At 65.0% G+C, this 114009-nt stretch carries 97 protein-coding genes, 7 tRNA genes, 1 other RNA gene and 2 pseudogenes (1 of these 107 only partly in view); 52 read left to right on the top strand and 55 right to left on the bottom strand.

The annotated features are described in order from the left end of the window. The 7 genes in view from pknB to M3G14_RS02360 are tightly spaced (at most 49 nt apart) and all read right to left on the bottom strand, a layout consistent with a single transcriptional unit that may run on beyond the window. Nucleotides 1-1342, bottom strand: the 5' portion of a protein-coding gene (gene pknB, locus M3G14_RS02390; protein WP_259924675.1) for a Stk1 family PASTA domain-containing Ser/Thr kinase. The gene continues 779 nt to the left of window position 1, outside the view; 1342 of the gene's 2121 nt are visible here — the first part of the coding sequence; the start codon lies at nt 1340-1342; its stop codon lies beyond the left edge, outside the window. After that, nucleotides 1342-2895, bottom strand: coding sequence for a serine/threonine-protein kinase (locus tag M3G14_RS02385; RefSeq protein ID WP_259924402.1), 1554 nt, complete (start codon nt 2893-2895; stop codon nt 1342-1344). Before M3G14_RS02385 ends, pknB begins: the two co-directional genes overlap by 1 nt. Nucleotides 2896-2944: 49 nt before the next feature. Further along, on the bottom strand, nt 2945-4408 hold the full coding sequence (locus M3G14_RS02380; RefSeq protein WP_259924401.1) for a penicillin-binding transpeptidase domain-containing protein: 1464 nt from the start codon (nt 4406-4408) through the stop codon (nt 2945-2947). Then, nucleotides 4405-5769, bottom strand: a complete 1365-nt coding sequence (locus M3G14_RS02375) for an FtsW/RodA/SpoVE family cell cycle protein (RefSeq protein WP_259924400.1) — start codon at nt 5767-5769, stop codon at nt 4405-4407. Before M3G14_RS02375 ends, M3G14_RS02380 begins: the two co-directional genes overlap by 4 nt. A gap of 1 nt (nt 5770) precedes the next feature. After that, entirely contained in the window at nt 5771-7123 is a 1353-nt protein-coding gene (locus tag M3G14_RS02370) for a PP2C family serine/threonine-protein phosphatase (RefSeq protein WP_259924399.1), read from the bottom strand. Then, nucleotides 7120-7569 (bottom strand): FHA domain-containing protein, encoded by a 450-nt coding sequence (locus M3G14_RS02365; protein ID WP_259924398.1) that lies wholly within the window; start codon nt 7567-7569, stop codon nt 7120-7122. Before M3G14_RS02365 ends, M3G14_RS02370 begins: the two co-directional genes overlap by 4 nt. A gap of 27 nt (nt 7570-7596) precedes the next feature. Then, nucleotides 7597-8496: a DUF3662 and FHA domain-containing protein gene (locus M3G14_RS02360; protein WP_259924674.1), complete on the bottom strand. Its 900-nt coding sequence runs from the start codon at nt 8494-8496 to the stop codon at nt 7597-7599. A gap of 169 nt (nt 8497-8665) precedes the next feature. Between M3G14_RS02360 and M3G14_RS02355 the strand changes: the two genes are divergently transcribed. Then, nucleotides 8666-8749 (top strand) — tRNA-Leu (locus M3G14_RS02355). A 110-nt stretch (nt 8750-8859) separates the two neighbouring features. On the opposite strand, the pseudogene M3G14_RS02350 reads toward M3G14_RS02355, so the two are convergent. The 4 genes and pseudogenes from M3G14_RS02350 to M3G14_RS02335 all read right to left on the bottom strand — a co-directional run. After that, nucleotides 8860-9487, bottom strand: a pseudogene (locus tag M3G14_RS02350) (IS256 family transposase); the annotation flags it as partial. Between the two features lie 199 nt (nt 9488-9686). Beyond that, nucleotides 9687-9905 carry a hypothetical protein gene (locus M3G14_RS11675; protein ID WP_396122175.1) on the bottom strand — a complete coding sequence of 73 codons (219 nt, stop codon included), beginning with the start codon at nt 9903-9905 and terminating at the stop codon, nt 9687-9689. 214 nt (nt 9906-10119) lie between these two features. Further along, on the bottom strand, nt 10120-11601 hold the full coding sequence (locus M3G14_RS02340) for a multicopper oxidase family protein (RefSeq protein ID WP_259924397.1): 1482 nt from the start codon (nt 11599-11601) through the stop codon (nt 10120-10122). A gap of 71 nt (nt 11602-11672) precedes the next feature. Further along, nucleotides 11673-12248 (bottom strand): CueP family metal-binding protein, encoded by a 576-nt coding sequence (locus M3G14_RS02335; RefSeq protein WP_259924396.1) that lies wholly within the window; start codon nt 12246-12248, stop codon nt 11673-11675. Between the two features lie 403 nt (nt 12249-12651). Here M3G14_RS02335 and M3G14_RS02330 point away from each other — a divergent pair, with 403 nt between their 5' ends. The 5 genes from M3G14_RS02330 (at nt 12652) to M3G14_RS02310 (ending at nt 17961) form a co-directional block, all read left to right on the top strand. After that, entirely contained in the window at nt 12652-13374 is a 723-nt protein-coding gene (locus tag M3G14_RS02330) for a response regulator transcription factor (RefSeq protein ID WP_259924395.1), read from the top strand. After that, nucleotides 13371-14498 carry a cell wall metabolism sensor histidine kinase WalK gene (locus M3G14_RS02325; protein WP_259924394.1) on the top strand — a complete coding sequence of 376 codons (1128 nt, stop codon included), beginning with the start codon at nt 13371-13373 and terminating at the stop codon, nt 14496-14498. Before M3G14_RS02330 ends, M3G14_RS02325 begins: the two co-directional genes overlap by 4 nt. 114 nt (nt 14499-14612) lie before the next feature. Then, on the top strand, nt 14613-14939 hold the full coding sequence (locus M3G14_RS02320) for a heavy-metal-associated domain-containing protein (RefSeq protein WP_259924393.1): 327 nt from the start codon (nt 14613-14615) through the stop codon (nt 14937-14939). Nucleotides 14940-14991: 52 nt separating this feature from the next. Next, a complete protein-coding gene (locus tag M3G14_RS02315; RefSeq protein ID WP_259924392.1) occupies nt 14992-17187 on the top strand; it encodes a copper-translocating P-type ATPase in 2196 nt (731 codons plus the stop codon). Nucleotides 17188-17274: 87 nt separating this feature from the next. Continuing rightward, a complete protein-coding gene (locus M3G14_RS02310; RefSeq protein WP_259924391.1) occupies nt 17275-17961 on the top strand; it encodes a DUF305 domain-containing protein in 687 nt (228 codons plus the stop codon). Between the two features lie 412 nt (nt 17962-18373). On the opposite strand, the gene M3G14_RS02305 is transcribed toward M3G14_RS02310, so the two are convergent. Then, nucleotides 18374-19477 (bottom strand): FAD-dependent monooxygenase, encoded by a 1104-nt coding sequence (locus tag M3G14_RS02305; protein WP_259924390.1) that lies wholly within the window; start codon nt 19475-19477, stop codon nt 18374-18376. Nucleotides 19478-20040: 563 nt separating this feature from the next. Between M3G14_RS02305 and M3G14_RS02300 the strand changes: the two genes are divergently transcribed. The 9 genes from M3G14_RS02300 to M3G14_RS02260 all read left to right on the top strand — a co-directional run bounded on the left by M3G14_RS02300 (nt 20041) and on the right by M3G14_RS02260 (nt 32184). After that, entirely contained in the window at nt 20041-23298 is a 3258-nt protein-coding gene (locus M3G14_RS02300) for an SdrD B-like domain-containing protein (protein WP_259924389.1), read from the top strand. A 129-nt stretch (nt 23299-23427) separates the two neighbouring features. Next, nucleotides 23428-24138, top strand: coding sequence for an NrtR DNA-binding winged helix domain-containing protein (locus M3G14_RS02295; protein WP_259924388.1), 711 nt, complete (start codon nt 23428-23430; stop codon nt 24136-24138). 5 nt (nt 24139-24143) lie between these two features. Beyond that, the gene (gene nadA, locus M3G14_RS02290) at nt 24144-25385 is read left to right on the top strand and encodes a quinolinate synthase NadA (RefSeq protein WP_259924387.1); all 1242 of its coding nucleotides are present in this window, start codon (nt 24144-24146) and stop codon (nt 25383-25385) included. Further along, on the top strand, nt 25379-26245 hold the full coding sequence (gene nadC / locus M3G14_RS02285) for a carboxylating nicotinate-nucleotide diphosphorylase (RefSeq protein ID WP_259924386.1): 867 nt from the start codon (nt 25379-25381) through the stop codon (nt 26243-26245). Before nadA ends, nadC begins: the two co-directional genes overlap by 7 nt. Further along, nucleotides 26242-27360 carry a cysteine desulfurase family protein gene (locus M3G14_RS02280; RefSeq protein WP_259924385.1) on the top strand — a complete coding sequence of 373 codons (1119 nt, stop codon included), beginning with the start codon at nt 26242-26244 and terminating at the stop codon, nt 27358-27360. The genes nadC and M3G14_RS02280 overlap by 4 nt, the downstream gene beginning before the upstream one ends. Next, nucleotides 27357-28361, top strand: a complete 1005-nt coding sequence (locus M3G14_RS02275; RefSeq protein WP_259924384.1) for a S66 peptidase family protein — start codon at nt 27357-27359, stop codon at nt 28359-28361. Before M3G14_RS02280 ends, M3G14_RS02275 begins: the two co-directional genes overlap by 4 nt. Before the next feature lie 52 nt (nt 28362-28413). Beyond that, nucleotides 28414-29778, top strand: coding sequence for an MFS transporter (locus M3G14_RS02270; protein ID WP_259924673.1), 1365 nt, complete (start codon nt 28414-28416; stop codon nt 29776-29778). A 36-nt stretch (nt 29779-29814) separates the two neighbouring features. Continuing rightward, nucleotides 29815-31029, top strand: a complete 1215-nt coding sequence (locus M3G14_RS02265) for a copper oxidase (RefSeq protein ID WP_259924383.1) — start codon at nt 29815-29817, stop codon at nt 31027-31029. A gap of 96 nt (nt 31030-31125) precedes the next feature. Further along, on the top strand, nt 31126-32184 hold the full coding sequence (locus tag M3G14_RS02260; RefSeq protein ID WP_259924382.1) for an HNH endonuclease signature motif containing protein: 1059 nt from the start codon (nt 31126-31128) through the stop codon (nt 32182-32184). Here the strand turns inward: M3G14_RS02260 and M3G14_RS02255 are convergent. Continuing rightward, complete coding sequence (locus M3G14_RS02255; RefSeq protein WP_259924381.1) at nt 32129-33286, bottom strand: multicopper oxidase domain-containing protein; 1158 nt, start codon at nt 33284-33286, stop codon at nt 32129-32131. The two genes, M3G14_RS02260 and M3G14_RS02255, sit on opposite strands and share 56 nt — an antisense overlap. A gap of 113 nt (nt 33287-33399) precedes the next feature. On the opposite strand from M3G14_RS02255, the gene M3G14_RS02250 reads away from it, so the two are divergent. Further along, nucleotides 33400-34077, top strand: a complete 678-nt coding sequence (locus M3G14_RS02250; protein ID WP_259924380.1) for a metalloregulator ArsR/SmtB family transcription factor — start codon at nt 33400-33402, stop codon at nt 34075-34077. On the opposite strand, the gene M3G14_RS02245 is transcribed toward M3G14_RS02250, so the two are convergent. The 3 genes from M3G14_RS02245 to M3G14_RS02235 are packed head-to-tail and all read right to left on the bottom strand — an operon-like array spanning nt 34074 to nt 35986. Beyond that, nucleotides 34074-35234: a globin domain-containing protein gene (locus M3G14_RS02245; RefSeq protein WP_259924379.1), complete on the bottom strand. Its 1161-nt coding sequence runs from the start codon at nt 35232-35234 to the stop codon at nt 34074-34076. The genes M3G14_RS02250 and M3G14_RS02245 overlap by 4 nt on opposite strands. Nucleotides 35235-35286: 52 nt before the next feature. Next, nucleotides 35287-35769 carry a hypothetical protein gene (locus tag M3G14_RS02240; RefSeq protein WP_259924378.1) on the bottom strand — a complete coding sequence of 161 codons (483 nt, stop codon included), beginning with the start codon at nt 35767-35769 and terminating at the stop codon, nt 35287-35289. 4 nt (nt 35770-35773) lie between these two features. Further along, the gene (locus M3G14_RS02235; RefSeq protein WP_259924377.1) at nt 35774-35986 is read right to left on the bottom strand and encodes a helix-turn-helix transcriptional regulator; all 213 of its coding nucleotides are present in this window, start codon (nt 35984-35986) and stop codon (nt 35774-35776) included. A 107-nt stretch (nt 35987-36093) separates the two neighbouring features. Between M3G14_RS02235 and M3G14_RS02230 the strand changes: the two are divergent. Continuing rightward, nucleotides 36094-37335 (top strand): annotated as a pseudogene (locus tag M3G14_RS02230) (glutaminase); the annotation flags it as partial. 18 nt (nt 37336-37353) lie between these two features. Beyond that, a complete protein-coding gene (locus M3G14_RS02225) occupies nt 37354-37752 on the top strand; it encodes an SRPBCC domain-containing protein (protein WP_259924672.1) in 399 nt (132 codons plus the stop codon). On the opposite strand, the gene M3G14_RS02220 is transcribed toward M3G14_RS02225, so the two are convergent. Then, nucleotides 37749-38273 carry a TetR/AcrR family transcriptional regulator gene (locus M3G14_RS02220; RefSeq protein ID WP_259924376.1) on the bottom strand — a complete coding sequence of 175 codons (525 nt, stop codon included), beginning with the start codon at nt 38271-38273 and terminating at the stop codon, nt 37749-37751. The genes M3G14_RS02225 and M3G14_RS02220 overlap by 4 nt on opposite strands. A 39-nt stretch (nt 38274-38312) precedes the next feature. On the opposite strand from M3G14_RS02220, the gene M3G14_RS02215 reads away from it, so the two are divergent. Then, complete coding sequence (locus tag M3G14_RS02215) at nt 38313-39494, top strand: alpha-amylase family protein (protein WP_259924375.1); 1182 nt, start codon at nt 38313-38315, stop codon at nt 39492-39494. Here the strand turns inward: M3G14_RS02215 and M3G14_RS02210 are convergent. Beyond that, entirely contained in the window at nt 39491-40024 is a 534-nt protein-coding gene (locus M3G14_RS02210; protein WP_259924374.1) for a hypothetical protein, read from the bottom strand. The genes M3G14_RS02215 and M3G14_RS02210 overlap by 4 nt on opposite strands. A gap of 51 nt (nt 40025-40075) precedes the next feature. Continuing rightward, nucleotides 40076-41410 carry a M20/M25/M40 family metallo-hydrolase gene (locus M3G14_RS02205; protein ID WP_259924373.1) on the bottom strand — a complete coding sequence of 445 codons (1335 nt, stop codon included), beginning with the start codon at nt 41408-41410 and terminating at the stop codon, nt 40076-40078. A 153-nt stretch (nt 41411-41563) separates the two neighbouring features. Between M3G14_RS02205 and M3G14_RS02200 the strand changes: the two genes are divergently transcribed. Further along, nucleotides 41564-42139, top strand: a complete 576-nt coding sequence (locus M3G14_RS02200) for a TetR/AcrR family transcriptional regulator (RefSeq protein ID WP_259924372.1) — start codon at nt 41564-41566, stop codon at nt 42137-42139. A gap of 4 nt (nt 42140-42143) precedes the next feature. Beyond that, nucleotides 42144-42719, top strand: coding sequence for a TetR/AcrR family transcriptional regulator (locus M3G14_RS02195; RefSeq protein WP_259924371.1), 576 nt, complete (start codon nt 42144-42146; stop codon nt 42717-42719). Here M3G14_RS02195 and M3G14_RS02190 read toward each other — a convergent pair. Next, nucleotides 42716-43528, bottom strand: a complete 813-nt coding sequence (locus M3G14_RS02190; protein WP_259924370.1) for a hypothetical protein — start codon at nt 43526-43528, stop codon at nt 42716-42718. The two genes, M3G14_RS02195 and M3G14_RS02190, sit on opposite strands and share 4 nt — an antisense overlap. Continuing rightward, nucleotides 43525-44517, bottom strand: coding sequence for an App1 family protein (locus M3G14_RS02185; RefSeq protein WP_259924369.1), 993 nt, complete (start codon nt 44515-44517; stop codon nt 43525-43527). Before M3G14_RS02185 ends, M3G14_RS02190 begins: the two co-directional genes overlap by 4 nt. Nucleotides 44518-44537: 20 nt before the next feature. Here M3G14_RS02185 and amn point away from each other — a divergent pair, with 20 nt between their 5' ends. Both amn and M3G14_RS02175 read left to right on the top strand, forming a co-directional pair. Then, complete coding sequence (amn, locus tag M3G14_RS02180; RefSeq protein WP_259924368.1) at nt 44538-45878, top strand: AMP nucleosidase; 1341 nt, start codon at nt 44538-44540, stop codon at nt 45876-45878. A gap of 26 nt (nt 45879-45904) precedes the next feature. Beyond that, nucleotides 45905-46810, top strand: coding sequence for a Sir2 family NAD-dependent protein deacetylase (locus tag M3G14_RS02175; protein ID WP_259924367.1), 906 nt, complete (start codon nt 45905-45907; stop codon nt 46808-46810). On the opposite strand, the gene M3G14_RS02170 is transcribed toward M3G14_RS02175, so the two are convergent. Further along, complete coding sequence (locus M3G14_RS02170; protein ID WP_259924366.1) at nt 46807-48075, bottom strand: dicarboxylate/amino acid:cation symporter; 1269 nt, start codon at nt 48073-48075, stop codon at nt 46807-46809. The genes M3G14_RS02175 and M3G14_RS02170 overlap by 4 nt on opposite strands. Nucleotides 48076-48211: 136 nt before the next feature. On the opposite strand from M3G14_RS02170, the gene M3G14_RS02165 reads away from it, so the two are divergent. Continuing rightward, entirely contained in the window at nt 48212-48742 is a 531-nt protein-coding gene (locus M3G14_RS02165; RefSeq protein WP_259924365.1) for a gamma carbonic anhydrase family protein, read from the top strand. Here the strand turns inward: M3G14_RS02165 and M3G14_RS02160 are convergent. Further along, on the bottom strand, nt 48698-49768 hold the full coding sequence (locus M3G14_RS02160; protein WP_259924364.1) for an ROK family transcriptional regulator: 1071 nt from the start codon (nt 49766-49768) through the stop codon (nt 48698-48700). The two genes, M3G14_RS02165 and M3G14_RS02160, sit on opposite strands and share 45 nt — an antisense overlap. A 158-nt stretch (nt 49769-49926) precedes the next feature. Here M3G14_RS02160 and M3G14_RS02155 point away from each other — a divergent pair, with 158 nt between their 5' ends. Beyond that, nucleotides 49927-51591 carry a DUF885 domain-containing protein gene (locus M3G14_RS02155; RefSeq protein ID WP_259924363.1) on the top strand — a complete coding sequence of 555 codons (1665 nt, stop codon included), beginning with the start codon at nt 49927-49929 and terminating at the stop codon, nt 51589-51591. Here the strand turns inward: M3G14_RS02155 and M3G14_RS02150 are convergent. The 3 genes from M3G14_RS02150 to M3G14_RS02140 all read right to left on the bottom strand — a co-directional run bounded on the left by M3G14_RS02150 (nt 51581) and on the right by M3G14_RS02140 (nt 53059). Then, nucleotides 51581-51775: an AbrB family transcriptional regulator gene (locus tag M3G14_RS02150; RefSeq protein WP_259924362.1), complete on the bottom strand. Its 195-nt coding sequence runs from the start codon at nt 51773-51775 to the stop codon at nt 51581-51583. The genes M3G14_RS02155 and M3G14_RS02150 overlap by 11 nt on opposite strands. Before the next feature lie 23 nt (nt 51776-51798). Then, nucleotides 51799-52515, bottom strand: a complete 717-nt coding sequence (locus M3G14_RS02145; protein WP_259924361.1) for a CPBP family intramembrane glutamic endopeptidase — start codon at nt 52513-52515, stop codon at nt 51799-51801. 127 nt (nt 52516-52642) lie between these two features. Next, nucleotides 52643-53059, bottom strand: a complete 417-nt coding sequence (locus tag M3G14_RS02140; RefSeq protein WP_259924360.1) for an AbrB family transcriptional regulator — start codon at nt 53057-53059, stop codon at nt 52643-52645. Nucleotides 53060-53077: 18 nt separating this feature from the next. Between M3G14_RS02140 and M3G14_RS02135 the strand changes: the two genes are divergently transcribed. Continuing rightward, nucleotides 53078-53833 carry a TSUP family transporter gene (locus M3G14_RS02135; RefSeq protein WP_259924359.1) on the top strand — a complete coding sequence of 252 codons (756 nt, stop codon included), beginning with the start codon at nt 53078-53080 and terminating at the stop codon, nt 53831-53833. A gap of 19 nt (nt 53834-53852) precedes the next feature. Beyond that, on the top strand, nt 53853-54452 hold the full coding sequence (locus M3G14_RS02130; protein ID WP_259924358.1) for a TetR/AcrR family transcriptional regulator: 600 nt from the start codon (nt 53853-53855) through the stop codon (nt 54450-54452). On the opposite strand, the gene M3G14_RS02125 is transcribed toward M3G14_RS02130, so the two are convergent. Both M3G14_RS02125 and M3G14_RS02120 read right to left on the bottom strand, forming a co-directional pair. Beyond that, nucleotides 54445-55908 (bottom strand): basic amino acid/polyamine antiporter, encoded by a 1464-nt coding sequence (locus M3G14_RS02125; protein WP_259924357.1) that lies wholly within the window; start codon nt 55906-55908, stop codon nt 54445-54447. The two genes, M3G14_RS02130 and M3G14_RS02125, sit on opposite strands and share 8 nt — an antisense overlap. Before the next feature lie 34 nt (nt 55909-55942). Continuing rightward, nucleotides 55943-58114 (bottom strand): ATP-dependent RNA helicase, encoded by a 2172-nt coding sequence (locus M3G14_RS02120; RefSeq protein WP_259924356.1) that lies wholly within the window; start codon nt 58112-58114, stop codon nt 55943-55945. Nucleotides 58115-58139: 25 nt separating this feature from the next. Between M3G14_RS02120 and thpR the strand changes: the two genes are divergently transcribed. Continuing rightward, nucleotides 58140-58682 (top strand): RNA 2',3'-cyclic phosphodiesterase, encoded by a 543-nt coding sequence (gene thpR / locus M3G14_RS02115; protein ID WP_259924355.1) that lies wholly within the window; start codon nt 58140-58142, stop codon nt 58680-58682. On the opposite strand, the gene M3G14_RS02110 is transcribed toward thpR, so the two are convergent. Further along, nucleotides 58679-60100, bottom strand: a complete 1422-nt coding sequence (locus M3G14_RS02110; RefSeq protein WP_259924354.1) for an HNH endonuclease signature motif containing protein — start codon at nt 60098-60100, stop codon at nt 58679-58681. The genes thpR and M3G14_RS02110 overlap by 4 nt on opposite strands. Before the next feature lie 102 nt (nt 60101-60202). Beyond that, nucleotides 60203-60736, bottom strand: coding sequence for a sugar O-acetyltransferase (locus M3G14_RS02105; RefSeq protein ID WP_259924353.1), 534 nt, complete (start codon nt 60734-60736; stop codon nt 60203-60205). A 17-nt stretch (nt 60737-60753) separates the two neighbouring features. Here M3G14_RS02105 and M3G14_RS02100 point away from each other — a divergent pair, with 17 nt between their 5' ends. Genes M3G14_RS02100 through M3G14_RS02080 form a run of 5 tightly spaced genes read left to right on the top strand, consistent with a single transcriptional unit; the run spans nt 60754 to nt 63428 of the window. Then, a complete protein-coding gene (locus M3G14_RS02100) occupies nt 60754-61332 on the top strand; it encodes a LysE family translocator (protein ID WP_259924352.1) in 579 nt (192 codons plus the stop codon). Between the two features lie 4 nt (nt 61333-61336). Next, nucleotides 61337-62050: an SDR family oxidoreductase gene (locus M3G14_RS02095; RefSeq protein WP_259924351.1), complete on the top strand. Its 714-nt coding sequence runs from the start codon at nt 61337-61339 to the stop codon at nt 62048-62050. Between the two features lie 29 nt (nt 62051-62079). After that, nucleotides 62080-62364, top strand: a complete 285-nt coding sequence (locus tag M3G14_RS02090) for a heavy metal-binding domain-containing protein (RefSeq protein ID WP_259924350.1) — start codon at nt 62080-62082, stop codon at nt 62362-62364. Nucleotide 62365: 1 nt separating this feature from the next. Then, nucleotides 62366-62659, top strand: coding sequence for an RNA-binding S4 domain-containing protein (locus M3G14_RS02085; protein WP_259924349.1), 294 nt, complete (start codon nt 62366-62368; stop codon nt 62657-62659). Between the two features lie 43 nt (nt 62660-62702). Further along, the gene (locus M3G14_RS02080) at nt 62703-63428 is read left to right on the top strand and encodes a VOC family protein (protein WP_259924348.1); all 726 of its coding nucleotides are present in this window, start codon (nt 62703-62705) and stop codon (nt 63426-63428) included. On the opposite strand, the gene M3G14_RS02075 is transcribed toward M3G14_RS02080, so the two are convergent. The 7 genes from M3G14_RS02075 to M3G14_RS02045 are packed head-to-tail and all read right to left on the bottom strand — an operon-like array spanning nt 63425 to nt 73540. After that, nucleotides 63425-64153, bottom strand: a complete 729-nt coding sequence (locus M3G14_RS02075; protein WP_259924347.1) for an alpha/beta hydrolase — start codon at nt 64151-64153, stop codon at nt 63425-63427. The genes M3G14_RS02080 and M3G14_RS02075 overlap by 4 nt on opposite strands. Next, complete coding sequence (locus M3G14_RS02070) at nt 64117-66012, bottom strand: M13 family metallopeptidase (protein WP_259924346.1); 1896 nt, start codon at nt 66010-66012, stop codon at nt 64117-64119. The genes M3G14_RS02075 and M3G14_RS02070 overlap by 37 nt, the downstream gene beginning before the upstream one ends. Nucleotides 66013-66030: 18 nt before the next feature. Continuing rightward, nucleotides 66031-66885, bottom strand: coding sequence for a cutinase family protein (locus M3G14_RS02065; protein WP_259924345.1), 855 nt, complete (start codon nt 66883-66885; stop codon nt 66031-66033). Between the two features lie 6 nt (nt 66886-66891). Then, complete coding sequence (locus M3G14_RS02060; RefSeq protein WP_259924344.1) at nt 66892-70203, bottom strand: arabinosyltransferase domain-containing protein; 3312 nt, start codon at nt 70201-70203, stop codon at nt 66892-66894. A 28-nt stretch (nt 70204-70231) separates the two neighbouring features. Beyond that, nucleotides 70232-72166: a galactan 5-O-arabinofuranosyltransferase gene (locus tag M3G14_RS02055; RefSeq protein ID WP_259924343.1), complete on the bottom strand. Its 1935-nt coding sequence runs from the start codon at nt 72164-72166 to the stop codon at nt 70232-70234. 31 nt (nt 72167-72197) lie between these two features. Next, a complete protein-coding gene (locus tag M3G14_RS02050; RefSeq protein ID WP_259924342.1) occupies nt 72198-72851 on the bottom strand; it encodes a response regulator transcription factor in 654 nt (217 codons plus the stop codon). Then, on the bottom strand, nt 72848-73540 hold the full coding sequence (locus M3G14_RS02045) for a sensor histidine kinase (RefSeq protein WP_259924341.1): 693 nt from the start codon (nt 73538-73540) through the stop codon (nt 72848-72850). The genes M3G14_RS02050 and M3G14_RS02045 overlap by 4 nt, the downstream gene beginning before the upstream one ends. 93 nt (nt 73541-73633) lie before the next feature. On the opposite strand from M3G14_RS02045, the gene M3G14_RS02040 reads away from it, so the two are divergent. Continuing rightward, nucleotides 73634-74299, top strand: a complete 666-nt coding sequence (locus M3G14_RS02040; RefSeq protein ID WP_259924340.1) for an ABC transporter ATP-binding protein — start codon at nt 73634-73636, stop codon at nt 74297-74299. Then, entirely contained in the window at nt 74296-75645 is a 1350-nt protein-coding gene (locus tag M3G14_RS02035) for an FtsX-like permease family protein (protein WP_259924339.1), read from the top strand. The genes M3G14_RS02040 and M3G14_RS02035 overlap by 4 nt, the downstream gene beginning before the upstream one ends. Here the strand turns inward: M3G14_RS02035 and M3G14_RS02030 are convergent. The 3 genes from M3G14_RS02030 to M3G14_RS02020 all read right to left on the bottom strand — a co-directional run bounded on the left by M3G14_RS02030 (nt 75642) and on the right by M3G14_RS02020 (nt 78141). After that, a complete protein-coding gene (locus M3G14_RS02030) occupies nt 75642-76406 on the bottom strand; it encodes a decaprenylphospho-beta-D-erythro-pentofuranosid-2-ulose 2-reductase (RefSeq protein ID WP_259924338.1) in 765 nt (254 codons plus the stop codon). The genes M3G14_RS02035 and M3G14_RS02030 overlap by 4 nt on opposite strands. A 12-nt stretch (nt 76407-76418) precedes the next feature. Then, nucleotides 76419-77798, bottom strand: coding sequence for an FAD-binding oxidoreductase (locus tag M3G14_RS02025; protein ID WP_259924337.1), 1380 nt, complete (start codon nt 77796-77798; stop codon nt 76419-76421). A 106-nt stretch (nt 77799-77904) separates the two neighbouring features. After that, entirely contained in the window at nt 77905-78141 is a 237-nt protein-coding gene (locus M3G14_RS02020) for a hypothetical protein (RefSeq protein WP_259924336.1), read from the bottom strand. 44 nt (nt 78142-78185) lie between these two features. Here M3G14_RS02020 and M3G14_RS02015 point away from each other — a divergent pair, with 44 nt between their 5' ends. Both M3G14_RS02015 and M3G14_RS02010 read left to right on the top strand, forming a co-directional pair. Continuing rightward, nucleotides 78186-78941 (top strand): hypothetical protein, encoded by a 756-nt coding sequence (locus M3G14_RS02015; RefSeq protein ID WP_259924335.1) that lies wholly within the window; start codon nt 78186-78188, stop codon nt 78939-78941. A gap of 11 nt (nt 78942-78952) precedes the next feature. After that, nucleotides 78953-79396 carry a GtrA family protein gene (locus M3G14_RS02010; RefSeq protein ID WP_259924334.1) on the top strand — a complete coding sequence of 148 codons (444 nt, stop codon included), beginning with the start codon at nt 78953-78955 and terminating at the stop codon, nt 79394-79396. Here the strand turns inward: M3G14_RS02010 and M3G14_RS02005 are convergent. From M3G14_RS02005 to M3G14_RS01995, 3 genes are all read right to left on the bottom strand, one after another. After that, a complete protein-coding gene (locus tag M3G14_RS02005) occupies nt 79393-80307 on the bottom strand; it encodes a glycosyltransferase (RefSeq protein WP_259924333.1) in 915 nt (304 codons plus the stop codon). The genes M3G14_RS02010 and M3G14_RS02005 overlap by 4 nt on opposite strands. Before the next feature lie 928 nt (nt 80308-81235). Further along, nucleotides 81236-82036, bottom strand: a complete 801-nt coding sequence (locus M3G14_RS02000) for an ABC transporter ATP-binding protein (protein ID WP_259924332.1) — start codon at nt 82034-82036, stop codon at nt 81236-81238. A 16-nt stretch (nt 82037-82052) separates the two neighbouring features. Continuing rightward, a complete protein-coding gene (locus tag M3G14_RS01995) occupies nt 82053-82901 on the bottom strand; it encodes an ABC transporter permease (protein ID WP_259924671.1) in 849 nt (282 codons plus the stop codon). 180 nt (nt 82902-83081) lie between these two features. Between M3G14_RS01995 and M3G14_RS01990 the strand changes: the two genes are divergently transcribed. Continuing rightward, complete coding sequence (locus M3G14_RS01990) at nt 83082-84293, top strand: aminotransferase class V-fold PLP-dependent enzyme (protein ID WP_259924331.1); 1212 nt, start codon at nt 83082-83084, stop codon at nt 84291-84293. A 15-nt stretch (nt 84294-84308) separates the two neighbouring features. On the opposite strand, the gene M3G14_RS01985 is transcribed toward M3G14_RS01990, so the two are convergent. Beyond that, nucleotides 84309-85271, bottom strand: a complete 963-nt coding sequence (locus M3G14_RS01985; protein WP_259924330.1) for an NAD(P)H-quinone oxidoreductase — start codon at nt 85269-85271, stop codon at nt 84309-84311. Nucleotides 85272-85325: 54 nt separating this feature from the next. On the opposite strand from M3G14_RS01985, the gene M3G14_RS01980 reads away from it, so the two are divergent. Beyond that, nucleotides 85326-85413, top strand: a tRNA-Ser gene (locus M3G14_RS01980). Between the two features lie 6 nt (nt 85414-85419). Here M3G14_RS01980 and M3G14_RS01975 read toward each other — a convergent pair. Both M3G14_RS01975 and M3G14_RS01970 read right to left on the bottom strand, forming a co-directional pair. Next, nucleotides 85420-86547 (bottom strand): aminotransferase class V-fold PLP-dependent enzyme, encoded by a 1128-nt coding sequence (locus tag M3G14_RS01975; protein ID WP_259924329.1) that lies wholly within the window; start codon nt 86545-86547, stop codon nt 85420-85422. An 18-nt stretch (nt 86548-86565) separates the two neighbouring features. Beyond that, entirely contained in the window at nt 86566-86979 is a 414-nt protein-coding gene (locus tag M3G14_RS01970; RefSeq protein ID WP_259924328.1) for a hypothetical protein, read from the bottom strand. A gap of 64 nt (nt 86980-87043) precedes the next feature. On the opposite strand from M3G14_RS01970, the gene M3G14_RS01965 reads away from it, so the two are divergent. Both M3G14_RS01965 and M3G14_RS01960 read left to right on the top strand, forming a co-directional pair. Then, nucleotides 87044-87135, top strand: a tRNA-Ser gene (locus tag M3G14_RS01965). Between the two features lie 2 nt (nt 87136-87137). After that, a tRNA-Arg gene (locus M3G14_RS01960) sits at nt 87138-87213 on the top strand. 51 nt (nt 87214-87264) lie between these two features. Here the strand turns inward: M3G14_RS01960 and M3G14_RS01955 are convergent. After that, nucleotides 87265-89358 carry a hypothetical protein gene (locus tag M3G14_RS01955; protein ID WP_259924327.1) on the bottom strand — a complete coding sequence of 698 codons (2094 nt, stop codon included), beginning with the start codon at nt 89356-89358 and terminating at the stop codon, nt 87265-87267. Between the two features lie 253 nt (nt 89359-89611). On the opposite strand from M3G14_RS01955, the gene M3G14_RS01950 reads away from it, so the two are divergent. From M3G14_RS01950 to M3G14_RS01940, 3 genes are all read left to right on the top strand, one after another. Next, a tRNA-Arg gene (locus M3G14_RS01950) sits at nt 89612-89687 on the top strand. A gap of 994 nt (nt 89688-90681) precedes the next feature. Next, entirely contained in the window at nt 90682-97197 is a 6516-nt protein-coding gene (locus M3G14_RS01945) for a carboxypeptidase regulatory-like domain-containing protein (RefSeq protein WP_259924326.1), read from the top strand. A 182-nt stretch (nt 97198-97379) separates the two neighbouring features. Continuing rightward, the gene (locus M3G14_RS01940) at nt 97380-99794 is read left to right on the top strand and encodes an LPXTG cell wall anchor domain-containing protein (RefSeq protein ID WP_259924325.1); all 2415 of its coding nucleotides are present in this window, start codon (nt 97380-97382) and stop codon (nt 99792-99794) included. Between the two features lies 1 nt (nt 99795). Here M3G14_RS01940 and M3G14_RS01935 read toward each other — a convergent pair whose 3' ends face one another. Beyond that, on the bottom strand, nt 99796-100821 hold the full coding sequence (locus M3G14_RS01935; protein WP_259924324.1) for a prephenate dehydrogenase: 1026 nt from the start codon (nt 100819-100821) through the stop codon (nt 99796-99798). 42 nt (nt 100822-100863) lie between these two features. Here M3G14_RS01935 and M3G14_RS01930 point away from each other — a divergent pair, with 42 nt between their 5' ends. From M3G14_RS01930 to tgt, 6 genes are all read left to right on the top strand, one after another. Continuing rightward, nucleotides 100864-101355, top strand: a complete 492-nt coding sequence (locus M3G14_RS01930) for a tRNA adenosine deaminase-associated protein (RefSeq protein ID WP_259924323.1) — start codon at nt 100864-100866, stop codon at nt 101353-101355. Continuing rightward, on the top strand, nt 101345-101812 hold the full coding sequence (locus M3G14_RS01925; protein ID WP_259924322.1) for a nucleoside deaminase: 468 nt from the start codon (nt 101345-101347) through the stop codon (nt 101810-101812). The genes M3G14_RS01930 and M3G14_RS01925 overlap by 11 nt, the downstream gene beginning before the upstream one ends. 65 nt (nt 101813-101877) lie before the next feature. Then, a complete protein-coding gene (locus M3G14_RS01920) occupies nt 101878-102090 on the top strand; it encodes a CsbD family protein (protein WP_259924321.1) in 213 nt (70 codons plus the stop codon). 41 nt (nt 102091-102131) lie between these two features. Beyond that, a tRNA-Ser gene (locus tag M3G14_RS01915) sits at nt 102132-102219 on the top strand. 143 nt (nt 102220-102362) lie between these two features. Next, the gene (locus M3G14_RS01910; RefSeq protein WP_259924320.1) at nt 102363-104780 is read left to right on the top strand and encodes an MMPL family transporter; all 2418 of its coding nucleotides are present in this window, start codon (nt 102363-102365) and stop codon (nt 104778-104780) included. Further along, nucleotides 104777-106027: a tRNA guanosine(34) transglycosylase Tgt gene (tgt, locus tag M3G14_RS01905; protein ID WP_259924319.1), complete on the top strand. Its 1251-nt coding sequence runs from the start codon at nt 104777-104779 to the stop codon at nt 106025-106027. Before M3G14_RS01910 ends, tgt begins: the two co-directional genes overlap by 4 nt. Before the next feature lie 29 nt (nt 106028-106056). Here tgt and M3G14_RS01900 read toward each other — a convergent pair whose 3' ends face one another. From M3G14_RS01900 to M3G14_RS01880, 5 genes are all read right to left on the bottom strand, one after another. Continuing rightward, complete coding sequence (locus tag M3G14_RS01900; RefSeq protein ID WP_311201339.1) at nt 106057-108591, bottom strand: FtsX-like permease family protein; 2535 nt, start codon at nt 108589-108591, stop codon at nt 106057-106059. 3 nt (nt 108592-108594) lie between these two features. Next, nucleotides 108595-109332 carry an ABC transporter ATP-binding protein gene (locus M3G14_RS01895; RefSeq protein WP_259924318.1) on the bottom strand — a complete coding sequence of 246 codons (738 nt, stop codon included), beginning with the start codon at nt 109330-109332 and terminating at the stop codon, nt 108595-108597. A 24-nt stretch (nt 109333-109356) separates the two neighbouring features. Beyond that, nucleotides 109357-110736: a TetR/AcrR family transcriptional regulator gene (locus tag M3G14_RS01890; protein WP_259924317.1), complete on the bottom strand. Its 1380-nt coding sequence runs from the start codon at nt 110734-110736 to the stop codon at nt 109357-109359. Between the two features lie 199 nt (nt 110737-110935). After that, the gene (locus tag M3G14_RS01885; protein WP_259924316.1) at nt 110936-111109 is read right to left on the bottom strand and encodes an antitoxin; all 174 of its coding nucleotides are present in this window, start codon (nt 111107-111109) and stop codon (nt 110936-110938) included. A gap of 130 nt (nt 111110-111239) precedes the next feature. After that, nucleotides 111240-111902, bottom strand: a complete 663-nt coding sequence (locus M3G14_RS01880; RefSeq protein ID WP_259924315.1) for a queuosine precursor transporter — start codon at nt 111900-111902, stop codon at nt 111240-111242. A 38-nt stretch (nt 111903-111940) separates the two neighbouring features. Between M3G14_RS01880 and gluQRS the strand changes: the two genes are divergently transcribed. Next, nucleotides 111941-112846, top strand: coding sequence for a tRNA glutamyl-Q(34) synthetase GluQRS (gluQRS, locus tag M3G14_RS01875; RefSeq protein ID WP_259924314.1), 906 nt, complete (start codon nt 111941-111943; stop codon nt 112844-112846). Here the strand turns inward: gluQRS and M3G14_RS01870 are convergent. After that, nucleotides 112843-113340, bottom strand: a complete 498-nt coding sequence (locus M3G14_RS01870; protein WP_259924313.1) for a ferritin — start codon at nt 113338-113340, stop codon at nt 112843-112845. The two genes, gluQRS and M3G14_RS01870, sit on opposite strands and share 4 nt — an antisense overlap. 268 nt (nt 113341-113608) lie before the next feature. Continuing rightward, nucleotides 113609-113707: signal recognition particle sRNA small type (ffs, locus tag M3G14_RS01865), an RNA gene on the bottom strand. Nucleotides 113708-113833: 126 nt separating this feature from the next. Here ffs and M3G14_RS01860 point away from each other — a divergent pair. Continuing rightward, a tRNA-Ser gene (locus M3G14_RS01860) sits at nt 113834-113919 on the top strand. Nucleotides 113920-114009 lie beyond the last annotated feature (90 nt).

Genomic DNA, 114009 nt, shown 5'->3' with positions numbered 1-114009 from the left:
AGCCCGGGGCCGGGTTCGTGCTGATGACGTCGCCGCGCTTGAAATCGGGGCTCGGCTCGTCGCTCACGGCCACCTGGAAGCCCAGGCCCTCGAGCTCGGCGATGGCCTCGTCGCGCGGTTTACCGGCGACGTCCGGCACCTTCACCATGGACTCCTCGACCTTGCTGTTGTCCCCGTCCTTGGTGGGGGAGAAGTAGGAGTACGCCAGCCAGGAGGCCGCGGCCAGCAAAATGATGCCGAGCAGCGCTGCGACCCACTTCATCCACGACGAAGAGCGCTTCTCGTGCGAGCGGCGATGGTCCTCGTAGCGCGTGGTGCCCTGCGGCCGCGCGGCGACGGCCGCTGGCACGGGCTGGCCGGTAACCACGGTGGCGTCGGTCGCCTCGGGTGCCTCGGGTGCCGCGTGCGCGCCCTGCTGGTCGCGCTCGGCGGCGGCGAGGTAGGTGCGGGCGGCGTGGGTGACGCTGCCGCGCTCCAAAAGCGCGAGATCCTCGCCCATCTCGGCGGCCGACTGGTAGCGATCCGCCGGGTGCTTCGCCATCGCGGTGAGGATGACAGAATCCAGGTTGACCGCCTCGTTGTCCGTCAACGCGGCGGAGGCCTCGGCGGCACCACCCTGGGTACGGCCGAGTTCCGCGAGCCGCTCGCTCGGCGGCTGCGGGTCCTCCTGCACGTGCATGTAGGCCACGCCGAAAGGCGACTCGCTCTCAAACGGCGGGGTCGAGGTGACCATCTCGTACATCACGCAGCCCAGCGCGTAGATGTCGGAGCGGTTGTCCACCGACTTGCCGCGCGCCTGCTCCGGGGAGAGGTACTGCGCGGTGCCGATCACCGCCGAGGTCTGCGTGTGCACGGAGGAGGAATCGTCCACGGCGCGGGCGATGCCAAAGTCCATTACCTTGACCTCGCCGGTGTTGGTCACCATGATGTTGGCCGGCTTGATGTCGCGGTGGATAATGCCCGCGTCGTGGCTGGCCTGCAGCGCCTTGGCCACCGGCCCGAGCAGGGCGGCGGCGCGCTGCGGTGGCAGCGGCCCGTCCTCGCGGATAATATCGCGCAGGTTGCGCCCGGTGAGCCGCTCCATGACGATAAACGGCACGTCAACGCCCTCGACCGCCTCGGTGCCCGTGTCGTAGACGCCCACGATGTTGGGGTGGTTCAGCCGCGCCGAATTCTGCGCCTCCATGCGGAAACGCTCGCGGAAGCTCTCGTCGCGGGCCATGTCCATCTTGAGCATTTTGAGCGCGACGGTGCGTCCCAGCACCGTGTCGGTGGCCGCGTAGACGTCGCTCATGCCGCCGGTGCCGATGACGTCACCGAGCTCGTAGCGGTTGGCGATCATCATTGCGCATTACCTCCGAGGATTTCTTCCACGTCAGGCAATTCTATCTCACCTGCGCCATTGCCCGCCCCGCCAGTCTCGCTGGGGGCGGCCGGCTGGCTCTGCTCGGTTGTGGGCTCACTCGCCGCGCTTGTCGACGCCCGCGTCGGCGAATGCGCAGCACTCGTCGACTGGTGCGTCGACTGCTCAGGCTCCGGGGTGTTTTCCTCGCTGAAGGTCAAGGTCTCGGGCTCTTCCACCTCGCGGGTCACCGTTTCGCGGCTGCGGGTCACCGTCTCCGGCTCTTCTTCCTCTTCGCTCGGGGTGGATTCCACGGTTTCGGTCTGTGTGACCACACTTGGCTGCGTCGGCGTCGAGGTCTTGCTGCCACCGAGCACCCCGTCGAGTACGCCGCTGGTCGCCGCCCACGCCGCGATCCCGCCGACAAGCAGCAGGGCGAGCAGGCCGGCCACGATCGGTCCGGCCTTCGAGGGCTTCTTCTCCTGCGGCGCAGGCGCGGTCTCCCGGTAGCCGCCGGCGCGGGAGGAGGCGGGTGCGGGAGGGGCAGGTGGGCGTCGAGAAGCGACGGCCCGGGCGGCGGACGGCGGGTACGCGCCGGCGGGGCGGGTGGTGCGCTCCTCGGCCACATCCGCGAGCATCTGGGTCGACTCGGTGGGCGAGGGTTCGGTGGCGATCACCGCGGTCTGGCCGCCGGGCTGGGCGGGCCGCAGCCCCTGGCGCACCTGCTCGACGGCCAGCTGCATCTCGTTGCCGTCGCGGAAGCGCTGGCGAGGGTCCTTGCGCAGGGCGATCTCGATGAGCTCGCGCGCCGGAGCGGACACGGAAATCGGCAGCGCGGGCGGCTCGGCGGACACGTGCGCGAGCGCAACCGAGACCGAGGAATCGCCGGTAAAGGGGCGGGCGCCGGCGAGCATCTCGTAGCCGACGACGCCGAGCGAGTAGACGTCGGAAGCCGCGGAGACCTTCATGCCTTGGGCCTGCTCCGGCGAGACGTACTGCGCGGTGCCGACCACCATGCCGGTGCGGGTCAGCGGCACGGCGGCCGCGGCCTTGGCGATACCGAAGTCCGTGATCTTGATTTGCCCGTTCTGGGTGATCATGAGGTTGCCGGGCTTAATATCGCGGTGCACTAGCCCCATGCGGTGGATCACGGCCAGGCCGTGGGCGGCCTGCTCGAGCACGTCGAGCGCGAGCTCCTCGTCGAGCGCGCCCTCGCGCTTAATCAGGTCGGCGAGGGATTCGCCGCGGATGTACTCCATGACGATGAAGCACATCGCTGCCCCGGACGGCGACTCCAGCTCGCGGTAGTCGTAGGTGGCCACCACGTTGGGCGAGTTGATGCCCTCGGCGGCGAGCGCCTCGTTGCGGAAGCGGGCGAGGAATTCGTCGTTGGAGCTGAACTCAGGCCGCAGCACCTTCAGCGCGACCTCCCGGTCGTTTTCCGGGTCGTCTGCGAGCCATACGGTGGACATGCCGCCGTGCCCGATCACCCATTGCAGCTGGTAGTCGTCGCCGATGAGCTTCTGTAGTTCTTCGCGGTTCTCAGTGTTCATCGTTCGTGTCCTTCGTCTGCTTCATGCTTGTCGACGCCCCGTGTACCCATCATTGTGCCGCCCCTTCATCCACCGGCGCAGCGGGCGCGGCTCGCAATACCGCGCGACCCAGCGGGCCGGAGACCTGCCCGCCGGTGGCGCCGGCGCCCAAGTGCCCGCCGTTTTTCACCACCACGCCCACGGCGACATCCTTGGCCGGGTCGAAGGCGACGTACCACACGTGCGGGGCCGCGCCCTCGGCGTGCTCGGCGGTGCCCGTCTTGGAGGCGAAGCCGTTGCCGTCGTAGCCCCAGGTCGCGCGCTCGGAGGCGAACATGAGGTTGGTGAGCGTGCCAGCCTCCTCGGGGGTCAGCGCCTCGGCGAGCTGCTTCGGCTTGGTCTCTTTCATCGTGCGCAGATCGGAGGTGACCACGCGGTTGACCACATAGGGGCGCATGCGCTTGCCCTCGTTGGCCACCACGCCCGCCATCACGGCGGCCTGCAGCGCGGTCATGGTGACGTCGCGCTGGCCGATCGCGGACTGGCCCAGCTCGGCCGCGCCGGGAATCTCGCCCAGGGAACCGGCGGCGTTCGGCACGCCCAGCTCGGCGAGGTCGTAGCGCTCGCCGATGCCGAAGTCCGTGGCCGCCTTGCGCAGCGGGTCCGCGCCCATTTGCAGCGCCATCTGCACAAACGCGGTGTTACACGACAGGGAGAACGCCGTGGTGAGCGTGACCTGCCCGCCGCCGGCGCAGGCCTGACCGCCGTAGTTTGTCAGCGGCACGTTGGTGCCGGGCAGCGTGATCTGCGCGTCCCCTGTCAGCGGGGAGTCCGGCGTGTAGCCGTTGCGCAAGGCTGCCGCGGTGGTGATGATCTTGAAGATCGAGCCCGGCGGCAGCTGCTCCTGGGCCGCGTGGTTGAGCAGCGGCTGCTTCGGGTCGTTGTTCAGCTGCCCCCAGGCGTCCGCCGCAGTGGCGGGGGAGGCGATGCTGTTCGGATCAAAGGACGGCGTCGACGCCATCGCCAGCACCTGCCCGGAGGAAGGGCGCAGCGCGACGATCGCGCCGTCGTAGTTGTTGCTGGACAGCTGCTCGTAGGCAAAGGCCTGCAGGTTGGGGTCGAGCGAGAGCTCGACCGAGTTGCCCACCCGGTCCTGCTCCAGGCCCGTGCGCGTAAAGCGCGACTGGGAGCCTTTCCCATCGCCGTTGAGCTCTGCGTTAAAGGTGGATTCCAGCTGCGAGGTGCCGAATTGGTCCGAGACGTAGCCCACCACCGGCCCGAAAGAATAGGGCATGTTGGGGTAGGTGCGCTGGTAGAAGCCGGTGGCCTCGTCGCGGTAGGACTCGGCGAGCACCTGCCCGCCGGCGTTGATCTGGCCGCGGTTGACCTTCTTCAGCTCCATGAAGGTGCGCGAGTTCCGCGAATCCTGCGCGTACTCCTCCTCGCGGAAGCCCTGCACCACGGTGAAGTTGATCAGCAGGGCGATGACCAGCAGGAGCGAGAGGATGGCGCCGCGTCGAATAGTGGTATTCATCGTGCCTGTGCCACCTCCGCACCGGCGGTCTTGTTCCCCGAGGCGATCGCCGAGGCGTCGTACTCGGTCGGCGTATTCGCGCTGTGCGAGATGCGCAGCAAAAGGCCCACCAGAATGTAGTTCGCCATAATCGACGAGCCGCCGGCGGACATAAATGGCGTGGTCAGCCCCGTCATCGGCAGCATGGAGGAAATCCCTCCGGCCACCACGAAGATCTGGATGGCCAACGTCAGCGCCAACCCCGAGGCCAGCAGCTTGCCGTAGGTGTCGCGCACCTGCATCGCGGCGCGAAAACCGCGGGTGATCAGGATGGCAAAGAGGCACAGCACGGCGGCGATGCCGAAGAAGCCGAGCTCCTCGCCTAAGGCGGCCAGGATGTAGTCCGAGTGCGCCACGGGCACCAGCTCCGGGTGGCCGTAGCCTAGGCCCGTGCCCGTAATGCCGCCCCAGCTCAAGCCAATCAGCGCGTTGGCGGGCTGGTTGCCCATCCCCTCGAAGTCGCTAAAGGGGTCGATGAAGTTGGAAAAGCGGGTCTGGATCTTCTCGCTGACCTGGTAGACGGCGTAGCCGCCAATAGCCACCAATCCCAGCCCGATGACCAGCCAGGAGGTACGCCCGGTGGCGAAGTAGACCATGCCCAACACGGTGGCGAAGAGCAATAGGGCCGGGCCGAAGTCGTTGGAGACCGCCATGATCAGCATGGCAACCGCCCACACCATGAGAATCGGTGCGAGGTCGCGCACGCGCGGAAACGTCATGCCCAGAAAACGCCAGCCGGCCACGGTAAACAGGCTGCGCTTCATGGTGAGCAGCTGCGCGAAGAAGATGAGCAGCAGGATCTTGGAAAACTCGCCGGGCTGGATGGAAAAGGGCCCGAGCCACAGCCAGATGCGCGCGTCCGCGTAGCCCTCCGGCTGCGGCCACACCAGTGGCAGCGCAAGCAGGATCAGCCCGGCAAGCCCGAGCAGGTAGGAGTAGCGCGACAGCGCCTTGTGGTCGCGCACGATCACAAGCGTGAGCACCATGAGCACCACGCCGACCAGCGACCACAGCACCTGCCGCTCCGCCAGCGGGCCGTAGCCGGGGCGCTCGGCGAGGTCGAGGCGGTAGATCAAGACCAGGCCCACCGCGTTGAGCAGCGAGACCACGGGCAGCATCACCTGGTCGGCGCGCGGGGCAAGCAAGCAGATCGCGACGTGTGCGATGGCGTAGACACCAACGAATCCGCCGACGAGGTAGAGCATGTCGGTCGACAGGGTGCGTCCCTGGCTCAGCTCCAGCCCGAAGACCATGAGGAGCAACAGTCCTGCCGAGCACAGCAGGAGGAGAAGCTCGAGGTTGCGGGAGAAAATCCTCTTCACGCTAGCTCACCTTCCTGCACGCCTCGGCGTCCTTGTCTGCACCCTCACTGTCCACGCACACCGGCAGGGCCTCGTCGGCCATGCGGCCGATCAGCCCCAGCACGTCGTCGTAGGACCCGCCGCCGAAGTTCTCCGCCACCGAGTGCTGGCTCGCCGGCAGGTCGTCCTGGCTGAACACATTGCAGTCCTCCGGGACGGAAGCGGCCGAGACGATGCGCAGGTTGTTCTTCTCGTCGATGCAGGCCTGCTGCACCGGCGAGTGCGACTTCTTCGAGCCGTGCTCGATGAGGTAGTTGCCCTCGTCGTCAGTGGTGATGAAGTACTGGTCATTGTCGCGCTGGTTGACCCACCACAGGCCGCCAACCACCAGCGCGATCGCGAGGACAAGGGCGCCGACTATCCACGGCCAACGACTCGCTGCGCCTCGCGGATGATCCTCCTCGTCGGAGTCCTCGTCAGCGTCGCCGGTGCCGGCCTCGGTGCGGCTGGCCCGGTTCTGGTTCGGCGGGATGGTCTCGGACTTGCGCATGATCGCCGCGGCACGGCTGGCCGAGGAATCAGGGTGGGACTGCTCGTAGTCCGGCGCGAGCGCGCCGGCCAGCGCCGGGGTGCTTGGCAGCTCGGGGGCATCCGCCTCTTCGTCGTCGACCACGTCGGCCACCACGACGGTGATGTTGTCCGGCCCGCCGGAGCGCAACGCGAGCTCGATGAGCCGCTGGGAGGCGATCTCCGGGGTGCCCTGCGCCAGCGCTACCTCGATAGTTTCGGGGCTGACCGGATCCGACAAACCGTCAGAGCACAACAGGAGGCGATCGCCCGGCTTGACCTCCACCATCTCCAGGTGGGGCTCGACGTGGCGGCCGGTGTACGCCTTCAAAATCAGCGACTTCTGCGGGTGGCTGGACACGTCCTCCGGCTCCAGCTTGCCCTCGTTGACCAGGGACTGAACGAAGGTATCGTCTTCGGTGATTTGGGTCAACGCTCCGTCGCGAAGCAGATAGCCCCGCGAATCACCGACATGAATCAGGCCCAGCGCCTGGCCATTAAACATCAGGGCGGTCAGCGTCGTGCCCATCCCAGCCTGCTCCGGGTGGTCGGCCACAGACGACGAGATCGACGCGTTCGCATCATCCGCTGCGGCGCCGAGCAGCGCGAGCATATCGGCGTCCTCCGGATCGCGGTCCAGGTGCTCCATGTGCTCGACCATCAGCTGCGAGGCGACCTCGCCCGCAGCATGGCCGCCCATGCCATCGGCGAGCACGAGCAGGTGCGGGCCCGCGTACGCCGAGTCCTCGTTATTGCCGCGGACCAGGCCGCGGTCGGAGGCAGCGACAAAGTTCAGGCGCAAACTCATGGCATCAACCTCACAATCGTGCGTCCCATCTTTATATCCGTGCCCACAGACACCCTTTCCGGCTGGTCAATGCGCGTCCCGTTGACAAACGTGCCGTTGCGCGAATCCATGTCCTCGATGAACCACTCGCTGCCCCGGCGGAAGAGGCGCGCGTGGGTGGAGGAGGCGAAATCATCGCCGAGCTGAAAATCGTTGTCGCCGGCTCGACCAATAGTTAAGTCTTCCAGGCTGGCAATTTCCATGTGGGAGCCTTTGAGCGGGCCCTCAACTACCGCAAGCTGACGTGCCTTCTCGCGGCGCACTGGTGCCGCGCTAGTCGCTTGCCTGCGGACCGTGCCCGCAGCCCTGACCACGTCCTTGCGCTGCACCCACAGCACCAGCAGGATGAACACCCACACCAGGGCGAGCAGGCCGAAGCGCGCGCTGAGAATCACAGCGGAATCCATGAGGCTCCTTTTAAAACACTTGGCGGCTTAAGGGCGGAAAAACTCAGTACGCGGGTGCGCGTCGACCTGCGCATCCTCGACGTCCGCAGCGGCCGGGGCTGCTGCCTGCGCCGCGTTCGCCAGCGGTTCGACGATGCGGACCTCGATGTGGGAGTGGCCGAGGGTGATCACGTCGCCGTCGGCAAGCATCCAGTTCTCCACTGGCTCCTCATTGACGGTGGTGCCGTTGGTGGACTGCAGGTCAACCAGCACCGCGACCTCGCCGTCCCAGGTGATCTCCGCGTGCTGGCGGGACACGCCCGTGTCCGGCAGGCGGAAGTCCGCGTCGTTCGAGCGGCCCAAAATATTCGAGCCCTCATGCACCAGATAGGTGCGCGACGACCCGTCCTGCAGCAGCAGGCTCACCGTGGGCGTGCCGCCCGTAGGCTGTGCCGCATTTGGCTCATTCATGTGATCCTCCTGATCCTTGTGATCTTTAGGAACCCGGGCGTGGCGGCGCTTCTTCTTCGGCTCCGCCACAATCGCGTCGAAGCCGCTGACCACGTCGGGCTCCTGGTCGATATACGACGACACGCGCAACTGGCCCGTCCGCAACCCGGACTCCTCAGCGATACGCACCACGGGCGGCCCATCCAGGAACCACCCCAGGTTGCGCACGTACCGCATGAGCTGCTCGGCGAGGTCCGCGGGCAGGTCACGGTGCTGCGAAAGGTTTTCCAAGTCCTTCGAGGACACACCCACCGCAAACACGTTTGGCGAGACGTACTCGTCCATGTCAGTGACCACCACGGAGTCTTGCGCCTCCTGCTTCACCAACTCTTCAATCTCCGCCGGCACAACCTTGCCGCCGAACAGCGCCGCCATGGAATTGTCCAGGCCACGCTGCATCGACGAGTCCAGCTTTGCCAGCCGATCCATCACGCCCATGCTGCCCGCACCTCCTTCCCAGCTGCTCATCTGCTTCTCACTGATGTCCTATAAACACGCAAGTATAAATGGGCCAGGCCCGCGCGCCTAGTTCAAAACGCGAAAATGCGGTATGACGTGGCGATTTGGTAGTTGTTCGGAGTGTGGTGTTATATTAATCAAGTCGCCCGCCCGGGTGGCGGAATTGGCAGACGCGCTGGCTTCAGGTGCCAGTGATCGCAAGATCGTGGGGGTTCAAGTCCCCCCCCGGGCACAAACCGGAAGGCCTCGCGAGAGCGGGGCCTTTTCGCTTGTCGACGTCTGCGTGGCGGGTGCGTGGGCTTAAACGACAAAATGTGTGTCTGGCTCGGCGTGTCGTGGGGGTTAGATTTGGCCTTCTTGGATGCCGATTGAGTGGGTGTAGTTGGTGTCGATAGCGTTGTCGTAGAGGGCTGGTCGTCCGGTTTGGTGGTCGGCTTGGTTCTCGTTGTGGGTCAGGGTTGTTACTTTGGCGAGTTGGTCCTGGCCCCAGTTGGATTGCTTGGCGATTCGTATTGGGTCGTCAGGCAGTTCTGTTTTTAAGTAGAGCCATCAATCCAGCATTCGGCGTTGTCGTTCCCCCCGATCTGCCGCGGTGTGTCCTGGCGAGCAGTTTGAGTTGGGCGTTGATGCCGCCTTCAAGACTGTTTGTGGTGGATTTGATCCGGTCAGGTTCAAGGATTGTTTCTGGGGGCTTGAGGTAGACAAACAGCAGGTCGCTTCGCCAGAGGTGGTTGAGACTGTTGTAGGCCTTGCGCACGTTGTGGTGTGTCCACACACGGGTCAACGTACCTGTTTTGGGGTCTTTGACCGTGGTTTTCTCGTTCATCCAGGCGTGGTAGATGGTGGAGAATTCATGTAGTTGCGCGCCCCATGTGGCAGCTTCATCCAGGGTGGTGATCCGGGTCAGTTTCAGCGCAAGCTGGTAAATGGTCCGCCCGGCATCTGTGCGTGGGCGTGAGGTGGTGTAGCGGCACCCCACCCAGGGCCGCAGCGATACGAAACGGCGGGTCGTAGATCGAGGGATAGGTCACCGCGTTGTCGAGTTTGAAGTCCTGGGCGATGGTCTGGTTGTAGTCACGGACGTTGATGCCCAGCACCGTGCCACCGAGGGGGTCGAGAGTCTCCTGGACAAGCTGCAGGTCATCGACTTCCGCCCGACACGGTGCACATCACTGGCCCCAAGTGTTGAGGACGACGACCTCGCCTTCAAAATCAGACAGGCTGATCTCCTCACTTTCCCCCATCAGCGACCGGCCGGAGAAGTCCGGCAGCGGGGCACGTTCCTCCTCTGCGTAGATAATCTCGGTTTGGCCTCCTGGTGAGTGGAACTGGAAGGTGCCCCCGACGGCGACGGCGTTTCGGGTGCCGTCGCCTGAGGAACAGGCCATCAGGGGCACGACGGTGAGCACTGCGGCAACCGCGATGGCGGCTCTGCGGGGATGTGCTCGGCATGGATTAGATCTCCTTATTCCGGGGCGGTGGGGAAGCAGACGGTGTTCTGGTTGTCCCGGAAGACCACAACACTGAGGAAGGTCCTCGTGCTGCCCGGTGGGTGATCTGCAGCAACTCTGCCCACCTCGGCACTCAACCCTGCTGTGGGGGTTACTCGTAGCGAAGCGAGCTGAGCATCCCGGTTTCCATGTGATAGGCGTTATGGCAGTGAAATGCCCACTCACCGGGGTTGTCAGCGATCAGGTCGGCGATCATGGTTTCACCGTGGCGGAGAAGGACGGTGTCCTTGCGTAGCCCGCCGCTGCCGGGCAGCGCCCACGTGTGGCCGTGGATGTGCATGGGATGGGGCATCATGGTCCTGTTGCGCATGACCATCCGCAGGCGCTGGCCCTCCTGCACGGTCGCGGAGGAGGATTGGCCGTCGGTGAGAATGCTCCATTCATACGGCATCATCTGCCCGCCCAGGTCGATGCTGACTTCTCGGTCTGGTGTGCCCTCGGGCAGGAGTGCACGGTCTGCTGGCTTCAGGGAGGACAGAAGCAGTCCGGTGGACGACAACTCGGGGAAGTCGACATCGGGGCGGGGGGCCTCGCCGCCGGCGGTGCGGATGACGGCGAAGGCGCGGTCGTCCTTACCCACCGCCAAAGCCGTGAGCGGGAAGATGCCGTCGCCGAGGATGACCTCGACGTCGACACGTTCGCCCATCGACAGGTAGATCGATTCGGTCTCCCAGGGCTGGACAGGGAAGCCGTCGGTGTGGGTGACGGTCATGCGGTGACCACCGAGGGCCACCTTGAAGATGGTGTCACCGCCGGAGTTGATAAACCGCAGGCGGGCCTTATCGCCCGGGCGAGCCTCGAAGGTCCGGTGAGCACGGGGGATACGTCCGTTGATGAGGTAGTGCGGATACATCACATCGCCGACATCCCCGCCCAGTACCCGGTCCGGGGTGCCGTGCATCATCTGGCCGTGACCTCCCATTCCCATCGTCTCGTTATGGTCGCCCGAACCCATTCCGGTGAGCTTGTCGAGCTCATCGTCGGGAGTGCCCTGAATGCCATCGACCCAGTCGTCGAGCACGATGGTCCACTCGACGTCCTGGTCCTCAGCGTCTTGCGGGTCACGGATGATCAGTGGGGCGTGGAGGCCGCGATCAAGCTGCAGGCCGGTGTGGGAATGGTAGAAGTAGGTGCCACCGTGGGGGACTTCAAAAACATAGGAGAAAGACTCGCCAGGTTCAATGGGGTCCTGGGTCATGCCGGGCACACCGTCGGCTGCGTTGTGGAGTGCGATGCCATGCCAGTGGATGGAGGTGCTCTCAGGCAGTTCATTGGTGATATCGACCTGGAGGACGTCGCCGACGGTGGCCTCAATGGCCGCATCCCCGGTGTCAGAGACGTATCCCCACGTCTTGGCTTCGATGCCGCCGATATCCAGGGAGAGGGGCCGGGCGGTCAGTGTCCGGCGCACCGTCGGCTCACCGAGCGCAGTGGGGGTGGGAGTGGGGCGGAGGGAGGGACCTGGTGCCGAGGCAGCGGGTCCAGGGTCGCTGGTGCAGGCGGCCACGGCCCCGGTGCCGGCGAGGACGAGCCCGCCGAGCAGAAACTGTCGTCGGGAAAAAGCGTTCGTCATGATTTAACCGTCCTTGGTGCAAGATTTCAGTGACATGGGAGACAGGCGCAGGTGAGGACCCTGCTGAGCCATCACGTCAGGCGCAGGTTTGTGACACAGGTGGCACCGTCGTCGGTGGTGGAAAACTCCGTGGTGCCGGTACGCCCCTGGTAGCTGACCTCAATCAGGCCGGTGACATCATCGGGAAGCCAAAAGCCAATAAACCCGTTGTCGAAGGTAGTTGTCGCCTCGTCCACCAGCACCTCACCGGTCGCCTCATCGGTGATCGTGACCTGGATATCCTCATTGTTGAGTTCCCCCAGGCAGGTCGTGAGGCTGTGGTAGAAGCAGTCGTGGGTGGAGGTGAGATAGGGTGCGATCGAGACATACGTCTGATTGTCGGGAAGATCGACCACGACTTCCTGGTCACCGCTCGAGAGCAGCAGTTCATCGGCACGCACTGAGGCGATCAGATCCGTGGGACGCTCAGTGACCTTCTGCCGGTCAAGGTGATCAATGATCTCCACCGCGTCCATGTCGGCCAGGCCATGGGTAGTCAGGAAAGTATCCTGGGACACCGTCCCGTCGGCCGTGGGTTCCGGGTCGGCGGCCGAACACCCCGTGAGGGCGAGGGCAAGGGCGGCGACTGCGATCGCTGCTCGTTTCACGTCAATCTCCTTGGATCGTGGTAACACTGTGAGAAGACACCGCCTCAAGGTCGGTGCCATACCTTTATCTAGCACGGGTGCCTGACGGACTAGAAGTCAAAAACCCTGCTCACAGCCTTATAACAGGGCGAAAAGGGCGTGAATTTGGTGGGCTGGGTCACCACCGGGACACCACCCCACAGCCGTGGGCGATGCCCTTGTACCCGCCCCGGGTATGCGGTGCAGGCAGTGAAATCCCTGGTGGCGCCTGCTGAACCGACCAGGGGAGGCGATGCCACCGGCCCGGGGTGGGGCACAGGGGTGACGGCGGTCGAAGGGTGATGTTTGAAGATTTGATGAAGATTTCCCCGCCGGGCACTGAGCGAGGGTGGTATTCCCCCCGGCCGGAGCGATACTGGAGTCTATGGCTGACCACACACCGACCACCGCCACGCCCCCGGGGCGGGTGCTGGTCGTCGATGATGAACAACCCCTGGCTCAGATGGTGGCCTCCTACCTCATCCGGGCAGGCTTCGATACCCGCCAGGCGCACACCGGCACCCAGGCCGTGGACGAGGCCCGTCGCTTTTCCCCAGATGTTGTGGTGCTGGATCTGGGGCTGCCCGAACTCGACGGCCTGGAGGTATGCCGACGGATCCGCACCTTCTCGGACTGCTACATCCTCATGCTCACCGCGCGTGGCAGCGAGGACGACAAGATCAGCGGTTTGACCCTGGGGGCGGATGACTACATCACCAAACCTTTTAGCATCCGGGAACTGGTGACCCGAGTGCATGCGGTGCTGCGCCGCCCGCGCACCAGCACCACCCCACCGCAGGTGACCACCCCCTTGATCGTTGGTGACCTCATCCTTGACCCCGTCGCCCATCAGGTGCGGGTGGGGGAGACGACCGTGGAGCTCACCCGCACGGAGTTCGAGCTGCTGGTTGCCCTGGCCCTGCGCCCCGGCCAGGCGCTGACCCGCCACGACTTGGTCACCGAGGTCTGGGACACCACCTGGGTCGGTGATGAACGCATCGTCGATGTCCACATCGGCAACTTGCGTCGCAAGCTCGGCACCGACACCCGAGGCCGGGGGTTTATCGACACCGTGCGTGGCGTGGGCTACCGGGTGGGGCAGCCATGAATCACGGACCCGGCCTGACCTTCCGCTTCCTGGCCGCCCAGGTGTTGGTCGTGGTGATTAGCCTGCTGGTGGCCGCGGCCGTGGCCACGACGGTGGGCCCGACCCTGTTCCATGATCATATGTTGATGGCCGGCCGGGAGGACCCCTCGCTAGAGCTGTTCCATGCCGAGCAGGCCTACCGGGACGCCAACCTGATCACCCTGACCGTCGCCCTGCCCACTGCCTTGGTCAGCGCCCTACTGGCCAGCCTGTGGTTATCGCGTCGCCTGCGCACCCCCCTGCAGGATCTCACCCGCGCCGCTACCAGCCTGGCGGCCGGCAACTACCGTATCCGCGTGCCCGCCGGAGAAGCAGGCCCCGAGGTCACCACCCTGGCGTATGCCTTCAACACCATGGCTGACCGGCTGGAACACACCGAACAGGTCCGCCGCCAGATGCTCTCTGATCTGGCCCACGAAATGGGCACCCCCTTATCGGTGCTCACGGCCTACCTCGATGGTCTCCAGGATGGGGTCGTGGACTGGAATAATGCCAACCACACGATCATGGCTGACCAACTCACCCGCCTGACCCGGTTGATGGAAGACATTGACGATGTCTCCCGGGCCCAGGAACACCGGATCGATTTGGACCTGGCAGAGGAAGGGCTCGGGGATCTGCTCCATACCGCCGCTGCTGCCGCGGGGGAAGCTTATGCTGACAAAGGCGTCGATTTACAGGTCGAGACCATTACGGACACCGCCCGGGTGCTCGTGGACCGGCAACGCTTCGGCCAGGTGATGAGCAATCTCCTGTCGAACGCGCTACGGCACACCCCGGCCGGCGGGCAGGTCCGGATCAGCGTCCACCGACAGGGGGCGTCCACCGCGCTCATCCACGTCGCCGATGACGGCGAGGGCATCCCACCTGGCCAGCTCAGACACATCTTCGAACGCTTCTACCGGGGCGATGCCGCCCGCAGCCGGGACAACGGCGGGTCCGGTATCGGTCTGACCATCTCCAAGGCATTGATCGAGGCCCACGGCGGCACTCTCACCGCCACCTCCCCCGGACCCGGTCGCGGAGCGGTGTTTGCCCTCCGCCTCCCGCTGTCCCCTCCCGACAGTGAGGAGGCTGCTCGGTGACCACACTCTGCCCCGCGTGAGGGCCGTGCCCTCCACCCCTTGAAAATATACCCCGGGGGGGTATACGTTAGGGTGTGGAATTGCCGCACCCCACCGAACCGAAGGAGCTTTCCCATGATCACCTCCCCGCCCCGCCTCTTGCCGATGGCCTCCCACGGCTGCAGCTGTTGCGGACCTGCCTCACGTGCCGACACCGCCTCCGTCCCTGCCGCCAGCGACTCGTCAGCAGGAGGGTCCTCCCCTAGCTACCAGGTCACCGGCCTGACCTGCGGGCATTGCGTGAAAAGCGTGACCCAGGCCCTTCAGGCCCTCCCCCAGGTCGACGACGTCCAGATTGATCTCGCTGCTGGTGGTGTTTCCACCGTCACGGTCACCGGTGTCGTACCTCCGGAGATGGTTCGCCGGGCCATCGCGGAGGCCGGCTACACCGTTTTATCCTGATCAGTTTTACCCATCATCTCGACCCCGACCGGGTTGAGCGGAAAGGAACGTCATGAGCACTTCCCACCATTCCGGCGATCACCATGGTGATCACCCCGCTCCGGAAACAGACCACGCCTACCACCCGGATCATGCCAGCCACGAACACCACGCAGATGCCGACACCCACGGCCAGGCGATGCCCCACGATCACTCGCATTCCGCTCTGGACGAAGACCACCACGTTCATGGTCACGGCGAACACGCCGGACACAGCACCGCAATGTTTCGGGACCGCTTCTGGTGGTCGCTGATTCTGTCCATTCCCGTCGTTATTTTCAGCCCCATGGTCGCCCACCTGCTCGGCTACCACCTCCCGGCATTCCCCGGATCCACCTGGATCCCGCCGGTGCTGGGCACGATCATCTTCGTCTGCGGCGGAACGCCTTTCCTCAAGGGCGGATGGAAAGAACTGAAATCCCGCCAACCCGGGATGATGCTTCTGATCGCCATGGCCATCACCGTGGCGTTTGTCGCCTCCTGGGTCACCACTCTGGGGCTGGGCGGTTTTGACCTGGACTTCTGGTGGGAGCTGGCCCTGCTGGTGACCATCATGCTGCTGGGCCACTGGCTGGAGATGCGCGCTCTCGGGGCTGCGTCCTCCGCGCTTGACGCGCTGGCTGCCCTGCTGCCGGATGAGGCCGAGAAAGTCATCGATGGGACCACCCGCACCGTGGCCATCTCCGAGCTGGTCGTCGACGACGTCGTGCTGGTGAGGGCCGGTGCCCGGGTGCCGGCCGACGGAACCATCATCGACGGAGCCGCCGAATTCGATGAGGCGATGATCACCGGCGAATCCCGTCCCGTCTTCCGCGACACGGGTGACAAGGTGGTCGCCGGTACCGTGGCCACCGACAACACCGTCCGCATCCGGGTGGAGGCTACCGGCGGGGACACCGCCCTGGCCGGGATCCAACGCATGGTTGCCGACGCCCAGGAGTCCTCCTCCCGGGCCCAGGCCCTGGCGGATCGGGCGGCAGCGTTGTTGTTCTGGTTCGCGCTGATCTCCGCTCTGATCACCGCGGTGGTGTGGACCATCATCGGCAGCCCGGACGATGCCGTGGTGCGCACGGTCACGGTGCTGGTCATCGCCTGTCCGCACGCCCTGGGCCTGGCGATTCCGCTGGTCATTGCGATCTCCAGCGAGCGGGCCGCGAAATCCGGGGTGCTCATCAAGGACCGGATGGCGCTCGAGCGGATGCGCACCATCGACGTGGTGCTCTTCGACAAAACCGGCACCCTGACCGAGGGTGCGCACGCGGTCACCGGTGTCGCAGCAACTGTTGGCGTCACCGAGGGTGAGCTGCTGGCCCTGGCCGCCGCCGCGGAGGCCGACAGCGAACACCCCGTGGCCCGCGCCATCGTGGCGGCCGCGGCCGCCCATCCCGAGGCCTCCCGTCGGCAAATGCGTGCAACTGGTTTCAGCGCCGCCTCCGGCCGGGGGGTCCGGGCCACTGTCGATGGCGCTGAGATCCTCGTAGGCGGGCCGAACATGCTGCGCGAGTACAATCTCACCACCCCGGCCGAGCTCACCGACACCACCAGCGCCTGGACCGGGCGTGGGGCCGGTGTGCTCCATATTGTCCGCGACGGTCAGATCATCGGTGCGGTGGCCGTCGAGGACAAGATCCGCCCCGAATCCCGCGCCGCCGTGAAAGCCCTGCAGGACCGCGGGGTGAAGGTCGCGATGATCACCGGTGACGCGCAGCAGGTGGCCCAGGCGGTTGGCCAGGACCTGGGGATCGATGAGGTCTTCGCCGAGGTCCTGCCCCAGGACAAAGACACCAAGGTCATGCAGCTGCAGGACCGGGGTTTGAGTGTGGCCATGGTCGGTGACGGTGTCAATGACGCCCCCGCTCTGACCCGCGCGGAGGTCGGTATCGCCATCGGTGCCGGCACGGATGTGGCCATGGAATCTGCCGGGGTGGTCCTAGCCAGTGATGACCCGCGGGCAGTGCTGTCGATGATTGAGCTGTCCCAGGCCAGCTACCGCAAGATGATCCAGAATCTCATCTGGGCCTCTGGCTACAACATCCTCGCCGTGCCGCTGGCCGCCGGAGTGCTCGCCTCGATCGGGTTCGTGCTGTCCCCGGCCGTGGGCGCGATCTTGATGTCTGCCTCAACCATCGTGGTGGCCCTGAATGCCCAGCTGTTGCGCCGGATTGATCTGGACCCGGCCCACCTGGCTCCTACCAGTCCGAAGGAGTAACACACCACGCCTACTCCGAAATCCACCGCCGTCCACTGATCCACCACTTCTCTCCACTGCCCCCATATGACCCTGAAAGGCTCCACCATGAAGCGCACCCTTGTTCTTTCCGCTCTCGCCGTGGCCTCCACCCTGGTGCTGGCCGCCTGCGGTGAGGCCACCGAGTCAGGCAATACCGACGCCACCACCTCGGCCACCAGCACTGCGAAGACTACCGCTGAGACGACCGAGACCACCACGGCGACGACTGAGGAGGACGGGGAGATCTCCGCCGATCACAACGACGCGGACATCATGTTTGCCCAGATGATGATCCCCCATCACCAGCAGGCCGTGGAGATGAGTGAGATGCTCCTGGCCAAGGAGGGTATCCCCGCCCAGGTCGTGGAGTTTGCCCAGGGGGTTATTGACGCCCAGGGACCGGAGATTGACCGGATGAACGCCATGCTCGAGGCCTGGGGCCAGCAGCCGGTCACCGACTCTGGGGGCATGGGGACCATGGACGAGATAGGTGGAATGGATCACGGCGAGATGGGTGGCATGAGCGGGATGATGAGCCAGGAGGACATGACAGCCCTTGAGGAAGCCCAGGGCACCGAGGCTGCCCGCCTCTACCTGGAGCAGATGACCGCCCACCACGAAGGTGCGGTCGACATGGCCCGTGACGAGGTTGCTGACGGCCAGAATCCCCATGCGATCACCCTGGCCGAACAAATTATCAACGACCAGGAGGCCGAGATCGCCCAGATGCAGCAGATGCTCACTGACCTATGACAGGTCCCCGTCTTTTTCTGATCCTGAGGACAGGAATCTGAAAAAGAGGGATAACCGTGACGATTGTCACCTGCTGCGAGCGATGGGTCGCCGTCACCGCGAAGAAACGTTTGCCAGTAAGTCGGCGCGCAAGGCGAACGCGCGACTTGTCAAGGCGCTCGGCCCCGCCCTCGTGTATGAGCGGAAATGGCTTCCTTAACCCTGAAAAAGCTCTGGAGCCTACGCGGCTCCAGGCGACAACGCTCCGGTATCCGGCTCGTCGTACTTTTGGTTTAATCTTTTTGACGTACTCGGTCAAGACTTTGCGCGGTTTAACCTGCGCTACCTTGGATCCTGGCAAAGCCCGATTAACGCTGTTTGATCTGTACTCATTGCGGGGGTTGAATGCAGAATTAACGTCCTGCTGCTTCCGTCACACCCCCGGCATCTCCCACGCAGTCACTGCTTGCATCTGCCTGTTGGCTACCGCATCCGGGACGTGCTTGAGCACCCAGTTGCGTGCGGTTGCGACGTGCTTTCCGCCGGTGTGCAATGCGCGTCCGATCAGCCGCGACTGGCGCGCAATCTGTTGGCTGCGGCGGTGCCGGTGCGTGTCGTAGGCAGAAAAATCCGTCCTTCCTGCGCGCAGCAGACGCGCGAGCACCGCGGCGTCTTCCAGACCTTGGCACGCGCCCTGCCCAAGGTTCGGCGTCATGGCGTGCGCCGCATCCCCGATCAGTACGACCTTGGTGTTGTGGTAGTTCGGGAGCGGTTTCGCGAGCTCGTGGATGGGTAGGTACTGGATCGACGTCTTTGGGGTTGCGCGCAGTAGCGCGGGGATCGGGTCGTGCCACTGCTCGAAAGTCGCGTGTAGTTGGTGGACCGCTTGGGTTCCGGGCTGGGCTTCTGGGCCGGAGGTGACGGCGAACCAGTAGGTGTGGCCGTCGTGAAGCGGGACGGCCCCGAAGCGAGCGCGCGTGCCCCAGGTTTCGAACCCGGCGTCAAGCGACACTCCCTCGGCGATCGCGCGCCACGCGTTGTAGCCGGCGTAGGTCATGCCGGGGTCGGCGAAGCAGCTGGCCCGCACCGCGCTGCGGATCCCGTCTGCGCCCACCACAACGTCGAAGCACTCTTCGCGGCCGTCGGCGAAGGTGACCGCGCCGGTGCTGGCGTCGACGCCCACAGCCGCAGCGGAGGTGTGGACGCGCGAGCTTGGGATGCCTGCGAGCAGCAGCGAGTGGAGCGTTGTGCGGTCGAGCGCGAGCGAGGGGCGTGCGATCTCCGGTGTGATGCGCGTGAGCCAATCGCCGCGCGGACTGCGGATTCCGCCATTCAGTGGCTGCTGCAGCGCGCGGAAATCTGCGCCTATACCTAAGGCGTCGAGGGCGGCAAGACCGTTCGGCGCAAGCGTGATGCCGGCACCGCCGCTGCGGATCTGTGCGTGCTCCTCGTAAATCTGCACGTCCATGCCGCTGCGGTGCAGCGCCGCCCCCAGCGCGAGGCCGGAGATGCCGGCGCCGATGATGCCTATTTCCATGTGGCCGAGTCTAGTTGCGTTGGAGCGGAGTCCGCGGCCGCGGACTTTTCACGCGGGAAGCAGTTTGCATGGATGCTGGTTGCGGATGCTAAGCACAGATTCTGGATACAAAAATGTGCGCCTTTTGTGAATACAAAATATTTAGGTCTACTGCGAGGCTGATTGGGGGACGTAAGCCTGTCGTGCCCGACGTGTTCGTCAAATGTGCCGCAGTAGGCTCGGGCAAGGTGATTGGATTGTACGTTCACGCCGACTTCTAGGCTGTTTACGCTCTACAGTGGGGTTGCATCGATAGCGCATCCAAATACCTGAAGTGGTGGATCTTCGTGTCTGAGACCGGGAAACACCGACACAACGAACACTTTCCTGCTCTGTTTCCGGACCGGGTCGGGAATCTTGAGTCAAACGCACTCGCTTCGCCGCTCACCCCCGGAATAAGTGGGCTTCAATATGTGTCATGCGAAGGGTAGACCTCTTGAATACTCTGATCCCTGCCTTGAAAAGCTTGGAGTTTTGCTAGGAATCCCTTGCTGAGGTTTCGATGGGATCGAGAGGACAAGGAAATGAGCACATCGGGAAATGAGCGCCGGGGCTTGCGTCGGAAGCTGATTGCCGCACTGAGCACTGTGACGCTTGCGGTATCGGGCGCGGTAGTCGCGCCTCATGCGGGTGCCTACGTTGAGAAGGAAGATTCCTTCCTCAGCCCCAACCCTGACAACAACGATAATGAGCTGCAGCCGAAGGTGTCGGTGAACGTTACTCCGACTGATAAAGAGGTGCAGCCTGGAGACACGGTGGAGCTTGAGTTCACCGGCTCCTTCGAAGCACCTTTCCCGCCTAGCGGCAGCGTGCCGGCTCCGGGTGAGTCGGACGTCAAAGGGGCGACAATCTCCCTGAAGTTTTCTGACCAGCTTGAAGGGGATCCGCAGATTGACCCGTCGGCGTTTGTCTGGAAGAGCGGCGAGAAACGGAACGCTGAGGTGAAGCCTGCAGGCGGAGGCTACATCGTAGATTTCGGTTACATAAGCGCGAATGACTCCTTCACGTATAAGGTGCCGGTCAAGGTTGCCGAGGACATTGAGCCGGGGACAGAGTTCTCTCCCGCGACGATTGAGGCTACGGCGCGAATCGCGCCCCAGAACCAATTCCCAGGTCGGAATGATGCCCACTTTACCCAGGACCCAAATGATCGCTGCACGCTCATTTCGAAGTCTTCTTACGTGTCTGATAACGGCAACTATGGCGGGTGGCTAAGCGATCTCTGGCTCGGGACCCGCTCCCCGAATGCGGAGCTAGGTGAGGCCGAGCTGAGGTTTTTCGTGGACGGTCAGGACATCACTGCCCAGGTGATGGAGCACGCCCAGCTTCACACTCCGACCTCGCCCGAGCACAAAGATGTGCCGCTGATTATTGCTGCACGCGACGCGGACCTACCGGGCCGCGACTGGCGTCAGGTGTACGACTGGGGCTTCAGACCAAATAACGCGGCACCCAAGGATTCGAAGGGCGAGATTTTTCTACCGCGCGGCACCATTGTTGAGGTCACTCAGCCGGTGACGGATACCTCTCCAGAGTGTGCGGCCGGCGTCGACCCGGTTGTGACTCACGATGTGTATGTTGGCCAAGTAGTCACTGACCAGGTGGCCTTGGAGCACACAAGCAACACGCTTCGCGTGGTAAAGCCGGACGAGAAGCCGACCCCTCAGCCGGAAACGCCAACGGCAACCACAACCAAGACCTCGACCGAAACCACCACGACTACCGCGACTGCGACGACCACAGCAGCGACGACGACGGTGACCCCGACGAAGACCGCACCCACGGTCACGACGACGCTGACAAAGACGGCTCCTGCGGTGACGACCACGCCGACACACACGGCTACCCCGGTCACTACCACCTCCACGTCGACCGAAACGGAATCCAAGACCACGACGACCACCGCTACTTCCACCGAGACGGCGACCGAAACTACCACCGCAACCGTCACGGACATTGCGGGCTGCGACTGCGAGCCGACCACGGTGACGGAGACGACCACGGTGAAGGCACCGAAGCGCGGCACCATCGGTGACCGCGTGTGGCTGGATGAGAATGGTGACGGCAAGCAGGATCCGGATGAGAAGACCAGCATCCCTGGTGTCACGGTGATCATCACGGACAAGGATGGCAACGAGGTCACCCGCACTGTCTCGGACGAGGACGGCAGCTGGAAGGTTGACGTTGAACCGGGCGAGTACATGGTGACGTATGCACCGGGCGGTCATGTCGTGAGTGACAAGAAGCTGATCGAACGCACGGTGAAGATCAAGCCGGGCGAGGAAAACCTCGATATTGATCTCGGTGTGTTGCCGAGCGGTTCCATCGGTGACCGCGTGTGGAATGACGAGAACGGTGACGGCGTCCAGGACGAGGACGAGAAGGGTGTGCCCAACGTCATCGTCGAAGTGTCCCGTGAAGGTGAGCCGAACCGCACGACGTACACGGATGAGCAGGGCAATTGGCGTATCGATGGCCTTGATCCGGAGACGGAGTACGAGGTTCGCTTCATCAAACCTGAGGGCTGGAAGGTCACCGGGAAGGTGCCGGGTGCGACCGACGAGGAGGGCCTGGTTGCAAAGGCAACCCTGAAGCCCAAGGAGTACAACGACACCTATGACCTGGGCCTGAAGGCCGTGAAACCGGATTGCGACTGCGAGCCGGAGACTCCCGGCACGATCGGCGACCGTGTGTGGCTGGATGAAAATGGTGACGGCAAGCAGGATCCGGATGAGAAGGTCGGCATCCCTGGCGTCACGGTGATCATCACGGACAAGGATGGCAACGAGGTCACCCGCACCGTGACGGACGAGGACGGCAACTGGAAGGTTGACGTCACTCCGGGCGAGTACACGGTGGAGTACCTGCCAGGCGATTACACCCCGTCCGACCTGGGTCAGGTCAAGCGCACGGTCACGGTCAAGGAAGGCGACAAGCTCCTCGACGTCGACCTGGGTGTGCTCCCGAAGGGCGCCGTTGGCGATCGCGTCTGGAACGACAAGAACGGCGACGGCGTCCAAGACGAGGACGAGAAGGGTCTTTCCGACGTCACCGTGCAGGTCATTCGCGACGGCGAGCCGACCCGCACCACCACGACTGACCAGGACGGCAACTGGTTCATCGAGGGGCTCGACCCGAACAAGGAGTACGAGGTCCGCTTCATCAAGCCGGAAGGTTGGGAAGTCACCGGCAAGGTGCCGGGTGCGACCGACGAGGAAGGTTTGCTTTCCAAGGTCATTCTGAAGCCTGGTGAGCGTAACGACTCCTACGACCTTGGTCTGCACAAGACCAAGAAGATCGTGGAGGAGGAGCCGACGGTGCCGGCCACCCCGACTCCGGGCGTGTCCTCCGCGCCGGGCGGTGCGTTTGAGCGTTGTGTGGCCAACGCGGTCGCCTCGCCGATCCTCTACCTGGTGCCGGTGGCGCTGCTCGCAGCGGTCGGTGGCCAGGTGGGCGCGCCGTACATGGACGTGATCAACCAGCAGGTTGCGCAGATCAACGCTGAGATCCAGGCGCAGTTCAGCCGCAACACCCCGGACTGGGGCACTGGCAACCGTGGCAACGACAATGACCAGTTCGGCGAGCTGCGCGCGCAGATCGACGCTGCGAACCGCCAGCTGCAGCAGCTCGCAGCCGACCCGAACGTTCGACAGGTCGGCACCATCGCCGCCGCGATCCTGGGCGTAGCTGCCCTGGGCGGCGTGCTCTACGACTGGTGCTCGAACGAGAAGGGTGAAGCCTTTACTTCGCTGAAGGGCTCGTCTTCTGGCAAGCAGGACTAAACCCTTCCTCCCCAACCGGCCCGGTGCGCAATGCACCGGGCCGGTTTTGCGTGAAACCGGTGCTTGCCCGGACCCGCCGCCTCGCCTAAGCTCACTTAAAGTCATGATGACTATAAGTAAGGAGAGCGCATGTTCGGCTTGCAAAGGCTCAACGTGGCCGAGCGCCAGAGGCTCGGACCGATGGTGGCGGTGTCCACAGTCGCGTTTGCGCTGCACAACCCAACTGGAACGCCCACCACACTCAACGCAGACAGCGGGCTGTGGATCCCGCTGGTGCGCCGCGTGCGCGCCCCGTTCCGCGGGGCGTGGGCGCTGCCCGGCGGGCCGACGCAGTGGAACCAGACGTTGGGCGAAACGGCGCGCGAGACGCTCGTTGCGGCCAGTGGTGCCACGCCGAACTACCTGGAGCAGCTCTACGCCTTCGGGTCGGTGGAGCGCTCCGCGGAGGCGCAACGCATGGTCACCATCGCGTACTGGGCGCAGTTTCGGCCCCAGGATTTCGCTGGCACCGAGCTTCCCGACGACCCCAACATCGCCTGGTGGAACACGCGCGAGCTGCCGGAGCTGGCCTTCGACCACGCGGAGATCATCCGCACCGGGATCGCGCGCCTGCAGAAACGCGCGGAGCAAACCCTGATCGCCCACCGCTTCCTCGACGAGTCCTTCACCCTCACGCAGCTGCGCCGGGTGCACGAGGCGATCGGGGGGAAGGGTCTGGATCCGGCGAATTTTCGTCGGCAAGCATTGGCGAGCGGGGAGCTCGAGGCCACCGGCACCACAGAAGCCGGTACCAAGCACCGGCCGGCGAAGTACTACAGATTCATGAGCGAGAAAGAGTAAGAACCATGCCTTCAGTTGCCGATTTGATTACGCGCAAGGCGGCCCAGGAAGCCACCTGCGACACGGAGCTGCCCGCCGAGCCGTGGCAGACCGCCCAGAACGCCTCCTACGGGCCGGGTGCCTCGCGCGGCGACACTTTCGCGCCACTGCCCACCCCGCAGGCACCGCTGCCGGCGCGGTACACACAGGCGGGCCCGGAGGAACTCGACGCGATGATCACCGCGGCGAAGGACAAGCTGGGTGACCGGGTGAAGATTCTGGGGCACTTTTATCAGCGCGATGAGATCGTGAAGTTCGCGGACTTCATCGGGGACTCTTTCAACCTCGCCCAGCAGGCGAAGGCGCACCCGGAGGCTGAGGCCTTCGTCTTCTGCGGGGTGCACTTCATGGCGGAGACCGCCGACATCCTCTCCGGCGCGGACCAGGCCGTGGTGCTGCCGAACCTCAACGCGGGGTGCTCGATGGCGGATATGGCCAACCTCGCGCAGGTCGAGGCGTGCTTCGAGCAGCTGCACGAGGCGCTGCCCGGCGAGGCGATCGTGCCGGTGACCTACATGAACTCGGCCGCTGACATCAAGGCGTTCTGCGGCCGCAACGACGGCGTGGTGTGCACCTCCTCGAACGCGGCGACGGTGCTCAAGGAGGCGTTCGAGCGCGCCGAGCGCGTCGTCTTCCTGCCGGACCAGCACCTAGGCCGCAACACCGCGCGCGCGATGGGCATCACGGATACGCAGATGTGCATGTGGAACCCGAACGAGCCGCTCGGCGGCAACACCGCAGAGCAGCTCGCGCAGGCGAAGGTGATTTTGTGGAACGGTTTCTGCTCCGTCCACCGCCGCTTCACAGTCGAGCAGATCGAAAAGGCGCGCGCGGAGTACCCGGGGGTGCACGTCGTGGTGCACCCCGAGTGCCCCGCGCCGGTTGTCGACGCCGCCGATTCCTCCGGTTCCACCGAAGTCATCCGCCGCGTGGTGGAGAACTCCGCCCCCGGCGACGTGATCGCCATCGGCACCGAGATCAACATGGTCAACCGCCTCGCACAGCAGTACTCGGACCGCACGATTTTCTGCCTCGACCCGGTGGTGTGCCCGTGCTCGACGATGTACCGCATCCACCCGGCCTACCTGGCGTGGGCGCTCGAGTCGCTGCTCGCCGGCCGGGTGGAAAACCGCATTGTGGTGCCGGAGGACACGGCGGCCGACGCACGCGTGGCGCTCGAGCGGATGCTGGCGGCGAAGCCATGCTGACCCCGGAGCTCATCAACGCCGCCGTCCACGCCGCCCTCGCCGAGGATATGCCGTGGGGTGATGCGACCGTCGAGGCCGCGATTGCTCCCGACGCCCGCCTGCGCACCGCGCTCGTCGCCCGCGAGCCGGGCGTCTTCGCCGGGGGAGAGGTGGTCCGCGCGGCGTTCACGGCCACGGACCCGCAGATCACGGTCACCGAGCTTTCGCCGGACGGCACGCATTTCGACGCCGGCCAGCGCCTCGCGCTCATCGAGGGCCCGGCCCGCGGCATCTTGAGCGCGGAGCGCGTCGCGCTGAACTTCGCGCAGCGGATGTCGGGCATCGCCACGCTCACCGCCCGCTACGTCGCCGCAGTCGCGGGCACGGGCACCCGCATCGTGGATACGCGTAAGACCACCCCTGGCCTGCGCGCCTTTGAGAAGCACGCGGTGCGCGCCGGCGGCGGCCACAACCACCGCTTCAGCCTCTCGGATGCGGTGATGGTCAAGGACAATCACCTCGCCGCGCTCGGTGCCACGAGCCCGCGCGGCATCACCGAGGCGCTGCGCACGATCCGCGCTCGCGTCAGCCACACCACGCACATCGAGGTCGAGGTCGATTCGCTCGCGCAGATCGAGCCGGTGCTCGCCGCGGGCGTCGACAGCATCATGCTGGATAATTTCTCGCCCGCCGAGCTGCGCGAGGCAGTGTCGCTTATCGACGCCCACGTGCCCACCGAAGCCAGCGGCAACGTCAACCTCGACACCGTCGCCGAGCTCGCCGCCTGCGGGGTGGACGTGATCTCGGTGGGCAAGCTGACCCACAGCGCCCGCGCGCTCGACCTGGGCCTCGACAGCGTCGATGAGGTCGCAGACGAGTGAGCGCCTACCTCGACGCCGCCGCCACCGCCCCGCTTGCGCCCGAGGCCCGCGCCGCGATGCTGCAGGTCTACGACACTGCTTGCGCCAACCCGTCGAGCGTGCACTCCGCCGGCGAGCGCGCCGCGAAAGTCCTCGAGTCGGCCCGCGCCACGATCGCTCACGCTTTCGGCGTGCACCCGGCCGGTGTGGTGTTCACCTCCGGCGGCACCGAGGCCAACAACCTCGGCATCATCGGCCGCGCGCTGGCCGCCCCGCGCGGCCGCCACATCATCACCTCAGCGATCGAGCACTCCTCGGTCCTTCAAAGCTGCGCCGCGCTCGAAAGGCTGCACGGCTTTGAGGTGGACTACGTGCCCGTCGACAAGCATGGCCGGATCGCACAGGCCGACCTGGACCGGCTCCTGCGCCCGGACACCACGCTCGTCGCGCTTGGCCTGGCCAATAGCGAGGTCGGCACGGTCGCCGATGTGCCAGAAGTCCCCGCGCAGGTGGCGCTGCACCTCGACGCTGTGCAAGCGGCCGCGAACCTACCTGTCGACCTTGCCGCGGGCGGCTGGCCGGGCCCGCGCGCGACCACGGTGGCGCTGGCCTCGCACAAGTTCGGCGGCCCGGCCGGTGTCGGCGCGCTGCTGCTGCCGCGCGACGTGCCGCTCGAACCCGTCATCTTTGGTGGCGGCCAGGAGGGAGGGCGCCGCGCCGGGACCCAGAACGTGGCGGGCATCGCCGGGTTCGCCGCGGCGGTGCAGGCGCAGCGAGAGCGCGCCGGGCAGCGCGCGCTGGAGGTGATGGCGTCGCGGGATGCGTTGATCGTGGGCGTCGAAAAGCATGTGCCCGGCGCACGCCTGACGGGGCACCGCACTGAGCGGCTGCCCAACCACGCGTCCTTCGTCGTCGATGGCATCAGCGGCGAGGCACTGCTCGTCGCGCTCGACGTCGCGGGCTTCGCCGCAAGCTCCGGCTCGGCCTGCCGGGCGGGCGCTGCTGAACCCTCGCCCGTGCTCACCGCGCTCGGCTACTCGCCCGAACTCGCCCAGTCCGCGCTGCGCTTCAGCCTGCCCGCGCCACTTCCGCAAGACACGATCGACGCGATCGTGCGGGTAATGTCTAAACAATGACTACCTACCCGCGACCTCTGCACGCGGGCGACACCATCCGCGTGGTCGCCCCCTCCCGCTCCCTGACCTATGTGGAGCAGGGCGAGGCCGGGTTATACGTCAAGAACCTTGCTAATCGACGCCTCGCTGACCTGGGCATCAGCGTCACCTTCGGCGCAAACGTGCGCGAGTCGGACATGTTCTGGTCCTCGTCGGCCGAGTCGCGAGCCGCCGACCTGCACGATGCGTTCGCAGACCCGGAGGTGGCCGGCGTCATGAGTGTGATCGGCGGGTTTACCAGCAACGAGGTGTTGCCGCACTTGGACTTTGATTTGATCGCGGAGCATCCGAAGTTTCTGTGCGGCAACTCGGACATTTCGGCGATCGCCAACGCGATTTACGCGCGCACCGGCATGGCCACCTACATCGGACCGCACTGGTCCACCCTCGGCATGCGGGATCACTCCGAGCTCACGCGTGATTGTTTTGCCACCGCCGCGTTCGGGCTGGGTCCGATCGAGTGGCAGCCGGGCACCTGGTTTACCGACGACGATTGGTTCATCAACCAGGACGCCCGCGTCCGCGAGCCCGACGACGGCTGGTGGAGCATCCAGGAGGGCGAGGCGCACGGCGTTGCGCTCGGCGCGAACCTGGGCACGCTTGGGCTGCTCTCCGGCACGGAGTTCATGCCCTCGCTTGAGCGCGCCATCTTATTCGCCGAGGTCACCGGCAAGTACAGCGTGATGGATTTCCGCCGCGAGCTCGTCTCGCTGCTGCAGCTTCCCGACGGCGAAGGCATCGAAGGCGTGGTCATCGGCCGCTTCCAGACCGCGAGCCGGGTGGACCGCGCGATGCTGGAGGAGACGATCGCGTCGATCCCGGAGCTCGAGGGCAAGCCGGTGGTGGCCAACGCCAGCTTCGGACACACCAATCCGCTGCTCACCTTCCCGGTTGGCGGCGCGGTCGAGCTGGCGGTGGGCGAGGCTTCCGCGCGGATCTGTTTCCCCCGGGTTGAAGGGTAAGCGAGCAGTGCAACGCTGGGCCTTCTTCGCAGTGATTTCCACCGGCCTGCTCATGATCGGGCTGGACAACTCGATTTTGTACACCGCCATGCCGGCGCTGAGCGCGCAGCTGCACACGACGCCTGCGCAAGCTCTGTGGATCATTAACGCCTACCCGCTCGTTCTTTCCGGCCTGCTGCTCGGTACCGGCACGCTTGGCGACAAGCTCGGGCACCGCCTCATGTGGCTTGTCGGCCTCGTCATCTTCGGCGTCGCCTCGCTTGCCGCCGCGTTCGCACCGAGCGCGTGGGCGCTCGTGGCCGCACGCGGCCTGCTCGGCTTCGGCGCCGCGGTGATGATGCCCGCGACGCTCGCTCTGATCCGCCTGACCTTTCCCGACGAGCGCGAGCGCAACACCGCGATCGGCATCTGGGCGTCCGCCGCCGTCGTTGGCGCGGCGCTTGGCCCCCTGGTTGGCGGCGCGCTGTTGGGCCGCTTCTGGTGGGGTTCCGTCTTCCTCATCAATGTGCCGGTCGTGGTGCTGGCGTTGTGCGCCACGCTGGCGCTTGCCCCGGAGAACATGCCGAACCCGGCGAAGCGCTGGGACGTCATCTCCTCCGCCTACGCCCTATTCGCGCTGTCCGGGCTAACCATGACGATCAAGAGCGTGGCGAACCCGGACCGCTCGGTGCCGCTGACGGTCGGCGCGGTCGTCGCCGCCGTCGTCGCTGGCTGGTTGTTCGTTCGCCGCCAGTACCGGCTCGACGACCCGCTGCTCACCTTCGACATCTTCCGCTCCCGATTGTTTGCCGGCGGCGTTATCGCCGCGGCGGGCGGCATGTTCGTGCTCGCGGGCGTGGAGCTGATGACGGTGCAGAAGTTGCAGCTGGTCAGCGGGTTCTCGCCGCTGCACGCGGGCGCGGTCATCACCGTGATGGCGGTCGCGGCGTTCCCGGCTTCCATCCTCGGCGGAGCGAACCTCCACCGCGTCGGCTTCCTGCCGCTGATCGGCGGCGGCTTTCTCGGCGCCACCGTGGGCACCGCGCTGCTCGTCGCCGGCGACTCCGCCGAAGGCCTCGCCCTGGAGCTCCTCGCGCTGGTCGTCCTCGGTCTTTCCGCTGGTTCGGTGATGAGCGTCAGCTCGATCGCGATTATCGGCACCGCGCCTGCGCACCGTTCCGGCATGGCCGCGGGCGTGGAGGAGGTCTCCTACGAGTTCGGCACCCTGCTTACCGTCGCCGTCACCGGTTCGCTGTTGCCGCTGTGGTTCGAGCGCGGTTTCCCGCAGGGCATGGAAGCGCTTTACGACGCCGCGCCGAACCCCGCCGCCGTCGCCGCCTACACCGACGCCTACCACTCGGTGCTGTGCCTCCTCGCGGCTGCGGCGTTGGTATTTTCCGCCGCGACGTCGTGGTGTTTCCGCGACAATCCTAAATAAGTCCAACTTTAGTCGGAGAAATGCTAGGTTGAGGGCATGCCGAGAAACTTCAGCCCGCACACCTGGCACAGGCGCGTCTCGCGACCGGTGACCGTCTGGATGGGCATCTTCATCCTCATCGGGCTGACGCACGTCCTGTTCACCGAGCCCGGCTGGCTGCTCATCCACGTCTTCACGCTCGGGATCCTCACCAACTCGATCGTGGTGTGGTCGCAAAACCTCACCGAGCGCTTCCTGCAGCAGCGGCTTCCCGACGACGCCCGGCCCGCCCAGCTGCACCGCACCTGGGCCCTCAACGTGGGTATCGTGCTCGTGCTCGTCGGCCAGGTGCTCACCGTTTACCAGGTGACCTGGGCGGGTGCCGCCATCGTCGTGGGCGTGCTGGCCTGGCACGCGTGGCTGCTTTACGCGCAGGTGCGGCGCGCCGGCCGCGGCAAGCGGCATCGGGCGGTCGCGCTTGGCTACGTCGCCAGCGCGGCCTGCCTGCCCGTCGGCGGCGTGTTCGGAGCCGCCCTGTCCTACGGGCTGCCCGGCGACTGGCAGGAGCGCGTGCGGCTGGCGCACCTGATTGTCAACGTCGGCGGTTTCGTCGGCTTCGCCGCGCTCGCGTCGCTGACCGTGCTCTTTCCCGCGATGTGGCGCGTCAACGGGATGCACGACCGGGCGGCCACCTCGCTGGGGCTCGCCGCCGTCGGTGTGCTCGTCGCGAGCAGCGGTGCGCTTGCCGACGAGCACCTGCTCACCAGCGCCGGCCTCATCGTCTACCTCGCCGCGTGGCTGTGGACCTTCCACGGCTTCGTGGTCAACGTCCTCGACGTGCTACGCGACCCCCGCGACCGCGTGACCTACCCAGGCTTAAGCGCATTCGCGGCGCAGCTGTGGTTGATCGCCGCGCTGCTGTGGTACACCGTCCGCCTCGCCGTCTCGGGTGAGCTACCGGAACTGCCGACGCTCGCGCTTGTCCTCGGGTTCGCCGCCCAGCTCCTCATCGGCACGATGAGCTACCTGCTGCCCACGACGATGGGCGGCGGGCCCCGCGCGGTGCGCGCCGGGCTGGCCGAACTCGCCCGCGCATCGCTGTTTCGCGTGGTCCTGTTCAACGGCGCGCTTGCGTGCTGGATTTTCACCGACAACTCGTGGTTGCGCGTGGCGATGAGCGCGTGCTGCTTCGGCGTCCTCGTCGCCTTCCTGCCGCTCATGGTGCGGGCGGTGCGCGCGCAGAAGGCCGTACTCATGGCTAAACAGTATTAGACGCAAAAACTTGCCCGCCGGTTCCGTGATCCGGGCAAAGTGGGAGACTTCTCACAAACCGTCATTTGTGCTGGTCAATCGGCTAGTGTGGCTGGCATGAACGCCCTTGCCACTCTTGCCCAGTTCGACCGGAGCGGTTTCGAATTCGTCGCCGCTGCGGCGGGCAAGTCTGCCCGCGAGCTCGCAGCCGAGGGCATCCAGTACGACCGCGCGAAGCAGTTGGCCGCGGCGGCGCGCACCCTGTGTGCAAACACCTCGCACTCGCGCTACCAGCAGCGCGCGCACGACGGGGCGCGCGAAAATGGGCACCGGATCGAAACGCTGGCCTACATCGCGCGCACGGCGAATTCGATCAAAGATGCGACGAAGCGCTGGCACTACATCGACACGCTGTGCAACACGGCCGGGGACCTGTCGTGGATTCGGAAGCGGGCGGCGGCGCTGAAAGCGGAGCTGCAGCCGCCTGCCCCGCGCACCGCGGCCGCGCGCGTCAAGCACCACGGCGATGGCTTAGCCACGCTGCGCGTTACCGGCCCAGCCCTCGACGTCCAAGCAGCCTACGACGCGGCAAAACACGACGTCGCCGGCTGGCTCGACCGGGATTGCCCGAAAGCTGACTACCTGGTCAAGCTGAGCGTGAACCTGGACCTGGGCGACTACGAAAAGATCGTTGCCGGCGCCGGCAGCGACGTGACGGTCCGCTTCGCCAACGGGGTCGTCATGTCCGGCGAAGAGTTCGTGCGCATGAAGTTTTCGCAGTTCGGCCACATCATCCTGATCGGCGCGATGGACGGCCCCGTCAACGCCTACGACATGCGCCTGGCCACGGAAAAGCACCGCGAGATGATGCTCGCCCATGCCGCCACGTGCACGTGGAAGGACTGCGACGTGCCGGCTTCGCGCTGCGACGCCCACCACATGACCGAGCACCGCCATGGCGGCGAAACGGTGGTGAGCAATCTCGGCTGGCTGTGCCGCTACCACAACTACCAGGCGGGGCGCGCCACCCGTGGGCACACCGAGCGCCGCGGCGGGCAGATCGTCTACGTTTCGCCCTCAGGACAGGTCACGCCCACCGGCACCGACCACGTCGCCCGGGCTAGTTCGCGTGAACCACGAACTGGCCGCGCTGGCCCTTCTCCGCCTCCGTCATGAGGTGGTTGACAAAGGTGTAGGTGCCCGGCTCGTCGAAGGTGAGCTCGACAAACCCGCCCTGTGCGGCGAGCAGGTCGAGGGCTTGGGAGCCGGTGTCGTGGGCGTCGTGAAGCGAATAGGTGCCCTCTTTGTAGACGGTGTCGAAGATTTCGCCGACGACGTGGAAGCTCAACGCGGTGTCGGGGCCTGCGTTGAGGAGCCACACGCGGACAGTGTCGCCGACGCGCGCCTCGATGGGCCGCTCGACGTATTGCGCGGGGTGGTCGTTGAAGGCGGTCGCGGGCTCGGCACCGTAGATTTCGCGCGCGACGAGGAGGTATTCGCCGTCGACGGGCGAAAGCTCGGGCGGGTCGATGACCACGGCGCCGACCATGCCCATGCCGATGTGCTGGCTCATGGGCATCGTGGCGCAGTGGTACATCCAAATACCGGAGCGCCGCGCGGTGAACTCGTAGGTGAGTTTCTCGCCCGGCTGGATGTCGCGCATCGGCTCGTCGGGGCTGATTTCGCCGGCGTGGAAGTCGATGGAGTGAGTCATGTGCCCGCGGTTTTCGATGGTGATGCGGAAGCGATCGCCCACGCGCCCGCGCAGCGTCGGCCCGGGCGCTTGCCCGTCGAAAGTCCAGGTCTCTCCGTCGTCTTCGATCGCCCAGGTGTGCTCGTGCAGCTCGCCGCTGGCTTCCGGCAGCGTCGCGTCGCGCCCTTCGCTTCTCGACGCCTCCTCGCCCCCACTCGTGACCACATCAAAAGTCATGCCCATCGCCTTGTGTCCGGCGATCGTGCACCAGCCCTGCGTGTCCGTATCGAAGGTGCCGAAGTCGTGGGTGACGGTTTCGCCGGGGTCGATGCGGCCGGTGTGGCCGTCGCCGAGTGCGAGGTCGTGCTGCTGGGTATCCGAGTTCGTGATCTTGAGCGCGACGTGGGTGCCGGGTGCGACGTGGATGGTGTCGGGGACAAAAGCCATGCCCTGGATGTCGATCTCGAAGACGGTGGCGTCTTCGCTGATCGGGGCCTGCGTGGTGTCAGTGGGGCTGAACGCGAGCGTGAGTCCTACGACGAGGGTGACGAAGAGAGCGATGAGCCCCCAGGCAAGCTTTTCCACGAAAAGAATCGTACTAAAGTTAGAGATTGATAGCCAGGCTAGGAGTTTAGACTGCGCGCTTCCTATACTTAAAGCAACTGTCTAAGAAGTCCAGCCGTAGGAGGGTGTGAAGCATGGATCGCCGACGGGCGCCGCGCCCCGTGTCTCAGCTCACCGCTGCCGCCGCCGAGTTGAGCGCGAAGCAGCGGGAAGTGTTTCACGCGCTGCAGGAGTTTCCCGACGGGGCGCAGGTCGCCGAGCTCTCGCGCAAGCTGGGCATGCACATCAATACCGTGCGCGGTCACCTCGACGAGCTCATCGAGCACGGGCTGGTCGCGCGCCGGCGGGCGCATTCCGTGGGCAGGGGTCGGCCCTCGCACATCTTCACCGCGCGCGTGCCGCGCGGCACCGAGGTCGTGGGCGAGTACGTCGAGCTTGTCGACATGCTCACGGGGATCATCGCCGAGGGGGACCTGGATCGCGCCCGGGAGATCGGGCAGCAGTGGGCGGCGAAAGCCGGGCGCGACGGGGACCCGCCCGAAGACATCGAGGAGGCCACGGAGGAACTCGTGCGGACGCTGCGCTCGATGGGTTTCGACCCGCGCCCGCGCGAGGACGCGGTAACCGAGACGACCCGCGAGGTGGGCTTACGCGCCTGCCCGTTCATCGGCCCGGACGGGAAGCTACCGGACCGGACTGTGTGCGCGCTGCACTCAGGCTACGTCGACGGCAAGGCGGGCACACTCAAAGTCGAGCTCATACCCTTTGACCGCCTCCACGAGTGCGGGGCGCGCATCACCGAACCGAGCTAGTTGACCAGCCAGTCGTTCGGGCTGAACAGCTCAAAGTAGACGTTGGCGGGCGCCTTGTCGGCGAGATCTTCGCGGATGGCCTGCAGGAAGTTCGCCCCGCCGCAGAGGTAGACGTCGGCACCGGCGACATCTGCCTCGGCGAGGTCGATGCGCTCGCCTTGGTCGCGGAAGGCGGCACGTACTTCGGCGTTGGGAAGCGTGTCCGCGAGCGCGCGGGTTTCCTCGCGCTGCGCCCAGGAGTCCGCGGACTCGTCGGCGTGCAGGTAGGTCACCTTGCGCTCCGAGTTGGTGCGGGCGAGGTGGCCCAAGATGCCCACCATCGGGGTGGAACCGATACCGCTGGAGACCAGCACGACCGGGTTGTCGCCGTCCTGGAGGACAAGGTCGCCGGCGGCGAGGGTGGCGTCGACGGTGTCGCCGACCTCGACGTGCTCGCGGAGGAATGTGGAGACCTCGCCATCATTCTCCACGGCGATGCGGTAGGAGTGCGCGTCGCCTTCGATGATGGAGTACTGGCGGAGTTGGCGGGCACCGTCGTCAAGCACCACGCCCACGGAGGTGTATTGGCCGGGCCGCGGGGCGGTGAAGTCGCCGGTGAGGGTGTAGGTAAACACCGTGTCGGTGAGCTGCTCCTTGGCGGTGACGGTCGCGCGGCGGAAGACGTCGCCGTCGGCCACGCCGTCGGACTCATAGAGCTTGGCCTCGTGCTTAATGAGCACGTCGGCCATGAGCCAGTAGACGGCGTCCCAGGCCTCGGCGACCTCGGGGGTGACTGCGTCGCCGAGGACTTCGGCGATCGCGGCCATGAGGTTGTCGTGCACGATCTGGTACTGGTCCTTGCGGATGCCCAGCGAGACGTGCTTGTGGGCGATGCGGTCGAGCATCATGACCGGGTCCGGCGCTGACGGGTCCACCAGCTGGGTGGCGAAGGTGGCGACCGAGGCGGCCAGGGCTTTCTGCTGCGCGCCCTGCTTCTGGTTGCCGCGGTTGAACGTGTCTGCGATGAGCTCCGGGTGGGCGGCGAACATCTTGGAGTAGAAGGTTTTGGTGATTGTCTCGATGTTCTCGCCCACCGGAGGCAGCGTCGCCTTGATGATTTCGGCGTGCTTGTCGCTGAGGTAGTTGAGTTTCGGGTTGGGCTTTTCTGCGAGGTACATCGGCATCCTTCCTGAGTTGCGTACGGAATAATGCCGATTATAACCGTGGTTATTAATCCTCGAGGTTTTTGGTCAGGCGCGCCTCGTCGTCGCGGCGCTTGCGGCGCTGGAAGCGCGGGGCGAAGATTGCGGCTGCGGCACCGCCGATGATCGCGCCGACGACCATGCCGATCGTGCCGCTGGGCTCGCCGTTGAAGTCGTTGAAGGCGATGCCCGCCATGGCGATCGCGAGGAAGATCCAGATGGGCAGGGTGGACAGCGTGAAAATCTTGGGCGGGCGGGGCCGCGGGGCGTAGTTCTGCATCCACAGCGCGCCGGCGGTCTGCGCGAGCGTGCCGGGCAGTAGGGCGAGCAGCGAGTAGATGGCCGTGCCGCCCGGTAGGACCCAGGCGAGGATCGCCATGATGAACGTGGTGGTGTACATCAGCGTCTCCGAGGTCACGGTGCTGGATTGGTGGAGGATCTGCTGCTGGTATTCGTCGTCGGTGCCCTGGTTGGCCAGGGCGATCTTCTTGTCGCCGTACTTCTTCAACATGGGATTATCCTTCCTGCTCGTCGCCGAAGAGTGCTTCGACGGTCTTGCCGAGCGTGCGTGCGATGTCGAGTGCGAGGTGGACAGAGGGGGAGTAGTTACCTTTTTCGATGTTGGCGATGGTCTGGCGGGACACTCCCACCTGTGCGGCGAGCTCGGCCTGGGAGAGTTCCTGCCACCGCCGCCACTTGCGGACCATGTTTTCGTGTGCGTCGGGCATCAGCGCTCCTTTCGGGTCTCCGTAAGCGCTTATGACATAGTGTAAAGGAAACTAGACAAAAGGGAAAGAGTGGGCGTCGTCAAGCTCAAAGCTCTAGACTGGCGCGCATGCCAACGCCTGTACCCGAATACCTTGACCACCTGCTTGAACACGTCCGCGACGACGACAGCGGCGAGCTCGCCGACTACATCGACGAGCTGGCCGCCGCCGACCCCGAGAAGCTCGGCGTGGCGCTGTGCACGACCTCGGGAAACCTCTACTCAGCGGGCGACGACGACTGCGAGTTCACCATCCAGTCCATCTCCAAACCGTTTGTCTACGCGCTCGCGCTGGAGGAGCTGGGCGCGGCGGAGGTGCACAAGTACGTGGGTGTGGAGCCCTCGGGCGAGGCTTTCAACGCGATCTCGCTGGAAGAGGACACGCACCGGCCCGCCAACCCGATGATCAACGCGGGCGCGATCGCGGTGAACCAACTGATCAACGGCGCCGAGTCCTCGGTTCAGGAGCGGGTGGAAAAGATCCGGGCCTTCTTTTCCAAGCTCGCCGGCCGCGAGCTGCGCATTGATGCATCGCTGGTCGAATCCGAGCTGGCGAACGCGCACCGCAACCTCGCGATCGCGCACCTTTTGCGCGAGTTCGGCATGGTGCAGGATCAGGCGCACGACGCGATCGACTCCTATACGCAGCAGTGCGCCGTGCTGGTGACGGTGCGCGACCTGGCCGCCATGGCGGCCACCCTGGCCAACGGCGGGGTGCAGCCGATTAGCGGCGAGCGGGTGTGCTCGGCGGCTGCGGCGCGGATTACGCAGGCGGTCATGACCTCGGCCGGCATGTACGACGGCTCGGGGCAGTGGATGGTCAACGTGGGCATCCCCGCGAAGTCGGGCGTGGCCGGCGGGCTGATCGGCACGATGCCCGGCCAGCTTGGCCTCGCCTCGCTGAGCCCGCGGCTGAACGAGCAGGGCAACTCGGTGCGCGGGGTGCGAATCTTCCGCGAGATGTCCGCCTCGCTGGGCCTGAACCTCATGGGCGCGGATTACTACACCGCGCCGGGGATTCGATCGGTGGAGCGTCGAGAAGACTGCACCGTGGTAGTGCTGCAGGGCATGATCAACTTCACCGCCGCGGAGAAAATCCTGCACGACCTGTCGGGCGAGCGCATCGTCGGCGGCACGCTCGTGCTGGATGTGTCGAACGTGACCAGCTTCAACAAGGCCGGCCGCCTCTTGATCAAGGAGGGGCTGCGCCAGCTTCGCGACGAGGGCTACGAGGTGAGCATCTACGACCCGGATTCCGCGATGCCGGACTACGAGTTTTCCGACGGCACCAGGGTCCGCGCCATCAAGGACTTCTCCACCACCTTCACCGTGCCCGCCTCGCGCACCGCGGTGTTCAAGGCGATCACCACGCCGAAGGATTGGTGGGACGACCACATCGAGGGCACGGCCGCCAAGGCCGGCGGCGAGTTCCACTTCGACACGGACGACCAGTACGCCGAGTTCCGCGTGGAAGAGGCTGAAGAGGGCGACCGCCTGGTCTGGCACACCGAGTCCACGGGCAAGGAAAAGGAGGACCGCGACTGGGACGACACCTCGCTCATCTTTGAGCTCAGCGACAGCGAGGAGGAAAAGGGCGAAACGCAGGTCACCTTCACCCACCGCGGCATGCACCCGCACGAGGAGGGCTACAAGGAGGCCGTCGAGGCGTGGCGCGAGCGCATCCAGGACCGCCTCGAGCCGCTGATCCGCCGGCGCGAGGAGCGTTAGAGGGTGGCGTTGAGGGCGGTGAGCGTGGCGTCGATAAGCGCTTGGCGACGCGACGCGGGGCAGCCCTCATCGACCCAGTCCAGCGCGATGGCGTCGATGAAGCCGAGCGTGCCGGAGACGGCGATGCGGGCGCGCTCGTCGCTGCGGCCGAGCATGTCGCACACGGCGCGGACGGCGGCGTCGCGGTGCTCGATACGCAGGTGGATCGCCTCGAGCGGTTCCTCGCCGCTGCGGCGGCCCGCAGCCCACACGAAGGGGCGCGCGGCGATGTGGTCGAGGTAGGCGCGCACCGCCTCGGCGGGCTCGGTGAAGGGCGCGAAGTCGAACGCCGTGTCCTGCACAAAGGCCGCATACAGGCCCGGCTTGGAGCCGAAGTAGTGGAAGATGAGGGCCTCCGACACGCCACAGCGCTGGGCGATAAGCTGGGCAGAGACATCGCTATACGGCAGGGAAGCGAAGGTCGTGGAAGCGGCGTCGAGGATCTCGGCGCGGCGTTCCTCGACACTCAGGCGGCGCGTCATGAACTCGAGCCTACATCCCCGTGGAAGGAGCCTACCTCAATGAAACCGCAACTCGCCGACGTGATTTGGTGGCACGTCTACCCCCTGGGCGCCACCGGCGCCCCGATCCGCGACCGGGCAGGCGACGACTCCGGGCACCGCCTGGGGCAGCTGGAGGCCTGGCTGGACTACCTCATCGAGCTCGGCTGCAACGGGCTGCTGCTCGGCCCCATCTTCGAGTCGGTCGCCCACGGCTACGACACGCTCGACCACTACCGCATCGACGCCCGGCTTGGCGACGACGCCGACTTCGACAGTCTCATTGCCGCCTGCCACTCCCGCGGCATCCAGGTCATGCTCGACGGCGTGTTCAACCACGTGGCCCGCACCCACCCCTGGGTCGCCGAGGGCCTGGCCGGCGACACCGACTGGGAGGGCCACGGCGAGCTGGCCACCCTGCACCACGAGGACCCGCGCGTCGTCGACGCCGTGGTGGACATCATGTGCCACTGGCTGCGCCGCGGCATCCAGGGTTGGCGCCTGGACGTGGCCTACTCGGTGCCGCCGGAGTTCTGGCGCGCCGTGCTTGCGCGCGTGCGTGAGGGGTTCCCCGATGTGCTCATCCTCGGCGAGGTCATCCACGGCGACTACGCCGCGATCACCGAGGCGGGCACCCTGGACGCGGTCACCCAGTACGAGCTGTGGAAGGCGCTGTGGTCGTCGATCGCGGACACGAACTTCTGGGAGCTCGACCACGCGATTGGGCGCCACGCGGAGATCGCCGCGCGCACCCTGCCCAACACCTTCATTGGCAACCACGACGTGGACCGCATCGCCTCGAAGGTGGGGCAAAACGGCGAGATTATCGCGCTCGCGCTGCTGATGAGCCTGCCCGGCATGCCGAGCATCTACTACGGCGACGAGCAGGGCTTCGAGGCCATGCGCGGCGAGGGCTTCGCCGCCGACGATCCCGTCCGGCCCCCGCTGCCCGCCACGCCCGCGGAGCTCTCCGAGCTGGGCGGCTGGGTGCTCGCCGAGCACAAGAAGCTCATCGGCGTGCGCCGCCGCAACCAGTGGCTCACCCACGCCGAAGTCGAGGTCTTAGACAAGCAAAACGCCACGATCTCCCTGCGGAGTCGTGGCGAAGACGGCGAGGAAATCCAGACCGACGCGTGGCTCGAGCCCACCTATGGGGTGCGCATCCGCGCCGGCGAAGAAGTCCTCTACGAGTGGCAGGCCTAAAGCGGCAGTGAGGAGCCCTGCCCGTACTGGGCAAGCAGCTGCTGCGCAATGACCGCCAGGTCCGGCAGGCGCACTGTGGCCACGTTGGCCACCGGGGCGTCGAAGGTCGGCACGCCCTGCGGCGCGAGCACGATCAGCGGGCGAGCCTGCTGGGCGGGCTTTGGTGCAGGCTGCGCGGGCTTCGGTGCGGGTTTCTGAGCTGGCTTCTGTGCCGGCTGGGCAGGCTGGGTATTGCCCTGGTTGCCGCCGGTGGTGCCCTTGAGCCCGCAGCGGTTGGCCGCGTTTTCCACGCGCGCGAGCGCGTCGAGGATCTGCGGGCCGCGGCTGTCAAAGCGAGCGATGGTGCGCGCCTGGCGCACCTTGGCGTTGTAGTCGGCGTCGTTGGTCCAGTACTTCTCGGCCTGCTCGCAGGAGATTTCGCCTGCGGGCAGCTTCGCCAGCGCGTCGTCGATAGCGTCGGCCTGGGCGGGTTGGGCGGAAATGAGGGTGCCCGCGACGGCGGCGGACAGAGCGAAAGCGCGAATCTTCATGCGGCCCAGTATGTCACGGATGTGACGGATGTGAAAGGGGTGCGAAAGGGGTTAGGCCTTGACCATCCGCCGCACCACGCTCCGGTACGCCTGCACCGTCAGCTCCACGTCCTCGACGTCCACGTACTCGTCGTGGCTGTGCAAAAGGTCGAGCACCGTGCCCAGGGTGCGTTCGCGTTTGTGCAGCGCGAAACCGTAACCCACCCCGCCCTTGCGGCGCGCAAACCGCAGGTCCGAGCCGCCGGCGGCCAGGGTGGGCACCACGGCGGCGTCGGGGAAGAACTCGCCGAAGGTATCGACGATCGCCTCGTAGAGCGGCCCCGAGGTCGGCGAGACCGAGGCGTCCTCGGTGATCAGGTGGGTGATCTCTACCTCATCCGCCATGTCGCCAAGCGCGTCGCGCAGCAGCTCGTCGATCTCCTCCTGCGTCTGGCCAGGCAGCGGGCGGATGTCCAGCTCCAGCGAGGCCTGAGAGGGCAGCACGTTGATCGCGCCGCCTGCGCGCAGCACCGTCGGCGCCACGGTGAGGTGGCTCATCGCGTGCGAGTAGCGCTCGAGCTCGCCGAAGGCCTCGTAGCCCTCGCCGGCGAGCAGGGCCGCTTCAGTTTCCGCATCAAACTTCCACGCCCGCACGTAGCCGGGCCACGGCTCGTCGGCGGTCACCGGGGGTGTAAGCGCCGCGATGCGCTCGGCCACCTTGCCAATCTTGGCGATCGTCAGCTCGCGCCCGTGCGGGGTTGAGCCGTGGCCGGCGTCCCCGTGCACCGTCAGGCGGCGCTGCGCGGCACCCTTCTCGCCGACGACCACGACCAGCGCGTCCGAGCCGTCCTTCACCGGCAGGTGCGAGCCGCCCTCCTCCGACAGGCAGTTCTTCCAAGAAAAGGCGTCCGGGTGGTGCTCGGCCAGCCAGCCCACCCCGAGACCGCCGCGGGCCTCCTCGTCCGCGCAGCCGACGAACGTTAAGGTGCCGGCCGGCTGCGTGCCGCTTAGGGCGACGTCGCGCACCACTGCGGCCATGGCGGCGGTGATGTAGAGCATGTCGGTTGCGCCGCGGCCGTACACGCGGCCGTCGATAAGCTGGGCCCCGAAGGGGTCCTTGGTCCACTTGGCCGCATCGACCGGCACCACATCGGTGTGTCCGAGCAGCGTCAACGGCTCGGCGTTCGGGTCCGAGCCCTCCAGCGTGAAGGCGATGGAGGTGCGCCCCGGGTGGGACTCGAAACGCTCGACGCGCACGTTCGGCGCGTCCGCGAAGAAGCGCTCAAGTGCGTCCGCCGCCTTGTGCTCCTGCCCGGAATCGGGGGTGAGATCGTTGACACAAGAAAGCTGAATTAATTCTTGTAGCAGCGTAAGTGTCGTCTCTGTAAGCGATGCTGGGGTAGTCAATTTACGCCCGCTTTCTTAAGTTTGACTCATGGGGTAATTTACAGGTGTTGAAACGAAAAGGGCGGCCACGCAACGTATGTGCGCGGCCGGTGTCAAGGATAACGTGCGCGCATTGGCGCACTCCTTGGGCAGAGCGGAGGTAGAGAAGCAACAATGGCTCGCAGGGAGGGCAGTACGGACCCCCGCGCAGTACGAACGCGGAAAGCCTTTCTCACTGCCACGAGGGACCTCCAGCTGGAGCACAAGACCGAAGACATCACGGTCTCTGCAATTGTGAAACGCGCCGGCATGAGCCGGCAGGTCTTCTACGAGCATTACGACGGCCGCGACGCGGTGGTTGGCGCCGTCATCGAGCGCATTTTCCGCCCAGTCATCGAGGAATACATCGAGGAGTACACGCACGGCGACGGCCCGCGTACCGCCATCGCGGTACTGGTCAGCGGCATGTACGAGGAGCGCGACCTGTTGCTCAACGTGGTCGGCGGACCCGCCCTGCCCGCCGTGCTGGCGGTCTTTACCACCCCGGAGCAGCCGATGCTGCGCAGCGCGGTCGATTCCCTGCAGGAGCGCATGGGCGAGATCGACCCGCAGCGCCTGGAGGACCTGGGCGACCTTTTGCGCGCCGGGGCGTTCCGCCTCCTGGTCAAGTGCGTACGCGAATCTGACAGCGCCGAGGAAGCGGCAGCGCGCGCCTCCGCCGTACTCGACGTGCTGCGCGAGGCCCTCTAGCACCATGGCACGGAGGGAAAGCAGCGTCGACCCGCGCGCGGTCCGCACCCGCGAGGCGCTCGTAGGTGCCACCATCGAGCTTTTGGCGACGAAACGGGTCGACCAGCTCTCGGTCTCCGCCATTGTGAAGGCGGCCCGAGTCAGCCGTCAGGTGTTCTACGAGCACTTCCAAGACCGCGACGGTGTGGTGCTCGCGGCCGGGGAGGCCGTGCTCGTGCCCGCCTACAGCGAGTTCGCCGCCAACTTTGTGGGCGATACGAGCTACCCGGAGCAGGTGCGTCGCCTTTCCAGTGCGCTTGAGCCGCACCGCCAGATGGTGTGCCACCTCATCGACTCCCCGGTCCACGCGAGGTTGAACCAGACGCTGTCCAACCTGCTGTTCTCGCCGATCCGCGACGGCCTCAAGGAGCTGCTCGAGGCACAGGGCAAGCACGTCTCCGGCCAGCTGCTGGATGACACGGCCATGTTCATGATCTCGGGCACCCAATACCTGTTCATCAGCGCCTACCGCGACCGGCTCGGGGCAGAAGTGACGGCGGAGCGCATCGAGCAGGTGCGCCGCCTCCTCGCCGGAATTTAAACCGTGCCGAGCGCGGCGGCGAGCTGGTCGAGGGCGTCGGTGGTGTCGGAAAACGACCCGATCTCGCTCGTCGCGGCCACGGCGACGCCGTAGCGCTTGTCGCCGAACGTGGCGTAGCCGAACTGGCGCGACTCCCACGTCCCATCCGGGGTATCGCTCCAGCCTCCTTTGAAGGGAATGCCCAAAGTACCCAGGCCCCAGGCCTGCGACTCATCGACGTGGCTCATCAGATCGAGCACGAAGGCGGTGGTGTCGTCCGGTTCGGCATCAGCAAGTTCCGCCAGGTAGTGGCCGTAGCGCGCCTGGGATTCGACGGACCACTCGCTCATCCCCCACGTCGGGGAGAGCTCTGCCTGCGTGTCCGCCTTGGCAATTTCTTCGCCGACGAGCTTCTCGGCCCCGCCGGCGGCCTCCAGGCACCACCAGAGCTGATCGGTGGAGGCGTTATCCGAGATCTCAATCATGGTGGTCACCAGCGCCTCGCGCGTCGCCTCGTCGACCTCGCAGTGCTCGAGGGCGGCAAACGCCACCGGCACTTTGACGGTGGACCAGGTGTGCAGCATGCTGGTGTCTCCGGCGCGGATGGCGGAGAAGTCGTCGTCGATAAGCACGATGCCCAGCGCGGTGTCGGTGTCGCGCGAGATGGTTTCCACCTGCTCTGCGAGCCATGCCGGGTCCACGCCCAGCTGCTCATCCATCTCGGTCAGCGGGGCGGGGTGTTCCTCGGGCACCTGCTGGCACGCGGAAAGCGCGCCCACCGTGCCCACCGTGCCCACCGTGCACAGCAGCGCGGCGATTGTCCGCTTCACAGCTTCCGGAACTCCTTGCGCAGGTCGAAGCCGGTGTGGCCGTGGATCGACTTGATCGTGCGGTAGTTGCCGGGCTGCGAAATCGTGGTGGTGGTGCCGTGCGCGAGCATGTGCTCCGAACGGCTGAGCTCGCGAATCGCCACCAAGCGCACCCGATCGGGGTGCTCCTGCACCAGGTCCGAATAGAGCATGGGATCGTGCTGGCCGTCGTCGCCCACCAGCGTCCAGCGGATGTTGGGGAAGTCGACGATGAGGTTGCGCAGCGCGACCCGCTTGTGCTCCTGGCCGCTGCGGAAGAGCCCGGTCGGGGTCGGCCCCCAGTCCGTGAGCAGCAGGGGACCGGGCGGGAGCTTCTCGCGGGCGATGAAGTCCGTGAGCGTGTCGTAGGTGTTCCACGCGCCGGTGGAGACGTAGAAGGTCGGCTCGCCTGCTTCGAGCATCTCCGCGTAGAGCTCGCGCATGCCGCGCACCGGTTGGCGCGTATTCGTCTTTTTCACCCAGGAGTTCCAGGCGGCGAGCATGGCGCGCGGCAGCATCGTCACCATGATCGTGTCGTCGACGTCGGAAATCAGCCCGTGCGTGACGTCATCGGCGATGATCTGCACCCGCGCCTCGCTCGGCTCGGCGCTCAACGGGGTGCGCACGGTGGCGGTGTGCCAGCCCGGCTCCAGCCCGTGGTCGAGGAGCAGTACTTCGAGATAGCCGTTGCGGTCCGTCTGCGCGGTGACGCGCTGGCGGCCCAGCTCAACGGTCACGGCGATGTTGGGGACCTGGGTGGTGAAGAACTGGCGGTAGCCGCGCTCCACCTCGGTTTTCGGCTCGCGCTCCGGGTCGGCCATCAACACCCGCCCGAGCACGCGGGCGCGCTCCGAGTTGCCGTAGCCGGTAAAGCCTGTGACCTGCGGTACCCACCCGCGGCGCGATTTCGCCTTCACGTCCACACTGTTGATGCGGTGCTCCGCCCAGCGGACCACGTCTGAAAATCCCATAAGCCAGTAGTCTAGGCGCTATGAATATTGTCGGAAGTGCACACGTGGCCGTCGATACGCTCATCGAGCTCTACACAGCGTCGTGCGAGCGTGCGCGCGACGCGATGACCAGCGGCGACTACGCGCGCTACAAGGATGTGTGCTACCCCAAGCTCTCAGTAAAGATTGACAGCTGGGCGCCGGTGGATCGCTCCGAGCCCTTTGGCTACGTGGATGAGGCCGGCGTGTACAGCGCGGAGCTGTCGCGCCCGGATCTCATGGCCCCGTACCTGCGCTCCCAGCTCGAGGCGCTCACCAGCAATTACGAGTGCGAGATCAGCGTCGGGTACTCGGATACCCGCATCCCGCCGGAGTACATTCGGGGCATCGGTGCCCGCCCCGCGAACGCCCCTGACGTGCCGCGGCCGACCCTCGACGAGGTGCACGACGCGATTATCGACGGCCACTGGGACGCCTTCCACGGCACCGAAAAGCCACTGTTCCACTTCGGCCCCCAGCGCTTCGATTTGGCGCTCGCCCGGCTCGAGCACTACACGGGTATCCAGGTCGAGACGCTGCAGAAGTTCATCCTGTTTACCAATTACGACATGCACGTCACCGAGTTTGTGAAATTTGGCGAGGCGGAGCTTGCCCGCAAAGGTTCGCGCTACACGCGTCTGGTCGTGCCCGAGGGCAACGCGAAGCACCAGATGCCGCGCTACGACCTGGTCACCGATGGCGGCGACGGTATCACCATGATCAACATCGGCGTCGGCCCCTCAAACGCGAAGACGATCACCGACTCGCTGGCGGTGCTGCGCCCGGAGGCCTGGATCATGATCGGCCACTGCGCGGGCATGGACGCACGCATGCGCATCGGCGACCTCATCCTGGGCAACGCGTACGAGCGCAAAGACACGGTGCTCGACGAGCACATCCGCCCCGACTCTCCCATCCCCGCGGTGCCGGAGATCCAGCGCACCCTGGAAAAGGCGGTCTCCAAGATCTACGGCGAGGACACCGCGCTGATGCGCACCGGCACCGTGCTGTCCACCGGCGACCGGAACTGGGAGTGGAAGACGCCGCGCGACCTGTGGGAGTGGCTGCGCGGCTCCACGGCGGCCGCAGTCGACATGGAGTCCTGCACCATCGCCGCCAACGGGTACCGCTACCGGGTCCCATACGGCGCGCTGCTCGCAGTCTCCGACCTGCCGTTGCACGCGGTGCCGAAGCTGCCGGCGGCCGCCCAGGCCTTCTACTCCAACTCGAAGGAGGCGCACGTGATGTGCGCAGTGCGCGCGATGGAGAAGCTGGCGAAGAACCCGCAGCGGCTGCGCACCCGCAAGCTGCGCCGCACGATTGGAGAGCTGCCATTCCGGTAGATTCCTTCAACGACCCGGCTGTACGGATGGCGCACGCGAGTGCGGTGCGCTCCATCGAGCGGGTCGTGCACGAAACCACCGCGCCCACGGACCCGGAGCTTGCGCGCGAGCGGGTCGTGGCGCAGCTGCGCGCCGGCCGCGTCCTGGTGATTACGGGCGCAGGCGTGTCCACCGACTCCGGCATCCCCGATTACCGTTCGGAGGGCGGCCGCCTCACCAAGGGCCGGCCGATGACGTACCAGGAGTTCGCCCACTCGCCGGTACAGGTGCGCCGCTATTGGGCGCGCGCGTTCGTCGGCATGCAGTTCATGCGCGCCGCCGCCCCGAACCGCACGCACTTCGCGCTGGTTGAGCTGGAGCGCGCCGGGCTGCTCACCGGCATTGTTACCCAAAACGTCGACGGGCTGCACCTTGCCGCCGGCTCGCGCAAGGTCATCGCGCTGCACGGGGACATGGAGGAGGTCGTCTGCCTCGACTGCGGAGCGCACCATGCCCGCTCGCTTATCGACGCCCTGCTCACCCAAGCCAACCCCGACTACTTCAACTCCGTCGAGGTCACTGGCAGCATGATCAACCCGGACGGCGACGTGGAACTGCGCGCTACAGACGTCGAGCGCTTCCGCATGATCGACTGCCCGGCATGCGGCGGCCAGCGGCTGAAACCCTCGGTGGTCTACTTCGGGGAAAACGTGCCGCGGGGGCGTCGTGAAGCGGCGCACCAATGGCTCGACGAGTCGAATTCGGTGCTGGCGCTGGGCACCTCGCTGGCGGTGATGAGCGGCTACCGTTTCGTCATCGACGCCCGCAAGCAGGGCAAACCCGTCTCGGTGGTCAACGGCGGGCCGGGCCGCGGCGACCCGAAGGCGACGACGCTGTGGCGCACCGGGGTCGCCGAAGCGATGGACGCGATCCTCGACGGGCTGGAGCTTTAGGCAGTTTTGGCCGAAAAGCTGACGCTCTCTGCGTTGTCCCAGACCTGCTTGTCCAGGATCTTCTCGCGCGTGGCCACCACGGCTGCGACGACGGCCTGGCCGGTGACGTTGACCGCGGTACGGCCCATGTCGATGATCGGCTCGACGGCGAGCAGCAGGCCCACGCCGGAAAGTGGGAGCCCCAGCGTAGACAGCGTGAGCGTGAGCATGACGGTCGCGCCGGTGGTGCCGGCGGTGGCTGCGGAGCCCAGCACGGACACAATCACGATGAGCAGGTAGTCGGTCGCGCCCAGGTCGATGCCGTAGAACTGCGCGACGAACAGAGCGGCGATGGCGGGGTAGATGGAGGCGCAGCCGTCCATCTTGGTGGTCGCACCCAGCGGCATCGCAAAGGAGGCGTACTCGGAGGGCACGCCCATGGACTGCTCGACGGTGCGCTGGTTGACCGGCATCACGCCCATGGAGGAGCGGGTGACAAAGCCGAGCATGGTCACCGGCCAGACGCGGCGCGCGAACTCGACAACGCTGATCTTGTTTGCCGCGAGTACGAGCGGGTAGAGCACGAAGATGACCAGGGCAAGCCCGATGTAGATGGCCAGGACGAACTGGCCCAGGTTGCTTAAGGCCTCCCAGCCGTAGGTGGCGACGGCGTTGCCGATGAGCGCCGCGGTGCCGATCGGGGCGAGGCGGATGACCCACCACAAAACGACCTGGACGACGGAGAGCAGGGACTCGGAAAACTGGATAAACGGCTCGGCAGACTTGCCCGCCTTCACCGCGGCGATGCCGATGAGCAGGGAGACGACGAGGATCTGCAGGACGTTGAAGCTTACGGACTCGCCGTTTGTACCCAGGCCGAGGAAGTTGGAGGGCACGACGGAGTCCAGAAAGCCCATCCAGGAGCCGGTGGTAGACGGCTCTGCGGCCTCGGCGGCGTCGACGGTGGAGTTCGCGCCGGGCTTGAGGATTGCGCCGACGGCGATGCCGATAATCACCGAGAAGAAGGCGGTGATGGCGAACCAGATCAGCGTCTGGGCGGCAAGCCGGGCTGCGTTGGTCACCTCGCGGAGCTTGGCGATGGAGGTGACGACCGCGGTGAATACCAGCGGCGGGATCAGCAGCTTGAGTAGCTGTACGTAGGTGCCGCCGACCCAGTCGAGGAGTCCGGCGAGCCAGTCGTTGGCGACAAATCCGAGGATCAGGCCGATGATGAGGCCGTAGATAACTTGGGCACCGAAGCCGGTGGCCCACTTGGGTAGAGACATGCGCGCTCCCGTTGGAAAAGTGAACAGATCAGTTTTTACTTGCCAGACACTAGCAGGTTGCAATGAAATTACTAATCTGAAAACTGTAGACCGAGTAGTATGGAAACATCTTCTGACTCATCTCAAGGAGCACACCATGGCAGGCATTTACTCTTTCGAAGGCAAAACCCCGCAGATCCACCCGAGCGCGTACATCGCCCCCGGGGCCACCATTATCGGCGACGTCACGATTGGGCAGGACGCCAACATCTGGCCCGGGGCGGTGCTGCGTGGCGACGTCGGCAGCATCGTGATCGGCGCGCGCTCCAACGTGCAGGACGGCGCCGTCATTCACGTGGAGTACGGCCATACCACGGTGCTTGAAGAGGACGTCACGGTCGGCCACCTGGCGCTGGTACACGGCTGCCACGTCGAGTCGGCGTGCCTGATCGGCATGAGCGCGACCGTGCTCTCGGGCGCGCGCGTGGGCGAGGGCAGCATCGTCGGCGGCGGTGGCGTCGTCTTGGAGGGCCAGGTCGTCCCGCCCTTCTCCGTGGCCGCGGGCGTGCCGGCGAAGGTGCGCAAGACCTTGGAGCCGGACACGCGCGAGCAGCGGGTGGAGCACGCGGCCGGCTACGTCGAGCTAGCCCGCCGCCACCGCGAGGGGCTCGCGCAGCACGAGGTCTAGGGCGACGGCGCGGGCGATATCACGCACCACCTCCTGGTGCGAGGGAATCATCCGCAGCGCCGGCGGTTCGGCGGCCTCCTCGCGTACGGTGCGGGCGAAGGGGGCGGTGGACAGCGGGTCGTCGATAAATGCGCTGCCGGCGACGACCACGGTGTCGGGCGAGTATTCGCTGCTCAGCTCGGCGACGAGGCTGCCCAGGCCGCGGGCGCGTTCGTCGAGCGCGGCGCGGGTTCCGGCGGTGCCGTCCTTGACGGCGTCGACAAGCGTGCAGACGTTGGGGGCGCCGATGCTGTCGAGCAGGCCGCGGGTGGTCAGCTCGCGGCGCTGCACGCGGATGGGGTGCACCCCGTCGGCAGTGGAGACCGCGCAGCCGATCGAGTCGTCGGCGAACAGCGCCATGATCGAGGAGGGGGTCAGGTCGCGGCTCGACTGCATCTCGGAGCCAATGATCGCCGCGCTAATCGACGACACCTCGACCGGCACAGCAAACTGCTCTCGCATCTGCCCGGCCAAGTCCACGCCGTCCCAGCCGAGGTTGAGCGCGATGACGGTGCCGTCCTCCGAGACCGTGCCCGAGGTGGTCACGCCGACGGTCGCGAGCGGGCGGTTGAGCCCAGCGGTGAGCCGGTTGAGCCCCGCCATGAGGTGTTGCACCACGTCGTCCTGGCTCAGGTGCGCGACCGGCAGCTCGAGGTCGGTGCAGCGCAGGGTGCGCCCCCGGATGTCGAAGACGGCGATGTAGGCAAAATCTGTGCCGACGGCGATGCCGGCGTGGATGGCTTCGCGCTCGTTGAGCTCGATCGGGATCGTGGGCCGGCCGCGGCCGTTGGCGCGGGCGAGGTCGGTGCGCTCGTTGACGAAGCCGGCCTGGGTGAGTGCGGCAATGGCGCGGGTCACAGTCGGTTGGGAAAGCCCGGTGGCCTCGACGAGCTCGCTGCGAGAGGTGAGCTCTTGGAGGCGGATGAGGTGGAGACACTTCGCCGCAGGGGTGCTCGGATGGGTAAACGGCGCAGTTGTGGAACTCATGTGAATATATTTACTCACTGACAGACCGCTTTGTCCAGTCGGGGGGTTGAGTATGCCGCAAAAGAACCACCTCACCACCTCAAACGCCGATCTAGACAGCTTGGTTTGTTTTGCGGCGGATCGTCATCAAAAGCCCAGTTGGGATAGACTGCCCTCTCATGACTGATCCACGGAACGAGCGCGAGCCTTCGCTTCTCGACGCCACGTGTGAGGACTTCGTCTACGACTACGCCGAACTCACCCCCACCATGGGCACACAAATCGGGCTCGAGGGCTTCGACACCGAGCTGGAAGACTTTAGCCCCGAGTACTGGGACGCTGTGGCGGACCGGGTCCGCGACCTCATCGCGGACGTGGACGCGCTCAACGACTCCACCGACGCCTCCGACGACGAGGACGACTTCGACGACGTCGACCGGCTCACCGCCGCGATCCTGCGCGACCGGCTCTCCTTCCAGCTGGAGCTGCACCACCGGGGCGAGTTCCTGCGCCGCCTGAACAACATCGACTCCCCGGTGCAGACGATCCGCGACTCCTTCCTGCTCATGCCGAAGGTCACCGAGGAGGATTTCGAGCACATCACCGCGCGGATGGCGAAGGTGCCGGCGGCGCTACGCGGCTACAAGGAGTCGCTGACCGAGGCGGCCAACAGCGGCAACGTCGCCTCGCACCGCCAGATCGACGCGGTGATCAACCAGTGCGAAAGCCTCGGCGAGTCCGGCTCCACCCTGGACTACCTGGGCATCCCGGTCGGCTCCAAGGTGGTCGAGGAGGCGAAGGAGGCCTTCGCTTCCTTCGCCGACTGGCTTTCCACCGACCTCTCGCCGCAGGCGAAGCACGAGGACGGGGTGGGCCGCGACCGCTACGAGCTGTTTTCTGAGTTCTTCCTCGGCCGCGAAGTCGACCTCGACGAGGCGTACTGCTGGGCGCGCGAAGAGCTGGCTCGTACCGTCGAGAAGCAGGAGGCGCTTGCGAAGTCGCTCTACGGCGCGGACACGACGGTGGCGGGCGCATACCGGCGCCTCAACCGCGAAGAGCGCTACACCCTGCACGGCACCGACGCCCTGCTTGCCTGGATGGATGAGGTCAACGAGCGGGTCCGCGACTGCTTCGACGGCACCGAACTCGCGGTGCCGGAGGACCTGCCGCCTGTGGCGACCGCGATCGACCACACCGGCTCCGGCGGGATCTTCTACACTCCGCCGAGCGACGACATGATCCGGCCGGGCACCATGTGGTGGTCCGTGCCGGAGGGGCAGGAGACCTTCCACACGTGGCAGGAGCTGGCCACCGTCTTCCACGAGGGCATCCCCGGCCATCACATGCAGCAAAGCAGCGCGCTGCTCAACCGCAACGAGCTCAACCTGTGGCGCCGCTCCATGTGCTTCAACTCCGCCCACATGGAGGGCTGGGCGCTCTACGCCGAGCACCTCATGGAGCGCTTCGACTGGTTCGAGGACCCCGGCTACCGGATGGGCCTGTTGGATTCCCGACGGCTGCGGCTCGCCCGCGTCATGGTGGACATCGGCGTTCACCTGAAGAAGATCACCCCGGACGGCAGCGGCACCTGGGACGCCCAGTACGCGAAGGCCTTCCTCCGCGACAACTGCGCCATGCCCGAGGCGCACCTCACCTTCGAGCTCGACCGCTACATGGGCTGGCCCGGGCAGGCCCCCTCCTATGCCATCGGTTACCGGGATTGGTGCAACCTGCGCGAGCAGGCGCTCGCCCAGGGGATTGGCGCTGCCGAGTTCCACAGCAAGGCGCTCGCGCTCGGCTCAATGCCGATGGACATGCTCGCCCACGAGGTACTCAACCACTAATTTTCCGCAGAATCTTCGGCAGGTAGCCGGCGAAAACAAGGATGCAGATCAGCCGGATCACCTGCAGTGAGACCACGGCCGGGCTGGTGGCCAGCACCAGCACGGTCTCCAGCGCGCCGGGGCTGGTGGCCAGGTAGCCCTCGTAGAAGCTCAAGCCCAGCCATTTGGCCATGAGCCACCCCATGCCGGAAGGTAGGGACCAAGTATTTACTCCTGCATTTCGGGTGGAGTTGGAAGTTTAGATAGGTGGATACAATAGAGGATAGCCACAATTATAGTGACTAGAGGGTAGACCAGGGTGGTGAGGGTCTTGTCGACAGTGAAAAGCGATGCCATATCGACTAGGCTGTGGACTAGAATACATGGAATGAGACTGCTGCTCTTGTAATAAACCATCGTAAAAATAAAGCCCCAAGCAACCGCAAAAGCAATTTGAATGAATGTATCCAGACTGGCTTGACCCGATAAGAGATTCACAATATGGCCGAGGCCAAAGGTCACCGAGGATACGCTGATCGCAAGGAGTGGACCGTCTCGCTTAAGCAGGGTGCGGAAGAGAAATCCCCTGAAGAGAACCTCTTCAATAAAGCCAATTAAGCCCATGGTTACAAGAGCAAAGGCCAAATGCCTGCCATGATAATGAACCTGCAAGCCTGACCAGAGATTGCCTGTAGCTAGAAAGACTATGGGAATAAAATAGATAAAGAGTTTAGGGTTCTCAGGAAGTTGATTCAATTTATAGTAACTATTTAACCCAAGAGCCATCAGGAAATAAGCAATCACCAGGGATAACATCAAATTACCGGCCATTAATTGAATACTTCCATCCCCATATTGAGCTCTTAGGGGGGTTGACATCAAGACATATAAAATAATCCAGCCAAGAGAGAAGGCTAGGGGGTGGTGGTCATGTAGCTTGATCATAAGATCGTCTCCTATTCTTTGATAAGTTGTTGGTAAAAATCCTCTAGAATCGTCTCGAGTTCAGCCAGATTTGGCTTCATGGCGTTATTCGCTAGTAGACTGGTTGAGGATCACCTCTCGAGTAACTTTAGTGGCTGAAGCTGACGTAGCGGATGTCCGCGCCCACGTCGCGCGCGATCGCCGGCATCAGCGACGCGCCGCCGGGCAAAAGTGACAGCACGCCCGTTTCCCGTGAAACGCCGTGGTTGGCCAAAATTAGGCCGCCAACGAACCCAAGAGAGATCACCACCGCGCCCGCAACCACGCCCGGCAGCAGGTAGGGCAGCGGGTTCATCCCCACCAGCGGCAGCGCCGCGAACACGCCGACGGTGCCGCGGGCGAAGGTGAACAGGTGCTCGTTGACGGGCAGGTCTTCCTCCGTCACCAGCGCCACCGACCCGGCCCCCAGAATCCCGGCGAGAATCCACGCTGCTGGGACCCCCAGATACGAAAGCAGCAGCCCGAGCACCACTGACAACGGTGCTGCCACAAGCCAACGGTTCATGTGGGGCATAGTAGTCCCGTGATCGTTTTCCTCCTCGCCGCGTCTGCGTTCGCCGGCTGGATCGACGCCGTGATCGGCGGCGGCGGTCTCGTGCTCATCCCGGTGCTGATGTCGGCCACATCGATGCCGGCTGCGTCCGTGCTGGCCACGAACAAGGTCGCGGCGATCTCGGGCACCGCCTCCGCCGCCGCCACCCTCGTGCGCCGCGTTGGGGTCCCCAGGGTGACATGGGTATACGCCTTCATCGCGGGTGTCACCGCCGCGCTCGGCGCCAGAGCGGTCTCGCTTATCGACGACTCCGTGGCCACCCCCATCATCCTCGTCCTTCTTATCGGAGTGGGCATCTTTGTCGCGCTGAATCCGAAGTTCGGGCAGGAGGGCGCCGGCATCTTTTCCGGCAAACGTCTCGCCCTCGCCGCGCTCGCTGTGGCACTGATCGGCGGCTACGACGGCATCTTCGGCCCCGGCACCGGCATGTTCCTCATCATGGGCTTCACCGCCGTGTTCTCCCAGGCGTTTTTGCGTTCGGCGGCGATGGCGAAGGTGATTAATACCGCCACCAACTGCGGCGCGCTCGCCGTGTTCATCGCGGGCGGCTACGTGCAGTGGAAGCTCGCGCTCATCCTCGCGGTGGCGAACGTGGTTGGTGCCCAATTGGGGGCAAGGACTGTGCTCAAGGGCGGTTCGAAACTTGTCCGTGTCGCGCTCCTTGCGCTGGTTGTCGTACTATGCGCCCGTCTAGGGTGGCAAGAGTATCTGACACGCATGGGCTAATGTGCCAAAATGCTTGACTATGAGCCGTTTAGATAGTGATTCAAAAACATCTGGTGCGAAGAAGCCTACGACGGAGGAGCGCATCTACGCCTCCGTGCTGCGCATCGCCCAGCAGGAGGGGTTCGGCGCAACCTCTATCGACGCCGTTGTCGCGGACTCCGGCGTAGCGAAGACGACCATTTACCGCCGCTACGCGGACCGCAAGGAAATGCTGGTCGACGCGCTCGACAACATCGCGATTTCCATCCCGAAGCTCGTTGACTACTGCGAGGAAGGCGAGCCGCTGACCAAGGAGGCATTCCGCGACTACATCACGGAGCTCGGCGCGTTCATCGAGGACAACGTGGGCACCCGCGTGTTCGGCTCACTCATCGCTACCGCCGACCCGCTCGTGGTGGCCTGGCGCGAGCGCTTCGAGGAGGCCTTCTACGACCGCTTCATCGAGGACATTGAGGACGCGCAGAACAACGGCACCCTGCGCGCAGGCGTGGACCCAGGCGTGGTCGGCGCGATGGTGGTCGGCGCGGTGATTCTGCGCTCGACCTTCAACGTGGGCAGCCCGACCCTGCTGGCCAAGCGCACCACTGAGGTGCTGTGGCCGGTGATTGGCGTTAACTGAGGGTGAGGGTGCCGTCGATAAGCTTGAGCACGGCGATGACGGCACCAACGACCACAATGCCCACGACGACCCACTCAAAGGCATTGAACAGGCGCTCCTTGTTGCTGATGCGCGTCCAGACGTACGGGACGATGCCCGGGAGCACAGCGAGCGCGCCAAGCAGCACATAGACCGGATCAGCCGCGTAGATCAGCCACAGCGAGTAGATGAAGCCGATCGCGCCGATGGCCAGGTGGCGACGGTTTTCCGCGCGGGTGGTGTCCGGGCCCGAGTCGTCGAAACGCGTGCCAGCGTGCGGGTGGCTTAGGCCCTTGCCGCGCGAACTCAGCAGCACCAGGTACAACGCCGAGAAGATGTACGGCAGCAAGTACATGATGGTGGCCAGCTGCACCATCGCGTTATACGACGCCTCGTTGGCGAAGAAGATAATCACGAACAGCTGGATGACCAGCGTGGACACCAGCTGCGCGCGGAAGGGCGAACCCGCGTTGTTCGTCTTGCCCAGCGCCTTGGGCAAAAGGCCGTCGTTGGCCATGAGCACGATCGGCTCCGCGCACAGCATCTGCCAGGACACGTACGCGCCCAGCACCGACAGGCACAGGCCGATGGAGATGAACACGCCGCCCCACGGGCCGACCACGGCCTCGAGCACCGCGCCCATCGAGTTCTCCGGCAGCGCAGCTAGCTCCGGCTGGGTCAGCACGCCGTAGGAGAGCGTCGAGACCGCGACCAGCAGAAGCAGCACGGAGAGAAAGCCGATGATGGTGGCGCGGCCGACGTCGTGACGCGTGCGCGCCTGCTTGGAGTACACGGACGCGCCCTCGATGCCGATGAACACCCACACCGTGTAGAGCATGATGCCCTGTAGCTGCTGAGAAAATGGAATAGCAGAATTTTCGCCCCAAAAGTCGAGCGTGAACTTGTCCCAGGAAAACCCGAGGAAGGCCACCAGCACCACGAAGCAGAGGATGGGCACAAGCTTGGCGACGGTCGTCACCACGTTCATCACCGCCGCCTGCTTCACGCCGCGCGTGAGCATGGCGAAGATCGTCCAGGTCAATACCGTGACCGCCCCCGCGAGTACCCAATCGTTCTTGAATGCGGGCACGTAGTAACCGATCGTGGAGAAAAACAGGGTGGCGTAGCCCACCTGCGCCATGACCGAGCCCAGCCAGTAGCCCAGCCCACTAGTAAAGCCGATGAAGTCGCCGAGGCCCGCGCGCACATAGGAGTACACGCCGGAGTCCAGGTGCGGCTTCCTGCGCGCCAGGATCTGGAACACAAAGGCGATCGAGAGCATGCCCACGCCGGCGATGACCCAGCCGATGAGCATCGCCCCCGGGCTCGCCACGGAGCCGATGTTCTGCGGAAGGGCGAAGATGCCGGAGCCGATCGTGGAACCAATGATCAGCGAGACCAAGGTCCACATAGTCACTGTGTGGGCACGGGTAGTCATGACCGATAAGTTACCTGGCCCGCCCAGGAATCTGTTAGTTTTGATGCTTTTTTGTACGCGCGGTTGGTGTGGCGCTCCACGGGTCCTCTGGCCACGGGTGCTTGGGGTAACGTCCGCGCATTTCCTTGCGCACATCTTGGTAGGGCCCGTCCCAGAAGCTGCGCAGGTCATCGGTCACTGCGAGCTCCCGTCCGGCGGGGGAGAGCAGGTGGAACAAAAGTTTCCGCCCGGCGATCACGGGGGAGCTTTCTAGTCCAAACGCGAGCTGCAGTTTTACTCGCACGATCGGGCGCCCGGTGGAGTAGTCGACCTTGCCGATTGGCAGCTTTTCCGGCGCCAGTTCATCGAGCCTCGCTGCTTCCGGCCAGGGCAGCTGCCTGAGCAGCGCGTTGCGCATGTTGAGCTGGCTTATCGACGCCCCGTTCGCAAGCTCTGCGATTTCGATCGAGTAATCTCCTTTCGCAACGTCTGGCCACGGGGCCCCAAGCTGCTCGTGCAGGAAGTCGAGGCGCGCTTTGAGGCGCTGGGTTGCGTCGTCGAGTTGGAAATCATCCAAGGTCAGACCCTTGAGCGCCTCCTGGGCCTCCTCCGGCGAAGGCTGCACCGGCGTGGAGCTCAGCTCGATCGCGCCGACGGCCCGGACCTTGCGCCCGCGGACCTTGCCGCCCTGGAGACTCGCGCGCACCGTTTCTGTGATCCGCGCTTCCGGCAGGTGGTAGGGCGCGGCCTCGCGAATGATCGCCCCGCGCGCCGTCCTTTGCACCTCGGCGGCGGCGATCCACTCATCTTTTCCGGCAAAAGTTGCGCGCGTGCCGCTGGCGAGCAGGTACTCGTCGCCGATCTTCTTCGCCACCCACTGCGGAAAGGCGGTCGCGATCACGTCGCCGTCCGGGACTCTTGTCGTTTGCGGCACCAGTCGCGCGAGGCGTTTCGCGTCCATGTCGCCAAGCTTTGCGACGCACACAGCCGCCCCCGAGCCGTATTCGAGCAGCGCCGCGCCAAGCCGGGGGTCCAGCGGGAGTGCCACCAGTTTTCGGCCAAAACTTGTGATCGCGTTGTTTTCATCGAGGGCTCCGAGGTCGCGGAGGGTCGCGTGGGCGTCGGCAAGCGACTGCTCCGGCGGCGGGTCCAGCAGCGGCAGGTCGGGCGAGCCCCACGCCGCGATGGCGAGTGCCGCGCCGGTGAGGTCGCTGGTAGCAATTTCCGGCGAAATGTCGGGCGCGAACTTCTTCAGCTCCTCGCGCGAAAATGCTCGGACGACTTCGCCCGGGCCGAGGCGCCCTGCGCGGCCCGCCCGCTGTTCCGCGCTCGTGACTGCCTCAGAGACCGTGACCAGACCCGTCATCCCGCGGTTGTCGCGTCTTGGAATTCTTGCGAGCCCCGCGTCGACGACTCGCCGCACCCCCGGCACCGTAATTGAGGACTCCGCGACGCTGGTGGCGACTACGACCTGGGAGTCCCCATTGAGTGCCTCGTCCTGCTCCGCGGAAGACAGCCGCCCGTGCAGGGGTTTTGCATCTGCGCACGCACCACACACCAGGTCGACCTCGCGCGCGCCGGGCACGAACACGAGGGTGCGGGCATCACTTGCCTCCGCCAGGCGGGCGACGTGCTGGTAGAACGCGCGGGTACCTTGGATCCGCTCCGGGTGGGGTGCGTACTCGATCTCCAGCGGGTGCGTAACTGCCTCCGTCGATAGGATGCGCGCGCCGATATGTGTAGCGAATGTTGCCGCATCCAGCGTCGCGGACATCGCGGCAAGGTAAAGGTCATCGCGCAGCACCGCCACCTCCATGCACATGGCGAGCAGCAGGTCGGTGTCTAGCTGGCGCTCGTGGACCTCGTCGAGGATGACCGCGTTTACCCCCTCCAGCCCCGGGTCCTTGAGTAGGCGATTCAGGAGTACTCCCGGCGTCACGAATTCGACGAGCGACCCGTCCTTGTGCTCGCCGCGGATGGAGTACCCAACTTTTTGGCCCAAAGTTGAGCCGTCGAGGTGCGCCAGCCTCCTCGCCGCGGACCGGACCGCCACACGGCGCGGCGCGGTCACAATGGTTTTGCCGACCTTGTTCGCAATCGCCGGGGGCAGCAACGTCGTCTTGCCGGTGCCGGGCGGCGCCTGCACCACGAGCGGCCCGGAATCCGGTAGCTGGTCCAGGGAATCCGCTACTGGCAGGCCCTGTCCGATTTTCGCAAGGTCAAACATGAGTTTCCAGGGTAGCGTGAGGGGCATGAGACGTCTCTTCGCAGCGATCGTCCCACCAGATGAGGTCCGCGAGCACCTCATCACCGCCTTGCGCCCGATCAGGGACTTCTCCGGCACCGAAGTGCGCTGGACCGATCCCGACAATTGGCATATCACCTGCGCGTTCTACGGCAGCCAGCCGAACGACGCGGCCGCCGTGAGCGACCACCTCTCGCAAGCGACTGCGTTTACAAGACCGATCCGCCTCCACCTGAGAGGCGCGGGTTGCTTCGAGCGGCGCACCCTGTGGATCGGGGTCGGCGGTGACAAAGCGCAGTTGAAAGACCTCATGGCGGACTGCCAACTCGACCCGGGGCAGTGGCACCGCCAGCGCGCCCACCTCTCAGTCGCGCGGAGAGGCACGAGAACGCGCGACATGCTGCTTCTCGACGACCACGCCCACGCCCTCTCCGTCTACTCCGGCCCCGACTTCACCGTGGATGAAGTCCACCTCATGGAGTCCCACCTCGGCCGGGGCCGCAGTGGCGGGCCGAAGTACGAGGTGGTGGACACGTTCTACCTGCGCTAGGCGGGGAGAAGCTCCGCGAGCGCTCGCTCGACGTAGCTGAGCGGATCGTGGGTCGGCAGTACGTCTTTGGGTTGGAAAGTCATGCCGTACTCATCTTCCAGCGCCGTGATGCGCGCCTTCGCCTCCGCCAAGTCCTGGTCGCGGTCGAAGTTGTCGAGGATGGCGTGACCCTTGGCGTTGAATTCCGCTGCCCGTGCCCGGTTCGCGCGCACGCTGGCGAGGCTGGAGCGCCACCGGGGATTGGTCGGTGTGACCTGCCGGCCAAGCAGCCCGTCTGGTTCGGAAATCTCGTAAGTGCCGTCGGAAAACAGCCAGATGATGTCGCCGGTGACCGGGTCGGGCACGTAGCTCGCCCGCTTATCCGTCTTGAGGTTGTGATGATGCTGGCACAGTGAGAAGAGGTTGCCTGGGGTAGTCTCGCCGCCCTCATCGAAGGGGACGCGGTGGTCCAGCTGGCAGGAGTGTGCCGGTGCGGTGCATCCGGGGTAGACACAGGTGCCGTCGCGGGCGGCAACGTAGTTGCGCATCTCGGTAGTCGGGCTGTAGCCGGGCGTAGAGGCGTTGGCGGCTTCGTCCATGTCCAGCACTTCCGCTCCGGTCTTGGCGATCCACTCGTCCAGCGCCGCCGTGGCCTCCGGGCCAGTCCACCCGTGCCCGGGGAACTGCACCGGGTCGCCAGCTTCGCGACCCTTCGGCGTGTAGCAGTGCAGGACAGGCGCATGAGTTGGCACGACCTCGCCGGTGAGCAGCTTGATCATGGCTTCGGCCAGTGTCACCTTGTGCTCGCGCGCCGCCGCCATGATGCTCGTGCGGCATCGGGCGGCGCTGAGCTCGTTCGTGCTCAGCTGCACGATGGACTGCTCGACCCCGTCCAACAGGAATTCATCGAAACTCACCTGCTCCTGCGAGCGGGAGCGCTCGCGCTCCTTGCGCCGCTTCTGGTCGTAGGCGCGCTCGGGGTCGATCTGGCGGATCAGCTCCCGGATGCGGCGGGTCACCGTGTGACGCTGGGGCATGTGCTGGTTGGTGCGGGTGGGGGTGAAAAGGGAGGTCAACGCATCGTCGATAAGCGAGAGCGCTTCGGGGTCTACCTCTTCCCCGAGCTCGGCGAGGACCCGCTCGATGGCGACGAGGTGCGACATGTCGAGCAAGCGGGAAGCGCGATGGAGGGCTTGCAGGCGCGGGAGGAGGCCCAGCGTGGCGAAGGCGAGGATGCCGCGCTCGACGAAGCCCTTCGACCACGCGGTGGCCTGCTGGATTTGGGTCACGCGCATGTCGAAGTCCTCGATCTCGGTGTCGATGTACGAGGAAAATACGGCGAAATGTGCGTCTCGGACGGCTTGGCCTGCGGAACTTATCGGGTCGTCGGGTCGTTGGGTACGGAAATGGGCTGGCGGGCTTGCGGTTGTGGTGGTCATGGTATTACCCCTTCGAAATGAAGTTTCCTTCAAAGTAGCGCACGCATGTTCTATTCGCAAGGGTTGTAGGACACCTAATTTGGAAATAGGGGACTGCCTGTGCTAACTGGATCGCTTCGCAATATTCCGTTTAACCACAGCGGGTACGCCCGCGGCGAGCGAATCCTCGGGAAGGTCCCTGGTCACGACCGCCCCCGCCGCGACGACGCACCGATCGCCGATGTGCACGCCCGGCATCACCATCGCACCCGCGCCGAACCAGCAGTTTTCGCCGATCGTGATGGGTTTTGCGCGCTCCCAGCCAGCGGCGCGGTCGTCGGGGTCGAGTGGGTGCTCCACCGTGATGAGCTGGCAGCCGGGTCCGAAAAGGGTGCCTGCGCCGATGGTCACGTCCGCGATGTCGAGGATGGTGCAGTTGAAGTTCATGAAACAGCCCGGCCCGAAGTGCGTGTTCGCGCCGTATTCCAGGTGAAGTGGGGCCCACACGTCTGGTGTTTCCCCGTTTGGGAAGATTTCGGCCAAAAGTTCGCGCGTCCGCTGCGGGTCGGTGTTGTGCAGGGCGTTGAACTCCCGGAGGAGTGTCCATCCTGGTTGGTGGTCGGGGAGTGCTTCCGGCTTATACCACGTGTTCGTCATGCGGCTAGGGTAGGTGCATGTTTTTGCTACTCGCCACGTGGATCGCGGCAATTGCGAGCCCGGGCCCGGACCTCTTCCAGCTGATCCGCGTCGGAACGAAGGATCGGCGCGCCGGGGTGCTGTGCGCGCTGGGGATCATGGTGGGCAACACCTTCTGGATCGTGGCGTCGACAGCCGGGCTCAGCGCGCTCGTGAATACATTTCCGCAGATTCTGGCGGTGCTGCAGCTGGTTGGCGGCGCGTACCTCGGCTGGATGGGGTGGAGCGCCATCCGTAATGCCAGTAATCCGAACGTGCCGGCGGCGGCGAGCGTGCGCAAGCCCTTTCGCCTCGGCTTGGCGACGAACCTTTCCAACCCGAAAGCCATCCTCTTCTTCGGCGCGATCTTCGCCCAGTTCAACGCTGGCGCACTTGAAGCGATCCTCCTGATCGTGACTGGCGCGGTCTGGTTCGTCGGCTTTGCACTTTTGGCCGCAAAGTTGGGCGGAGTTATTGCACAGTACGGACACGTGGTGGATAGAGTCACCGGCGCGATCTTTGTGGCACTGGCAGTGTGGATGATTCTCAGCGGCGCGCGAACCATCTTGTTATCCTAACCGCATGGTGGCCCAGAAAGTAGCAGTAGTCACTGGCGGATCTGCAGGTATTGGCGCGGCGGCGGCGCGAGCGTTGGCAAACGACGGGTGGCACGTCGTCGTCGCGGCGCGGCGCCTCGACAAGTGCGAGGTGATCGCAAAGGAGATCGGCGGGGTTGCGGTTGAGTTGGATGTGACGGATCAGGTGAGCGTCGATAAGCTTGCGGCCCAGCTTGAGCGAGTCGACCTGGTGGTCAACAATGCGGGCGGGGCGAAGCAGCTGGACTACCTGCGGGACGCGTCTGACGCGGACTGGGAGTGGATGTTTGCCACCAACGTGATGGGCACAATGCGCGTCACCCGCGCGCTGTACCCGCAGATCAAGGCGTCGAAGGGGCTGGTGATCAACATCGGATCGGTTGCCGGCACGGACGCGTACAAGGGCGGATCCGGCTACAACGCGGCGAAGTACGGTCTGCGCGGCATCACGCGCGCGTTCCGCCGCGAAGAGGCGGAGCAGGGCATCCGCGTCACTGAGATCGACCCGGGCCGCGTCAAGACTGAGTTCTCGCTCAACCGTTTCGCGGGCGATAAGGCAAAGGCCGACGCGGTCTACGAGGGCAAGCTCAACCTCACCGCGGAGGACATCGCGGAGGCGATCCGGTGGGTGGCGAGCCTGCCGCCGCACGTCAACATTGACAGTCTGAACATCATGCCGACTGACCAGTCCGAGCGATAGCAGTTATCATTGGTCATATGATTTTGACAATGACTCCAAACGTTGAAGGCCGACAGATCACGGAGTATATGCGCGTGATCGGTGGCGAAACCATTGTCGGCATGGCAATGTTCCGCGACTTCGCCGGCCGCGTCCAGTCCCAGGAGGGCGAGGTCAGCCAGGCCCGCGACTCCGCGCTCAACGAGCTGTGGAACCGCGCCCAGCAGATGGGCGCCGACGCAGTGGTTTCCGTCGACGTCCAGTACGACACGATCGGTGCCGACAGTGGGCTGCTCATGGTCACCGCTACCGGCACGGCAGTGAAGTTGGCCTAGCATGGATGTCGCAATTTCCGGGGACTCGATCCGGCTCGGCCAGTTCCTCAAACTCGCGAACCTCGTCGAGTCTGGCGGCCACGCAAAGGAAGTCATCGCGGCCGGCGAGGTGCAGGTCAACGGCGAGGTCGTCACCTCCCGGGGCCATTTGCTTAGCGACGCCGACGTGGTCCACCTCGGCGGCACCTCCGCCACCGTCGTCACCGGCGGCGAAGACGCTGAAGACCAAGACTACTTCGACGAACGCACCGCCAACGACGATTTCGACCCGGAAAAGTGGCGCAACCTGCCCTAAACTACGATGGGCTTTTCACTTCTTCAGGTTGGAGGACCCTTTCATGCCCGCTTTCAGTGCCGAGCCCGGAATGCCCTACTGGCAGGACCTGCTCACACCAGACCAGCAGAAATCGACCTACTTCTACTCCAAGCTGCTCGGCTGGGAGACCACCGGCGAGAGCTATCGAGTAGCGAAGAAGCAAGGCCTGCCAGTCGCGGGCATTGTGCCAGGCGAGCCACCCGCGTGGGTGACCTACTTCTTGGGCAACGCCGATGTGGAAAAGTTTGGCGGAAAAGTTGTCGCCTCCTCCGAGGTGTCGCTGGGCCGGATGCACGTGTGCCAGGACCCGGCGGGCGGCGTCTTCGGCCTGATCGAGCCTGCCGGCGAGGAGCAGTTCGTCGCGGCCGGCGAGCCGGGGGTGCCGGTGTGGTACGAGTACAGCGCCCCGAACCTGCAGGCCATCGACTTCTACGGCGACCTCTTCGATTGGGAGATCAAGGAGTCGGAGGGGTACTACCTCGCGATGGAAGGTGGGTCGCCTTTCCTCGGCATGCGCGTGGAGGACAACCCCGTCGGCTGGCAGAGCTTTTTGGGCGTTTCTAATATCACTGAAGCGCGCCAACAGGTCGAAATGCTCGGCGGCAAGGTCCTCGCAGGCCCGGGCGATTCGCCCTTCGGCCCGATGCTCGCCATGCAGGACCCGACTGGCGCCCACGCCTTCCTCGTCGAGGCCCCCGAGCCCGCCCCGGAGGACTTCAGCGAGGCGGACTCGGTGCTCGAGCTCTAGGCGCGGAAAAACTCGGCGAGGTCGCGCACTTTTCGACGGGCCTCCGCCGGCGTCTGGATGTAGTGCGTCGAGTGGTAGGTCTGCGCGCCTTCGATTTTCATCCCGATCGAGTCCTCGGTGCCGACCTGGGTAAAGGTGGGCACATCGAGGCGCACGACTTTTGTGGGAAAAGTGAATGCGACTTTGTCGATATCTTTCGGAACGTAGTCACACCCAGAGGAAAACGCCCACACGGCAACTGTCTTTGCGCCAGAGTTTCGGGCGAAAGCTACGGCGGAACTTGCGTCCCCAACGTCGTCCACGTCCAACACTGTGCACCCGGAAAGCTGCGCGAGTGCTGCCGCTTCCGGGCGGAAGAAGTGGTCCTTTGCAACGTGCGGGCCGTCCCACAGGCTGATGATCCAGGACGCGGAGTCGCCGAAGATTTCCCCCAGCTCGCAACTTTTCTGCGAAATCTTGTCGGTGTAGGCCACGCCCGGCATCGTGTGGTCGACCGCGGAGCCGAGCATGAGCATGGCCGCGTGCGTGATGCGGTCCGGCAGCAGCGCGAGGTACTGGGGGGAATCCGGATCGTAGGTGGACTCGATGTAGCTGCGGAGCTGCTCGAGCTGCAGGTCGTCAGGCAGCTGTCGATCGACGCCGCCGACGTTGAAATTCGGGTCGCCCTGGATGTTCTCCGGGTACTCGTCTACCAAATCCTCACCCGCTTCTCCGGCGCGATCCACATCTTGGAGCCGGGCTCTACCTCGAACGCGTCGTAGAACTCGGCGACGTTGGCGGCAATCACGTTGCAGCGGAACTCGTTTGGCGAGTGCGGGTCGATGGCGAGCAGCTGTGCCGCCATCTCCGGGCGGGTCTTCGAGCGCCAGACGCGGGCCCAGGCGAGAAAGAGGCGCTGGAACCCGGTGTATTCGCCGTCGAGGTCGCCGAAGGGGGCGAGTGGGCCGTCGTCAAGCGAGCGTTCCTTGAGGTAGCGCTGGTATGCGACGACTGCGATGCCGAGCCCGCCGAGATCACCGATGTTTTCGCCGAGGGTGAACTCGCCGTTGACGCCCTGGGAGCCCTCGCCAAGCACGGACGGGACCAGGCCGTCGAACTGCTCGACCAGCTGCTTGGTCAGCGCCTCGAAGTTCGCACGGTCCTCGTCGGTCCACCAAGAGTTGAGGTTGCCTGCGCCGTCGTAGCGCGAGCCCTGGTCGTCGAAGCCGTGGCCGATCTCGTGGCCAATGACCGCGCCGATCGCGCCGAAGTTCTCGGCGGCGTCCGCTTCCGGATCGAAGAAGGGCGGCTGCAGGATCGCGGCGGGGAAGGTGATGTCGTTGACCACCGGGTTGTAAAAGGCGTTGACCGTCTGCGGGGTGGTCACCCACTCGGAGCGATCGCTTGGTTTGCCAATCTTCGCCAGCTGGTAGTCGTGCTCGAATGCGCTGCCGCGGCGAACGTTGTCGACCAAATGCTCCGGATCAAAGTCCAGGCCGTCGAAGCTGCGCCAGCGGTCCGGGTAGCCAATCTTCGCCTGGAACTGCCCGAGCTTCTCCAGCGCGCGCTCGCGCGTGCCCTCGGTCATCCAGTCCAGCGCGCTGATGCGCTCGCGGTAGGCGGCGAGCAGGTAGTCCACCAGCTCGAGCATGTGCTGCTTGCTCGAGGGCGGGAAATGCTTGGCGACGTACGCCTGCCCAATCTCCTCGCCCACCAAGGACTCGGCGAGCCCGACGGCGCGCTTCCAACGGTCGCGCTGCTCGGTCGCCCCGGAGAGCTTCGTACCGTAGAACTCGAAGTTGGCCTGCCCGATCTCCTCGGTGAGCACGCCGGCGCGGGCGCGCAGGATGTTCCACGCGGCCCACAGCTGCCAATCCGCCAGTGTTTCGGGGCGCAGCATCGCTTCCAGGTCCTCAATGTAGGAGGGCATCATCGCGACGACCTTGCCGTCAGGGAGGCCTGAGGCGCGCAGCATCGCCTGCACGTTCGTCGGTAGTGCATCCACGGTGGTCGGGTTGTAGGTGGCCATCGCGTCGCGGGCGCGCACCACGTCCCAGTGGCTGCCGGCGAGGCTGGTCTCGAGGTTGACGATGCGCTCCGCAGCAGTTGCCGGGTCCAGGCCCAGCAGGTACATCGGCGGCAGGAAGCCGAGCATGCGCGCCACGTGCTCCTTGTAGGCGGAAAGTGTCTCCGCATGCTCCTCGGCGCGGTAGTAGGCCTCGTCCGGCAAACCCAGCCCGGACTGGACGAGGTAGGCGACGGCGTCCTCGGACTGCGAGTCCTTCTCTACCCAGTAAGTGAGCGGAGCCCCGATACCGACCCGTTCAAGCTCCCCGAGCGCGCGGACGAAGTCCTCCACACTTTTCACCGAAAGTTTGGCCAGGTCCGCATCCAGGGGAGTGATTCCTGCTCCGTTGACGGTGTCGGTGTCCATGAAGGACGCGTACAGGGTGGCCCCGAGACTGTCGTCTTGCTGCAGCAGGGCGCGAACGTCTTCTTCCGACTTGTCGCGCAGGGCGTAGAACGCCCCGTCGATACCGCGGTCGGCGGGAATTTCGTGCTCGCGCACCCAGGTGCCGTTGACTAGCTCAAATAAGTCGTGCATGCCCCCACTCTAACGGGTTTAGGCGTGCGAGATAATCCAATCCGAGGCCTCGCGCTGGTCCCACAGGGTGTAGTGGCCGTGCGCGCCCATCCCGCGGAAGACTCCCAGCGAACCGACGCCGAGGGAGCGGAAGAGCTCGTTGAATTGCTGCGCCGGCAGCTGGCCGCTGCGCAAGTTCGTCTTCAGCGCGGGCGCGACCAGCGGGCGGTAGCTTTCCCGGGTGGAGCACACGATGTCGGAGCCGTTGCAGATCTCGAGTACCCGCGGGCCCAACTCGCCGTAGCCGCCCTTGAGCTCGCCGAGCGCGCCTCGGGACGCGGGCGAGGTAATGCGAGAGAGGACGGCCCCGTTATCGCCCTGGTAGGGGTTGGCGAACAGCGCGGCGGAGTCGACGCGCTCCGGCGTGATGGGGCCGTTGCCGTGGGCGATGTCACGCAACAGGCGCGCGGCGATGTCTGCGCCGAGCGAGTAGCCGGTGAAGCTGAAGGTGGCACCGGGACACGCGTTCGACAGGCGGCGCACCGTGCGCACCGTCTCCTTGTACCCGTCTGCCGAGGAGGCGTAGTAGTTGTTCGCCGCGAACGGGGTGGCGTGGTAGGACACCCACAGCGGCTGGACCTTTCCATTGGTTCCCAGCTGGGTGAGGATGCCGGTGAGGAAGACGTTGCCGCCGTGCGGCATCGCGTTCGGGATGCCGGGGGCAGTGTTCGCCCCGCCCGGCACGGCAATGAGGTACTTGTTGGTGCAGCCCTCTTGGTCCACCAGCTGTTCCGTGTTTTCGGAGGGCTGGATCGGGGCGGCGGTCGCGGCAGTCGCTGGGCTGAGCGTGATGAGCGCAGCAGCGACCGCCGCTGCCAGGCGGGAAAGGCGCATGGGGTTTTACTCTTCCGGATCGCGGATCTTCATCGGGCCCGGCGTCCACCAGCCCGATCGGACCACCTCATCGTAGTCGATGTCCGCGTTGACCGGGACGTCGCCGACGGAGTTGGTGCGGCGCTCGTACTTCGCAATCGAGCCCCAGTCCCGCTGCCAGTCGGTCTTGAGGTAGCCGGGGATCTCGTAGGAGTAGTTCACGGCCTCCGCGGTCGATAGCGCGCCGCCGCCGTAGAAGTCCATGAAGTCCGAGAGCTGCTGCTTGCCGGGCGCGTCCGGCATGATGCGGAACTCGGGGATTTCGGTCACGCCAGCGTAGTGGCTGAAGGTGCGCTGGCAGGGGTACTGGAAGGCGACGGACCAGTCGAGCAGGCCGGGGGTTGCGGCGTTGAAGCGCTCGCCAAGTGGTGCCAGCTGCGGGTTGCGCAGCGGGGTGACCGCCATCCAGTCCTTCTCCGCCAGCGAGGTGTCCTCGGCGGACAGGCGGACCACGTCGGCGTCCTCTGGCAGGTCAGCGAGCGGATAGCGCAGGTTGCGCCAGAGCGGGGTCGGGCCCTGGTCGAGCATTTCGACTTCGCCGAGCTTCTCCACGCCGCCGTCGGTGCGTGTGCCGTATTCCAGCTTCAGCTCGGTGCCTTCCTGCTCCACGCCGTTGATGTCGTGGTGGGCGATGCGCCCGGCGACGGAGGTGACCAAAAGCGGCGCGTCCTCATTGGCCTCCGGCAGCTCGTACCAGGTGGTGGTGAGCTTGGCGCCGGCGGAAGGATCGTCCTCGAAGGTGCCGAGCACCGGCACGCGCGTGTAGTCCAGGTTGAAGGGCAGTCGCACGGTGGAGCCGTTGATGCCGCGCATGGAGTCGGGGCGGTTGCCCTGCGTGTTCGTGGTCGTCGTCGACTGCTTCTCTTCGCTCAGGTCGGCGGTGCTCGGGGTGTCCTCCTCGGTCGCGGTCTCAGAGGAGTCATCGCTTGTCGACGCCTCCTTGTCCGCCAAATCCGAAGCATTGGCGTTCTCGCTCACGATGAAGGCCGGCACGCCGTCCGGGGTGAAGCCGCGCGACTCGCTACCCGCGTCGAGGGAGCGGCCCAGCGGGACGCCATCGAGCGGGGTGAGGAAGGAATCGTTCGTGTTCTCCTCCAGCAGGACCTCGTTCGCCAGGGCGCAGTGGTCGCCGGCGAACGTGCGCACGTTGCCCATGCCCACCGAATACGCCGGGGCCTGGGAGGCAAACGCCTTGACGAAGGTGAGGCAGGAGAAGGCGACCATGGCGATCGCCATCACCGCGATCGGTGCCGACATGATGCCGACCCACTTGCCGCCGACCTTGTACTCGGTCTGGTCCTTGCGGAAGGACTGGAACACGCCCACCAGGGCGATCAGCAGGGCGATGGCGAGCATGATCGTGTTCGCCTCCACGCCCTTGAGCTGAACTGTCTTGTCCCACCAGGGCACGCCGAAGGAGGAGACGTACCACCAGGCGTTCCACCCGGCCAGGGTCATGGCCATGAGGAAGCACACCGCCGCGATGGCGAGGGTGCGGTTGCGCTTGGACTGCAGCGCGATATGCGAGAGCACCACCGCGCCCAGGGCCGCGACTGCGCCGCCCAGTCCGGCGTAGATACCGAAGTGGTGCGTCCACTTCGTCGGGGTGAACATGAGGAAGAAGGTGGCCAGCCCCACGATGTAGAGCATGCGGCCGGTCACGTCCTTGGTCACGCCCGGCACCTTGCCGAAGCGGGTGACCGCCCAGCCGATGAGGATGAGGCAGAACAGGAAAACGAACATGGGGAAGCGGCGCGTCATCGAGCCGTCGACAGACTGCTGGAACAGCGTGCCGTAGCGCACCCACTCCGAGTACCACTCGAGCGCCGGGCCGACCTCGGCGCGCACCGAGGTTGCCTCCAGCACGGTCGCCAGCGTCTGGTCCTTAAACACCGGCACGAACACGGCAAGGCCCGCGCCCAGGAACACGGCGACATACGCCAGGCCGGGCGCGATGTGGCGGCGCGCGTTCATAATGCGGAACACCTGCGGCAGGCACACGAGGAACACGCCGACCGCCGCAAGGCCGGTCGGGCCGCACGCCAGCGTGATCGCCGCCGTGACAGTGCCCCATGCCGCCGGCGCGAGGCGGTCAGTCGCGATCGTTCGCTCAAACAGCGCCCACGTGGCGATGAGACCGAGCGCGATGATCGGCTCCGGGCGGGTGCCGTTGTTGTAGGGAAGCCAGAAGGCCAGGAAAACGAAAGCGGCCGTCCAGTGCGCCATCCGCCGGTCCGCTACCGCAGTTCCCAGGCGCGGCAGGATCTCGCGGGAGAGGATCCACCACGTCAACAGCGCGGCGATGAGCGTGGGCAGGCGCATCCACATCGAGGCGGTCGTCACGTGCGAAAGCAGGGACAGCAGGTCGTAGAAGGGGGAACCGAAGGGGGCCTCCGGCACGCCATACCAGCGGTAGTAGTTCGCCATGTAGTCCGACTCGGTGGCCACGCGCGCCATGGTGAGCAGGAAGCCGTCGTCCGAGGTGTTCGCGCCGAAGACGTGCCAGAAGCCGAGGATGGCGACAACGAGGCCGTCGAGAAGCGTGAAGGTGCGCCAGCGGGAGCCAAAGGCGGGCAGATTACGCCCGTCGTAGCGGTCGAGGCGGCGCAGCGACCACAGGCCGATCAGCGCGGCGATGAGCCCGCCGCACATGGCGATGAGCTTGACCAAGGTCGGCGACGAGGTGAAGCGGGAGTTGATGTCGACGGAAGCGTGCAGGCCGGCGTCGATAAGCATGCCCGAGGCCTCGGGTTTGAGCTCCGTGTACAGGCCGGTGAACTGCGGGCGGTAATCGTCCTCGGACTCCTCTACAAAGGTGGTGCCCGGGATGGCTGCGGTCATGCCCTCGTCGGTCTGGCGGACCTCGAGGACGGCCTCGCGCGGCAGTGCGCGGACCTCTTCGGCGCTGAGCTCGAAGATCACCTCGTCCAGCGAAGACACCACCAGGCCACCCTCGGGGGAGGTGACAAATAGGCCGCGGTAGGTCGCGTCCTCGGAGGACTCTGGCAGCGTGGACAGGATGGTCGACTGGCCCTCGCGCAGCTCGTCGACCGCGCTGATCGGGATGGTCAGCGACACGTCCTGCGGGGCCAGCGAAATCAGCGGCGCGTTCACCGACGCGACTGTGTCGTGCTGCGGCCAGGACACCTTTGACTGGACCTGGTTCACCGGCAGGAAGGGGGTGAGAACGAGGAGGGCGAAGGCGAGGATGCCCGACACGATCGCCGTGTAGACCAGCGACTGCGGAGCCTTACCTTGAACATTTGAAACGGTTGCCACGTGTAGCAACCTTACTGTGACTGCCCCGTTATGTACGCACCACTACCGCGAAGGGGCCGATCTGCTCCACGTGCCATTCGTCACCCTCGAAGGCCTCCGCGTTGAAGAAGAGCCCCTCGTAGCGCACGTTCGGTTCGTTCGGGAAAATGTCGTGCGCCACGTGCGTCTTGAAGCCTTCGCCGGGCTCTTCCACGTCGCCACGGAAGATGAAGGCGACTGGCGGGGCCCATTTGGAGTCCTCGATGGCGCCGGTGAGCGCTGCCGGGTCGTCCCAAGACAGCTGCGACCAGGCGATGAGCTCTTCGTTGCGCAGCGCGAACTCGCCGAGCGGGTTGGCGTAGTGGCTGGTAAAGGCGTTAAAGCCGAAGTAGGGATTGTAGGCCATGTAGTTGATCTCGTCGGTGTAGATCACCGCCTCGTTGGGGTGGTGGTCGTGCGACTCGAGCAGCTCGGTGATCTCGCCGTAGTACTGGGCGGCGTCAGGCGGGAAGCGGTCGGCGCGCTCGCCGAAGCCGTCGGTGTCGGCGTAGGCCTGGTCGATGTGGGACTCGTTTTCCGCAGGAATCTGCTGCACGTACTGCAAACACGCGCTCGCCACCACGATGCAGATGATCGCGATGATCGTCTGATTCATCGCCAAATTGAAGCGCGTGGGGAAGAAGTAGTCCAGGCCCACCAGGATGATGTCGGTCACCGCGAGGATGCCGGCGGTGACGAAGAGCTCAATGATGAGCACCTCGACGCGGAAGCCCAACAGGGAGGTGCCCAGCAGGGTCGCTGCCATGGAGGCGAGGCACCACGCGTAGCAGACAATGATGCCCACACCGAGCGAGGCCACCTCGCGCTCGCCCGCGCGAATCACGATGAGAATCAGCCCGAGCAGCGACAAGAGCCCGATGATAGAGAAGGAGAAGAAGGGCAGCGGGAAGACTGTGCCCTCTTCCGGCAGGAAGTGGTTAGCCGTCGACTGGACGTCATAGTTGCCAGACAGCGCCGCGGCAAGGTAGCGCCACCACGTCACCGCGGCGATGGCCAGGGAGGACACCCCGATGATCAGCAGGCGGATGAAGGGGCCGGCGTCGCGGGTGACCACGAAGAAGACCAGCACCGACATCGTCACCACGAACAGCGCGGCAATCGCGGTGAACAGCGTGTAGAGGCTGGCGGAAATGCCCAGGTAGAGCGCCATAAAGATGATGGCGTTGCGTGAGCCGAGCAGCGCGCGGTACGTGATGACCGTCGCCGCCGGGAAGAACATGGCGACGATGGCGGCGTAGGGCTCATCGGGCGTCTCCGTCAGCACCACCGCGGTAGTAAAGGTGGCGATCACGCACGCGACGGGAAGCGAACCGGTGATCTTCTGCCACACCGGGACCAGCATCGCCGCGCCCGCCGCCAAGGTGATCAGCGCCCAGGGCTGGAAGACCTCCCAGCCCGGCACCCCGAGCAGGTCCGCGACGCGGCCGCCCAGCCAGAACCAGCCCATAGGGTAAAACGACGGCAGATCCGCATAGTTCATATCCGCGTTGCCGGCCGTCTCCGTCATCCGCGACAAGAACTGGGTGCGGAAGCCTTGGTCCACCTGAATGCCGTCGAGCCACAGGCGGGTCGCCGACAGTGGGATCCCCAGCGAGGTCACCACCAGGGCGGGCGCCGTCAGGTGCATGACGATGCCGTTGAGCCACTTCCTGGTCCCGCGCAGCCAGAAGACAGCACAGATCAGGGTCACGATGAGCACAAGGATGGAGCCTGCCGACGACAGCGCCCGAATCGCCATGGAGGTGTTGTATGCGGGCAGCGAGATCGCGTGCATCACGAACCAGACGAGCGTGGTGGCGAGCGCGCCGATACCACCAGCAAGCAGGGTGCGGATCAGCGTCTGCTGCGCGGAAATCGGATCGGGCGCGTACCCGGTGGTGCGCAGGTCCGCGCGGGTCTCCTCAACGGAAGCTGTCGTGCTCATGCCCTCTAGTTTCGCATAACTTACCGCGGGACTAGTCCACACCTCGCTCGCTCAGGAACATCAAGATGGCGCGCACCCGCCGGTTGTCCTCGTCAGGGGTCAGGCCGAGCTTGGAAAAGATGCTGGAGACGTGCTTCGCCACCGCAGCAGAGGAGAGGAAAAGTTTGGCCGAAATGTCTGCGTTGGACAGCCCCTCCGCCATCAGCTCGAGGACTTCGAGCTCGCGGGGGGAAAGCTCCCGCAGCCATGGGGCGCTGGTGTGCATGAGCGAACTCGCGACCTCCGGGTCGATGACCACCCCGCCACCGGCGACATTTTCGCAAGTGGCGATGAAGTCGGCGACCTCCGCGACCCGGTCCTTGAGCAGGTAGCCGGTGCCACCGCCAAAGTTTTGGCCGAAAAGTTCGCGGGCATAAGGCGCGGCGACGTATTGGGACAGGACCAGCACGTTGAGGCCCGGGTGGCGTTGGCGGAGCTGAAGGGCAGCGGTGAGTCCGTCGTCGCGCATGTGCGGGGGCATGCGCACATCGGTGATGACAAGATCGGGCAGGGGCGCGGCGTCGATAAGCGAGACGAGCTCGTCGGCGCTCGAAGCCTCCCCGACAATGTCGTGGCCGCGCCGGGTGAGCAGGCCGGCGACTCCCTCCCGGAGCAGCGCCGAGTCGTCTGCAACCACAATCTTCATGCGCCCACCCCGCTTTCGCCGCGGAAAAGTAAGAGCGGGATGCGTGCGGCAATCGTGGTCGGGCCGCCGGTCGGCGAGACCAGCTCGAGGGTGCCGCCGAACGCGGCGACGCGCTCGCGCATCCCGTCGAGGCCGCGCCCGGGGAGAAACTCCGCACCCCCGTCGCCCTGGTCCGTGACCACCACGTTGAGCGTGTCGTCGCAGGTGATCAGGACGTGTACGGGACGCTGTTTCGCATACTTCGCCGCGTTGGTGAGCGCCTCGGTGGTGAAGAAGTAGGCGGCGGCGAGCACAGATGCGTCGATCGCAGGCAGCGGGTGCGGGGCGCGCACGCGCACGTGCGGTCCGTACTGGGAAGCGGCAGTCTCCACCGCGGCGACGAGTCCCCGGTCGGTCAGCTCGGTGGGGTGGATGCCGTGGACGGTGCGGCGCAGGGTTTCGAGGCCGCGCTTGAGGTCGGTGGCGGCGGCGTCGAGAAGCTTTTTGGTGCTCCCCTCCGCATCGAGCTTTGCCTCGCCCACCTTCATCGCGGCGGCGACGAAGTGCTGCTGCGCCCCGTCGTGCAGGTCGCGCTCGATGCGCAGCCGCTCTACCTCGTAGGCCTCGGCAATTTTGCGTCGAGAAGCCGTGAGCCGGTGCACGCGACTCGCGGCAGCTGCCTCATGGTTCGCTCGTTTTCTCCACCTCATACCTGCATAGACTAGCGAGGTAGTGCTAGCACTACCCGAAAAATGGGCGCGAGCACCATGGTGAAACTTTTCGGCCAAAAGTTGAATGGAAGCATGCTCGAACTGACAGACATCACGAAATCATTCACCCAACAACGCGTCCTCGAAGGCGTGAGCCTGCACGTGTCCGCCGGCGAATCGCTCGCCGTGATGGGGCCGTCGGGCTCCGGCAAGTCGACGCTTCTGCACTGCATGTCCGGCGTGCTCACCCCAGACTCCGGGCAGGTACTCTTCGAGGGCACCAACATCGCAGCGCTTGACGACGCCGCGCGTTCCAAACTTCGCCTCAACCACTTCGGCTTCATCTTCCAGGACGGACAGCTGCTGCCCGAGCTCACCGCCACCGAGAACGTGGCGCTGCCCCAGATCATGCGCGGCACCCCCAGAAAGGACGCCCACGAGCAGGCGAACGACATGCTTACCAGGCTCGGCTTGGGGAACTTCGTATCGAGGTTTCCAGGCCAGCTCTCCGGTGGGCAGTCGCAGAGGGTCGCGATTGCGCGAGCCTTGGCCGGGCCGCCGAAGGTGGTCTTCGCCGACGAACCGACCGCCGCGCTCGACCAGGCCACCGGGCACGAGGTGATGCAGGAGATCGTGGCGGTGGCGCAGAAATTCGGTGTCACCCTAGTTCTGGTCACGCACGACCCGAAGATTGCGGCCTGGTGCAACCGACGCATCGAGATCCGCGACGGCCTGATCCACTCGGAGGTGGCGGCATGAGCGCGGTGACGTTGATGCGGGTGCCGGGGGCGTCGACAAGCGAAGGGCGCTGGGTGCGCAAGCTCTCTGGGGTTGCGCTGGCCGTGGCCACGTGGATGCTGTGCACACTGGCCGGCGGCACCTGGATGTTCGTGGAGCGAGACAGGCAATACCCGGACCTCGGCGGCGACATCGACATACCGCTGCTCTACATCGGGCTCGCACTCTTCGCGTGCGCGCTGCTCGTCCCCACCCTGCTCACCCTGCTGACGCAGGCAGCGCGAGCGGACCTGAGCGGGCGCGAGCAACAGCTGGCGGTGTTAAGGCTCATCGGCGCGACCGCAGGTGAGGTCCGCGGCATGATGATCCTGGAGGCGCTGCGCAGAGCCTGCGTCGGGTTGAGCATCGGCACGGTGGCGTACGTAGCGAGCGTGCCAGCCTGGTCAGCCCTTTCCTTTCAGGGCACGCAGATCGGCACCTGGGAAATGTTCACCTGGTGGGTCGTGCCGATCGCGTGGGCGGCCGTCGCGCTGCTCGCCGCGGGCTCCGTGTGGCGAGCGCTGCAGCAGGTGGCGGTCACACCGCTCGGCGTGACCAGGCGAGTGCCGCGCCCCGGGCAGAAGGCAATCACGACCGTATGCGCCATCGCCGCAGCAATCGGGCTGTACATCTGGCTTGCTCGGCACCCGATCGCGCCGGAGGCCGACGTCGCGGACGTCTTGGTTGCGCTCGTCGTCTTCATCGGGTTCTTGGTGGTGAATACGCTGATCGCCGTCGGGGTGATCCAGGTTGTGGCGCGCTTAAGCTACCGAATCCCAGGCGCGTACAACTACGTAGCGACGCGTCGGGTGAGCCGCGGCGCGAAGAACACGTGGCGCAGGTGCAGCGCGCTGTTCTTCGTCGCGTTCACTGCCGGGGTGGCCGGAGCATTCCAGAGCATCGCGGAAAGTGAGGTGGCCCCCGAGGAGGCGCTCATCGTGCAAGATCTGCCCAAGGGCATCGCCATCACGGTGCTCTTCGGCGCGGTACTGCTGGTGCTGTTCACCCTGCTGACGCAGACGCTCGCGGTGGTGGAGCAGAAGCAGCTGACCAAGTCGCTCCACTTCATCGGTGCGGCACTAACTTTTCACACAAAAGTTGCGGTGCGCGAAATTGGGGTGCCGATGGTGGTCGCCGCGCTGCTGGGATTTGGCCAAGGCGTGCTCGTCGGCCTGGTCATGGTCGGGGCAACGCCCGACGGGATCGCAACCGTACTGTTCTTCGGCGCGCTCATCGCGCTCGCTCTGGTCGGCTGCGTCGGGGCCGTAATTGTTTCCGGCCGGCTCCGCGCACAAGTACTCGCGGAAACCGGCCGGGCGAACGACTAGAAGCTCAGCTTCCGCATAATCGGCGCCGGGATGGCCTTGAGGACCATGGAGATCGGGCCGAAGAGCTTGTGGACGAACACGTTGGACTTGCCGCCGAGTGCGGCGTCCACTGCTGCCTCTGCGACGTCCTCTTTGTTCACGGTCAGCGGCGCCTCGTCGAGGCCCTCGGTCATCTTGGTGCGCACCTGGCCCGGGCGGACCACGGTGACGTTGACACCGTCGTTGCGCAGCGCCTCGCCGAGCTGGGTGTAGAAGCCGTCCATGCCGGCCTTGGAGGCACCGTAGACGAAGTTGGAGCGGCGCACCTTCTGACCGGCCACCGAGCTCATAGCGATGATGGTGCCGTGACCTTGGGCTTTAAACTTTTGGCCCAAAAGTACGCCGACCGAGATCGGGGCGGTGTAGTTCGTCTGCGCGGAGGCGACGGCCGCGGCTTGGTCCTGCCACAGCTGCTCCTGGTCGCCCAGGGTGCCGAAGGCGACGATCGCGATGTCGACGTCGCCGTCCTCGAAGGCGGCGTCGATGACGCCCGGGTGGGAGTCGAAGTCGGTGGCGTCAAAGTCGATAAGGCGCACCTTGGAGGCACCGGCGGCGGAGACTTCCTCCACGGCGGCGTCGATACGCGCAGAGCCCTTGCGCGCGGCGAGGGTGACGGTGGGGTTGCCGCCGCGGGAGGCGAGCTCGGTGACGATGGCGAGGCCGATCTCCGAGGTGCCGCCGAGCAGCAAGATGTTCTGGGCTTGGCCAACTGCGTTCAGCATTGGGGTTCCTTTCTAGTGCAGCTCGAGGCGGCGGGACATGTCGGAGGCGAAGACGCCGGTCGGGTCGATCTCGTTGCGGGTCTTCAGCCAGCCGGGAAGCTCCGGGTACATCTTGTGGAACTTCTCAGCGCTGGTGCGGGACTCCTTGGCCAGGTAGAGGCGACCGCCGAACTCCATGACCTGGTCGTCCAGGCGGTCCAGGAAGCTGTTGAGCCCGTCGCGGATCGGGAAGTCCACGCACACGTTCCAGCCCTTCATCGGGTAGGACAGCGGCGCGCGGTTGCCCTCGCCGAACAGCTTGAACACGTTCAGCGCGGTGTAGTGGCCCGAGGACTGGATCTGGTAGATGATGTCCTTGAACGGCTCGACCGCATCCGTGGGCACCACGAACTGGTACTGCAGGAAGCCCTTCGATCCGTAGCCGCGGTTCCACTCGCCGATCAGATCGAGCGGCTGGTAGAACTGCGTGAGGTTCTTGATGTCGTTCTTCGAAGGCGCGCCCATCATGTAGTAAGCCTCGCCGATCGCCGACAGGGTCAGCTTGTTCATCGTCCAGGACGGGAAGATATCCGGCACCGTCATCAGCTGCGGGGCCTTGAACTTCAGCGGGTCCTTCGCCAGCTTCGGCGCGTACTCCTTGAGCTGGTCCAGGGTGGCCAGCGAGCCGCGGGAAATGGTGGAGCGACCCGTCTTCGGCGGCGCGGAGATCGCGTCGAACCACGCGGAGGAATAGGTGTAGCCCTCCTCCTGGCCGTGGGAGTGCTCCTCGATCGTCTCGTCCAGGGTGCTGGTGCGCACCGTATCCGAGATGAAGTAGGCGGTCTCCGTGAACGTCATCTGGATGCGTGCGCGCAGGATGATGCCGGTCAGGCCCATGCCGCCGACGGTGGCCCAGAACAGCTCAGATGTTTCGCCCTCCGGCTCGAGGTGGAGCACGCGCCCGTCTGCCACGAGCAGCTCCATGGAGACGACGTGGTCGCCGAAGGAGCCGGCGGAGTGGTGGTTCTTGCCGTGGATGTCCGGGCCGATCGCGCCGCCGATGGTCACCTGGCGGGTGCCGGGCAAAACCGGGACCCACAGGCCGTAGGGCAGCGCTGCCTTCATCAGCTGGTCCAGTGTCACGCCGGCATCCACGTCCACGATGCCGGTGTCCGGGTCGATGGAGTGGATCTGGTTGAGCGGCTGCATGTCGACGACCAGGCCGCCGCCGTTCTGCGCCGGGTCGCCGTAGGAGCGGCCCATGCCGCGGGCGATCACGCCGCGACCGCTCTCGGCCGCGACTTGCACGGCCTTCGCGATCGTGTCCACGTCCGGGGTGGAGACGACGTGCGCCGTCGACGGGGCGGTGCGGCCCCAGCCGTAGAGGGATTTCAGTTCGGTGTGAAGTTCCATATCTCCGCTTCTGATCAAACTAAAGGTGGAAAAGCTTCTTTCAGTCCGAGCCTACTCACATCGAGTCGAACTTCCCGCATTGAAAGATGTGATCTTATACGGATTTTTAGAGGTCCATGATTGTTCTGATCTCCTCCGGCAGCTCGTCCTGCGAGGTGATCACGGGTTTGCCTGCCTCTTTGTGTTCGCGCAGCAGCTCGTAGATGCGCCCGCGGCCCGTCGAGTCGATGAACGGCAGCTCCTCGACAAACACCCGCACCATGAAATCCGACAGCGGGACGTCGACGCGTTGGGCTGCCTCGTGGATTGCGTCGGGGTCGTCGCCTTTGTAGTGCTTCCTCATGCGACTTACCATAGCGCGCGCGAAAAACCTCTATTGTGGGCGCCATGGGCAGCACGCTGTACACGGAGCACGTGGCGCCGGTGATCCAACTTTCCCCCGGCGCCACGCTCATGGTGCGCGTTGCACTCACCTCAGACGATGAGGTCTACCGCTGGGTCGGCCTCGACTCCGCCACCACGATCGAGCAGTGCCGCGAGCTCATCGCCGCCCTCTTCGGCATCGAGGAGACGGTCGGCACGCCAGAGCAGGGCCTGCTTGTCGACGTCCTTTCGTCCCCCGGCGACACCGCCACCTTCACCTGGGGCCTGTGGCAGTTCACCATGCTGCTCGCCGACGTCTACCCGGGCGGCAGCAGCGGCCCGGTCTGCGTCGCGGGCGACGGCTCCTTCGCCGGGCACGAGGTGGACTTGGACCTTACGGACTTCATAGGAAACACGGTGCGGCCCGAAGTACGCGACGTGATTCGGCGTGCCGAATCCTTCGATTTCGTGCCGCTTTTGCAGGTGCTCTCGGACGGGGAGCGCACCTTGCCGACGCAGGAGCGGGCGCGTCTGGCGGGGCTCGTGCCGGCGTCGACAGGCAAGACGAGCGATGCTTTTTGGGTGCACGTGCTGGCGATGGCCTGCTTTGCGGATCGCCCGACGACGCGGCGCCTGGTGCTCAGCCTCATGCGGGCCCTTGGCTGGGAGGACACCGACGCTGACGAGGTGTTTACGTTGAGCCGGGCGGGTGAGGCGTTCGTGGGGGATTTGTCCGCGGTGGACCGGCTAGAAATTCTGCGCGAGCTGCTCCACGGGTAGACTAAGCGGCCGTGTCTTCCTCTTCCGCAGTATTCAAGCAGCTCGTGCCGTTTTTAATCATCGGTATCGGCTGCGCGGTCATTGATTTTGGCATCACCTACTCGCTCACCGAGCTCGTCGGTACCCAGCGCGACATGGCCAAAGCCGTCGGCTGGGTCTTCGGCACGCTGACCGCCTACCTGCTCAACTCCAAGTTCGCGTTCCAGGCCGAGGTCAACGCCAAGAAGGCGGGCGCGGTTTTCTTCCTCTACGCGGTGACGTTTGTGGTGCAGATTCTGCTGTACCGCTGGACGGAGGGCCCGCTGATCGCCATGGGCATCGACACCAACCCGTGGAAGGACGGCGTCTCCTTCGTCATCGCCCAGGGCGTGGCCACGGTGACCAACTTCGTGCTGCAGCGCCGCGTGATCTTTAAGGAAGAAACCAAGATCATCGCGCAGCAGGATCCGCGCTAGGGGCGTCGGAAATCCTCGCGCGCACCGCGGCGCAACAGCGTAAGCCACTGGAAGAATTCGCGTGGATTCTTGCGTTCGATGAGGAAGAACCAGCCGAAGCGGACCACTTCCTGCAACTGCATCTTCTTCATCCCGCGCTGGTTGATGATGTAGCCGCGGTTGCGGTAGGTGAAGTAGCGTTTCGTGGGGTTGTCCGGCCACTGCGCGTGCGCACGGCCGCCCATAATTGGATGGAACTCGCTCGAGCCGTCCGGGTGTAGGTAGCTGGTGGTCAGCGCCGTGCCGTACTTTAGGCCGGACTGGGCGAGCCGACGGTGGTACTCCACCTCGTCGCCGCGGATAAACAGGCGATAATCGGGCACGCCGATGCGCTCCATTGCCTTCGCGGAAATCAGGGCGCCGTTAAACAGCGAGGCGTACTGGGGGAGGAAGTCGCCCTCCAGCTCGTCGACGCGCCTGTGCCACACGGTGCCTTGGCGCAGCGGGAAGGCGAGCTTCTCGGGGGCGTCGATATTCGCCACGATCGGGCTGACCTCGCACAAAGCGTGTGCTTCGGCGACCCGGTAGAGCTCGGCGAGCACGTGCTCGTCGGCCGGGCGGCCGTCGTCATCCGCGCACCAGATCGCGTCCGCGCCGAGCGCGAGCGCGTGGAGGAACCCGTAGGCGAACCCGCCCGCGCCGCCCAGGTTGGTGTGGCTGGGCAGGTAGACGGCGCGCTTCCCCGCGAGCTCTTCCAGCAGTTCCTTGACTTGTGATTCCGCCCCGTTGTCCACCACGATCACCCACTGCACCGGGTGCGTCTGGCGCACCACCTGCTCCAGCGAGTGCCTCAGCAAGTCCACGCGCTTATGGGTCACGATCACGGCAGCGGTGCTCCCGCTGGAATGGAGAGGTTGCGGGGTGGAAGTCATGTGTTTCATTGTGCCTTATCGCAAGAGAAAACCCCTCCACAGCCATTCCGCTGAACGGGTGACTTATGTGTGAGAGGGGAATACGAGTTTGAGTATAAGCTAGTGTCCGAGACTAAGCAATACTTTTGGGGGAAAAGTGGGAATAGCTCATTTTAAGAAAGAATGGATCTCGGAAGAGCGGTTCAGACCATACTTGGAGAGAATGTTCCACGCGGAGGAAGCAGCTCTGGAGCTGTACCTAGTGGATCGTAAAACTCGCGAGTGCGTTTTTCCGCGACATTGCATTTATCGAGGTTGCGCTGCGAAATGCGATCAATCGACTTTTGGCCGAAAAGTTTGGCTCGGACTGGTACGCCAGGGCTGAAGTTGGTTTCGACGCGCGAGTTCGTGGCAACATCAGCGAGGCATGGGACTCACTGCCACGGAGATATACGTCGCAGCACGTTGTGCGAGGGGCCACACTGGGTAGCCGTATCGTCGCGGCCTCGATGTTCAGAACATGGACCAACATGTTGGACAAAGGTGGCGGGACTGGGCTTGATGCTCCATTTGAGAGAGCCGACCATGATCAGATTTGGGATAGTGCTGCTTTATTGGAAGTTTTCCCTGGCGCGAGGCAGCTAGCCAGACCGCAAGACCCTAATTTCTCGTCTCAGGGACTCACGCGGGAGTGGGTGTATCACAAGGTGCTCCCGGTGCGGAAAATTCGGAACCGGGTTGCTCACCATGAGCCGCTAGTGTTGTCGGGAGTTCCAATTACCGGCACAAACCATCGCTTGAGCCCGCGGGAAAGCTTCAACGCATATATGGATCTTGCAGCAATGCTTGACCGCGACTTGGCGTCCTTCCTAGAAGGGCTGCGAACCAGTGACGAGCTTGAACAAGCAGAATTGCTGCTGGATTCATTTCCTGGTTAAAACGCCCGCCCTTATTCGCCCTTATCTTCCCCGTGGAAACGCTCCACCAGCTCTGCGACGTACTCGCCAGTTTCGGGGCCCTCGTAGGCGCCCACCACGTCGGAGACGAGGCCCGCTTGCCGGATCTCGCCCTTGTCCACCCACAAGGCGGTGGTGCACAGCTGGGCGAGGAAGTCGTTGGAGTGCGAGGCGAAGACCAGGATGCCGGAGCGCTCCACCATCTCGGCTAAGCGGACGCGCGCTTTGGCCATGAAGGCGGCGTCGACGGCGCCGATGCCCTCGTCGAGAAGCAAAATCTCCGGTTCGATGGAGGTGACCACGCCGAGGGCGAGGCGCACGCGCATGCCGGTGGAATAGGTGCGCAGCGGCATGTTGAGGTAGTCGCCGAGCTCGGAGAACTCCGCGATCTCGTCCATCTTGTCTTTCATCTGCTTGCGAGTCTGGCCGAGGAAGAGGCCGCGGATGATGATGTTCTCGTAGCCGGAGATCTCCGGGTCCATGCCCACGCCCAGGTCGAAGACGGGCGCGACGCGGCCGCGCACATCGGCGACGCCGCGGGTCGGCTCGTAGATGCCGGAGAGCAGGCGCAAAAGCGTGGACTTGCCGGCGCCGTTGTGGCCGACCAGGCCGACGCGGTCGCCCTCGCGCAGGTGGAGGTTGATGTCTTTGAGCGCCTCGACGACCACGGTGTTGGAGGCGTTCTTGCCGATCTTGCCGCCGGCCGAGGACATGACGGCCTTCTTCAGCGAGCGGGACTTGGCGTCGAAGATGGGGAAGTCGACGCAGGCGTTATAGGTGTCGATAGAAACCATTGTGTGACTCCTTCACTTAGACCCAATACGGCACGCGGAAGCGCATCTGGCGCATCGCCAGCAGGGTAATGCCCAGACCGATGAGGGTGCAGATACCGACGATGCCCCAGTGGTAGGCGGCCACCGGCTGATCGATCATGGGGGCGCGCACGATCTCCAGGTAGTGGTAAAGCGGGTTGATCTCCGCGAGCAGTGCGCGCTTTGCGACGTCGCCGCCCTGCTCCTTCAGCGTCTGGGTGGTCCACACGATCGGGGTGACATAGAACAGCAGCTGCACGAGCGCCTCGAGCAGGGGTGCGACGTCGCGGAAGCGCGTGGCGATGATGCCGAAGAGCATGGTCACCCACACGCCGTTGAGCACGAGCAAGAGCATCGCGGGCACCGCGAGCAGCGTCTGCCAGGTCATTGGGATGCGGAAGATAATGACCAGCAGTACCCAGATGACAATGTTGTGGGCGAAAAACAGGAGCTGGCGCCACACGAGGCGGTAGACGTGCACGGAAAGGGCGGAGGGCAGCTGCTTGATCAGTCCCTCGTTTTCAATGAAGACGTTCGCCCCGTCTTTGATGCACCCGGAGATGAAGCCCCAGACGATGAAGCCGACGGTGACGTGCGGGAGGAACTCGCGGATCTCGATCTGGAAGAGCATGGAGTACAGCAGGCCCAGGGCGAGCGCCATCACGCCGGTGGCGATGGTGATCCACAAGGGGCCCAGCGTGGAGCGGCGGTAGCGCTGCTTGATGTCCTGCCAACCCAGCTGCAGCCAGAGCTCGTATTGGCCCCAGCCGCGAACGAGGTCGCGAAAGGCCATGCCCATCGTCTTGGACTTTGACGGTGGGGTGTCGTGGTCTGCGTCGCTGGTCATGCGCGTGACGTCCGCGCGGAGTTGTTGAAAGTCCTGCACCTTTCTCACCCTAGCGCCAACTGGCTGCTTTGCAGGATTCCGACTGATTCAGCCCAGGAGCAGGCAGTGTGCGCGCCGGGGGACAACCGGGCATAATTGGGTGCGTTCTCATACCGTCGATGCAAAGTGAGGGGTGTGGCCGTGGCGTTCGATGTTGCGAGTGTGCGCGGGCTGTACACCTCGCTGAGTGACGGCTGGACGTACCTCAACGCCCACGACGCGCCGCAGATCCCGGAGCGGGTGTCCGCGGCGGTGGCCCGTTCTTTCCGCATGTCCGCGTCCGTCGCGCCGCCGGAGCCGGGTGGCGGCACGCACTCGCGCGCCTCGCTGGGCCGCCCGGAGGGTGAGTCCTACCTGCAGCAGGCGCGGTCTGCGGTCGCGGACTTGGTCGGCGCTACCCCGGGCTGCATTGTGCTCGGCCCGAGCCTTGAGGCGCTGTACATGTCGTTGGCGGTGGCGCTGAAGCCCCTGTTTCGCCACGACTCGGCGCTCGTGTGTAATCGGGTGGATCGCCCGCAGCTGACCAAGGCGCTGCGCCGCATCGGCGCGCCAACGACGTTTGCGCAGGCAGATCTGGCTACGGGTGACCTGCCTGCGTGGCAGTTCGCCGAGCTTGTCGACGGCGCGACTCGCCTGGTCTCGGTGCCGGCTGCGCACCCCGAGCTCGGCACCATTATCGGCGTCGGCGACATTGTGGAGCGGGTGCGCGAGCGCTCGCGAGCCTGGGTGCTTGTCGACGCCACCTCGTACGCTCCCTACAAACCGATCACCTTCGACGCCTGGGGCGCGGACATTCTCGCGCTCGACCTCTCCGAGCTCGGCGGGCCGCAGCTGGGCGCGCTCGTCTTCCGGGACGAGGCGATGTTCGGCCGTTTGGACGCCTCCGCCCTCGACATGGAGGTCTCTACCGGGCTGGCCGGCGGCGTGCCCGCGGTGGTGGAGCACTACGCCTCGCTGGTCGAGGGGGTGAAAGGCCGGCCCACCCGCCGCAACCGTTTGCTGCACTCGATGGGCCAGACCGCCGCCTATTTCAACCGGCTGCGCGAGGACCTCGATACGTTCTTGGGAACTTTGCCTGCCGTCCATATTGTCGGCGTGTCCGGCGAGGCGGCGGAAGGCGCGGCGATCGAGCGGATTCCGCGGTTGATGTTCGGGGTGCAGGGCGTGCCGTCGGCAATGGTGCACCAGCGGCTCTTGGCCCATGGGATCGTCTCTACCCTGGCGCGGCCGAGCCAGCTGCTCACCGACATGGGCGTCGACGAAATGGGCGGCGCGGTGACGATCGGGCTCGGGCCGTTTAACACCGAGACCGACATTGAGCAGCTCATCCGCACCGTCGCGTCGCTGGCCTAACTTTTCGCCGAAAAGTTAGGCACCTACCGTGAGCACGATCTTTCCGGTGTGCGCGCCGGAATCCAGGTACTCGTGGGCGTCGGCAGCCTGGGCGAGCGGGAAGGTCTTGGTCACGTTTGGCGAGATCTTTCCGGACTCGATGAGCGGCCAGACGTGCGCCACGGTGTCGGCGACAATGCGCGCCTTCATCGGGCGCGGGCGGGCGCGCAGCGTGGTGGCGTGCACCGACTGCCGGCGCGGCATCATCCGCCCCAGCGATAGCGTGCCCTTGGGCCCGCCTTGCAGCGCGATGACGACGAGGCGGCCGTCGACAGCCAGCGACTTGATGTTCTGCTCCAGGTACGCGCCGCCGACCACGTCCAGGATGATGTCGGCCCAGCCCTTGAGCTCCTCGGCGAAATCCTGCGTGCGGTAGTTAATGGCGATGTCGGCGCCGAGTTCTCGGCAGTAGGCGAGCTTTTCCTCGCTGCCCGCGGTCACGGCGACTTCCGCGCCGAGCGCCTTGCACAGCTGGATAGCGAAGGAGCCGATGCCGCCGGCGCCGCCGTGGATGAGCACCTTGTCGCCGGCTTGCAGGCCGGCGACCATGCCGAGGTTGGACCACACTGTGCAGGCGACTTCCACTACCGCGGCGGTCTCCTCAAGGCTCAGGTTTTTGGGCTTGGGCGTGAGCTGCCCTTCCGGGACCGCGACGTACTCGGCGTAGCCGCCGCCGGCGAGCAGGCAGCCGACCTCCTCGCCTTGTCTGCGGTCCGTCGTGCCCGGGTCCACAATCACGCCGGCGCATTCCAGGCCAATGGTTTCCGGCTCGCCTTTTGGCGGCGGGTACTTGCCCTGCGCCTGGACGAGGTCGGCGCGGTTGACGCCGGCGGCGGTGACGCGGACGAGCACGCTGCCGTCGTCAAGCGAAGGCTCCGGGGTGTCGACGAGCGCGAGCGAGCGGGGATTTTCTGGGTCTGTCAGTGCAATCGCTTTCATGCCCACCCAGGATAACGGAGTCGGCGGGCCCATACGGTAGACTTTGCACCCGTTGGAGACGTGGCAGAGCGGCCGAATGCACCGGTCTTGAAAACCGGCGAGGGTCACACCTCCAGGGGTTCAAATCCCCTCGTCTCCGCCAACTACTTTAAAGCGCGTCCAGCACGTCGATGAAGCGCTGGGCCGCGGCCTGCGGGTCGGCCCACTTGTCCAGGCCGAACAGGCCGATGCGGAAGGTGGAAAAGCCGTCCGCCTCCCCAATGTTCAGCGGCACACCCGAGGCGATCTGCATGCCGTGGGGCTTAAATGCCGCGCCTGACTGCTGGTCAGGGTTGTTTGCGTACAGCACGACCACGCCGTTCGACTCGAAGCCTTCCGCGGCCACTGAGCGGTAGCCGCGCTGGTAGGCGGCCTCGCGGACGAGTCGGCCGAGCGCCAACTGATTCTTTGCCAGCGTGTCCAGGCCGAACTCAACCGATTCCTGCATGACCTCCAGGTTGTGCAGGATCGTGTCGGTCGGCAGGGTGGAGTGGTAGCCGGCCTGGCCTGCGCGGTAGCCGTCGAAAATCGCGAGCCACTTCTTCAAGTCCAGGGTGAAGGAGTCCGAGTCGCTGGAAAGCACCGCGTCGCGGCCCTTCTGCGAGAGCATGACGTAGCCGGTCGCGGGGGAGCCGGACCACGACTTCTGCGGCGCAGAGACGAGCACGTCTATGCGTTGCGCCGCCATGTCGGGGAAGGCCGCGCCCGCTGCGATGGAATCAAGCACGAACAGCGCGCCGTGGTCTTGCGCAATGCTTCCCAGCCCCGCGATGTAGTCCTCCGGCAGCGTCAGGCCCGCGGCGGTTTCCGTGTGCGCGGTGACAATCACGTCGGGTGCATGCTTCTCGACGGCACGCTGCACCTCTTCCAGCGCCGGCGGCGCAAAAGACGGCTGCGCATCTTGGCTCGTCGGCTGCGCGTTGAGCACGTGCACGGTGTCGGTGAGCTGCCCTGCCTCGATGATCTGGCTCCAGCGGAACGTGAACAAACCCGAGCGCAGGATGAGCACCTTCTTGCCGCGGAAGAGCTGGCGGGCCACCGCCTCCATCGCGCCGGTGCCGCCCGCCGGGACGAGCGCAGCCGAATCGGCCCCGTACGTCGAGGTCAGCAGCGTGAGCATCTCCTGGGCTGCGGAGATGAACTTCTGCGACATGTGGTTCAGCGAGCGGTCGGTAAAGACGACCGAGTACTCGAGCAGACCGTCAGCATCAATGTCGGGGCGCGGAAGGTGTGTCATGCCCCACAGTGTAATGAACTAGAACAGCTCCGGGGTCGTGTGGAACTGGGGCGAGTAATCGGTGCCACGCAGGCCGTCCTGCGCGCGCTTGACGGTTGCGCGCTCGACGCCGGCGATGACGGCGACGTCGGCAAGCGACAGCGGCGCGTCGGGGGTCACGGATGCGTCCCCCGGGTGGCGCGGGTCCACCCCGGCGAGATTCGCGCCGGGGATCTGCCCGAGCGGCACGCCGAGGAGCAACGTGCCGGCACCCAGGCGCTCGGGTGCGGCGTGCTTGGGGGAGAGGTACAAGGGGGCGTCGACAAGCGATTGGGGCGAAAACGACTCGATGTCGGCGAGCGCCCAAACAATCCAATCGGCGCGATCGGCTGCTGCGGGGCCCAGGTCGCTGCGGGTGGCGACGCCAGCGGAAAGGTCTGTGTTGAGCTTCATGCGCACCACTATACGGGCTTCATTTGGATGTGGCGGGTGCACTAGGTAGGATGAGCGGAGGCCTGGAGACGTGCCAGAGCGGCCGAATGGGGCTCCCTGCTAAGGAGTTGCCCTCTTTGCGGAGGGCCGCAGGTTCAAATCCTGTCGTCTCCGCCATTGCGCCCGTAGCTCAACGGATAGAGCATCTGACTACGGATCAGAAGGTTGGGGGTTCGAATCCCTCCGGGCGCACCAAAGAAAACCCCAGCTCACAGCGTATGTGGGCTGGGGTTTCTGCTGTGCGGGCTACTCCTCCTCGGAAGCGTCAGTCGGCACGACCGGGGCGGGCTGCGCCGGGCTGGTGCAGCTTTGACCGCCCGCGATCGCGATTATCGCAGCTACCAGACCCAGCACACCGCCGCCGATACCTGTGAGTGCCTCCGGGGTCACGTTGGCGGAACGAGCGGTGCTCTTGAGCACGTCGTTGAGCTGCTTGCCCAGACCCGGTACTGCCAGCTGCGTCGACAGTGCAAGCGGGATGATGGCCAACAGCGGCATCCCGATGCCGACGAGGGTGGCGATGCATCGCGGATCGGTAGAGCCTCGGTAGACACCCATTTCTGGGTCAACCTCGAGGCTGTCCTGCTTGGAGGAACCGCCAGAGGAGCCGGGGATGCCCTCCACCTTCACGTCGGGGTTGCCGTTGTTGTTGGCGTCCACCTTCGCGTTGTCCGTGATGACGACGGTGGCCTTGGCGTTGTCGGAGATCTTCACGTCCGGGTTGCCGTTGTTATTGCCGTTGTTGTTGGCGTTGTCTTTGACTTCAGCCTTGGCATTGTCGGTGATGACGACGGTGGCCTTGGCATTGTCGGAGATCTTGACGTCCGGGTTGCCGTTGTTATTGCCGTTGTTGTTGGCATTGTCCTTGACTTCAGCCTTGGCATTGTCGGTGATGACGACGGTGGCTTTAGCGTTGTCGGAGATTTTGACGTCCGGGTTGCCGTTGTTATTGCCGTTGTCCTTAATCTCCACCTTGGCGTTGTCCGTGATGACCGGGTTGCCGTTGTTGGAGAGGTTGTCCTTGATCTCGACGGTGGCCTTGGCGTTGTCCGTGATGACCGGGTTGCCGTTGTTGGAGAGGTTGTCCTTGATCTCGACGGTGGCCTTCGCGTTGTCCGTAATGATCGGGTTGCCGTTGTTGGAGAGGTTGTCCTTGATCTCGGCCTTCGCGTTGTCCGTGATGATGACGTTCGGGTTGCCGTTGTTGGAGAAGATGTTGAGGCCTCCGCCGCCCGCCCCGCCAGCACCACCGGTGAGGCCACCGAGCAGACCGCCGCCGACCTTGCCGATGAAGTCGGCCGCGATGTCAGCAATCGTTCCGCTCGGGGTCGCCGGGTTCTTCGCGCTGATGCGCAGCGTGCGCTCGACTTCCGACATGCCGTCGCTGAAGACAACTGGGATGGTAAAGGTACCGGGGATAAAGTTGTTCGGTGCCGTGACCTGGATCTTGCCATCCTTGGTGGCCACGTCCCATCCAACCGAGCCAATGCCCTTCTTCTTCACGGTCACGCCCTCTGGCAGCGCGAGCTCCTCGACGACCTTGGTCACGTTGCCTTCGAAGTCCACGTCGTAGACGCCGCCAAAGTCGGGCAACGCGTCCTCCCACTCAGCCTTCGGCATCTCATCAATCACCGAAAGGTTCAGAGTGGAGGTGTAAGAGGAGCCATCGCCGCGAGTGATGTTGACGGGGATGCTGACATCGCCGGTTTTGAAGCTGGCGGCTGACTCTGGGCGCTTCACGACGAGCGTGCCGTTGTCTTTGCTAAATCCCCAGTTGAAAATCGTGTTCGCGGTGGGGGCAAATGTGTAGTTGGGATCGAGTTCCAGTCCCTTGATCGCGGCGGAGTCCTGATTCCAAAAGTTCTCAGTTTCGTACCGACGCGCGAGATCCGGATCTGACTCCAGCGCATCCTCAGGGCGCTTCGAAACGTTGACCTTCAGGGTGTTCTTGATTTCCTTCCCATCGGGCAAGGTGACGGTCACGGCGAGGTCCTTGGATCCCTCGGTGAAGGAAACATCGGCAGACGGACGGGACAGGACGACTGAGCCGTCCTCGTTGGCCTCAACTCCCCAGTTGAAGATCGTGGTGAGGTTCGCCTTGAGCGTTGCGCCAGCCGGAAGCGTGAAGCCTGAGATCACCGCCGGGGCATCGCCGCTGAAGGTCACATTGTGACGGGTGTTCCAATCGATGACAGTCGGTTCGGCCGCCGGACTGGCAGCTGTTGTGGTTGCTGCTGCGGTGTCGATGTCCTCTGCAATGCCCTGCGGCACCACAATCGACGGGGCCGCGAGAGTGAGGGCGAGGGCGCTTGCGGCGACGCCGCGGGAGAAAGTGGCCATGAGACCTTCCTTTATGCACTAGGTGGGCAGGGAGTGAAGATCAAACACCAAGGTTCGATTTCGCTTACCTCAATGTTTTTAGCACCTCTTTGACATTTTCAGTAGAGGGAGCGCAATAATTTTTCTTCGATACTGCTCGCGCGGAGTATCGGGGTTACTGGGGCGAAAAAGCGTTGCTGCACTGGAGTTTTGGTGCTTGCATGGTTGCGGTGTAAAGTATCTCTTCGTTGTCAACGCAATGCGAAGACGGCAAGCGCCCGTAGCTCAACGGATAGAGCATCTGACTACGGATCAGAAGGTTGGGGGTTCGAATCCCTCCGGGCGCACCAAAGGAAACCCCGCTGCGGCGGGGTTTTTGCATGTGCGGGGAATTTCTTAGAGAAGGAAACTATTAACGCATCCTAAGAGGGGGCTTAGGGGCAAAACTTGGCATACGCCTGTCTACGGCATTACAATCTATAGGGATTGTAAAGATTTTTCCCAGCTCACATAAAACCCTGAGTGCAACCTTACGTATTGGAGACAAGCATGCGCGGAAACACCAAGCCCTCTCGCGGACTGTTTTCCGGAATGAAACGGACTGTTATCGCCTCGGCGACGGCACTTTCGCTCGCAGTGGGGGGCATGGCTGTCCCGGCGTTAGAGAGTTTCGGGGCGGGGGAATTCTTGCCTGCGGCGACGGCGGCAACGAGCTCGCTCCTCTACAGCAGCGGCAATTGGATTCCGCTGGACAAAGGCTGGAGTAGGAAAAAGCCGCAAGACGTTCCCGGCACGCCACAGGAACTGGTTGATTTCTCCAAAAATAAAACGAGAGGTTGGCTGGCGGTCGCCAACAACGATTCCGGCGCATCAATTCAGGGCTTTAGCAAGATCGAATTCAGTCACGATCGGACTACTACAAGGTCGTTTCCTGCGAGCGGAGAATATTACGTTTGGGTAGAAACGCCCGAGTCGAAAACAGCTACTGGTACCCGTGAAGTAGCCAATGGCGAATTTTATAAGGTTGAGGGCAAGGGCAATGGAACCACGCTGACGCTCGAGCTGCCGAAGACGGTGACGCTCCAGCCGAGCCAAGTGCTATACGCGTTTGCACCAAACCAGCGGAGCTTGCCAACCTGGGGCATCGGCGCGAGTGGCTCCGCGACGCTGAGTTCCGCCCCCAAAGGCACCGTGACCGGGCGGCTGAACGCTCCCACCAGCTTCATCGATGAGGCGCGAATTGACCTGCTGGATGCAAACAGCAATGTGGTCGATACCAGGGGCGCACGTCGCGGCCAGACCTTTACGTTCCAGGACACTCCAACCGGAGATTATAAACTCCGCGTGAGGAAAATAGGTGGATTTAACGGGGAAACCACCCAGACGTTTACGCTGCGCGCTGACGCGACGGAGACCCGCGACCTGACGCTGACCGCGCGGAAAGCGTCAGTGAAAGGCTCGGTCAAGGATGAGAATGGGCAGCCTGTCCGGGGAGCCACAGTCAGCATCAAGGGCACCGACCTCAATACACAGACTAAGACCGACGGCTCCTTCGAGATCGCCAATATCCCGGATGGTACCTACACCGTCGAGGTGGGGGAGACGAGCAAGACTGTCGGCACCACGACGTCGGTAAGCCTGAAGCCCGGGGAAGAAAAAGAGAACCTCGAGCTCCGCGTCGACTTTCACAAGCGCAACGCCACCGGCCGGGTGCTCAATGAAAAGGGCGAGCCGGTAAGCGGCGCGTCGCTGACGTTGAGCGGTAATGGGCAAGCCGATCGAACCGCGAAAACTGACGCAAACGGCAACTACACCTTCGAAGGCCTGAAGCCGGGCACGTACACCGTCGTCGTCGCGTCTTCAACCGAGCATGGTTCCGGTGGCGGGCAGCTGAATATCCAGGCTGACCGGGATACCCAGCAGGATTTCAAGGTAACCAGGAATAAGGCGACCATCACGGGTAAGGGCTCAATTGTGGGCTCCAATGACAAGCCCGCAGACGTCAAGCTTCGCCTTGTCCGCGATGGCAAGGTCGTCAGCACGGCGACCACCAATGCGAATGGCGAGTTCACCTTCGCTGGCGTTGACGCCGACACGTACGCGATCGAAATCGTCGAGGACGACCGTTTCCGCGGCGGCGCGACCGAGCAGGACATCGTGGTCAAGCCTGGCGAGACCAGGAATTTTACTCTTGAGATGGAGTACAAGGAGGCCACAGTCAAAGGTGACGTATTGCTCGACGGAAACCCTCTCCCGGGGGTGGCCGTAAAACTGACGAAGAAGGATACGAAGGAAACCTTCGACACCGAGACGAATAGTCGCGGTTTCTTCACGCGCGGCGGGCTGCAGCCCGGCACTTATGTCGCTTCCGTCGCTGGCAAGGCTGGCGAGTACGATGAGGGGACTTCGGATGAGGTGCGAATCGCGCCGGGTGAGACGAAGCCGCTCAACATCACCCTGACTAGCCTGCCTGGCAACGTGACCGGCAAGGTTACCGACAACTTCGGCAAGCCCGTTGCTGGCGCAAAGGTCACTGCGGGAAGCAAGACCGCGACCACGGGCACGGACGGCACCTACAAGATCGAGGGGCTGCCGAAGGGCGAGGTGACCGTGACCGTCGCCCGAAATGCAGAGCAAAAGTACGCGAGTGCCTCCACAGCCGTCACGATTGCTCCTTCGCAGACAAAGACTGCAAACCTCACCGTCACCCGTGACCTGGGCTCGATCGCTGGCACCGTCAAAGACGACGGCGGCACGCCGCTGAACAGCGGCGCGGCAACCATTACCGGCCCGAACGGGTTGAAGAAGGATGTCACCATTTCGCGTGGCCAGTTCCAGCTCGACGGTCTCACCTCGGGTGAGTACACGGTGAACGTGCACAAGACGAAACTGACGAACAAGACGAGCACAAAGGTCACTGTGCGCCCCGGGGAGTCTGCCGCAGCCGACCTCCAGGTGCGCCGCTTCCAGGGTAAGTACACCGTCAAGGTCTTTGATGACCTCGGCGAGGCTGTCCAAGGCGCAACCGTTGTCGTAAGCGGTACCGGCTTTAAGCAGAGCAAGCAGACCAACACTGAGGGCGCGGTGCAGTTCGATAATGTTGCGCCGGGCAAATACAGCTATACGGTGCTTGCTGCAGACGAATACGGCCAGGCATCCGGCAGCCTTACCCCGATCGTTGAAAACGCCGAGGAGACGATGAACGTCAGCGTGTCGCCGACTGACGGCCGGATTGAAGGCACCGTGCGTGATGACGCGGGCAACCCTGTTGCTGGCGCGGTCGTCAAGATCGACGGTAAGCGTCGTAGCGGTGAGCAGCAAGCGTGGTCTGGCACTGCCACTACCGATGAAAACGGTAAGTACACCGTCGATGCTGTACCGCCGGGAACCTTCGTCGCGAAGGTGGACGCAACCGATACCCGTGGCGGCGCTTCCACAGAGGTGACCGTTCGCCCGAACGAGCCCTCCGCCGGGAACCTGACGCTGCGTCGCAACGACGGCGACCTTGGCGGCACCGTTACCGATGACAACGGTTCCGCTGTTGCTGGCGCGAAGGTGGTGCTGAAGAGCGCCGACGGGAAGCAGGAGATCGACTCCACCGAAACGGGCGCAGACGGTACCTACGAGTTTGCAGGTATCCGCCCTGGCGAGTACCTCGTCGAGGTAGCAAAGACTTCCGAGTACGGTGCCGCCTCCGAAACCGCACAGGTGGACCCGGGTGTGAAGAACAATCGCGACATCCGTGTGAACCGCGCCGATGGTGGCGTGGAGGGCACCGTCGTCGAGGAGAGCGGCAACGCAGTCGCAAACGCCACCGTGACGATTTACGGTGATGGTGTTGAAGAAGAGCTCAGCACGAACGCCGAAGGCAAATTCGCCCTGACCGGGCTGCGTCCGGGCAACTATCGCGTCGAGGTCGCTGCAACGACCGAGTACGGCGCAACTGCCGGCACGTTCACCGTCGAGCCTGGCTCGACGGCAACGCTGACGCTGGAGGTCAACCGGAACAAGAGCACCGTCTCCGGCCAGGTATCCGACGATGCCCACCAGGCGATCGAAGGCGTCGACGTCACGATCAAGGATGCGCAAGGCGCGACCGTGACGATCGAGACCACGGATGCGGACGGCAAGTTTGCTGCGGAAAACCTCGCCCCGGGCACCTACACCGCGGCTATCGACGAGACGGATACGCACAACGCGGACGACAAGGAATTTACGGTCGTCGCGGGTGAGTTTACAGACCTGGTTACGCTGACCGCGGGCCGCAAGGCCGGCAACCTCGTTGGCCAGGTCGTCGATGCAGACACCGGCAAGCCGATCACTGGCGCCACGCTGACGCTGATTGCCGACGGCGCGGATGCTGCCGATGGCAAGAACATCACTGTCAATGGCAAGGGCGCGTTCGAGGTCCCGGTAGATGCGGGGAAGTACACGCTGCAGGTCGAGTCGCCGGAGTTCTACGAGCCGTACTCGGATCGCATCTTCGAGGTCGGTGCCGCGGAGAGCCTCGACCTCGGGAAGATTGCGTTGACCTCCACCGTGGGTACCATCGCGGGCACCGTGACCGATGCTGACGGCACGCCGCTCGAGAACGTTGAGGTGACCGTTCATAACCTCGAAAATGGTGCGGAGAGCACGGTCACCACCAACGCGCAGGGTAAGTACACCGCTAGCAACCGTGCTACCGGCCGCTACACCGTGTCGGTCACTGCGCCGGAGGGCTACGATGCGCCGAAGTCCCAGGAGGTCTCCGTCGAGCGCACCAAGACTGTGACTGCAGACTTCAAGGTCAACAAGACGCCGAAGGCGCCGCAGGTCGGCACCGTGTCCGGCCAGGTGCTGGATAGGGACGGCAAGGTGGTTGACGGCGCGTCGGTAGCCCTCAATCACCTGGAGTCTGGCAAGGCATACCCGGCGACTGTGAATGCGGAAGGCCGCTTCACCGCCAAGGAGCTGCCGGCAGGCGAATACTCTGTGATCGCCAGCGCTGACGGCTACAAGGCCGAGGGCAAGCCGCGCGTCAACGTTGAGGCTGGGAAGAATGCGGATATCGGTCGCATCAACCTGGTGAAGGACGCCACGCCGCAGGGTACCTTCCGCGTTGTGGTCCAAACCGGCCCCAAGGGGAAGGAGAAGCCTGTCGCCGATGCCGTCGTTGTGGTGTCGCAGGGCGAGGATCAGCGTTCCTTCGTCACGGGTACAAACGGTGAGGCAACGGGCCAGCTGCCGGAGGGCACCTACTCCGTGCGCGTCACGCCGCCTGCCGAGAGTGATTTCCTCGCGCCGGCGGAGGACACGACCGTCACCATTAAGCGCAATGAGCAATCGGATGCGTTTTTCAATCTGGATCGTCCGGTGGCGGCGTCGCCAGACGTGTCGACTGGCCGCGTGATCGGCAGCATCGCTGATGAAAACGGTGCACCGGTCGACGGCACCTCCGCGAAGCTGCGTGGCGAGGACGGCACCGTGATCGAGCTGGATGTCGACGAGAACGGCAACTTTGACGTCGACGATGTGCCGGAGGGTAAGTACACCCTGATCGTCACACCTGGCGAGGATCACCGCACCCCGCGCTACGAGAAGGTTGAGGTCAACCGCGGCGAAACCACGGACGTCGGAAGGATTACCACTCCGTCGACGGTGAAGCCGATTGATGAGAGCGACAAGGGCGAGCCGGGCACCATCAACGGCTGGCTTGTCGACGACAAGAACGAGCCGATCCCGGGCGCCACGGTGATTATCCGGGGCAAGGGCACGGACAAGGATCCGGACGGCAACCCGATTGACACCCTGCCTGCCGTGACGGTGGACGAAAACGGCCGCTTCACCACGGACGTCCTGCCGGAGGGCGAGTACGAGATTGATCTCGAGCTGCCCGAGGGCTGGGACAAGCCGGAAGGTTGGCCGAAGAGCGTCAACGTGACCGAGGACAAGCCGGAATACCAGGGCGTGATCAACGTCGTGGCACCGCGCTCGGAAGTCAAGGGCACGGTCGTCGACGGCGACGGCAACCCGATTGATGGCGTCATCGTCACCGTCACCGACTCCCACGGCGACACGAAGGAAGTCCCGGTCGACGAGAACGGTAACTACAAGCTCGATGTGGTGCCGGGCGACGCTATCGTCGAGGTCTTTACCCCGGAGGGCGTCCAGGACGTGGATCCGACGTACATTCCGGTCCGCCCGAAGGTGGATGTCGCGCTGCCGACGGTGAATCTGACGGAGCAGACGCTGAAGCTGCGGAAGCGCGTGCTGGGTTGGGACGCAGATACGCCGGAGGATGCTCCGGGCCTGCCGTCCAACGAGGAGCTGATCTACGGCTTCGTGGTGACCAACGAGTCTGATCAGACTGTGCACGACGTGAAGATCGAGGATCCCTTCGCGGATGCGGCGATCAAGGCGCCGAAGGGTTGGGACGGCTCCCTGGCACCGAAGCAGACGAAGGTCTTCACCGCGGTGATGAAGCCGCCGTACGGCAGCGGTGCGTTCGCGAACGTCGCTGTGGCTCGCGGCCACTTCAAGAACAAGGATGGCTCGCAGGGCGACATGGTCGCCTCCACCCCTGACGAGGCGTACGTGACCTTCATGGACATGTCCCTGATGAAGAAGGTCAACGCGCAGCTCGCTACCGACCCGAAGAACGCTGTGCGCATGGCGGCAGATCGTGATCTCTACTTCACCTACGAGGTTGTCAACACCGGTTCGACCCGCATGGAGAACGTGACGGTTACCGACATGATCTATGAGGGCGACAAGGATGACTTTGACCCGAACAACCCGGGTAAGGGCAAGAAGATGAAGATCATCCCGCCGAAGGGCTTCACCGGCACCCTGCGTCCGGGTGAACGCGCTGTGTTCAAGGGCGTGCTGCCCCCGCTGAAGCCGGGCACGCGTCACCACAACGCGGCGGAGGCCTCCGGTAAGGCACCGGCGGCACCGAAGCGCTCCCGGATCTTCGAGGAGGAGCCGGACTACGGCGACGATCCGTCGGGCCTGCTGGTGGTTTCCCCGAAGCAGAACATCGACGGTAATGCCCACATCATCGTGGAAGAGGGCGCGCCGCTGGCGACCTCCGATGTTCACGGCAAGCTGTTTGTCGACGCCAACACGAACGGCAAGATCGATGATGGCGACAAGCCCTACGGCGGCATGGAGATCACGCTGCACTCGCTCGACGGCATGCCCGATCTGAGCACGACGAGCGACGGCGACGGCAAGTTCGCATTCCCGGGCGTGAACGCTGGTTCGTACACGCTGCAGATGCGTAACCCGGGCGGCGTGGTGCTTGCGGAGCCGCTTGACGCGGAGAAGAACGACAACGGCATCGGCGAAAAGCTGGAGTCGAAGAAGTTCGAGATCGACGGCGAAAAGGATAAGGAGAACCTCGATGTCCTCCTCCTTGATCGTCCGCTCGAGTTCGAGCAGGAGCCGCCTGCCGACGGCAGCTCGCTGGGCAAGTGCATCAGCGAGACCTCCTCGGTAACGAACCCGGCAACGTGGTTGATCCCGATCGGCATCCTGATCGCGGCCCTGGGCGGCGCGGCAGTCCTGTTCGAGGACGAGTTCAACGCTGCGGCGGCTGAGTTCAACAAGGCGATGCCGAGCCTGAACATCCAGCGTCCGGAGTGGATGAACCAGATTTCCCGCCAGCTGGCGGAGATCGACCCGGCCGTCCCGGCTGCGGTCCTGGCTGTTGGCATCATCGGCCTCGGTGCCCTGGCGCTTGGCCTGACGTACGCCGCCTGCGAGTCCGGCAAGGACCTGAGCAGCAGCAAGGACAGCGGCAGCTCGAGCAAGAAGGACGAGAAGGAGGGCGAAACGCTCACAACAGCGGCTGAGCCTTCCCCGGCCAACGCCTAAGCACAACGCCGTATAACCCCGAAGCCCGTCGCGAAGAAACGCGGCGGGCTTTTGGCTTAGATGCAGCTGAAAAAATGACGGCGTTGTGTATTGAGAACGGCTGCCAACACGGTTACATTAGTAATGGTTTTGGGCTGGATGCGCCCAATCGCGCCGTGTAAAGAATTGTTGAGAGGTACCACATGACATTGAGAAAGCACACCGGCAAGCTGAGCTGCGTCGCGCTCGCAGCGGCGGTCGCTGGCACGTTCGCCATCACCCCCGTCGCCACCGCGCAGCAGCCGTCGTTGCTCTCTCAACTCGCGGATCTTGCGCCGAAGACTGCGCCGGAGGATCCGGCCGGTACCGGCTCCTACGCCGCGCACTTCGCGTCTGCGGGCTGGGCTTACACTGCGCTCGCGCTCAACCCGGTCAATGATCGCGTCTACGCCCTGTCCAAGGGTGAGGCGGGCAAGCCGGCCGGCCACTTGTTGCGCATCCACCCGGTCACCGGTGAGCTGCGTGACTTGGGCAAGGTGCTTGTCGACGGGGCGTTGGACCCCTCCACCACCTCCGCCGCCTTCACCAGCACCGGCACTCTCGTGCTGGACGCTGGGGACACGCTGCACACGCTCGATCTGTCGAAGGACGCATCCGGTACCCCCTTCGACGGTCCGCTGAAGTTCGCATCCCAGGATCTTGCGGTCAACGGCAAGACCGACGCGGAGCTGCCGCACGCGTGGGGCTCGGTCAGCGGTGCTGACGCGGACACGCTCTACGCGGTGAGCGCCGGCACGACCGAGGACGCGCCCTACCTGTGGGCTCTGGACGTGGAGTCCGGGCGCATGAGCGCTGAGCCGCTGAAGGTGGCTCGCGGCGTCGACGCCTCCAAGCTGGGCGAGATGAACTACGCCTACACGAACCGTGCGGGCAACCTCGTTTTCGCAGACGATCGCGCCAACACTGTCGAAGTCAAGGACGTCGATACCAACCCGCTGCTCGTGGCCGCCGCCAAGGGCAAGCGCATTACGGAGAACTACCTCAACCTCGCGGGCTTGCGCGCGGGCAGCTGGTACCGTCCTTCCTCACAGCCGCAGACCACGAGCGCAGAAGCGAAGACGCCTGCCGCGGAGCCGTCGGAGGCCAAGGAGCCTGCGACCCCGAAGGCGCAGACGAAGCTGACCGAGCCTACTGAACCGACGTCGCAAACCGAGCCGAGCACGAAGCAGGCCCCCGCAGCGCCGGTCGAAGCGACTGAGACCCCCGAGGACACTGCAACCTCTGCTGCCGCCACGCCGCGCGATGTGCTGGTCACCGTGGCCGACGAGGACGGCCGCGCCGTGCGCGACTACGACGTCATCGTGGACGAGGACCCCTCCATCTACGCCAAGACGGACCGCGAGGGCCAGGCGCGCCTGTCGCTGCCCGCCGAGCTTGGCGACGTGCAGGTTGCCGCCGGCGGCGAGCTACACCCGGTCAGCGCCGGCGAGACCACACTGCGCGTCCAGTTCCACGCGGACGAGGCGGATGCACCGGAGAAGGATGCGGCTGATACGCCTACAGAGAAAACGGCGGACGAGGACGCTGACACGGCTACCAATAAGTCTGAGACGGCCACGCCTAAATCTGAGACCCCTGAAAAGGCTCAACTTCCGGAGTATAAGGTCACGCTCACCCTCGTTGACGACGATCGAAATCCGCTCAAGTACGTAGAATTGGTGGACCAGGAAGAGGACGAGGTGGCCTCTACCAACAAAGATGGAGAAGCCGAGATCCTCATTCCGGAGGGCACGAAGTCCCTCTCTCTGAAGGTCGCGGAGAGGGATGTGCCTAAGGGGTACCAAAACGAGTACTTCACAGTGGACCGTTCGAAGGGGACCAGGAGCATTCGCCTGAAGAAGGAGACCTCCACCGCCACCGACTACCCGAAGAAGGACGTGCGCATCACCGTCGTAACCGAGGGCGGTAGCCCGGTCGGAGGTGCCGTGCTGAAGGCGGACAAGAAGATTATCGGCATCACGGATGCGGACGGCGTGGCCACGGCGGAGCTGCCGAAGGGCGACGAGCGCTACGTCTCCATCACCCTGGAGGAGGCACCGGAGGGCTACAACAACGACCGCCTCGTGTTTGACCGCTCCAAGAACTCGGGCGAGCTCGTGCTGTCGAAGGCCGAGAACAAGGACGAGAAGACGAAGCCGCAGCAGATCCTCGAGGTGATGAAGGAGGTCGAGCCGATGATGAAGACGCTCATCGGCCCGCTCGCCGCCCTCGCGGGTGCCGGCGGCGCGCTCGGCGGTGCAGCATCAGGCGGTGCGAAGAGCACCGGCACGAGCACAAGCACCACGTCTAGCACGCCTGGCCCGAGCTACAGCCGCGCCAACATGACCGGTGGCGTGTCTACCGGCCGTTCCACCAGCGCCAAGGCGAAGAAGTCTTCCGTGGTCAAGCGGACGGTAAGCAAAAAGTCGGGCAGCTCCGATTCCACGTCCGAGTCCAGCCGCGATGGGGATCTCGCGGAGACCGGTACGCCGATGACCACGGTGATCACCCTGGGCATCTTGCTGCTGCTTATCGGCGGCGCCTACATGTACGTCGGCCGCCGCCGCGAGAACGAGTAAGTTAGAACACCTCGACGCGGCCGCCGAGCGACTCGATCTGCTTGAGCTGCTGCACCCACCCCGGTGCGCCGGGGTGCAGGCGCATCACCGGACGCGAGGAGATCTTGATGGGGGAGACGGACTCGCGGCGCGCGCCCGAGCGGGCGTTCATGCGCGTGTGGGCGCGGTGTCCGGTCTCGGAAAGCTGCTTCATCGACGGTGCGGGGCCGGACAGGTCCTGGCGCGCGGTGGCCAGCAGTTCGATGTACTCGTCGAGGACGCGGACCAGGGACTCCGCGTTGGTCTCGCACATATTTCGCACGAGTGCGGGGTCGGTGCCGGCGACGCGGGTCGCGCTCTTGAAGGACCCGGCGGCCAAGGACTGGGCGAGCGTGCCGCCCTTATCGCCCACAATCGCCAGTGATTCCGCTAGGACGTGGGGCAGGTGGGACACCCGCGCTACGGCCTCGTCGTGGGGCGTGACGCGCACAGGGACGGCCTCCGCGCCGGTAGTGGCGGCGAGCTTGCATACCTGGGCGAACAGCGCGGACCAGCAGTCGGGTACGCGGTCCACCTCGAGGGCGTAGTCGTATGTGACGACCCACGCGGCGTGGTGGAACAGGCCCTCCTTCGAGGCGACCCAGCCGGAGTGCTCGGTACCCGCCATCGGGTGGCCACCCACGTAGCGATCGCCCATGCCGCGGGCGAGGACGAGCTCGTAGACCGGTTTCTTCACCGAGACGACGTCGGTAATTCCGCAATCAGGCGCGTGGAGCTGGATCGCGTCGAGGATCTCGGCGACCGCGTCGAAGGGGACGGCGATGACGATAAGGGCATCGTCGGCCTGGGCGCGCGTGAGTACGTCGACAAGCGAATTGCTCGCGTCGAAGCCGTCGCGCTGCGCGGCGCGGGTGCCGTTGCGCGAGTGGGTGTAGCCGTAGGCGGTGTGCCCTTGGGCGACGAGGTCGCGCAGCATGGAGCCGCCGATGAGCCCGAGGCCGATGATGCAGACTGGTTTGAGGCGGGTGCTTTGGTTCACACGCTTCATTCTAATGACATTGCGTCTGTGTGCCGACTACTGTGGGCGAGCATGAGCGAGGATTACGCGGGCGGCTGGGCCGTCACGGTGGCGCGGCACGAGGGTGCGTGGCAGGTCCGGGAGTATGAGGACAAGTTTTGGGACGTGGGGGCGTCGATAAGCGCGGTGCGTGCCTTGCGCAACGAGGGGCCCGCATTTGCGATGCTCAATGTGGAGGACGACTACCTGGTGGTGCTGCGGCCGGGGCCCGCGCGGGCGCTGGTGCTGCTTTCCGACGCAACGATGGCCGTCGATGACGAGTTCGCCGAGGAAGTGCTCGGCGAGGCGGGGCTCGACGCGCCCGAGATCGACCCGGACGAGCTGGACATGGTGGATGCGTGGGCCGACGGCGACTTCGACATTTTTGCAGACCTGGGGTTGTCCAACGAGCAGCTCAGCGTGCTTTTAGACGAGGACGCCGACCCGGAAGACCTCGCGTTCATGCTGGCTGATGAGCTGGGCTTCGGCGACGAGCTGGCCGACGCGCTCGGGGATGACGACTAGCGCGCCGCAGCGCCGGGCCGAGGCGCGCATGCGGGAAGCGCTCGCCCTGGCCGCTGACACTCCGCCGGGCGACGTGCCGGTGGCCGCGCTCGTCTACGCCCCCGACGGTCGGATCGTGGGCCGCGGCGTGAACCGGCGCGACGCCGATGGCGACCCTACCGCGCACGCGGAGGTCGAGGCGATTCGTGCTGCTGCTCGCGAACTCGGCACGTGGCGGCTCGACGGCTGCGAGCTGGTGGTTACCCTCGAGCCGTGCACGATGTGCGCGGGGGCGATCCTCGGCGCGCGCATACAGTCGCTGGTCTTCGGCGCGTGGGAGCCAAAGACGGGGGCCGTCGGCTCGCTTTTCGACGCCCTGCGAACCCCCCGCCACCTCCACACCGTGGAAGTCCGCGGTGGGGTGCTGGCGGATGAGGCCGCGGCGCTGCTCGGGGAGTTCTTCGGTGCGCTGCGGTGAGAACGCTTCCGCGAGTAGGGTGGGAGACGAAAGAGTCCAAGAAATTTTGTGTAAGGAGCATTGACATGGGTTTCGACGAGAAGGCAGACCAGCTCAAGGGCAAGGCCAAGGAGACCGCTGGCGATTTGACCGACAACGAGAAGCTGTCCAACGAGGGCAAGGCTGACCAGCTCTCCGGCAATGTCCGCGAGAAGCTCGAGGATGCGGGCGACGCAGTCAAGGACAAGTTCAACGAGGTTGCTGGCAAGGTCCAGGACAAGGTCGACGGCGAGAACTAGGGATTTGGTGCCGGGCACGCCCAACCGTTATTCTGTTTGGCGGTAGCGTGTCCGAGCGGCCGAAGGTACTCGCCTCGAAAGCGAGTGAGGGTAAAACCTCCGCGGGTTCAAATCCCGCCGCTACCGCCAAAGGCAGTGGCGCACCCCAGGGCAACCTCGGGGGTGCGCCACTTTTTGCTTTGCCCCTTTGGCCCGCGTGCCTCGCCCACTATGATGGGCCGAGTACTTGCACGCGTTTGTATAACCTAAGCATTCGAAGGGCCGTGTGATCTGTGGCGAAGCTTCTCTTCCGTCTGGGGCGGTGGTCGTTCCTGCACAAGTGGCGGGTCATCGTGGCCTGGCTGCTTATCCTGGGCGCAACTGCGGGCGGGGCGCTTTCGCTCATGCGCCCGTTTACCTCCGAGTTCGCGATTTCGGGTACCCCGGCGATTTCCGCGCTCGACACGCTGGAGGAGAACTTCCCCGGGCAGGGCAATGTCGCAACTGCGCCGGGCGTGAACTTGGTCTTTGCGGCCCCGGAGGGCCGTACGCTCGACGAGCCCGAGTACATGGAGGCGATGGATGACACCGTCGGCTACATTCGCGACAACCTGGAAGGCCTGACCGGCACTGAGCGCTTTGGTAACCCGGTGGCGGTGAATGCCGAGCTCAAGGACACCATCGTCGGCCAGATGACGGAGATGGGCCTGCCGGAGGAAACGGCGAAGGCGGATGCCTACAACCTGCGCATGGTCTCGGACGACGGGCGGATTGGCTACACCACCTTCGAGTTCGGCGCGGAGTCCTCCATGTCGGTGGAGCAGGCGGACCGGGACGTGGTCAACGAGGCGATGGAGCTCGGCCGCGAGGCGGGCCTGGAAGTGGAGGCCGGTGGTGCCGGTTTCGGCGACCCGATCGAGATCAATACGACTTCGGAGCTCATCGGTATCGGCGTGGCCTTCTTGGTCCTGCTGGTCACGTTTGGGTCGTTCGCGGCGTCGACAATGCCGATTGTCACCGCGATTGTGGGCGTGGGCATCGGCGCGCTGACGATTGTGCTCACTACGCACTGGGTCGAGCTCAACGACGTGACACCGGTGCTGGCCGTGATGATCGGGCTGGCCGTGGGCATCGACTACGCACTGTTCATCCTTTCGCGCTACCGGCAGGAGCGCCGCACGCTGCCCGGTCCCGAGGCCGCCGGCATGGCGGTCGGTACTGCGGGCTCCTCGGTCGTCTTCGCCGGCACCACCGTCTTTGTCGCGCTCGTGGCGCTCGTGCTCGCCGGGATCGAGTTCTTGTCCTGGATGGGCCTGGCCGCCGCCTTCACGGTGCTGGTCTCGGTCTTGGTGGCGCTCACGCTGCTTCCCGCGCTGCTGGGTTTGTGGGGCGAGCGCGCCTTCGCCGGGCGCATCCCGGGGATCGCCGGGCACGCAGGCCCGGGAAAGCGTCCGGCGAAAGATTTGGACGAAAAGTCGATGGGGCGCAGCTGGGTCAACTTCGTGCGCCGCTTCCCGGCCGCGGTCATGGCACTTGTGGTGCTGGGGTTGGGCGCACTGTCCTCGCCTGTACTCAACCTAGAGATGGCGCTGCCGTCTGACACTACTTCCAACCTGGACACCACGCAGCGCAAATCCGCCGACCTCATGGCCGAGGGCTTCGGCCCGGGGGTGAATGCCCCGTTTTTGATTGTGGTGGACGCGCATGCGGCCGACCCCTCGTCGGAAAGCCTGCAGCCCTACATGGACGCGATTCCCGACGACACGGGCGGCGCGGAGAAGGCCGCGCTGGCCTCGTTTATGTACGCGGTTGGGCAGGCCGGCACCGTCAACGGGATCGAGCACGCGCAGCTCATCGGCGTCAACGAGGACATGACCGCCGCGCAGATGGTCGCGCACCCGCAGGGCGGCCCGGAGGAGGAGTACACCCTCGATGTGGCACACGGCCTGCGCCAGACGCTGCACGAGGTCGAGGACGCGACCGGCGTGACCATCGGGCTGACCGGGCTGACGGCGGTGCAGATGGACATCACCGAGGAGCTCAGCGAGGCGATGCCGCTCTACCTGGCGATCGTGGTGGGCCTGGCGATCCTGCTCCTGATGATCGTGTTCCGCTCCATCATGGTCCCGCTGGTGGCGGGCCTGGGCTTCTTGCTTTCCGTCGGCGCGGCCTTCGGCGTGACCGTCCTGTTCTGGCAGGAAGGCCTGTTCGGCCTGGTCAACACGCCGGGGCCCATCCTGTCGTTCCTGCCCATCTTCCTCATCGGCGTCACCTTCGGCCTGGCCATGGACTACCAAGTCTTCCTGGTCACCCGCATGCGCGAGCACTACCTCAAGCTGCGCCGCGCCGGCGACCCGGACGCAGAGATCAATGCAGTGCACCACGCCACCGTCGAGGGCTTCGTGCAGGGCGCGCGCGTGGTCACCGCCGCCGCGATCATCATGATTGCGGTGTTCGTCGCCTTCATCAATCAGCCGCTGCCGTTCATTCAGATCTTCGGCTTCGCGCTCGGAGCCGCCGTGCTTTTCGACGCCTTCTTCGTACGCATGTCCCTCGTCCCCGCCACCATGTTCCTTCTGGGGCGCTCCACCTGGTGGATGCCCCGCTGGCTGGATCGGGTCCTTCCGCACGTGGACGTGGAGGGTGCGGGCCTGGAGCGCGAGTTTGAGGACCACAGAGCCACCCCCGAAGAATTGGAGCCCGCCCGATGAGCCCGATGCACACAGATCTTTCCTTTGACGTCAACACCGAGCTGGGCCGCGCCCGCACCGGCACGATCCACACCCCGCACGGCGATATCCACACACCCGCGTTTATCCCGGTGGCCACGAAAGCCACGGTGAAGACGCTGACACCGGAGCAGATCCGCGGCACCGGCGCCCAGGCCATCCTGTCCAACGCCTACCACTTGTACCTGCAGCCGGGCCCGGACATCGTCGACGAGGCAGGCGGGGTCGCCGCCTTTGAAAACTGGCACGGGCCTACCTACACCGATTCCGGCGGCTTCCAGGTCATGAGCCTGGGCGTGGGCTTTAAGAAGGTGCTGGCCATGGACGTCGCCGACCTGCACGAAAGCGACATCCGCGCCGCGAACAAGGACCGCATGGCGCGCGTGGACGACGACGGCGTCGACTTCAAGTCCTTCATCGATGGCTCCTCCCACCGCTTCACCCCGGAGGTGAGCATGCAGATCCAGCACCAGCTCGGTGCCGACATCATGTTCGCCTTCGATGAGCTGACGACCCTGGTAGATACCCGCCAGTACCAGGAACACTCCGTGGAGCGCACCCGCCGCTGGGCGAAGCGCTGCCTGGAAGAGCACGACCGGCTTACCCGCGCTCGTGCCGGTAAGCCGCTGCAGTCGCTGTGGGGAGTGGTCCAGGGCGCGCAGTACGAGGATCTGCGCCGCCAGGCGACCCGCGGCCTGTTAGAGCTTGACCGCGCGGCCCGCGAGGAGGGCAAGCGCGGCTTCGGCGGCTTCGGCATCGGCGGCGCGCTGGAAAAGGAAAACCTGGGCACCATCGTCAGCTGGGTCACCGACGAGCTTCCTGCGGACAAGCCCCGCCACCTGCTGGGCATCTCGGAACCGGATGACATTTTTACCGCCGTCGAGGCAGGCGCGGACACCTTCGACTGCGTCGCCCCGACCCGGCTGGGCCGCCGCGGAGGTGTGTACACGCTCGACGGCCGCATGAACCTCGCCGGGGCCCGCTTCAAACGCGACTTTGCCGGCGTGGACGAAGAGTTCGGCGGCTACGTCTCCGAGAACTACTCCCGCGCCTACATTCACCACCTGCTCAAGGCGAAGGAGTTCTTGGCCGGCACCCTGTGCACCATCCACAACCTGGAGTTCATGATCCGGCTCGTGGACAACATCCGCGCGGCCATCGACGCCGGCGACTACGAGGCGTACCGCGACGAGTTCATGGGGCGGTACTACGCGAATGCGCGCAAGTGACCAGGGATAACGAACTTTTCGCTGAAAAGTTAGTCGGCGATTGCCTCCAGCGGACCGGTCGCAGCTGCGCGCCGGGCCGGCCAGAGCGCGGCGAGCACGCCCACGACGAGAGAGCCGAGGAGCACGATGCCGATCATGCGCGTGGGCACGATGATCGCGGACATGCCCTGGCTCTCGAGCACGGTGAGGAAGGCCCAGCCGAGTCCCAGCCCGAGGAGCACGCCGAGGACGGCACCGAAGACGGACATCTGCACCGACTCGAGCGTGATCATGGTGCGCACCTGCCTGCGCTGCGTGCCCACCGCGCGCAGCATGCCGATCTCCTGGCGGCGCTCGATGACAGACAGCGTGAGCGTGTTGATGATGCCCAGCACCGCGATGATCACGGCAAGCGAGAGTAGTGCGTAGAGGATGAACAGCATCTGGTCGATGAGCGCTCCGGCCTCACCTGCTGCGTCTTCGGCGGAGCGGACCTGCACCACGATGTCGTGGCGCACAGCGTCCTCGAGGTTTGCGCGCAGCTTTTCGACGTCCACGCTACCGTCACCGCCGACGCCCACCATCAGGATCGTCTCCGCCTTCCACGTCGCCACCTTCGCGGCGGCCTGCGCGGAGACGACGAAGGTCTGCAGCACGTTGGAGTCCTCGAAGATGCCGCCGACGGTCACCGTCGTGGTTTCGGTGGAGACGCCGGGCGCGGCGAGCTCGAGCGTGTCACCGACCTGCCAGCCGCGCTCGGCGGCGATGTGGGAGGGCGCGATGAGCGTGTCGCCGTTCAGGTCCGCGGAGCCTTCCACCATGTTGAGCTGGAGGAGGTCGGCGGTGTCGCCGTTGATGAGGTCGGTGGCTCCCATCCGACCCAGCTGGTGGCCGTACTCGCCGTCCACCGTCACCGGTGCTTGGCTGTAGCTGGTGATGGTGCCGACCCCGGGGACGTCGGCAAGCCGCTCCGGCAGATCGCTGGGCACGGGGAAGGATCCGAGCTCAGGGCCGTAGAGGACGTAGTCGGCGCTGAACTCGCTCTTCGCCATGTCGTCGACCGAGTGCTTCATGCTCGCGCCCAGCATCCCGATTACGGTCACTAGCGCGATGCCCAGCATGAGCGCGAAGGCGGTGGTGGCGGTGCGGCGCGGGTTGCGGCTCGTGTTCGTGGACGCCAGCTTTCCGACGGCCCCGAAAGGCAGCCCGATCGCCCGCCCGAACGGCGGCACCACCGGCAGGCTGAGCGCAGGACCTGCGAGGAATAGGCCGCTAATCGCGGCGAGCGCGGCGGCCCCCACGAGTGCGGCGCGGCGCCCGGTCGAACCGTCTTCCCAGCCCATGGCGACGGCCGCGGTAGCGACGCCGAGTGCAACGAGGACGAGCCCGACGATCGTGCGTGCCTTGAGCGGTTGCGGGGTTGCGGACTCGCTGGCGCGCATCGCTTCAACCGGGCGGACCCTGCCGGCGCGGCGGGCCGGTGCGAGCGCGGAGCAGACCGTGACCACGGTGCCTACGACCAGGGGCACAAGGACTGCTTGCCAGGTCAGGCCGAGGCCGGTGTCGGGAAGCTCCATGCCGTACGCGCGCATCGCCACCTTGATCGCGGCGACCAGTCCCACCCCGCCGGCGACGCCGAGCACGGAACCGAGCGCGCCCACGAGCGCGGATTCCAGCGCGACGGAGCGCGTGATCTGACCCCGGGTGGCGCCAATTGCGCGCAGGAGCGCGAACTCCTTGGTGCGCTGCGCCACGATCATGGAGAAGGTATTCGCGATGAGGAACGTGCCCACCAGCAGCCCGACGAGCGCGAAGGCGATGAGGAAGTAGCTGACAAAGCTCAAGGCTTCGCGGATTTGCTTGCTGGTTTCCTCCGCCACGGATTCGCCCGTGTTGATCTCCAAGTCGGGGTGTGCCGCGCGCAGCGTATCCACGAGGGCTGCGGGCTCGGTGTTGTCGCCGGCAACGGTGAGCGCGGGCACCGTGTCGCCCTGGGTGTAGTACTCCGTGTACGTGTCCGGGGTGACCCGGAAGAGTAGGGAGGACTGCTGCGCGAGCTCGTGGTCGTAGAACCCGGTCACGGTGACGTCCTGTCGACCGTCTCGATCGACCAGGATCAGGTGCTCGCCGAGCGCGATGCCGTAGTTTTCCGCGCCGTTGCGGTTGACTACGGCCTCGCCGAGCGCCTCCGGCGCCCGGCCACTGACCAACTCGGTGGGCTCGCCGACGGCCTCGTCGGGGCCGTAGTAGAGGCCAAGCCGGGAGGCACCCATCTTCATCTGGATGGCTTCTTCATCCTCGCGAGCTGCGACAATAGACTTTTCGGCGAAAAGATTGGTGCGGGCCACGACGGGATCGTCCGCGATCTCGTCGGCTTCCTCCCGAGAGAGCGGCCCCTCGACCACCGCGTCCGTGCCATCTAAGACAGTGCCCACCGCCGAGTCGAAGGTGGTCGACAGCATGGCGGTAAACATCAGTGCGCCGGAGAGGAATGCGGTACCGAGCACGACGGAGAGCACGGTCAGGGCAAGGCGGAGCTTGTGGGCCGCCACGTTGCGCAGCGACACTTTCGTCATCGGACGCATGCGCTACCCCTCGATTCCGGCCATGACCTGCAGGATGGCGTCCATGGTGGGGTGTGCGAGCTCGTCGATAATGGCGCCGTCGCGCAGGAAGATGACGCGGTCGGCGAAGGAGGCGGCGCGCGCGTCGTGGGTGACGATGACGACGGTCTGGTCGTCGCTGTCGACCGCGGTGCGCAGGATCCGCAAGACCTCTGTAGAGGAGTTGGAGTCGAGGTTGCCGGTCGGCTCGTCGCCGAAGATGATCTCCGGGCGCGAAACCAACGCGCGGGCGCAGGCCACGCGCTGCTGCTGGCCGCCCGAGAGTTCGGCGGGGCGGTGGTTAAGCCGCTCGTCTAGGCCGAGACGGTGGGTGATCTGCGCAAACCAGTCCTCGTCGATGGTGCCGCCGGCGATATCCGTGGGCAGCGTGATGTTTTCCGCCGCAGTCAAGGTCGGTACCAGGTTGAAGGACTGGAAGATGAAGCCGAGGCGGTCGCGCCGTAGGGTGGTCAACGCCCCGTCGTGAAGCGAGGAGAGCTCCGTGTCGCCGAGGAAGACCTCACCGGAGGTGGGCGAGTCGAGGCCGGCCATCACGTGCATCAGCGTCGACTTGCCGGAGCCGGAGGGGCCCATGATGGCGGTGAATTCGCCCCGGCGGAACTCCACGTTGACGCCGTCGAGCGCGCGGACCTTCGTGGAGCCCTCGCCGTAGGTTTTGACCAAGTCGACCGCCCGGGCGGCGGGCACTGCTGCACGTTCCATGCTGCCTATTGTGGCACGCCGCGATTAGGGCTCGCGCAACTCCAAGGCGTTGATCATGCCGCGCAGCCCGATATCCATGACGCGGGAGCTGACCCGGAAGCCGAACTCTGGCGAGGTGTAGCGCAGGACGCCGATCGTGGCGAGCTGGGCGATGCCGTGCGCGGCGCCCCACAGCGACATCATCTGGGTGTAAAGCACCCAGGTGGAGCGCGGTCCTTCGGACTCGGAGATGGCGTCGCGGACGATGTTCATCAGGTAGGTGAACGCCTTGCCCATGTCGAAGGGCTGGGCCATGCCGCCCTCGTCGTCGAAGGAGACGGGGACGATGGAGCGGCTGGAAATCTCGATCAGCGCGACGAAGCCGGTTGGGTCCGCCAGCGCGTAGTCGATGTAGCCGAAGCCGGCGGCCTTGATGGCGGTCAGCGCAGGCGAGCCTTCGGGGACGCTCGCGGCCTGGCGGACGATGGCCTGGGTATTTGCCTCGTCAAGGTGGATCTCGAGTTCGCGCAGCAGCGCCTGGTCGCCGTCGAAAAGCTGGGTGGCGGTGTTAAACGCGATGTCCGCCCGCTGCGCCGCCTTTTTGAGGGTGAAGCCGTCGAGGCCCGCCGCCACGACCTCCTCGGCCGCGCCGCGCAGAATGGCCTCGCGGATGTCCTCCTTCGTCTCCCGCGGCAGATCCTTCGCCAGAGTGGTCCACGGCTTGGAGATCTCGCCGGGGATGGTTTCCGGGTCGAAGTGCACGATGTTGCCTTCGGCCAGGGTGTTGCACAAGCCGGAGAGCAGTGAGCCCATGGCGGCCTGGAAGGTCTGGCGCTTCGCCGTCGGCGAGAGGTGGCGCATGATGCCGAAGGTGGCGAGGTGCGCAAGCCCGTGCGTCTCGGCGAGCAGGGCGAGGGTGCCGGTGATGATCAGGTCTTCCTGGATCGGCACCTCGAGCTGGCGGGTCGCCTCGAGGATGAGGTTGAGCACGCGCGCGGTGATCGCCGGGAAGGCGTCCGGATTTAAGGGGCGCTCGATCTGCTCCTCGAAATTGGGAAAGTCCTCGACGACCTGCGAGTGGCTGTAGGCCGCAAAGTAGGTCGGGTTATCCAACGCTGCGTTGAAGTAGCCGGTGGCGTTGGCCAACACCTGCTTGATGATCGGCACGTCCGCTGGGAGCTTTGCCAGCTCGCGGTCGGCGAACACACGTAGGCGCTCATCGAGGAAGCGGCTGACCTCGGCGTAGAGGGTCGCGTCATCTGTATAGAGCGCGCGGGCCTCTTCGAGCGGGATATCTGCCTGCTCGGCGGTGCGCTGCAGCGTAAGCGCCTTCTTGTCGCCGCGGCCGAGGATTTGTAAGGCCTGGTCCAGGAGCCTGTGCTCGACTGAACCGGCGGGGGGCGCGGAGGGATCTTGTGTATTCACGTCTACAAGTTTAACCTTCGGTGGAGCGTTTCCCCATTGCATCGGGCGTGTATGGGGCGTTTTTCAAGCGCCGCTCAGCACCGATTAACCGTGGATTTAGTTCCGGGCGGAAATGCGCGGAAATCCCACAAATAGGCCGATTGGGTCTCACGCTGTGGGAAGTGTGAGACCCAATCGGGGGGAGAAGTTGGACGAGCGCTTACTCGTTACCCAGCTTGCGGTCGGCAGCGTCGCGAGCCTGGTCGATCTTGTCGGCCTTGTCCTCGCCCAGCTTGCCCTTCGCAGCGTCCGCAGCCTTGTCCAGGCCCTGGTCCGTAACCTGCTCGCCCTTGTCGGAGTTCATTGCACCCTTTGCCTTATCAATAATGCCCATTGCGCTAATCCTTTCGTTGAGTATCTACTAATCCGTTTGCCCCCTTGCGGGAACCAACGTGCCCCAACATAACGACGCCAAGCGCCCGCGTCGACCGCAGCCGTAAGTTGTAAGGAAATCGTTACCTTCTTCAGCCTGCCTGATGCTTCTCGACGCCACGCACCCACGCAATCGTCGGATACGTCAGAGGCAACAGCACAACCTCAATCAGCGTCTTCCACAGGAAGCCGACCAGGACATAGTTGATGAAGTCGCCCGGGGTGGCGATCCCAATCACGCTGGCGGCGATGGCGCAGAACAGCAGCGTGTCCAAGAATTCGCCGACGACGGTCGAGCCGATCAGGCGTGCCCACAGGCGCCCCACGCCGAAGCGGTCCTTCATCTTCTGCAGGACCCACGCATTTGAGAGCTGGCCCACCACATAGCCGGCGAGCGAGGCCAGCACGATCTGCGGCACCAGGCCGAGTACGGCGGCGAAGGTGTCCTGCATGTCGTAGAAACCTGCCGGGGGCAGCCAGATTGCGATGTAGAACGACAGCACAGCCAGGACGGCGATGCCGAAGCCGGTAAAGACGGCGCGGCGGGCCGCCTTGAAGCCGTAGACCTCAGCGATCACGTCGCCGATGACGTAGGAGATGGGGAAGAGGAAGAACGCTCCGTCGGTAATCAAAGGCCCCAATTCCACGCCCTTCTGGGCCGTGATGTTGGAGATGAGAAAGACGGCGCAAAACACCGCGAGCAGCACCGGATATGGCGAGCGGGCGGCGGGCGATGAGGAGGCAGGAGGTGTCACGAGTCAGTATTCAACCACAGGGAAGTAGTCTCGGGGCCATGTCTGCTGGAAGATACGCGCCCTCGCCGAGCGGCGACCTGCACTTTGGCAACCTGCGTACCGCGGTACTCGCCTGGCTCTTTGCCCGCCAGACTGATCGAGCGTGCTACCTGCGCATCGAGGATATCGACTCGGAGCGATCCAGCATGGACGCCGCCGCGCGCCAGATCGCAGACCTCGAGGCGCTGGGGCTGACGTTCGACCCGCCGGTGACCTACCAGTCCGACAACCACGAGCGCTACCGCGCCGCGCTGGACGCACTCGACGTCTACGAGTGCTACTGCACCCGCCGCGACATCCGCGAGGCCGCGAGCGCCCCGCACGCCCAGCCCGGGATGTACCCCGGGACCTGCCGCAATCTTTCAGAAGCGCAGCGCGAAGCCAAGCGCGCGGAGCTCGCCGAGCAGGGGCGCATGCCCGCCCTGCGGCTGCGCGCTGCGTCCGCGGAATGGAAGGTGCGCGACGTGTACGCCGGCGAGGTGCTTGGGCCGATTGACGACGTCATTCTGCGCCGCGGCGGCAACCTCAACCAGGCACAGGCCGGCGATTGGGCGTACAACCTCGCCGTGGTTGTCGACGACGGCGAGCAGGGCATCGACCAAATCGTGCGCGGCGACGACCTGCTGTTTTCTGCGCCCGCGCAGGCCTACTTGGCGCACCTGCTGGGGTATGCGCAACCGGAGTACGTGCACGTGCCGCTCGTGGTCAACGCCGCAGGTCGCCGGCTGGCCAAGCGCGACGGTGCCGTGACGCTGCGGGAGATGCTGCGCGAGCGGGAAATTGGCGAGGTGGTCGGCCAGATTGCTGCCTCGCTTGGTTGCCCCGGCGTAGAGAGCGTGCATGGGCTACTGACACACTTCGACCCAGGGGCGCTGCCGCGCGAACCCTGGGTCTGGGAGGACTAGTTGTCTGCGCTCTGGCGGGTGCCAAGCGCTGCGTCGATGCGCAGGATGCCGGAGCCGTCCGAGCCGACGAGCTCGAGCTGATCGATGATCTCGCTGACCGAGGACTCCTCGCCGACCTGCTCGTCGAGGAACCAGGTCAGCAGGCTGCGGGACTCCAGGTCGCCCACCTCGTCGGCGACGCGGGTGATGGTGCGGATCGCCTCAGAGACCTTCTTCTCGTGCTCCAGCGCTGCCTTGAAGGCCTCGACCGGGGAGGAAATCTTCGGTGCGTCAATCTCGATGCTCTTCAGCTCGACGCGCTCGCCGCGGTCCAGAAGGTGCTGGGTGAACTTCATCGCGTGGTCGCACTCTTCCCGTGCCTGTTCAGCGAACCAGTTGCTCATGCCTGGAAAGGACAACGCGTCCATCTCGTTGGCCAGGTGGCGGTAGAGGTACGCGGCCAGGTACTCGTCGGTGACCTGGTTGTTCATAACGTCGCGAAGCTTTGCGTCCATGGTGATCGTGCCTTCCGTTTGATTTGCTGGGACGGTAGGGCACCAAGCTTAGTTGGAAATGAAATGATGTGAGGAGCGTGTGACAAATTTTACGTCTACATCTTTGGCGACCTGCCGTGCCGTTGGTCGGTCCAAATGGAGCTAGCTCCGTTTGGATCAGGTGCTGGATCGGAGCGTTGACGGCCAGGGCATCGATCTTGGCTCGCCAAAGGAGGTGCGGAAAGTGCACATTGTGTCGATAAACCCCGCCCCGATATAACCCCCACAAAAACTAAGGGGACCCCACGCACCTGCCAGAGCTCGCTGACCCTTGCTGCGTTCCCGCCCTGGGGGAGTTCACAAGATAAGCACCGCGTGGGATCCTGCCCAACACTGTAGCGAACACGCCGCGCAAGCTCCAAACCTTTGCATGTGTAGTCCCATGTGCTGCGGTTTTGGAGTGGCAAGACGCTTGCGCTAAAGTATTGCACCGACGCTGTGAGCGTTACTCATTGGAGGATTCGACTAGCGGCCTATGTCACACGCCTGGAACGCGTGCGGGTAGCAATACCCTCGTGGGTTCAAATCCCACATCCTCCGCAGCTGTCCTCAGTCGCGACATAGTTGACAACTCAGTCGCGACATGGTGGACAAACCGGTGTCTTGGTTTTTATTTTTCCAAGGCACCGG

Source organism: Corynebacterium sp. p3-SID1056 (assembly GCF_025152525.1).
In the GTDB taxonomy this organism is placed as follows: domain Bacteria; phylum Actinomycetota; class Actinomycetes; order Mycobacteriales; family Mycobacteriaceae; genus Corynebacterium.
Note: the sequence above shows the minus strand (reverse complement) of the source record. Positions and strands in the feature narration are given on the sequence as shown.

Excerpts from the sequence above, each read along its gene's own strand:
- M3G14_RS02145 (WP_259924361.1), bottom strand. The coding sequence starts at position 52,515 with ATGATCAAGCTACATGACCACCACCCCCTAGCCTTCTCTCTTGGCTGG.
- M3G14_RS01940 (WP_259924325.1), top strand. The coding sequence starts at position 97,380 with ATGACATTGAGAAAGCACACCGGCAAGCTGAGCTGCGTCGCGCTCGCA.
- M3G14_RS02260 (WP_259924382.1), top strand. The coding sequence starts at position 31,126 with ATGAACGCCCTTGCCACTCTTGCCCAGTTCGACCGGAGCGGTTTCGAA.
- M3G14_RS02245 (WP_259924379.1), bottom strand. The coding sequence starts at position 35,234 with ATGTACCTCGCAGAAAAGCCCAACCCGAAACTCAACTACCTCAGCGAC.
- M3G14_RS02185 (WP_259924369.1), bottom strand. The coding sequence starts at position 44,517 with ATGGGATTTTCAGACGTGGTCCGCTGGGCGGAGCACCGCATCAACAGT.
- M3G14_RS02150 (WP_259924362.1), bottom strand. The coding sequence starts at position 51,775 with ATGGGGTGGCTCATGGCCAAATGGCTGGGCTTGAGCTTCTACGAGGGC.
- M3G14_RS01925 (WP_259924322.1), top strand. The coding sequence starts at position 101,345 with ATGACGACTAGCGCGCCGCAGCGCCGGGCCGAGGCGCGCATGCGGGAA.
- M3G14_RS11675 (WP_396122175.1), bottom strand. The coding sequence starts at position 9,905 with ATGGCCTGTTCCTCAGGCGACGGCACCCGAAACGCCGTCGCCGTCGGG.
- M3G14_RS02125 (WP_259924357.1), bottom strand. The coding sequence starts at position 55,908 with ATGACTACCCGTGCCCACACAGTGACTATGTGGACCTTGGTCTCGCTG.
- M3G14_RS02055 (WP_259924343.1), bottom strand. The coding sequence starts at position 72,166 with ATGAGCACGACAGCTTCCGTTGAGGAGACCCGCGCGGACCTGCGCACC.
- M3G14_RS02130 (WP_259924358.1), top strand. The coding sequence starts at position 53,853 with ATGAGCCGTTTAGATAGTGATTCAAAAACATCTGGTGCGAAGAAGCCT.
- M3G14_RS02265 (WP_259924383.1), top strand. The coding sequence starts at position 29,815 with ATGCCGAGAAACTTCAGCCCGCACACCTGGCACAGGCGCGTCTCGCGA.
- M3G14_RS01985 (WP_259924330.1), bottom strand. The coding sequence starts at position 85,271 with ATGAAAGCGATTGCACTGACAGACCCAGAAAATCCCCGCTCGCTCGCG.
- M3G14_RS01930 (WP_259924323.1), top strand. The coding sequence starts at position 100,864 with ATGAGCGAGGATTACGCGGGCGGCTGGGCCGTCACGGTGGCGCGGCAC.
- M3G14_RS02195 (WP_259924371.1), top strand. The coding sequence starts at position 42,144 with ATGGCACGGAGGGAAAGCAGCGTCGACCCGCGCGCGGTCCGCACCCGC.
- tgt (WP_259924319.1), top strand. The coding sequence starts at position 104,777 with ATGAGCCCGATGCACACAGATCTTTCCTTTGACGTCAACACCGAGCTG.
- M3G14_RS02155 (WP_259924363.1), top strand. The coding sequence starts at position 49,927 with ATGACTGATCCACGGAACGAGCGCGAGCCTTCGCTTCTCGACGCCACG.
- nadC (WP_259924386.1), top strand. The coding sequence starts at position 25,379 with ATGCTGACCCCGGAGCTCATCAACGCCGCCGTCCACGCCGCCCTCGCC.
- M3G14_RS02095 (WP_259924351.1), top strand. The coding sequence starts at position 61,337 with ATGGTGGCCCAGAAAGTAGCAGTAGTCACTGGCGGATCTGCAGGTATT.
- M3G14_RS02270 (WP_259924673.1), top strand. The coding sequence starts at position 28,414 with ATGATCGGGCTGGACAACTCGATTTTGTACACCGCCATGCCGGCGCTG.
- M3G14_RS02005 (WP_259924333.1), bottom strand. The coding sequence starts at position 80,307 with ATGACTTCCACCCCGCAACCTCTCCATTCCAGCGGGAGCACCGCTGCC.
- M3G14_RS02380 (WP_259924401.1), bottom strand. The coding sequence starts at position 4,408 with ATGAATACCACTATTCGACGCGGCGCCATCCTCTCGCTCCTGCTGGTC.
- M3G14_RS01870 (WP_259924313.1), bottom strand. The coding sequence starts at position 113,340 with ATGGACGCAAAGCTTCGCGACGTTATGAACAACCAGGTCACCGACGAG.
- M3G14_RS02370 (WP_259924399.1), bottom strand. The coding sequence starts at position 7,123 with ATGAGTTTGCGCCTGAACTTTGTCGCTGCCTCCGACCGCGGCCTGGTC.
- M3G14_RS02200 (WP_259924372.1), top strand. The coding sequence starts at position 41,564 with ATGGCTCGCAGGGAGGGCAGTACGGACCCCCGCGCAGTACGAACGCGG.
- M3G14_RS02000 (WP_259924332.1), bottom strand. The coding sequence starts at position 82,036 with ATGGTTTCTATCGACACCTATAACGCCTGCGTCGACTTCCCCATCTTC.
- M3G14_RS02035 (WP_259924339.1), top strand. The coding sequence starts at position 74,296 with ATGAGCGCGGTGACGTTGATGCGGGTGCCGGGGGCGTCGACAAGCGAA.
- M3G14_RS02320 (WP_259924393.1), top strand. The coding sequence starts at position 14,613 with ATGATCACCTCCCCGCCCCGCCTCTTGCCGATGGCCTCCCACGGCTGC.
- M3G14_RS01935 (WP_259924324.1), bottom strand. The coding sequence starts at position 100,821 with ATGAAGCGTGTGAACCAAAGCACCCGCCTCAAACCAGTCTGCATCATC.
- M3G14_RS02385 (WP_259924402.1), bottom strand. The coding sequence starts at position 2,895 with ATGAACACTGAGAACCGCGAAGAACTACAGAAGCTCATCGGCGACGAC.
- M3G14_RS02045 (WP_259924341.1), bottom strand. The coding sequence starts at position 73,540 with ATGAGGTGGAGAAAACGAGCGAACCATGAGGCAGCTGCCGCGAGTCGC.
- M3G14_RS02120 (WP_259924356.1), bottom strand. The coding sequence starts at position 58,114 with ATGTTTGACCTTGCGAAAATCGGACAGGGCCTGCCAGTAGCGGATTCC.
- M3G14_RS02315 (WP_259924392.1), top strand. The coding sequence starts at position 14,992 with ATGAGCACTTCCCACCATTCCGGCGATCACCATGGTGATCACCCCGCT.
- M3G14_RS02330 (WP_259924395.1), top strand. The coding sequence starts at position 12,652 with ATGGCTGACCACACACCGACCACCGCCACGCCCCCGGGGCGGGTGCTG.
- M3G14_RS02100 (WP_259924352.1), top strand. The coding sequence starts at position 60,754 with ATGTTTTTGCTACTCGCCACGTGGATCGCGGCAATTGCGAGCCCGGGC.
- M3G14_RS02020 (WP_259924336.1), bottom strand. The coding sequence starts at position 78,141 with ATGAGGAAGCACTACAAAGGCGACGACCCCGACGCAATCCACGAGGCA.
- M3G14_RS02360 (WP_259924674.1), bottom strand. The coding sequence starts at position 8,496 with ATGGGCGTGATGGATCGGCTGGCAAAGCTGGACTCGTCGATGCAGCGT.
- M3G14_RS02220 (WP_259924376.1), bottom strand. The coding sequence starts at position 38,273 with ATGACGCGCCGCCTGAGTGTCGAGGAACGCCGCGCCGAGATCCTCGAC.
- M3G14_RS02105 (WP_259924353.1), bottom strand. The coding sequence starts at position 60,736 with ATGACGAACACGTGGTATAAGCCGGAAGCACTCCCCGACCACCAACCA.
- amn (WP_259924368.1), top strand. The coding sequence starts at position 44,538 with ATGAATATTGTCGGAAGTGCACACGTGGCCGTCGATACGCTCATCGAG.
- M3G14_RS02325 (WP_259924394.1), top strand. The coding sequence starts at position 13,371 with ATGAATCACGGACCCGGCCTGACCTTCCGCTTCCTGGCCGCCCAGGTG.
- M3G14_RS02235 (WP_259924377.1), bottom strand. The coding sequence starts at position 35,986 with ATGCCCGACGCACACGAAAACATGGTCCGCAAGTGGCGGCGGTGGCAG.
- M3G14_RS01900 (WP_311201339.1), bottom strand. The coding sequence starts at position 108,591 with ATGCGTCCGATGACGAAAGTGTCGCTGCGCAACGTGGCGGCCCACAAG.
- gluQRS (WP_259924314.1), top strand. The coding sequence starts at position 111,941 with ATGTCTGCTGGAAGATACGCGCCCTCGCCGAGCGGCGACCTGCACTTT.
- M3G14_RS02295 (WP_259924388.1), top strand. The coding sequence starts at position 23,428 with ATGTTCGGCTTGCAAAGGCTCAACGTGGCCGAGCGCCAGAGGCTCGGA.
- M3G14_RS02275 (WP_259924384.1), top strand. The coding sequence starts at position 27,357 with ATGACTACCTACCCGCGACCTCTGCACGCGGGCGACACCATCCGCGTG.
- M3G14_RS02170 (WP_259924366.1), bottom strand. The coding sequence starts at position 48,075 with ATGTCTCTACCCAAGTGGGCCACCGGCTTCGGTGCCCAAGTTATCTAC.
- M3G14_RS02030 (WP_259924338.1), bottom strand. The coding sequence starts at position 76,406 with ATGCTGAACGCAGTTGGCCAAGCCCAGAACATCTTGCTGCTCGGCGGC.
- M3G14_RS02300 (WP_259924389.1), top strand. The coding sequence starts at position 20,041 with ATGAGCACATCGGGAAATGAGCGCCGGGGCTTGCGTCGGAAGCTGATT.
- M3G14_RS01895 (WP_259924318.1), bottom strand. The coding sequence starts at position 109,332 with ATGGAACGTGCAGCAGTGCCCGCCGCCCGGGCGGTCGACTTGGTCAAA.
- M3G14_RS02025 (WP_259924337.1), bottom strand. The coding sequence starts at position 77,798 with ATGGAACTTCACACCGAACTGAAATCCCTCTACGGCTGGGGCCGCACC.
- M3G14_RS01885 (WP_259924316.1), bottom strand. The coding sequence starts at position 111,109 with ATGGGCATTATTGATAAGGCAAAGGGTGCAATGAACTCCGACAAGGGC.
- M3G14_RS02080 (WP_259924348.1), top strand. The coding sequence starts at position 62,703 with ATGCCCGCTTTCAGTGCCGAGCCCGGAATGCCCTACTGGCAGGACCTG.
- M3G14_RS02215 (WP_259924375.1), top strand. The coding sequence starts at position 38,313 with ATGAAACCGCAACTCGCCGACGTGATTTGGTGGCACGTCTACCCCCTG.
- M3G14_RS01975 (WP_259924329.1), bottom strand. The coding sequence starts at position 86,547 with ATGACACACCTTCCGCGCCCCGACATTGATGCTGACGGTCTGCTCGAG.
- nadA (WP_259924387.1), top strand. The coding sequence starts at position 24,144 with ATGCCTTCAGTTGCCGATTTGATTACGCGCAAGGCGGCCCAGGAAGCC.
- M3G14_RS02210 (WP_259924374.1), bottom strand. The coding sequence starts at position 40,024 with ATGAAGATTCGCGCTTTCGCTCTGTCCGCCGCCGTCGCGGGCACCCTC.
- M3G14_RS02250 (WP_259924380.1), top strand. The coding sequence starts at position 33,400 with ATGGATCGCCGACGGGCGCCGCGCCCCGTGTCTCAGCTCACCGCTGCC.
- M3G14_RS02240 (WP_259924378.1), bottom strand. The coding sequence starts at position 35,769 with ATGTTGAAGAAGTACGGCGACAAGAAGATCGCCCTGGCCAACCAGGGC.
- M3G14_RS02085 (WP_259924349.1), top strand. The coding sequence starts at position 62,366 with ATGGATGTCGCAATTTCCGGGGACTCGATCCGGCTCGGCCAGTTCCTC.
- M3G14_RS02305 (WP_259924390.1), bottom strand. The coding sequence starts at position 19,477 with ATGGAAATAGGCATCATCGGCGCCGGCATCTCCGGCCTCGCGCTGGGG.
- M3G14_RS02175 (WP_259924367.1), top strand. The coding sequence starts at position 45,905 with ATGGCGCACGCGAGTGCGGTGCGCTCCATCGAGCGGGTCGTGCACGAA.
- M3G14_RS02050 (WP_259924342.1), bottom strand. The coding sequence starts at position 72,851 with ATGAAGATTGTGGTTGCAGACGACTCGGCGCTGCTCCGGGAGGGAGTC.
- M3G14_RS02310 (WP_259924391.1), top strand. The coding sequence starts at position 17,275 with ATGAAGCGCACCCTTGTTCTTTCCGCTCTCGCCGTGGCCTCCACCCTG.
- thpR (WP_259924355.1), top strand. The coding sequence starts at position 58,140 with ATGAGACGTCTCTTCGCAGCGATCGTCCCACCAGATGAGGTCCGCGAG.
- M3G14_RS02065 (WP_259924345.1), bottom strand. The coding sequence starts at position 66,885 with ATGCGCCTTTCCCGCCTGGCAGCGGCGGTCGCTGCTGCGCTCATCACG.
- M3G14_RS01995 (WP_259924671.1), bottom strand. The coding sequence starts at position 82,901 with ATGACCAGCGACGCAGACCACGACACCCCACCGTCAAAGTCCAAGACG.
- M3G14_RS01970 (WP_259924328.1), bottom strand. The coding sequence starts at position 86,979 with ATGAAGCTCAACACAGACCTTTCCGCTGGCGTCGCCACCCGCAGCGAC.
- M3G14_RS02015 (WP_259924335.1), top strand. The coding sequence starts at position 78,186 with ATGGGCAGCACGCTGTACACGGAGCACGTGGCGCCGGTGATCCAACTT.
- M3G14_RS02140 (WP_259924360.1), bottom strand. The coding sequence starts at position 53,059 with ATGAACCGTTGGCTTGTGGCAGCACCGTTGTCAGTGGTGCTCGGGCTG.
- M3G14_RS02160 (WP_259924364.1), bottom strand. The coding sequence starts at position 49,768 with ATGAGTTCCACAACTGCGCCGTTTACCCATCCGAGCACCCCTGCGGCG.
- M3G14_RS02365 (WP_259924398.1), bottom strand. The coding sequence starts at position 7,569 with ATGGATTCCGCTGTGATTCTCAGCGCGCGCTTCGGCCTGCTCGCCCTG.
- M3G14_RS02110 (WP_259924354.1), bottom strand. The coding sequence starts at position 60,100 with ATGACCACCACAACCGCAAGCCCGCCAGCCCATTTCCGTACCCAACGA.
- M3G14_RS02070 (WP_259924346.1), bottom strand. The coding sequence starts at position 66,012 with ATGCACGACTTATTTGAGCTAGTCAACGGCACCTGGGTGCGCGAGCAC.
- M3G14_RS01955 (WP_259924327.1), bottom strand. The coding sequence starts at position 89,358 with ATGGCCACTTTCTCCCGCGGCGTCGCCGCAAGCGCCCTCGCCCTCACT.
- M3G14_RS02090 (WP_259924350.1), top strand. The coding sequence starts at position 62,080 with ATGACTCCAAACGTTGAAGGCCGACAGATCACGGAGTATATGCGCGTG.
- M3G14_RS02040 (WP_259924340.1), top strand. The coding sequence starts at position 73,634 with ATGCTCGAACTGACAGACATCACGAAATCATTCACCCAACAACGCGTC.
- M3G14_RS02165 (WP_259924365.1), top strand. The coding sequence starts at position 48,212 with ATGGCAGGCATTTACTCTTTCGAAGGCAAAACCCCGCAGATCCACCCG.
- M3G14_RS02340 (WP_259924397.1), bottom strand. The coding sequence starts at position 11,601 with ATGACGAACGCTTTTTCCCGACGACAGTTTCTGCTCGGCGGGCTCGTC.
- M3G14_RS01920 (WP_259924321.1), top strand. The coding sequence starts at position 101,878 with ATGGGTTTCGACGAGAAGGCAGACCAGCTCAAGGGCAAGGCCAAGGAG.